The organism is Paenibacillus sp. 2TAB23, assembly GCF_052115165.1.
Lineage (GTDB): Bacteria > Bacillota > Bacilli > Paenibacillales > Paenibacillaceae > Pristimantibacillus.
Genome location: NZ_JBFRGD010000005.1, coordinates 173,014 through 288,356, shown reverse-complemented (window position 1 = coordinate 288,356; position 115,343 = coordinate 173,014). Strand labels below are relative to the sequence as shown.

The following is a 115,343-nucleotide window of genomic DNA, read 5'->3' as shown; positions in this document are numbered from 1 at the left end:
CTTCGGCGCAGCTCCTTCTGGACGCTCGCCGCGCGGACCTTTGCCGCCAGCCTCTCCTTTGCGGCCGCCTTCCGGCGCTTTCAGTTCACCGTTAACTTGCTTTGTTGCGCGCTCTACCGCTACTGCAAGCTTTGTGTCGTACTGCTCCTGCGTAATCGCCCCCGCTGCCAATTCGGCTGCAAGCTTTGTTTTCTGCTCGTTTACCTGCAGATCGATGAGCACCTGTACGTCTACGCCCTTCTCGGCGGCTATAACCGCAAGTGTCTTGCCTCCTTCAAGCTCCGTCTTCAGCACTTCCTCCGTCACCCCTAGCGCCGAGGCAACCTCACCTAGATTACGCTCGAAACCTCCGCCCTTGCCGCGCTGAGGCAACACGCCATTCACATGCTGAGTCGCCCGCTCAACCGCTTTCTCAAATCTTTCATTATACTGCTCCTGCGTAATCGTTCCCGCCGCCAGTTCGGCTGCAAGCTTCGTCTTCTTATCCTTTACTTGCAAATCAATTAACGATTGTACTTCGACGCCCTTCTCCGCCGCTAACGCAGCCAGCGTCTTGCCGCCTTCAAGCTCCGACTTAAGCACGTCCTCCGTCACCCCTAGCGCAGCCGCCAGCTCGGCCGAACTCTGAACAACGCCCTTGCCACCACTGCCATGCTTGCCAATGGCATTCCCCTTCGAATCAAGGAGCCTCTCAGCTGCGGCTGCTGCATCCAGCTTAGCTGGCTGCTTGTCTGTATCCGCTTCGGCTGCATCCTCTTGCTTAGCCGGCGCTGCTGCCGCCGCTGCCTCCAACCACTCAACAAGCTTCGTCTTCAACTCTGCCCTTGTTTTCCCTTGCGCCACAGCCACTTCTGACAAGGTTGCCGTTTCCAGCTTTGTCTGCAGCGCTGCCTCTTCGAGACCTAAGTAATCAAGCAGCTGTGTCTGTATTTGATCAAAGCCATGTCCGAATCCGCCTCGTTTACCCGCATGATCCGCTCCGGCCTTGCTGTTACCTGTCAGGGTGCTCTGCTCCAGCTGCGCGCCTGTGCTGCTTGCCGCGTTCACATATTGTTTAGCCCAGAGACTACCGCCCCCAAGCGCTAGCGTCAGCGCAATCGCGCCCGCCGTTATTGCTTTTGCCTTTGCCTTCATCATTGATTCTTCCACCTTTCACTTTCGATTAGTTCTTACAAGACTTATCATAAGCCTGCATGCTTAAAGCTCCTTTAAGCCCCGCTGAAAGTTGGCTGAATGATGACAGATCATACTATTCGTAAATGTTCGACAATTTTTTCTTTAAAAATATGCCTAGCATCTGCTTCAATATATACACGACTCAACACTTTTCTGACACTAATACCCGCATTTACCTAATAGATACCTGCTATTATAATTACAAATGCTCTATTAAGTGCTGTCAGAATTTGAATGCGCTATCCTCTTCATTTTTCGACATATATCGACGATAACATTACTTATCTTATCATTATGAGGTGTGGTCCAATGAAACGTTTGAAAGACAAAAGTTTAGTCGTTACCAGCTCCATCGTGCTTGCTCTGCTGCTCGTTCTAGTCATTGGCATTACCGAATATCTCTCTTACAGCACGCAAAAAAAATCGTACCTCGATGAAATCGAACGTATCGGTGAAACCTTAAGCTATCAAATCGAAGCCGGACATGATTTGCTTACCTTCGGCTACAATGAGATTACAGCTGGCAAGGACACCAAGAACGAAACCTTCGATCGGTTCAAACTGCAGCTCGATGTCATGATCAAAAACGATATTGTCTCCAATGCATACGTATACATGCCAGATATTATCGAACGTGATGGAAAACAATTTCTCAAAATGATGCAAAGCAACGAAGCCCTCACAGCTGATGGGCTAGGGGCCGGAGATGAGTATGAAATGACGCCTGGCTTCGCAGTCGACGTCCAGACCGCTCTGGAAAAAGGCAGTGTCGTCACAGAGCCTGTCGTAGACCAATTCGGAGAGTGGGTCTCCTATTTGGCTCAAGTGAAAGATCCGAGCGGAAAGCTCGTCGGGATCTTCGGAATCGATATCGATTACAAACAAATCAATGATGCGATGAAAGAAATGCTGTGGCAGAGCATTGGAATCGCACTGGTACTCTCTGTAATTGCCATACTCATTATCATCTATTTGATTCGCTTGGTATTGAAGCCGCTTAAACGGCTTGCCGAAGTATCTTCCATGGCTGCCAAAGGGGACTTGACCTTAGCGGTTCCCGTCAAAGGCGGGAATGAAATTGCTCAAGTATCGATCGCTTTCAATGAAATGATCGCAAGTCTTCGAGAGCTTACAAGCAACATCCGTACCACTTCGGACGAAGTGGCAGGCTCAGCTTATAACATGCAGCAAAGCGCGGAGCAAACCTCGCGCGCGACTGAAGAAGTGACGGAAGCGATCCAAGAGGTAGCCTCCGGCTCCGACACACAGCTGCAAAGCTTCCAAGAATGCCAGCGCGCCATGACCGAGATGACCATCGGCATTCAACGCATCGCGGAATCGTCCTCATCCGTATCCGAGCTTGCTGCCGATACGACCGCGCTCGCAACGGAAGGCGAGTCGGTCATCAACGAGACGCTGCAGCAAATGCAAGCCGTGGAAACCAATGTCGTCGCTACCGTGTCCACGCTGCATGAATTAAAGCAGCAAAGCGACAACATCGGCAGCATCCTCGCGTTAATCGGTGATGTTGCCAATCAAACCAACCTGCTTGCGCTTAATGCTTCCATTGAAGCTGCGCGTGCCGGCGAGCACGGAAAAGGCTTCGCGGTCGTAGCCCATGAAATTCGCAAGCTGGCTGAACGATCCAAGGAATCCTCGGAGCAGATCGGTACGATCCTGCACAGCATCGGCAGCCAAACGGCTGCTGCCGTTACATCCATGGAGCTGTCAGCGGAAGCGGCGCGTGCCGGATCACGGGTAACCAGCCATGCAGGCGAATCTTTCCGTTCGATTGTCGCATCTATTCGCGACGTATCCAGCCAGGTGCAGGAGGTTTCCGCTGCATCAGAGCAAATGTCCGCAGGCAGCGAGCAAATCGCCGCATCCCTGGATGAGCTTGAGGGCATAACGGCAAGCGCTGCAGGCAACTCACAGCGCGTTGCCGCAGCATCGGAAGAGCAGCTTGCTTCCATGCAGGAGGTTGCCAGCTCCTCTGAACAGCTTCGCAATCTGGCTCAAAGCTTGAATGAAGCCATCGGTAAATTCAAAACCTAATAAGAAGAAACGGCTGCGGCGTCCTTTCTATAGACGCCATCGTTTCGGCGAAACGTATAGAGAAAAGATGAAGAATCTCATATCCTTTCCTATACGTCAAGCGTAAACGGCTATCGCCATCCTCTAGGGCAAAAGCAGTCGTTTCGTGGAAATAGATAAGCACATTTATATGTGAAACATATTCATTCTTATATAACAAGAAGAAACGGCTTCGCCGTCCTCTGCAAGAGGAGGGTAGCCGTTTCTCGTAGACATAGAAGAATACTTATCGCGTGAAACATATAAAGTCTTCTATTTTCAAAAAGGCTAAGCGGGTTCGACTCCGCTTAGCCTTTTTATATATCTATGATTATGCTGGCAAAGCCCCGCCCAGCTGCAGCTGGTACATGGCGAAATACTTGCCGCGGTGCTCCATCAGACCATCATGATTGCCTCGTTCTACGATTACTCCGCGATCAAGCACAAGAATCTGATCGGCATTGCGTATCGTGGAGAGGCGATGCGCGATTACGAAGGTCGTGCGGCCCTTTTTGAGCACATCAAGCGCCTCTTGAATAATCGCTTCCGTCTCCGTATCGATACTCGCCGTCGCTTCATCAAGAATGAGGATCGCCGGGTCATAGGCCAGTGCTCTGGCGAATGATATGAGCTGCCGCTGTCCAGCCGACAGCGTGCTGCCCTTCTCGATCACCGGAGCATCGATACCTCCCTGCAGCTGGCTGAACATGTCGTAGGCTCCCACGTCGCGAAGCGACTGCTCGATCTTCTCTCGGCTGATAGCCGGGTTATCCAAGCTGATGTTGGAAGCAATCGTTCCCGTGAACAAGAAAGGGTCCTGAAGCACGATACCCATATGCTGCCGAAGCAGCTGCTTCGGCATATCACGGACATCCTTGCCGTCCACGATGATCTTGCCTTCGTTCGAATCGTAGAAACGGAACAGCAGATTGAGTATCGAGCTTTTCCCCGAACCGGTGTGACCTACCAGCGCAACGGTCTCACCTTGGCGCGCATGGAAGGAAATATGCTTCAGCACGTATTCATCCTGCTTATAGGCAAATGAAACATCCTCGAACTTGACGTCTCCCTTATAGCGATCCATTCTTCCTGTAGCTACATCGATTCCTTCTTCGTCCATCAGCTTAAATACCCGCTCAGCCGAGACGCGTGCCGTCTCGAGATTCGACAGCTGGTTGACGATACCGACAATTGGCGCAAACATGCGGTTCATGTAATCGACGAACGCATAAAGCACGCCCACCGATACGGCACCCCGCAGCGAATCGCCCCAGAACATCCAAATGACGATAATGAACAGAATATTGCGCACAACATTAACGAGATTATGCGATGTAATGGAATTTAAGCTGAGCAGCTTGTTCTGATACTTGTAATAATGCTCATTCATTTCCTCGAATTCCTTCGTCGTTTCCTTCTGGCGGCGGAACGCTTGGATAATGGTCATCCCCTGGATGGATTCATTGATCATCCCGTTTATCTCACTCAGCTTCGCACGAATAATTCGGTTATAGCGAGCCGCGAATTTGCGGTACACGATAATCCAAATGATAAGAATCGGTACGAGCGGCAGCGCCACAAGCGCTAAGCGAACATCGAGCAGGAACAACGCTCCGTATATAGCGGCCATATAGATAATGCCTGTAAAAAAGTTGGCCAGCACCGCGACATAAAGCTCGCGTATCGCTTCCGTATCATTTGTTACCCGGGATACGACCTGACCCGCAGACAGATTGTCATAATAATTAACCGGCAGCCGCTGCGTATGCGCGAATATATCGGTTCGCATCTTGCGTACGATGCGATTCGCTGACGTCTGAAGCATTAACCGCTGACCGTAAGTAAAAACCGCAACCAGCAGCAAAAATCCAAAATACATGACTGCAAGCTTCATTAATGAAGGAAATTCCGGCTGATAGAACGCGTACAGCTCATCCTTCGCAAGCTTCGTTATCGGATAAGAGACACGCTCAGCCGTATCCTTGCTTGTGACGGTAAGCGTGCTACCTTCAACAACCCGTTTGCCATCATCGGATGCCAGCGCGCCTTCAAGAAAGTAGAAGCTTCTTCCTACCTGCAGCACCCGAACCTCTTTGCCCTTCTGCTCGGAAGCATCAGCCGCGAAGTGGTCCTCCCGCTTATACCATTTGTCTTTATAAAGAACGGCAAAGTCTTGCTTGCCCTCGACTTCATGCCATTTCTTCTCAATGCCGAGAATGTTTTGGTCAATCATTCGCTTGGCGATAAAGGGCCCTGCCAGCTCGGCGCACACTGCGAGTATGAGCAGCAGCAGCGCAAGCATAATCGGTTTTTTATAAAGCATGGCGTATTGAAACAATCGTTTCCCTGTGTTGCCCATTGCTCTTCACGCCTCCTTATTTATTACGTTTCAATAATGGCCTCTAGCTGCTGGCGGTCGTACTGCTCCCGATACCAGCCGTCGCTCGCGAGCAGCTGCTCATGCGTGCCTTCCTGTATGATCCGTCCATCATCCAGCACGATAATCCAATCGGCATGCTGTACGGCAGATAAACGATGCGTCGTAATGAGCGTCGTCTTCCCTGCTCTTTCCGTGCGGATGCCTTCAATAATCTCGGACTCGGTCTTGCCGTCTACGGCAGACAAAGCATCGTCCATCAGCAGAATCTCAGGATCGGCGATGAGCGCACGCGCAATGCTGACACGCTGTTTCTGCCCGCCTGACAGCGCTACGCCCCGCTCGCCAACCATCGTCGCAAGCCCGTCAGGCAGGAACTTAATATCCTTCGCGAACGATGCACGCTCAAGCGCCCGCTGAAGGTCAGCCTCCGTTCCTTCCTTCAGCCCGTAGAAAATATTCTCGCGGATTGACTTCGAGAACAAGATCGGCTGCTGCGGCACATAGCCGATCCAGCCGAGCAGCTCCTCAATTTGCAAACTGCCGAGAGCTGCACCCGAAATGCTGATTTCGCCGCGGCCCAGCGGGTATTCACGAAGAAGCTGCTTAAGCAGCGTTGTCTTGCCGCTTCCCGTCCGGCCTACAATACCGAGCGTCTGACCTTGCTTTAGCGTAAAGGATACGTTCGACAAATTATCAACGGCAGAAGACGGATAACGGAAAGTGACGTCCCTGAACTGCAGGGAGGATGGACCGTCAACATGCACGGTTGCGCTGGCATCGGCAACATCCGGCTTATAACCAAGCGTTTCACTAACGCGATCGAGTGAAGCGTTGCCTCGCTGCATAATATTGATCAGCTCGCCAATAGCGAACATCGGCCAGATCAGCATGCCAAGAAAAACGTTAAAGGATACTAGCTCGCCGAGTGTAATTTCATTGTGAAAGACGAGATACCCGCCATAGCAAAGACCGATCAAATAACTCGTTCCAACGAGTATTTTCATCGTAGGCTCGAACAATGCATCAATACGGGCAACCGCAATGTTTTTATTCAGAACGTCATTCGTTTTGGCGCCAAAACGCGCCTCGCTCGCTTCCTCCTGCACAAAAGCACGGATGACGCGTACGCCTGATACCGATTCAAGCACTTGATCATTCAAGTCGCCGAAGGCATCCTGCGCATCCATGAACCGCTCGTGAATCTTTTTGCCGTAATGCTTCATCGCCAGCGCCATTAACGGCAGCGGCAGCAAGGCGGCTAACGTAAGCTTCACGCTTATTAGGCCTGCCATCACGATAAGAATGGTAATCATAAATAACGTCGAATCAATCAACGTCAGAATGCCGAAGCCCGCTGTCGTCGCCACCGCTCCCAGATCATTCGTCGAGCGCGCCATTAAATCGCCCGTCCGATTACGTTCATAGAAGGTAGGGGTCATGCGCAGGAAATGGCCCATTAATCGCGACCTGAGCAGCTTCTCCAGCACAAAAGCCCCGCCAAACAGCTTATAATGCCATATGTACGTAATGATGTAGCCCACAACCGTCAGCGCAATCCAGCCGTACAGCACACGATTGAAGTCAGCCTGACCCAGCAGATCCTGATGAATGCCGTCAATCGTATAGCCGATTAGCCAAGGAGGGATGACATCAAGAAATCCCGTTAAAATCAGGAGTGAAATGGCCACGGTATACCGCTTCCAATTCATTTTGAAAAACCAGCTTAATTTTTTGAGTACACTGAACATATTTCTCTACCACACCTTCCGCTATCCATCCAAGCTTCGTTTCCCTTCAATTGCACAAGCAGCATCCTTCAACCTACCGTCCGGCACATTCCTTGCTGTCTATTTTCTCCTAAATGGCAAGCGTAAACGGCTATCGCCATCCTCTGTGGCAAAAGCAGTCGTTTCGCGAAGATATATAAGCACATTTATATGTGAAAACATATAAATTCTTATATATCAAAAAAAGAAGCATGTCGCCGTAACGACACGCTTCTTCCTCCTTCGAGCCATGGCTGCACAGCAGTCCTGACCCGCAAGCATAGAAAAGGCGCATGATTACGATGACGTAATCATGCGCCTTTGATGGTGGGGGATTCCCTTTATCAAAGAAAAACGACGCGCGGATGGATTACGTTATTCATGTTCAAACGATGATTCATTGCAGCAGTTAAATGAATGTGAATGTTTGTATTCATGTAACGTAACCCTCCTCTCGATAAAATCTAATTGTCACTTTACCATTCGTGGAAATGGCTGTCAACCCCTTGCAACCGTATTCTTTTTTTATAATCAAGTTTGACCAAACCTATGCGGTTACGCTCTATTAACGCGTTCGCTTCGACTCGCTGCGTATGCCATCCGTCACAAATCGTTTCCGTTTGCTGTGATTTCGATCACAAGGCAGCTGCACGCGTCCAGCTATACTTAAGTTATTCCTAACGGCGAAGCGAGGTCTTGCCTATGAGCACACTCGCCGAAGCGCCAGTAGACATTGGAGGGGTTTTTAATGCTAAGCACGCATTCGATTCAAGTCATTAAATCCACGGTACCCGTACTTGAGATTCATGGCGTCACGATTACGAAACGTTTCTATGAGCTGTTGTTCTCCAACCACCCGGAGCTGCTTAACATTTTTAACCACGCTAATCAGAAGCAAGGCAAACAACAAACCGCATTGGCTAATGCCGTTTACGCAGCAGCCCTGCATATAGACAATCTAACTGCCATTATTCCGGTTGTGAAGCAAATTGGACATAAACACCGGAGCCTCGGCGTTAAGCCTGAGCACTATCCCGTTGTCGGCAAATATCTATTAATGGCCATCAAAGAGGTATTAGGAGATGCGGCTACGGAAGAAATTATGTCCGCTTGGGCTGAGGCTTACGGCATAATCGCAGATGCTTTCATCAGCATAGAGAAGGAAATGTACGAGGAGACGCGTTCACAGGCTGGAGGCTGGGATGGATTCCGAGCGTTCCGAATCGATCGCGTAGTGAAAGAAAGCGAAGTCATCTCCTCCTTTTATTTGGTTCCCGAGGACAACGGAGCCATCGCAAGCTTCCTGCCTGGACAGTATGTGAGCGTGAAAATTAAAAAGGAAGGGGCGGAATATACGCAAATTCGGCAATACAGCCTATCGGATGCTTCCGGAAAACCTTATTATCGGATTTCGGTCAAGCGTGAGGATGCCTATCAGGAACGCTCCGAGGGAGCCGTATCCACGTATTTGCATCAATGCGCGCAAGAAGGCACAACGCTCATGCTATCGGCTCCTGCGGGAGATTTCGTCTTGGATACCGCTGACGAGCGACCGGTTGTCCTTATAAGCGGCGGTGTTGGATTGACTCCTATGATAAGCATGCTAAATACGCTGACCGAGCAATTTCCTTCGCGTCAAGTGACCTTTATCCATGCTGCTCAGCATGGCGGGCTGCATGCGATGCGGGCACAGGTGAACGCGCTCGCGGAACAGCATCCGCAGCTATCCGTGCACTACTGCTATGCGCAGCCGACAGAGGAGGACCGGCAGCATCGCCATTTTCATAAGGAGGGCTATATCGATTTGGCATGGCTGCAATCCGTCATACCCGATGCCAATGCCAGCTATTATTTCTGCGGCCCTACTCCTTTTATGGCAGTGATTAACGAGTCGCTTCAGCAGTGGGGGATTCCGAAAGCGGATATCCATTTCGAGTTTTTCGGACCTGCAGCAAGCCTTCAGCCTGTCGCTTCCAGCTAATCCGCGCTGCTCACTTCATTTGGGCGCGAAGCAACCGATTTACGGTCTCGCGCCTAAGGCCGATCAGCTGTCCGATCTCATCCTGCGTCAGCACATCGGTAATCGGCGCAGAGCCAATATATAAGGCGAACCATTGCTGCAGCTTCGCCAGCTTGTCCGCGGGAGCAACCTGCGTTAACTGATCGATACGCTGCTGCATCATGCGCAGCTTGCCCTGCAGCAGCAGTGCGATTTCACGGCTCTTCTCCGGGCTTCTCTCAAGCTCGCCGTACCATTGCTGCTGTGGAACCAGGTCCACCTCGCAGGTAACCAGCGCGACTGCTGTGCCGTGATTAGGCATTGGACTGATCAATGAATGATGGGGAATGATTTCATCCGGCACGATCAGATTAACGAGAAAAGGATTGCCGTCCTCTTGGACGCGAACAATCTTGAGCATACCACTCCGAAGATGATACAGGGAGCCCGTCTCGCCTTGATGAAACAACGTTTGTCCTTTATGCAATAGCATGCCGATCCTCCTTATATCTAAGCTCAGCCGATTATCGGTTGGGCTTTTTTGGTGCGTTGCTTGCCTGTCCAATGTGGCTTAGACTCGAAAAATGACACATTTAAGCAATTGACTGTACAAGATCGGGCGGCGTAAAATATAACTTGCTGAATAAAGTTATCGGTTTATCCTACTATGAAAGAAGGCGACTCTGCAGCATGCGTATTCGTACTTATGCAATCTGCTTGTATATCATCCTCATCTACTGGATTTCTTCACATTTTCCATCTATGCATGCATTGTTTTTCCCTACGCTTGGCGCGTTCAGCTTGCTCTTCATCTCACGTCCGTTCGAGAAGGCAGAGGTTCGCAAAATCGCCTTCGGAGCAGTCGTTTCCTCCATTGTCGGATCCATCTCGGTGTACATTCATCCCGGCGTGATCTCTCTGCTGCTAACGCTGGTCATTGTCATTTCTTTTATCAACACATTCAAATGGAATGCTCCGCCCATTCTCGCGGTTTCGCTCATTCCCTTTTTTACGCAGCCGTCGCTGCTTTGGGTCATTCCGCTATCCGTCTGCGGATCTTTGCTCGGGCTATTGGTTACGTTGTCTGCCGCCGCATTCGTCGAGAAAAAGCTCGGTGCCTTATCACTCTTCCCCAAGCGTGGCGTCAAAGCAGAGTCCGACTCCGCCTTATAGAGAGCCGCGCCATTCCTCCGGCAACAGCCGCTGGTATTGCGGCTGCAAATACCGATCATCGATTAGCACCAGCGTTCCGCGATCGGTTTCGGATCGTATTAAACGTCCTCCAGCCTGCAGCACCTTATTCATTCCGGGGAACACATAGGCATAATCATAGCCGTTCTTGCCCTGCTCGTTGAAATAATCCTTCAGCATATTCCGCTCCACGCCCAACTGCGGCAAGCCGACTCCGACAACGATTACGCCTACTAAACGATCGCCAGCAAGGTCCACTCCCTCCGAGAATACCCCGCCCATCACGGCGAAGCCAATCAACGACTTTCCGCTGCCTGCTTGAAATGAACCGAGAAATTGATCCCGCTCCTCCTCCGACATATCCGGCCTTTGCAGAAGCACCTCGTCATCGGACGCCGAGCCGGCAGGCACGGACCACTCTTTCAATTCCATATAAGTCTCATAAACCGCATTCATATAAGCATAAGACGGAAAAAAAACGAAATAATTGCCCGGACGCTCAGCCATCAGCTTCACAATCAGCTTCGCGATCGGCAGCTTTGATTCATCACGGTCATGATAGCGGGTCGAGAGCGGGTTGACTACGACATCAAGCTGCTCTCTGGAGAACGGTGACGGCACAGCCAGCGTATAATCGTCCTCCCCGGCCCCCAGCATATCCATATAATACGAAACAGGGGATAGCGTTGCCGAGAAATAAATATGTGAGCGATAGCCTTTCCCCATATGCTGTAGAAGCTTGGAAGGGTCCAAGCAAAACAGCTTTAGCCGCACATCGCTTTTTGTCAGCTCCGTATATACAACATACCGCTCATCAAACAGCTTAGCTGTACGAATGAAGTTCTGTGCTGTGAAATACGTATCCAGCAGCAAGCCTCCGGCGCCAGCCCCTAACGCCAGCGCCTGCTCAGCCGCATGAACGAATGCATCCGCCAATGCGACCAGCGTCTCCGGCAGCTGACGCTCCACCACATGTGGTTCGCCGTCACTCTTTTTGCGAAGCGCGATGAAGTAATCATTAATGGCCTTCGCGGTTCGGTAGCTCTCGCTGTGCACGCTCTTCAGCTCGCGCTGCAGCGCCAGAAAAGGCGCCTTCGACAGCTCAGCCGAGAACATCTCTCGCGCGCGGTCTACCAGGTTATGCGCCTCGTCCACAAGCAGCGCCGTTCGTTTTTTCATCTCCGCGTATTGCCGCTTGAACGAAATTCGCGGATCAAATATGTAATTATAATCACAAATAACCGCGTCCGCCGCATAGGCTAGATCGAGCGAAAATTCAAACGGACACACCCGGTGCTTATGCGCATACGTTTCAATAACCGACCTCGTCATCACCGTTTCCTGCTCCAAAATATCAAGCACAGCGCCGTTTATACGATCATAATATCCGTCTGCATAGGGGCAATGCTCCTTCTCGCAGCGAACTTCCTCTTGAAAGCATACCTTATCCTTAGCCGTTATGGTCACCGCATGCAAGCGCAGCCCTTTTTCCTTCATGAATAGCAGCGCATCCTCGGCAGCAGCCCTCGTCGTCGTCCTTGCCGTCAAATAATAGAAGCGCTGCAGCATGCCTGCACCGATTGCCTTGATGGCTGGATAGGTCGTCGATATCGTCTTGCCGATGCCGGTAGGCGCCTTCGCGAACAGCCTGACCTTCTCTTCGATTGATTTGTAGACCGCGCCTGCCAGCTTCCGCTGTCCTGCCCGATACGTTTCGAACGGAAAGGCGAGGCTGCTGATGCTTTCATTTCTATTCTGTTCATGCCTGCGCCGCTGCTGCGCATAAGGGGCATACCGTGCGGCAACGTCATAGACATACTGCTCCAGCTCTTCAAAGCTGACATCCCGCGCGAAGCGGCGCTCTTCCTCCGTTTCCGTCTGCACGTAGGTTAATTGCACGCGCATCGCTTCCTGGCCATGCTCCTTCGCGTACATATAAGCGTAGAAAAGCGCCTGCGCCCAGTGCACGGAATAACCGTCATCCGCAATATGGTCAAGATCGCCGCCGGTCGACTTTATCTCATCCACGGTAAGGAGCGGCTCCGTACGGAGCAAGCCGTCACAGCGCCCATCCACAACAAATAGCAGATCATCAACGGCGATGTCCGCTTTGACGTACACTTCCTTCTCATCCTGCTCCCCGTAGGTTCGCTGGATTCTCTGATGCGCCTTGGTGCCTTCATGCATCGCATCGATCGCGTTCAGCCTGACGTCGATGCTGCCGCTCAAGAATACATACTCCACCAGATGCCTTACCGATATCGCAACCGTTCCGTTGATCAGCATAAATTTATCTCAACCGCCCCATAAAGAACATTTGTTCCTTAATTGTATCACATGCGGCGTTTCAACGTTTCAAACAACCAGACAGCAAAAAGCAGCAGCTGCAATTCCGCCTGCGACAACGGATTTGCAACTGCTGCTTGTATAGGAAGAACGTACGAGGAGAGGCTGATTGCCGCTCAATGGTTGAGCTGACTAAAGCTCCTCTGTCTCCTCCTCCGGATGGTTGCCAACGCCGTTCAACAGGTCCGTGCCATGAAACTCCTCACCGGGCGAGGCGGGATCGACGGGACTGTCCTTCGCGATGACGTCTGCATCGGGCACAGCGGCAAGCTCCTCCGAAATTTCCTCGGCCGTATCCACTTCATCATCCAGCATGACCGGAACATGCGATTCATGCAGCTCGGCATCCGCATGCGGATGCTGGCTTGATAGAAGCTCGGCGGCTGCTGGAACTGCGCCCGTGCTCGCTTCTTCCGTAAACAAGCCAAATGCCGGATCAATATCCTTTTCCGTAGCCAAGCTTCCTATATGCCTTTTATCACGCTCATTAATGTTCTCCATGCAATGACCTCCTTAGACGTTTCTAACCTATAATACCCACGAAGGTCACGATTCTAACCAAAAAGTGTAACCAAGTTTGTCGAAAAAAAAGGATGCTGCTGTAAATTCGTCGAAGCCTAAGCAGACTGCAACGTAGAACTGGAGGCGTATATGACGAGACCGCATCTTCACAGCTTGCTAATTACATTCAATTGGAACCGACTGATTCTAAATATTATGTGGGTCATATCTATTGTCATTTTTATCTCGCAATGGCTGATATATGAGGTCATCGCGCCTCAGGTTCCTTTTTTAACGCCTCAGAATTATTTCGCGCAGGATCTGCTCGTACCGGATTCTATATTTTTGATTATTATGATTGGTCTTGAGCTGTGGCATCGAGCCTATCCGCAATGGTCAGAGGTGGCCATTATTTCTGCTTCTATCGTTTTGTCGTATATTTATTTATATTTCATCCGGGATTATTTTGCGGTCGCGCCGGTCGTTCTGCTGTTTCCGTTGTTTCTTTCCATCATTTATTTTAAAAAGAGATATTTGCTCGCTTGCCTTGCCCTATGCTTTGCCGGATTGTTCGGATCCTTCTGCTTGTCGGAGCACCGAGCCACGGCGGACATGATTGATTTAATTCTGATGACCTGCATTATTCTAGTCGCCGCTTTTACCGGTCTTGCGGTCATTCGACGCGGCAGCGAGCTGGTCGAACAGCTCGATATGGTGCAGCAATCCGAGCAGGAGCTGCGAATTCAGACGATGATGATGGAGCGCATGGCCAAGATTGACCCTTTGACGGGTTTGCATAACCATAAGTCGTTTCACGAGCATATCGAAAAGCTGCTTGAAGATCAGCGACTGCACGATTTTCCGGTTCAGATCGCCATCCTTGATATCGATAATTTCAAGCAAGTGAACGATACGTTCGGTCATTGGGCTGGCGATATTGCACTTAAGCAAGCTGCCTCTTGCATAGCGGACAGCCTTTCTCACACATGCTTTGCGGCGCGCTACGGCGGGGAAGAGTTCGTTGTTTTGATGCGAGAAAAGGATATGCAGTCTGCATGGCAAATCGTTGAAAAGCTGCGAGTATCGATCGCTCGCAGACCGATTGAGGAAATGAACCGGCGGCATATAACCGTCAGCATCGGGCTGCATGCTATAGCGGCCGGCGAGACGAAGGAGTACGCTTTCCAGCAGGCGGATCAGGCGCTCTACGTCTCGAAGAGCGAGGGTAAAAACCGCACAACGATCCAGTAGCTGCCAAGCCTCCCTTGGGCTAATAGCAACGTAAGACGACAATGGTCGCGTTATCTTGGTACGGGCGGTTCTGCGCACAAACCTGTGCAATGATATACGCTGACGCTTGCGAAGGAGGCAATCGCACCGCTTCCTTCAGCAGCTCTTCCGTCAAATCTTCATTTAATCCGTCGCTGCACAAAATAACGTGATCACCCGCGATGACTCGCAGCGGCACTTCGTTCGCATCAAGCTCTGTGACAATTGGGATACCCAAATAGCTCGTCAATAAATGCCGTTCTGGATGGGTATCCGCCTCTTCTTGTGTAAGCTCGCCCGTATTAACCAGCTCCTGAAGCCGATTCCCGTAAATGTGATCCTTCGTTAATGGAATGAGGCTCCCGCTTCGGTACAGATAAATACGGCTATCGCCCGCCGATATCCAGTATAACCGCCCCTCCTGAATCACAACGGCAATCAGTGTCGTGCCTACGCTCCATTCCAGCTCATGCGCCAGCGCAAGGTCGTATACCGCTTTATTAGCCGCGTGCACGGCTTCAGCTAGCGCTCCCGGCACCCCGAATTTATCAACATGGTTTCTATATTCGTTCAGCATCGTTTGCGATGCCAGCTCCCCCGCCTCCTTGCCCATCTCATAGCCGCCCATTCCATCAGCGAGAACGGCCAGTACCCCCTGCTTTTTAATCACCGCGCTATCCTCCAGCTCCGAGTAGCAATAAGCATCCTGCTGCTCCTCCCGCTCGCCGATGTGCTGCGCAGAGCCAAGCTGAACCTGAATGCTATTGAATTTGGAGCTGTCACCTTGCTCCGCAATGCCAATCCTTGCTCGCTCCTCTGCCCTAATGGCCTGATCAGCTATATATGTAAATTCGTCCTCTTCTTCGCCGATAGACTCTACCTCCATAGAACCGTGGTTTCCTTTGTCTCCAGTATCTAAATCCATAGAAGCGTGCACTTCATCGTCTGCAGTATGTATATCCTTAAAAGCGTGTTCTCCATCGCCTCCAGTATCTATATCCGTAGAAGCGTGTACTCCATCGTCTCCAGTATCTATATCCATAGAACCGCGCTCTCCTTTGTCTACAGCATCTATATCTATAGAATCGTTCTCCCCCTCGCTTAAAGCATCCCTATCGGTAGAACCCTGTTCTCCTTCACCTCCGATATCTCTTTCCCCCGCAGGCATGTTCTCAAGCGTATCCCTTACATTCATGCTCCTCTGTCGACGGACATGCCTATGTATCGCAAGCGCCGCTGCCGCAAGCACCCCTATCCCTATCACCATGGAGCTCCACCATATCCCGCTCATTCGCATCCCCCGCCCTATCTTGAGCTTGCCCATACACAGGCTTTCCCTCATCTATATTCATATTGGGTAGAGCAAGCTTTTATGTTCGCAGACATACATAGCGAAGAGCCCCGCACATTTGACTGTACGGGGCTCTGCTTGTAATATGCTTATTTTTTCACGATATCCTGTACCGCTTTGTCGAATTTCTCAAGCAGCTGATCGCTCGTAATTTGTTTGCCGAGGTATTCCTGCATAGCCGCGCCCCACTGCTGCGTAATGCCGTCTGGGAAGCGATCCCAGTTCCAGCCTTTTACTTGCTCAGGATTAGCGTTCGCAAAGGCTGCGAAGTCTCCGCCGATTTTACCTACCGCCTCTGGATTCGGTGTAATGGAAGACAGAGCCGGAACAAATTTAAAGTCTGTGGAGATGAATTTTTTGCCTGTTTCTGATGTGACCATCCAGTTCAAGAATGCTTTCGCTTCTTCAACCTGTGCGGATTTGTTATTTACGATCCAGTTGTTCGGCACGCCTGTGAACACGTTCGGCTTGCCTTGCAGAGGCACAGCCATCATGCCGAGGTTGAGCGCCGGATCGATCTCGTCGATCATGCCTTGAATCCAGTTGCCATGCTGAATCATCGCGTATTTGCCTGCTGCGAATTCAGCGACCTGCGTGTTGTAGTCCGTTGTCAAAGCATTGTCTTGACCGTTCGCAAACATGATATCTACAAGGCGAATCCATTCTTTCATTATTGGATCGTCCTTCAGCTTCACTTTGCCTGCCTTGACGTCTTCAATGAATGCAGCCGGATCAGCTTGATTCGCGAAAGCGATATTCAGCGTATGAATACCCATCGACCACCACTCGGAAGTAAGCGCGAACGGCGTGATGCCTGCATCCTTCAGCTTTTTGGCAGCAGCCTCCAGCTCTTCAAGCGTTTGCGGAAGCTCGGTAATGCCTGCTTTTGCAAACAAATCCTTGTTATACGTGAAGCCGTAAGCTTCAAGGTTCATCGGCATGCCCAGCAGCTTGCCGTCACGCGTAATTTGCGCTTTGGACGCTTCAACCAAATCCTTCGCCCATGCTTCGCCAGACAAGTCTGTCGCACGGTCCACATAAGGATCGAAGCCTGCCCAGCCGCTGGAGTTGAAAATTTCAGGCTCCTCGCCTGCAGCCAGCTCCGCTTTCAGCAATGCGCTGTAATCCTCGCCGCCGCCGTGCGTCTCGATTTCCACCTTAATGCCCGTTTCCTTCTCATATAAGGCAGCCAGCTTTTCAAGCGCTTCTGCGATCTCGACTTTGAATTGGAACACTTTGATTTTGACATCCTTCTTCGGAGCATCCGTCGGATCCGGTTCCGCAGCCTGGTTGTTTGTTTTCGCTGGCGCATTCGTTGCTGTCTCACCGTTCGTGTTGTTGCCGCAGCCGCTTAGCAGAACGATAACCATCATAGCCGTGAGCATTAGAAAGGAAATTTTTTTCATCTTATGACCTCCCGCAATTTTTATATATACACTTTTTTGTAACGCTTACATCGTCATTATAAGTGTGCAACAAGCTAGCACAACACCGAATATATTGTACATATAGGTGTAAAATGTTGATAACTTCCATTTATTCATGCGAGCTATCATCCTTTTACAGATCCCGCAGTAATTCCTTCGATAATATGCTTCTGCAAAAACAAGAAAAATACAATAATCGGAATCGTGCTCAGCGTGAGCGCCGCCATCGCCAAGTCCCATTTGCGCAAATACTGACCGAAAAACTTTTGCACCGCAAGCGGAATCGTCGTGAGATTGTCGTTAATGACAAGCACCGGGAGCAAGTAATCGTTCCAGATCCACAGGACGTTCAGAATGATAACCGTAACGGTAATCGGCTTGAGCAGCGGGAACACGATGCGCCAGAACACGCCATACGGCGAGCAGCCATCCATGACTGCCGCTTCCTCCACTTCCAGCGGAACGGACTTGATAAAGCCGTGGTAGAGGAACATCGATAACGATATGCCAAAGCCCATATAACAAATAACGATACCATAGAGATGGCCGCGAAGCTCGAACATCGACGTAATTCGCATGAGCGGCAGCATGACCGATTGGAAGGGAATGATCATGGCTGCGATCAGCACCGTTAGCAGCAGCTTGTTGAAGGTGGTCGGCCTGCGCACCAAGCGGTAAGCCATCATGGAGCTGACTACAACGAGCAGAAGCACGCTGATCGAGGTAATTAAGAACGAATTCAGAAACACGGTCGGAAAGTCGATCGCTACCCACGCGCGCTTAAAATTGTCGAGCCCCAGCTTCTCCGGCAGGGAAGCGGCATTAAGCAAAATGTACTTCAATTCTTTGAATGAGTTGATGATGAGAAAATAAAACGGCGTCAGGAAGATAAGCGCCACGGCAACGCCGATAAGCTCAAGCAACAGGATAAGGGGCGTGTAACGCTGCCTGTTTTCCATTATGCCTCCACCTCCTTCTTTTTCGTAATCCATACCTGCGTGACCGTGATCAGCGCTACTCCGAAAAAGAAGATCATGGCTTTGGCTGTCCCTAGCCCGTATCGATTGTTCACTAGCCCCTCGCGGTATACGTTAAGCGCGATGGATTCCGTTGCATTGCCTGGCCCGCCGGCTGTCAGCGACAGGTTTAGATCGAACATTTTGAACGAATTGGAGGTCGTTAAGAACAAGCAGATCGTAATCGCCGGCATGATGAGCGGCACCGTTACGGAGCGCAGCAGCTGCCATGCGCCGGCGCCGTCGATTTTGGCGGCCTCGATCAAATCCTTCGGTACGCTGATCATCGCGGCGATATAGATAATCATCATGTAGCCGGCTGTCTGCCATACGAACACGATAACGATGCCCCAAAAGGCCGTATTGGGTGTGCCGAGCCATTGCAGATTGAAAAAGCCGATATTCGTCGCTTCGCCGATAGCCCGGAAGCCCCTCACGAATATAAAATACCAAATGTAGCCGAGAAGCAGGCCCCCGATTACGTTCGGCAGGAAAAACACCGTGCGCAAGAAATTGCGGCTCTTCAGGTTGCGCGTTAGCAGCAGCGAGAGCAGGAATGCCATAACATTCGTTACAATAACCGCAGCGAGCGTAAACTTCGTGGTGAACCAGAAGGCATTCCAGAATCGCTCATCGTCAGTAAATATTTTGGTAATATTTTTCATACCTGTCCATTTGGCATTGCCTAGATCCATCCCATTCCATTCCGTGAACGTATAGTAGAAGCCCATCACGAACGGTGCAAGCACAATCAGTATAAAGGCAATAAGCCCAGGGCCGACAAATACTGTTTGCTGGACCCACTCGGTCCACTTGATTTTTTTGGACATTTCCCTCGTCCCCCTTCTCTTTCCCTCTGACGGCAGCTGTCTGTTGATACTCACAGTATAAAACCGATTGGCGGGCTCCGAACACAGAGGATGATGATAAGGTAGGTGGACTATATTGACCATCCGCACATGGATCGGTTACTGTGTATGCATAAGCGATAGGAACAGAAAGCGAGCGATGGTGATCATGAACACGGGGAAGCCATTCAATACGATTCGAAAAAAGCTTATGCTGTTGCTGCTTGCCGCCACCATATTGCCGATTGCCACCTCCATGGTCATCTCGTACAATGCGACGACCAAATCGATAACCGAGGAAGCCATCGCCAAAAACAATCGACTGCTGTCGCTCGGCAAAACCAACATCATGAACTACATGAACAACATCAACCAAAAGTCGCTTGCCGTCTATAATGCGATGAACGTGCCACGATCGTTGTATTATATTTTGGAGCACAGCATGGAGGATGAGGTGTTTCCGAACGATATTACGGACGTAATCCGAAATCGCAATCTGCTGAAGGACCATCTCTACAACATGTATCAAAGCGTAAGCGAATTTCATAAAGTCAGGCTGTACGTCGTGAAGCAGAATGCGACATACCTGCTCTGGAACGATGATATCAAGGTCGGCCAGAACACGGGAGAAGTGCCCCTAACCTCAAAGAAAGCGTATATCGAGGCATCGCATCAAAGCCATAATTACGGGCTTGTCGATCTAAAGTCCGCTGCTTCTGAAGAAATGGTATTTACTTTGCATCGCCCTATATTCCTAGCGCCGAGCGAGGTGCTGTTGGCTGAGCTATCCATCGACGTCAGGCTGCATGTGCTCGAGGATTTGAACCGCCAGCTGTACGACAGCGGACAGGAAAGCTTCTACATCACCGATGCGAACGGCCAAATCGTCTTATCCTCGGATAAGACCGAGATTGGTACGGCTGCAAAGCAAGGCTGGCTCAGCACGGTGCTGCAATCCGGGCAGGACAGCGGCCATTTCGATTGGGAAACAGAGGCTTTCGATGGGATGGTCTTCTACGACCGGATCAAAACGCCCTATATGGACTGGTTTTTGATCAAGCAAACGCCTTACAAGCATCTTTACAGTGCCGCAGACCGTATTGCACGCATTAATACAGCAGTCGGTATCGCCTTTCTGGCTGTCGTCGTGCTCGCCACCCTATTCATTTCGATACGATTCACGAAGCCTCTCCTGCGCCTAATCGGGTACGTGAACAAAATTGAAACCGGCAATCTAAACGTGTCGATTGATATTCATAGCAATGACGAAATCGGCCTGCTCGCCAGACGTTTCCGATCCATGATGCAGACGATCAACAATCTGATTCTTACCGAATACCGGCTGGAGATCGCCAATAAGACCAATGAATTGAAAGCGCTGCAAGCGCAGGTCAACCCGCATTTCTTGTACAATGCGCTGCAGTCAATAGGCACCGTCTCGCTTCAGCACGGGGATACGAAAGCCTACTCCTTGATTACATCCCTTGGCAAAATGATGCGCTATCAGATGAATACGATGAACGCCGTCGTAGAGCTCAGCCGCGAGCTCGATTACGTGCAAGCCTATCTCGACCTGCAGAAGCAGCGGTTTGATACCGCCCTTCATATTGAGCTGAGCATCGATGAGCGGACAAGAACCATTCTGATTCCGAAAATGATTCTGCAGCCGCTGCTCGAAAACTTTTTCAAGCACGGATTTGTGCAATCGTTTGAACAACCGTCCGAGCTGACGATCACAAGCAGCCTGGATGAAGAGCGGCAATTGTTGTCCATTGAAGTTAAGGACAATGGCTGCGGGTTGTCCGAAGAGCGGCTGCAGGAAGTATTAAGCCAATTGAAACGGGTGCCGAAGGTTGGAACCGCTCGCGAAGCAATCGAAGAAGAAGGCGGCATCGGGCTGCATAATGTGCTGTCCCGGCTGCGCCTGCATTTCAACGCGACCGCCGCCATGGAGCTGCGGCATGTACAGCCGCACGGTTTTTCCGTTACGATTCATATTCCGCTGTCGAAGGAGAATGAGGCATGAAGGCATTGATTATTGACGATGAGAAGCATGTGCGGGAAGCGATTCGCATGCTCGTACCTTGGGCGCAATTCGGGATCGATACGCTGCTGGAAGCACAGGACGGCATGTCCGCTACGGAGCTGATCCGCAGCGATCGTCCCGAAATTATTTTTACCGATATGATGATGCCGAACATGGATGGCAGGGAGCTGCTGCAATGGACAGCAGAGCACGCGCCTGCCAGCAAAATCATTGTCATCAGCGGCCATGATGATTTCAGCTTCGTCCGCCATGCGGTCAAATACGGCGGAGTCGATTATATTCTCAAGCCGATTGACGCTGATCAGCTTATTGGCGCGCTTACGAAAGCCGTGGATTGCTGGACGACCGAGGAGCAGGAACGTACTCGAAAGCGTACGATGAACATCGAGCTGAACCAGCTGAAGCCGATGTATCTGGAGCAGTATTTCTCAACGATCATTAATGAGTCTGGCGCCCATCCCGGCTTTGCCGATACCATCAAGCAGGAACTCGGCATTACAAAACCGATAGCAAGAGTCCGCATTGCAGTCATCAGGCTCGATCTCATCCCTCCTGCCGTACGTGACAAATTCGCGGATAGTCTCGACCTGCTCCTATTCTCGATAACGAATATTTGCAATGAATTCTTAAAGGCACGGCAGCAGGGCTTCGCGCTTCGCCACTGGAGCCATGAGCAGGAGATTCTGCTCCTCTTTTGGGGAGAAGGCGATCAGGCTGCTGAGCTCATTCAAGGGATGAATCACGCTTTCCTTCAGACGCTTAAGACCCAGTTTCACTTCGGCTTAAGCGACGCTGTCGCCTTTCCAGCCGCCGGCGCCAGCGCCTATCAGCAAGCAAGACTTGCGCTGATGGGCCGAAATTTGCTCCTCAATGACACATATTTACATGTGTTCAGCTCAGCTTCTGGCAGCAATAAAAACACGCCGCTCCTCTTTAGCGAGCATGAAGAACGCATTCGATTTGCCGTGCTAAGCGGCAGCAAGGAGCAAATCCGCCGCGCTTTGAAGCCATGGTTTGATCTATTAGAGCAGGAACGGTTTCTTTCCTTGGAGCAGCTTGCCTTGTGGCGTCAGCAATATGAGCTTGCCAAATCGATATGGGAATCAAAGAATGAGCGCAGCAGGAACGGAAACAGCCGCGTGGCGGCTAACGGAGAACATGCGTCGCTGCCTGTTGATGCGGGAGGCTTTTTTGATTTCGAGCAATGGCAGCATGCCGTATTGGAGGAAGCCTTCGAGATTGCAGCAAGATTCGCCGAGCAGGACAAGGAACGCAGCGTCATTGAGGAAATTGCCGCCTATATTGAGCAGCATCCTCATGAGGATATTACGCTGCAGGATATTTCCGAAAAATTTTATTTGAGCCGAGAATACATTTCGCGTAAATTCAAGCAGGAAACGAATGGAAATCTGTCCGATTTCATCGCGGAGGTGCGCATTAAACGCGCGAAGGAGCTGCTTGCGAACGGTCAGCTGAAAATTTCGCAGGTCGCCGAACTTGTCGGCTTTCAGGATGAGAAATATTTCAGCCGAGTTTTTAAGAAAAGAACAAACTGCTCGCCGAATGATTACCGCAAACACCATTATGGCGGGGATGTCTGAACAGAAAAAAGCCGGGCTCTGCGCGATCGGTGTTAACCGTACGTGCAAAGCTCGGCTTCTGCCTGCTGGAGAAGAAACTACATAATTGGCGTTCCCTTTTTCAGCGTCTTCATGTCACTATTGGAGTTATTGAGCGCGGGCAGCATCTTCTCGCCGCTGACCATTGGTTCATGGCAGATCAAACAAGTAGGAACGTGATCAAACGCGAAGTTGTCGCGCATCCAACTGTTGCACCCTTCCGTCTCGCATGTCCATACCTTCGTGTTTTCTTCCGGAATCTCTTCAAGCGGTTTTTTACGATTGTACATGGTCAGCCCCCTTCGCGATAAAAAAGGAAAAACTGCCTCGAACTGATGAGTTAGGGGCAGTTATCGTTTATAAACAGCAGTGTATTGTGAATATGTGCTACAAACTTTCAAGTAATCTTATTGTACCATATTTCGTCCAATAAAGGCAAATATCTGACTATGCTTGTGCGCCTTTTTTTAAAATATAGGAAAGAATATCATTCTGCCTACTTTCTCAATATTTCTACGCGAAACGTTAGCTTATCCGCCAGAGGTCGGCTTCAGCCGTTTACGCTTGTCGGATTATTGTAATAAGCGAATAGCTGCTCCACTGGCTTGAAAAACAAATGCCCGTCCTCCCAAGGCTGGAAATGCAGGTCCATTCTCGAATCGCTCCAAGGAGTAGGCGTACCCTTCGTGCTTAGCTTCCCAGGTAAGACGGGCGCTTCTACGACTGCGGGAAACTCTTGATAACCGAACAAAAGATTCTCATGCATCGCGATGATCTCATATTTGGGTCCATGGAAAGCTTGTTCCTCCTGCAGCTGATAATGATAATAGATATAGCTCGCCGCCATCTCCGGCTTCAAATGCGCCACCCTGCCGACCCTGCGCTCAACAGTCTCCTTACGCAGCCAATGCTCCTCGCTGGCAGGCTCGTTGAAATGAAACACATCGATCATTGGAATCCACTTCCGCGTCTCAGCCTGCCCTGGCCAACTCTCTAAAAATGGCGCAACCGACGACATCAGCACAGACGGCTCGAGCTGTCGGTTCCTGCATTCGCAATACAAGAATAGGTTGCGCTCCCACCGAAAGCAGCCGACGGTCATGATCTCTCCTTGCTCCATTAGCGTCAGTACCGCTTCCTCCCGTTTCGCGGCAGCAATCGCCTGCTCTACCTTGCCTTCCTGTATATAAGCTCTTGCAATGAGTCTAATCATATGTACCTCGCTTCTCCTGTTGGGGTGGATTGCTGTAAGCACCTATAGGTGCTTACAGGCAGCAAACTCTGGTTATTTGGGTGCTGTTAGAGCATATACGTGCTTAACATGGCTCGGCAGCTATCTCATCTCCCGATTATATCTTTGTTGCCATCATAAAGGATGGCCTATCCTGCGTTCAATGGCTACCGAATAATAAATTGACGGTTATGCCTGATTTTTCAAATGTTGGTTATTCTAATGGAGGGTAGTAAATATCACAATTGCATCCGAGGAGGGAAAAGTATTGGAAAGCACCAAAAGTTTCGTCGATAAAATAAAAGCCAATCAACACAAAGCCGAGCTCAATAAGCGGCGCAGCGGCAACGGAAACCCAGCAGAAAGACTCTCCAATAAGCAGCACAGCACCAATAAATAAAAAAATACGAAAAGACCTTTTGACGGAATAACCGCCAAAAGGTCTTTTCATCCTGAATTCCCACTCCATTTAAACCGAGTATTCATGCGGGTAATACTCAATGCGAGAATCGGCGATAATCGTAAGAATGCCCTTATCCGCATCGTATTCGACCTGGCCATCCTTGATGTAATACCACGTCTTCAGCGTCGGCTGATCCTCATACTCTTGAAAAATAAACACATTCAGCTCATGTTTGTGAGCGAGCACCTCTTGGAGCATCGGACCATCCGGTACGTGAGCCGTGAATCGCCAGCCCTGCCCCTGTGCCTCCTGCGTGTAAGGTACGCCGTGCTTATTAGAATCGATAAACATCCGTCCGCCTATCGCGTGCTTCACTTGAAACGTTTGCTTCATCACGTAACACCTCCCCAAAGCTTGCGCGTGCAATCTGATCTCGAAACCTTATGGCAAATCAATCAACATGAAAAATGACGGTGAATCAGCTTGAAAAGCGAGCTCATTTAACGCAGCAGCTTGTGCCGTATCGCCTGTCTCGAGCTGCTTGTCATTTACTTGTAGTAAGCCTTCGATCACATAAATGAATTGCTTGCGTCCCGGCTCAACGGTGTAAGATAGCTGCTTTCCCTGCTCCAGCTTACTCAGATAGATCGTCATGTCTTGCCCGATCGATGCGATTTGCTCCGCTCCTTGCCCAGAGACAACAGGCAGCAGGGCATTGTGCAGCTTGTTCGGATCGAAGCTGCTCGCTTCATAAGACGGAGCAAGTCCCCGTTCCGCCGGCATAAACCAAAGCTGCAGCAGCCGCAGCTCCGTTTCCTCCGAGGCATTAAATTCCGTATGGATGACGCCAGTTCCAGCCGACATGCGCTGTACTTCGCCAAAAGAGGATACGACGGAATTGCCGAGGTTATCTTCATGCCGTATAAATCCGTCCAACACGATGGATACGATCTCCATGTCGCTATGGGGATGGGCTCCAAAACCTTTTCCCGGGGCCAAATAATCGTCATTGCACACACGCATCACGCTAAAGCCCGTTCGGTTCGGATCATTGTAACCTCCGAACGAAAAGCTAGGCTGGCTGCGCAGCCAGCCTAGGTCTGCCGAATGCCGCTCTGCAGCAGGAAATACGTCGATCATCGTCTCTCCTCCAAACCACTATTTATTTACTTACTTATTTATAGCAGTTTTCAACCTACCTAGCAACTGCTAATCCCTTACAGGATTCAACAGCGGCTCAAAACGGTCGATATGACATTCCACGATATCTCCATCACGAATAACGACAGCGCCTGGCGTCCCCGTTATAATAATATCTCCCGGGAGCAGCGTCATAACGCGCGAATGATAAGCCACGCAAAACCATGGCCGAAATTTCATGTTAAACGTCCTATTCGAATGAACTGTTTCACCGTTAAGCACCGTTTCCACTTGTATGGAAAGCGGATCTGGAAATTCATCCTTTGTCAGCAGCTCCGGCCCAAAGCTAAAGAAGGTATCAAAGCTTTTGGCCCTCGTTAAATACCTCTGATTACGGGCATGAATGTCGGATGCGGTTACGTCAATCGAGGTTGTGTAGCCGGCAATGACGTCATATACCTCTGCCTCCGTAATGTTTTTGCACGTTTTGCCGATAATGATGCCGAGTTCGGCCTCCGCCGTAATTTTACCCGCATCCGGAGGAATTCGTATGGCGTCGAGCGGACCGATCAAGGCCGTATCCGGCTTCATGAAACTGACGGGCTCCTCACTCGGATCGACAGCAGCAAGCTCCTCGGCATCCTTCACATAGTTGAGGCCAATTCCCCAGATTTTGCGCGGATAGCGATAGAGCGGGCCATACTCGGCTTCCTCGAAGGGTATCGCTTCAAGCTGCGCCAGCTTCTCTTTGCCGCCCTTGCCATACCATTCCGTGAGCAGCTCCAGCTCTCCAACCCGGATAAGCTCGAACAGCTCCGTGCTCCAATTGGCAGCCTCTGCCGCGTTAATCGTTTCAATGAGTACTAGGCCTTGCGCGCCAACGATCGCGCATAGCTCACTGCCGTTAATTTTCACCGTTGCTAATTTCATTGTACAGCCCTCCTTCTGCTAGATAGTCGGCTTCACGATTGCGTCCACGCGGTTCGCCACCCATTCCAGCAGCCTCAAGTCCTGACCACGGCCAGCAACGAAAGAAAGGCCGACCGGGCAGCCAAGCTCGCCTGTAATGGGCACCGTAATCTGAGGCAAGCCGGCTAGTCCGGCGATACAGCTCATTTCGAACGTCCGCAATCGGCGCTGCTCCACCTCAGTTCCTCCCAAATGAAGCAGCGGTGCAATGGCAGGCACCGTTGGCAGAACTAGCACCCCATCATCACCGAGCAGCTCATCCATTCGGCTTCTTGCTTCTTCCCTTAGCGTGAATGCCGCTGCATGATCTTCGAGCTTCAGGGTGCTTGCCCATGCGAATCGCTCGGCAATACCCGGACCGAATGCGGGATTCACCCGCTCAATCCATTCTCGATGCTCGTGCCATATCTCGATTCCTTGAATCGTACGGAACGCATTCATCCATTCCGGCAGCCCGCCTGGGGCAACCTTAACATGGCTCCCCTCTTCAACCAAATCGCGGAGCGCCGGAAAATACGAAGTTGCCGCTTCCAACGTATGCTGATCCGTTAACGACCATACATCATCAGCGAACAGCATGCGTCTAAATTCAGCATCCTTCTTTGCGCTACCCCCAGCTGGTTTGTCCAAAAGCACAAGACCAACCTCAAGCAGCAGCTGCGGTTCACGAGCCATCCACCCTACCGTATCGAAGCTTGGTGCAAGCGGGATCAATCCTCGCGTACGAACCGCTCCATGCGTTGGCCGAATGCCATATATTCCGCAGTACGCAGATGGGACACGAATCGAGCCGCCAGTATCTGTGCCAATTGCGAAATCGGCTAATTCAGCCGCTACCGCCGCTGCCGATCCGCTGGAAGAGCCGCCAGGGATGCGCCCCGGCGCTTTTGCGTTAATCGGTGTGCCGTAGTGGGCGTTCTCCCCGTTTATGCTGTACATAATCTCGTCCGTGATGGTCGTGCCCTCAAGACGTGCGCCGCCGCGCAGAAGCAGGTCTACTACGGCAGCGTGCTCCTTTGCAGGCTCATGCGTACGCAACCAGTCTGGATTGCCAGCGCCAGTGGTATGTCCGGCAATATCAAATACATCCTTAATCGCGAACGTTTTACCGCTTAGCGCGCCTTCAGCAATAGGCTCTACCACCGCTCGCTCATCCGCATACACATTCCAGCTTTGCATCGAATTCCTCCCCTTCTTATCGTTCACGATATGGCTACCAGCCAATGGCCGCACCGTCGCAGCGCGGATCGGAGCCGCCTTGCAGGAAGCCCTGCTCGTCGCGCCTAATGGCGTGCGCATGCCCCATTATGCCGTCGAAGTCCTTCACCTTCCGAACCGTGTGGCCCGCGTTTGCCAGCGAATCCAGTACCTGCTGCGATACCCGGCCCTCGATCTTCAGCTCCTGTGTCGGCTCTCCCCATGTGCGTCCCCATACCCATCTCGGCTCATTAATCGCCTGCTGCGGGTCCATTCCATAATCGATCATGCGAGTAATGATCGCGGTCTGCGTCTGCGGCTGTCCTTCTCCGCCTTGCGTGCCGTACAGCACTGCCGGTTTGCCGCCTAGGCAAGCCATCGCTGGCATAAGCGTATGAAAGGTCCTTTTGGCCGGCTGAAGGCTGTTCACATGATTCGGGTCGAGCGAAAAAAACGAGCCGCGGTTTTGCAGCAATATGCCCGTACTGCCAGCAACCACGCCGGACCCAAACTCAAAGTAGAGGCTTTGGATAAACGAAACGGAATTGCCTTCCTCATCGACAACGGCCGCATAAGCGGTATCGCTGCCAAGCACCTGCGACTCCTCCGTTGAAGCTCGGTTCATCTCGATTGAGGCAGCGAGCGCAGCTGCATAGTTTTTGTCCAATAGTCGCTCCAGCGGCACGTTCGAGAACGCAGGATCGGATAAATAAGCATTACGATCACGGAAGCTGAGCTTGAGCGCCTCCACGCATAGCTGGTAATAGGCATGTGAGCCGTGCTCGATCTCGCCAAGCTTGAACTTCTCCAATATATGAAGCGCCATAATTGCCGAGAAGCCTTGTGAATTAGGCGGCATTTGATGAATCGCATAACCCCGGTAGGAGCCCTCAATCGGCGTCACCCAGCTGCCTTTGTGATCCGCAAAGTCATCCGCTGCCAGCAGCCCGTCATGCTTCGCAAGAAAGTCCGTCATTTCCTTCGCTGTCTCGCCTTTATAAAATTCATCGCGTCCGAATTGGGCGAGGCGGCGCAGCGTCTCGGCGAGCGCGGGCTGCTTGAAGCGTTCGCCAATCTTTACGGCCTGGCCGCCGGGCAAATAAATATCCGCGGTTTCGAGCGTCCTTGCCAGCACAGCTTCGTTATGAACCGTGTTGTGATATTGATCCTTGGACATCGGAAAACCATTCTCGGCATAATCGATCGCAGGCGCCAGCACCTCTGCCCATGTCAATCTACCGTACTCGCTGTGAACCGCGTCCCATCCATCCACCATACCCGGCACCGTTACAATACTGCCCACGCCGCGATTCGGAATTGCCGCAAGCCCCGCAAAGGCTTCTATATTTGCTCTATAGCCAGAACGGCCGCTTGCATTATATCCTCTTACTTTGCCCTCGCTATGATGATAACCGAGCCAAAAAGAGTCTCCGCCGAGACTTGTCATATGGGGGTACACGACTGCCAGGCATGCGCTGACCGCAACAGCCGCATCGTAAGCATTGCCCCCCTGCTCCAGTATGCGTGCGCCAGCCGCTGTAGCTAAATAATGTGGGCTTACTACCATTGCTTTGGTTCCAATTACGGACTGATTCACGTCTACCACTCCTGAATATGAATTTGATTAGCATATGTCTCGCCATCTATTTTTAATGATAGATAATATAACATCATGTATAAATCTAAAATACCATCTCAGCGTTTGATAGGCAACTAAAACGTAAGCAATATTTCAAAATTATATTGATAACGAATGAATTTGTGTTTATATTTATACATATGGTAATTAGAACGTGATATTACAAGACACCTTGATATGAATAATTTTCTGAATGGAGCTGCTAAAATTGCAAACAAAGCCGTTTGAAGAGACGAGCACGATAGAAATTGATGATATCGATCGAAAAATTATAGCTGAATTGAATATCAATGGAAGAATATCTTACACAGATTTAGCCAAAGAAATCGGTTTATCCCGGGTTGCCGTTCAATCCCGCATCAATGCGCTAATGGATGGCGGCGTAATTGAACGCTTTACCGCCGTTATTAATCCTGAGCGGATAGGCATTCACGTTTCTGCATTTTTCAATGTAGAAGTAGAGCCAAAGCATTTGCACGCAGTTGCCGATCAGCTGTCTACGGAGCCGTTCGTTACGAGTCTCTACCATATGACGGGCCCAAGCAAGCTGCATATGCACGGGCTGTTTCGCAACAACCAGGAAATGGAGCATTTTCTAAAGGAAAAGCTCTATACTCTGCCGGGCATTATGAGCGTAGACTGCCAAGTTTTAATTAACCGGTATAAGAGCCGTATGGGAATGAGGCTGTAAGCATGGCTGGCAAAATGATGAACAACCGCTACATGCAGCTCTCTTGGGCCATGATGAAGACGGGGATTATCGGCTATGGCGGCGGTCCATCCGTTATTCCGCTCATTCGGTACGAGGCAGTCACCCATTATAAGTGGATCGAAGATGAGGAATTCGGCGAGATTCTTGCGCTGGCTAACGCGCTGCCTGGACCGATCGCAACCAAAATCGCCGCTTATCTCGGTTATCGTGAGAAGGGCACGCTCGGCGCCATCGTGTCCGTTCTTGCTCATATCATTCCTTCCGGCATCGCAATGATTCTGCTGCTGACGACCGTTCAGTCTCTAAGCAGCGCGGCATTTATTCAAGGCATGATCGGAGCCGTAACACCCGTTATAGCGGTTATGCTCGGGATGATGGCCTATGAATTCGGCGAGCGAGCGGTCAAAGGGCTAGGCAAATACGTGGGCTTCGGTTTTTTTGCCATAGCTTTCGCTCTTCTTCAAGGCGTTCATATCCATCCTGCTATCGTTATTCTATTATTCCTTTGCTACGGTGCATTCCACTTGCGTACGGTGGCGGCTCTGCAGCGCAGAAAACAGCAAAAGCAGCAGCGCAGCGTACAGAAGAAGGAGGGCGTAACCCGTGGAATGGATTAATTTAATAATCGGTTTCTTTATTGCCAACGTTCTCGGCTATGGCGGAGGACCTGCATCCATTCCGCTTATGTATCGGGAAATTGTGACTAACCATGCATGGACAACGCCTATGGAGTTTTCTAACATTCTCGCTTTAGGCAACGCGCTGCCTGGACCGATCGCGACCAAAATAGCCGCATTCGTCGGCTATGATGTCGGCGGCTGGCTAGGACTTATCCTTGCGTTGGCGGCAACTATCGTTCCATCGGCAGTGGCGTTGATCCTGCTGCTTAAAGTGCTCCAGAAGCATCGGCAATCTCCTATTGTCAAAGGAATGACCCTGCTTGTGCAGCCCGTAATCGCAATCATGATGCTGCTGCTGACTTGGCAAATGGCGCAAAGCTCCGTTGAATCGATCGGCATCATTCAATCGCTCATTATCGCTGCCGTCGCTTTCTGGGCCATGCAGTTCCGCAAAATCCATCCTGCCATCGTCATCGTCATTGCATTTGCGTACGGCGGGCTCGTTATTCCTCATTTAAACGTTCTGTAACTGTGATAACAAAAAAAGAACGGATATCCCACTCGGCTTGCTCGCCGGGGGAATCCGTTCTTTTTTTGTACCTCGCTGCTTGGAAAACCATTGGATATTACCCCGAATGGTTCAAAAAAAACCAGCAGCCCAAGGAGAATAACCTCGGAATGCTGGCTCAAATGCCATTACTTTGTTAGACCCGCCCGCGAATCTCATCAATAAACGCCTTCGACTGCGCCATCTGATGCTCCTTCGCTTCCTCCATAATAATATGAACATGCGGCTTATATTGATTCAGGAGCTTCATATAAAGCTCATAGTTCATCCCGCCGAACCCAGCCGTTGCAGTACCGAGCTCTCCGCTCTCCAGCATGATACGATCCTTGGCGTGAGCTGCGATAATGCGGCTGCCTAACAGCTCGAACGCTTCTTCAATAACCTGATTCTGATTGCTATAGTTAGCGGCTGTCAGCAGATTGCCGGGGTCGATCACGACTCCGATATTGGAAGAAGGAACCTCCTCCAGCATGTGTGCAAGCTCAGGCGCTGTCCCGACAAGGTGGTCGTTTGCAGCCTCAAGGCCTACAAATACGCCCCATTTCTCCGCTTCCTCCGCGAGCTCCTCCAGCGTTTCTTTCATCGTCGACCAGTCTTGATCGGTGTAATTCCCGCCTTCATTCCGTCCCGTCTCCGCAGCGACCATCGGCGCTCCAAAAAAACGAGCATAGCGCAGCAGCTCCTTGAAACGATTCACGTTCGCGCGGCGCAGCTCCTCATCGCGTTCGAATAAATGAACGTAACAGCCCAGCACCGAAATCGCAACGCCGTTCTTATCGAACTGCTCGCCGATCGCATTCGCAAGGCCCGGACTCATATTGCCGGGCTTGCTGAAATCGACATCGCTTATGGCTTTCCATAGTGCGAGCTGTACATGAGAAAAGCCGCTCGCTGCTACCTTTGGAGCTAACTCCTTGTAAGGCAGGCTTCCGAATAAATGGGCAAGAACACCGACTGACATCTGATCGACTCCTTTATATTTAGACGCTGCCTTTAAGGGCAACCTCTAGCTCCGCCTTAGGCGCGTACACTTTTTTGGCCAAATACGACTGCGCAATCATAAAGATACCGCCCGTTACCCAATACAGCGAAATCGCTGCAGGTGCCGACAGGGCGAACACGCCCATTAAGATCGGAGACAAGTAGCCCATAAATGCCAGCTGCTTCTGCTGAGCGGCATTCGCGTTCGGCTGCGTCGTCTGCGACACCTTGAACTGAACGAAGTAAACGAGTGCTGCGATAATCGGCAATACGATATCCGGCGATCCAAGCTTAAACCATAGGAAGGAATGGTCCGCCAGTTCAGGCGTCAGCTTGATGGCTGAGTAAAGTCCCATCAATATAGGCATTTGAATCAGCATAGGCAGACATCCGATGGCAAGCGGGTTAACCTGATGCTTCTGGTAAAGCTGCATCGTTTCCTGCTGCAGTTTTTGCTTGGATTCCGAATCCGATTTGTTTTTGTACTTATCCTGCAGCTGCTTCAGCTCCGGTTGAAGCACAGCCATCTTTGTTTTCATTTGGCTCTGGGCGCGATATTGGCGCATCATGAGCGGCAGCAGCACCAAGCGTATAATAAGGGTAATACCGATAATCGCAAAGCCATAGTTGCCGTGGAACATGTCAGCCAAGTATTGAAGCACCGCCGAGAGCGGATAGATCACATAGTGGTTGAACAAGCCTGGCGTGTCGCCATCGATCGTGCCGCTAGCCGTGCTGCAGCCGCTCACCAAGAGCAAGCCTGCAAGCATCATGCCGATTATAAAGAGTCGTCCATATTTTAATGAAGGGAATACATTGTTCGTTTGCATTTAAATCCTCCTCGTTTGTTTGAAAGTACGGGAACAAACGAGGACTTGCAATCTGCGATATCGTCATCAGGCGATTCCTTCCGCTTCACCTTCCTGGCTAACCAATGATGCAGCGGTACGGTGCGAATCAGCACCTGCGGCATGGAAAGATACATGATACTTATCACTTCGTCCCGCTCCCAATGCTCATGAGCATCGTTTTGCAAATGCGAAGCGTAAGCGAAAGCCAAGGAGCATAAGAGGCTGAGGGAAATAAGATAGGGCATGATGTCATGCAATTCAAACTCGAACAATGTATTCACCTCCTTTCATCATTGTTTCAAAAATAGATTTGCTGCTGTCTGGTTATTATAACAGTAATTCTCATCCGATTACGACTATCCCAAGCACAATTATGTTACAAAGCGGTGCTTCTTGGTTATTTACAAATGAATAGCATGCACCATATAATTTCTAAGTTGCCAATGTCCGCACCGCGGTGCTTCATATCACCATAGATTCCCTATCAACTTAGAAGAAAGAGGACAACATGAATCGAAAAAGATTAAAAATCATCTATTTGTCGCTTATTGCTTTCACGGTACTGCTCGTTGCGCTCAGCCAGTTATTCCCAATTGGAAAAACCGGCTCTTATTCCGTAAATGCAGAAAGTGCGGCAGCACCCGCCTTCGGGCAGAAGAAAAAGCTCATTATGGGCACATCAGCCGACTATCCGCCTTATGAAAGCGTAGATGCCAAGGGCAGCGGCCAAATCGTCGGCATGGATATCGATGTAGCCAAGTATATCACCAGCCAGCTCGGATATGAACTGGAAATCGCCAACATGGATTTCAATGGGTTAATCGCTGCGCTTCAAACCGGACGCGTCGACTTTGTCATGTCCGCCATGTCCGCTACGGACGAACGGAGACAAAGCGTTGATTTCTCTGAGATGTACTACGCCGCGCGCAATACGATTGTTTCCAAAAAATCAGCGCCGCTTGCAACCGAAGCCTCGCTCGCAGGCAAACAAGTCGGAACGCAGCTCGGTTCCACGCAGGATCTCTATGCGGCAACGATCGACGGCGCTGTATTGAAGAAGCTCAACAAAATTCCCGATCTCATACAGGAATTGAATTCCGGCCGGATCGATGCCGCTATCGTAGAGGATGCCGTCGCCGTAGAGATGACCAATTCCAATCCCGAGCTCGCCATGAATTTCCTGCCTGCCGAGTCTGCCGACAACGGGTATGCGATTGCTTTCCCGAAACAATCGCCAATTGTCGCTGAGTTTAACGGCGTACTCGCCGAGATGAAGGAGAGCGGCAAGCTAGATGACATCACAAAAACATGGTTTGCCGAGGAAGAAACAAGCTCAGGCGCATTGCTTGGCCTGAATATTGATTTCAGCATTCTCAAGGACTACATTCCTTATATTCTAAAAGGGGTTTACGTCACCCTGCTCTTCACGCTTGTGTCCGCCTTGTTCGGACTCGTATGGGGAACGATTCTGTCGCTCTTCAAAATCTCCGGCATCAAGCCGCTGGAGTGGTTCGCAACCGCCTATACGTCCGTATTCCGCGGCACGCCGCTGCTTGTCCAGCTTACGATTATTTATTATGCGACTCCGCAGCTGTTCAACTACGACATTCCTGCATTAATGGCAGCCGGGCTTGCTTTCGGACTTAACTCTGCTGCTTATTTGTCAGAAACAATCAGGGGCGGCATTATGGCTGTCGATAAGGGCCAGCGTGAAGCCGCCATTGCGCTTGGCATTCCTTATCGGAAAATGATGATCCGCATTATTTTCCCGCAGGCTCTTCGTACGATTCTTCCCGCTCTCGTAAACGAATGCGTTGCGCTGCTAAAAGAATCGTCACTCGTCTCGGTCATCGGAGTATCCGATTTAATGCGCCGCGCAGACGTGGTTCGCTCTGACACCTTCCGCTCCATCGAAGTGCTGCTGTTTGTCGCTGCCATTTATTATGTTCTCGTCCTAATCCTAACCTCGTTTGCCCGTAAGCTCGAAAGGAGGCTGCGCCGCAGTGATTAACATAACCGATTTAACGAAAGCCTTCGGCAAGAACCAAGTACTGAAAGGCATTACAACAACGGTAGAAAAAGGGGAGGTCGTGGCGCTGATCGGTCCGTCCGGATCGGGCAAATCGACGTTTCTGCGCTGTATCAACATGCTGGAAACACCAACCTCCGGCCAAATAGATATTGAGGGTACGGCGATTACCGATCCCAAAACCGACATCGCTCGCGTTCGCCAGCGCATCGGCATGGTCTTTCAGCATTTCCATCTGTTCCCGCATATGACTGTCATCGATAATATTACGTTCGCTCCTATGGAAGTGAAAGGGCTGACCGCCAAAGAAGCGCGCAGCAAAGCGATGGAGCTGCTTGCCCGCGTAGGTCTCTCGGACAAAGCAGACAGCTATCCTTCCCGCTTATCCGGCGGGCAAAAGCAGCGCGTCGCTATCGCAAGGAGCCTCGCGATGGAGCCCGACATTATGCTTTTTGATGAGCCAACCTCAGCGCTAGATCCCGAGATGGTGAAGGAAGTTCTTACGGTAATCCGCAGCCTTGCCGACAGCGGCATGACGATGCTGATTGTCACACATGAGATGAAATTCGCCAGGGAAGCTGCGGATACGATCTATTTCCTCGATGACGGCAAGCTTGTTGAGCGCACCAAGCCTGAGCAGTTTTTCACGAAGCCGCAAAGTGAGCGAGCTGCGAGGTTCCTGGAGCAGGTGCTTTAACCGTAGATCCTGCTTCGTCTTGAAGCGGATGTTCGAGGACAGCACTATGACGCATCCGTTCCTTCCTCATCCGTCTTATTATGCTTGATTCAATCCCCACGCCGCTGCAAGGCTGCGTATCGTAAAGAGCTCTGCGGATATTCATGCCGCAGAGCTCTCTTTATTGGCCTCTTACTCCCGCTACCCAACCAGCGTCTCCATCTCAACGCATGCCATAACGAACGCACCTACGCCATGCAGATCATTCTCGCAGGTTGGCCGCGTCACGTAACTCTCGTAATCTCCTGCCGAGGTGCCGATACAAATATCGGGCAGAACAAAACCTTCCTGATTATTGCTCTGTACGACACGCACAAGTCCCTCATATCCTCGCCTAGCCGCAGCAAGGACAGTATCATCCGCTAAGCCGAGCTTATATGCTTTGGCTAGCGTATAGACAAACAAGCACGTACAGGAGGTTTCCAGCCAATTATCCGGCATATGCCCCTTGTCCACGATCTGATACCACAAGCCGGACTCCGTATCTTGATAACGCACGAGCGCGGCTGCAAATTCGGACAGCATGGCTTCAAGTTCAGCTCGGCCCGCTTCCCCGTCTTGCAGCTCATCCAGAAATTGAGCAAGCGCCAGTCCGTACCAGCCAAGCGACCTTCCCCAAAACTCCGGCGAGCAGCCCGTCTCCGGATCGGCCCAAGGCATCTGCCTGCTTTCATCCCATGCATGGTATAGCAATCCCGTTTTCTCATCGCGCATATGAAGCCGCATCAACCGCTCTTGCTGCAGCGCCAATGCGCGCAGCGACTCATCACCGTAAGCATTCGCATATTTCAGCGCGAATACGCCTCCCATGTATAAGCCATCCAGCCACATGTTATAAGCGTACTTATCCTTATGCCAGAAGCCTCCCTCCGAAGTTCGGTGGAGCGTACCGAACAAACTGCGGAGCTTATCTGCCGCTATTCGATATTTGCGTACCTCCGAGCGTTCATCTAGACGGAACAGCAATAGTCCGGCTTGGATCGCATCCAGCTCATCCCGCGCGAATTCGAAATTGCCGCAGTCGTCTACCAGCTGATCGACATACCTTTTGATATACGCAGCATACCGATCGTCCCGCTCCTCCTGCCACAGCAGCTCCATTCCGCATAGGAACACGCCTTGATGATAGTGCCAGCGTCCCGCTGGCGGCAGCTCCTCCGGCGAATAGCTGCTCATTAATTGATCGCAGGCTGCCCTTGCCCAAGCGATCGGCGTCCGCGCTTCATGATTCGGCATTTCCAAAACTCCCCTCAGCTGTTTCTATGCTATTTTCTTTATCGCTCTCTCCATCAGACTAGCCTTTAATCGATCCCAGCATCGCGCCTTTGGCGAAATGCTTTTGCAAGAATGGATAGACCAGCAGAATGGGCAGCGTCGCTACAACGATGACGGCCATCTTCACCGTCTGGTCAGGCGGCGGTACGGCCGCATCCAGGTCAGAGCTGTAATCGAGACCGCTCGCAAGCACGACGATTTGACGCAGCAGCACTTGTATCGGCCATTTGGCGCTGTCGTCCAAATAGAGAATGGCGCTCAAATAAGTGTTCCAATACGTCACCGCATAGAATAAGGATATGGTCGCAATCGCCGGCATCGACAATGGCAGAACGATTCGGAATAGAATGCCGAAGTCGTTGCAGCCGTCTATTTTGGCCGATTCCTCAAGCCCCTCCGGAATGTTCTGAAAAAAGTTCTTTAGAATAATTAAATTGAACGCGCTGATTGCGGAAGGAATGATGAGAGCGGCATACGTATCAATCAGCCCCATCTCCCGCACAACAAGAAACGTTGGGATCAGACCGCCGCTGAAGAGCATCGTAAACACGACCAGAAACATGATCGCCTTGCGCCCGTCAAGATCCCTTCGCGATAATCCGTAAGCCATCAGTGCGGTTGTAAGCATGCTGAACAAGGTACCGAACAACGTAATGCCCGTAGACACCGCCATCGCTCTGAAGATCGTATCGGTCGAGAAAATAAATGTATAGGCATCAAAGCTCCATATGGTCGGAACGAGAATGAATTTCTTCATCGCCATTTCGGCGCTCGTTGTGAATGATCCTGCTACAACATGCAGGAACGGCAGCACGGTAACGAGCGCGATGACAGCGAGCAGCGTGAAATTCACGATCGAAAATAACCGCCCGCCAAACGTCTTATCCTCTACCATGCGAAAGTCCCCTCCCTCGATCACCATAACGGGTAAGCTGAGTTATCCTCACTTAATAAACGCCCTCCTCGCCCATCTTCTTCGCCAGCCTGTTCGCTGCCATGACTAATACGAGCCCGATAAAGGATTTGAAGAAGCCAATTGCGGTACTGTAGCTGAACTGTCCCTGCCTTAAGCCGGCCGTATACACGTAGGTATCAATAATTTCGGCTACATCTCGATTCATCGAGTTCAGCAGCAGGTATACATGCTCGAATCCAAGCTCCAGCACATCTCCGATTTTCAATATGAGCAAAATAATAATAACGCTTCTGATCGCGGGCAGCGTAATATGCCACACCTGCCGTACCCGCCCGGCGCCGTCCATTCTCGCGGCTTCATATAAGCCGGGATCGACAGAGGCAATAGCCGCCAAATATATGATCGTTCCCCAACCCGCTTCCCGCCAGATCACCTGGATGATATAGGTCGGCCTGAACCACTCGGGGCTGAGCAGGAAATTGAATTTTTCGAATCCAAAATACGCAAGCAGCTCATTGACGATGCCGCCGTCCGATGTCAGCATGACGAAGCTGATCGACACAATGATGACCCAAGACATAAAGTGGGGCAAATAGACGAGCGTCTGGAACGTTCTTTTGAAAAAAGAGGATCGAACCTCGTTCAGCATAAGCGCAAGCAGAATCGGCACAGGGAAATAGAACAGCAGGTTCATTCCGAACAGCAGCAGCGTATTGGTCAGAATATTTAGGAAATCCGGCTCCGTAAAGAGCCTTTCAAAATGCTTAAAGCCCACCCATTCACTTCCGCCGATGCCCTTGAACGGCTTATAGTCCTGAAAAGCGATCGAAAGACCGGCCATCGGGATATACTTGAATACGATAAAAAAGAATACGCCCGGCAGCAGCATGACATAGAGATATTTATTTTTCCAAAGCCGCTTTTTGAGCTCGCTCGTTCTAGGCTGCGGTACTCTTGCCTGCCGAATAACCGATTCTTGCATATGGCTTCTTCCTTTCTGCGGGAGGTTTGGAGGCTGCGAATGATTTACGCAGCCTCCAAGTCATCACGATTGCACGATTTGTACGATTTATACGATTTGTACGATTTGTGAGATTTCACGACTCTGTACGATTTGTACGATTTGCGCGATTTGCGCGATTTGCGCGATTTTCTCGATCGACGCTTCTACTTCTTGTATGCTGCGTTGTATTCCTCGATTATTTGGGAACCGCCGCGCTTCTTCCAGTCTTCTACCGCCTTATCGAAGCCTGCTTTATCAATGGTGCCGTAAATATATTTGTACGTGGCGTCCTTAATGATTTCTTGCAGCTCCGTGCCTTTCTCTGTATAAGCAGCCGAATCAAGCGGCGCCGTTGGATCGGCGATGGCGATCTTCTCGTTCTCCACAATCAACTGCTCGGCATGGATCCGTGCCTCCAGCTCATGCAAGCCCTCGTACATGCCGTTCGTTTCCGGCTCGCCGATAACGCTGTCCTTGAAGCCTTTCACTTCCCGCTCGGTCAGCTCTTTGTCCGCGGATGCTTTGGCTTTGCCGTCCACGACCGTGTAATGCGTGCCTTCAATGCCCCAATACATCATATTCGCCACTTCCGGCGTCATCAGCTTGTCGAAGAAGGCCAATATTTGCTTGAGCTCCGCTTCGTCTTTGATCGCCGATTTAGGAAACAATGCGACGTTATTGTAGCCAGGGATCGACCATGAAGCCATTTTCCCATCAGGGCCCGCTACCATGCTGTGCGTATCGACAACGGCCGTTGGCACGTTTTTGACCAAATCCTTCACGAGCGAATCCACGTCCTGCATCGAGCCGATGTAGACGCCCGCTTTGCCGCTTGTAAACATATTCACTTGATCGGTCTTGCTTGTCGCTGCAAAATCCACGTTCATCGCTTTGGCATCACGGATCTTTTTGATAAAATCCATCGTTGCCGCATATTCCGGCGTCGTAAAGTCAGGCACAAGCTGGCCGTCCCGCTCACCCCAGTTATTCGGAGCCCCAAACCAAGCGGCAACCGTTTTGAATGCGCCATAAATGAGATCATTGCGATCGGCTAAGCCGATCGTATCCGGCTTGCCGTTTCCGTCCGGGTCGCCGTTCGTGAATTTGTCCATCATGGCATACAGCTCATCTACATTAGCCGGGGCTGACAGGCCAAGCTTATCCGCCCAATCCTTGCGGTAAATCATGCCTTGGCGTGCAAGCGGCCTTCCGATATAAACCGAATACAGCTTTCCGTCTACCTTCGTATTATTTAAAATTTCTTCCTTCAGCTTGCTTAGGTTCGGGAACTCGGCGAGGTAAGTACCAATCTCCCAGAACTGCCCTTCACGGATCGCTTCCTTCATCTGCACGAAGGTCGCTTGGTTTTTCAAATACGTCACCTGCGGCAGCGATCCCGTAGCAAAGGAAGCATTCAGCTTCTCCTCGTACGTATCCGCCGGGAAGAATTGATAGGTCAGCTTGGTGTTCGTCAGCTTCTCAAGCTCGTTCTTGATCGTATCCGGCGGCGTCTCTGCTGTGTTAAGAGGAAGCATGATCGTAATTTCGGTTGGCTTTGCCGGTTCTTCCGGTTTGGCTGTTTCTTCTGTCTTAGCTCCGGTGTCATTGCTCGGTGAAGGCGATGTATTATTGTTGCCTCCGTTGCTGCCGCCCGAGCATGCTGCAAGCAGCAGGCTAAACGTCAAAACCATGCCCATCAGAATCGAATACGATTTTTTCTTCATACCGCGTTGACCTCCATATATCGTTTTGATTGTTTCCCATTCAAGCTACCATGTCTATTCAGAGTGCCGAAATAATCATTTGAACCGATGCGCGCCCTCATAGGCTCCAACTGAGCTAATGATTATCTCCCTCTTCAATGACACTTCCTAAGCCCAAGCCCGGAACCGCGCCAATATGGCTATCTCAAAATCATTTCAAGACGCTTCAGCTTCCGTATACCTTCATATAGAGCCAGCTCCCATATACCTTCATAGAGTAAAAAAAGGAACCTACAACCCCGCTTTATAGCGGGATTGTAGGTTCCTTTCGGACTTTTATGTTGTTTGTGGCGCTTGGTTTTAATCTGGGCCAATCCCATCTACTTATTGAAATAAGCTGCCGTATACTCACTCATAATTTGGCTTCCGCCGCTGCGCTTCCAACGCTCAACCTCCTGATAGAAGCCCTCTGCGCTGATTTGTCCGAGCATATACTTATACGTCGCGTCGGAGATGATTTTATATAGCTCCATGCTTTTTTCGTCATTGGTTTTGGATTCCAGACCGATGGTCGGATCTTTGACGATAAACTTGTCATTGTCTGCGCTAAGCCGCTCTGCAAGCTCCCACATCGACTCCTTCTCCGCTACCTTCAGCACATTCGGGTTGCTTAGATCCGCAATCATAAGCGAATAGAGAGCGTTCACCTCGCTAACGCGCAGCTGAGAGGTTGCTTCCGGCAGCGCCACCTGCCCGCCTTCCATTTGATAATGCTTGCCCTCAATACCGTAACGCATCAGGTTCGCAGCATCCTTTTCCATCGTACGATCGAAGAAGCCAAGCATGGCTAGCAGCTCCTTCTCCTCACGAATGGCTTTTTTGGAAAACAAATAAAGGCCGTTATAGTTCGGTATCGACCATATCCGGTATCCCTCTGGTCCGAGTATCCGGTTCACGAGCGTGAATCGGGCTTCAGGATTAATCTGCATCGCCTCGTCGGATAGTCGTTGAATATCCGTCATGCTGCCAATATACACGCCAGCGCTGCCGCGAATGATTTGATCGCGCTGCATATCCTTGCTTGTCACCGCAAAGTCAGCATTCAGCAGCTTTTCTTCATAAAGCCGTTTCATGAAATCCATCGTATCCATATAAGCATCCGTCTCGAATTCCGGTACGATCCCCTTCTCCGCCACTCCCCAATTATTCGGTGTTCCGAAATAAGAGCTCAGCGTCTTGAACGCCCCGAATATCAAATCATTGCGATCAGCTAAACCAACCGTATCCGGTCGGCCATTGCCGTCTGGATCATTTTTCGTAAATTGCTTCATGACCTCATAGAGCTCATCAATCGTTCCCGGCTCGCTGAGCTTCAGGCGGTCCAGCCAATCCTGCCTAATAATAATTCCCTGACGGGAAGAGGGCCGCTCCGTATACAGGCCATAGATTTTGCCGTCAATCGCAGCTTGGCCCAGAATATCGGCATCCAAATGCTTTAGGTTCGGGAACCGCTCCAAGTACGGTCCAATCTCCCAGAATGAGCCGGAACGAATCGCGTTTTTCACAAAAATATAATCCGTATGCTTCACGAAGGTCGCCTTCTTGAGCGAATTGGTGGAAAGCGCCGTGTTCATTTTATCGGTATAAATGCCATCCGGTACCCAGTTGATATCGAGCTTCACATCGGTAAGACCTTCGATTCTCTCCAACATCTCCGCGCTCGGCGGATGGGGGAAATGCAGCGGCGCCATAATGGAAATGGTCGGTATCGAAGGATCATTGTCCGGATCATTCAAGGCGGTTGACGACGTGCATGCTGCGCATAAAAGAAGAATGAGCAGCGCTGCGGCAGATCGCAGGCTAGCAGACAGCTTTGTTTTTCGTATACGAATGCTCATGGCGGCCCCCTTGTGTAATCGCCTTTATATCCCCATAATCTAAGGAAATGATTATCGGAGAGGCAGATGATTATTGCTCAAAATGTATGCGTTTACTAAAATATAGCTAATGCTCTTCCAATCTTAGACGAGGTGTTGGTGGCTGTGCGATCCTTATCCTTCTTAAGCAAAATGACGATCTTCGGTTTCCTGCTCAGCACGCTTCCCGTCATATTCATTGGCGCCTTCTCTTATATGACCTCATCGAATGAAATACAGAAAAATGTAAATGCAGGAAAAATGCAGCTTATTATGCAAATTAAATCAAATGTAGAGCAGAAATTGATGACTGTCAACCATACGCTCAATCAAGTTATCAACTCCACGGTACTCAAAAAAGCGATGAACCAGCCGCTGACCGCCAATGATTTTGTCATGTACGATGATTTGCGGAGCGAGATTCGGCATATGCAATCCTTCGATACGAAGCTCGAGGACGTGCTGCTCATCAACGACCGTCATAACTGGATGATTAAGAACTCAGGGTTGTACGCCTTCGGGCAGTACGCTTATTATGAGCAGCTATCCGGCTTGCTGCAAGTGCCTGAGGGCACCTCATGGATGCTCAATCCATCCAGCTGGTTCTACAGCGAGGAATCGGCAGAAAGCGCTGCTTGCAGCTACAGTATCAGCCTCGTGAAGAAGCTGCCGACGAATGGACTTGAGAAATACGGACTGGCGCTCGCCAATATCCCCGCATGCAGTCTGCAAGAGTTGCTTGAGAGCGACGACGAGCAATTATCGTCCATCATGATTTTGGATGAGCACTATCGTATTCTGTTCCATCATGACCAGACGTTGATCGGCAAGCCCGTTACCGAAAGCGGATTGCAATCCGGCCTGCTTGACGACGGACCTAGCGGCCAATTCAAGGAAACCATCAATCATAAGGATTATTCCGTTGCCTACTACCGCTCCGAGCTTAACGGCTGGATTTATTTGTCTACCGCATCCATTGCCAGCATGACGAAGGAATCTACGAAAATCGGCACCTATACGCTTTACGTATGCTTGTTAATGCTTACTTTGTCTATGCTGCTTGCTTGGCTTGGATCAAGGCGCATGTACTCGCCGATCCAGCTTCTGCTTAACCAAATTGGAGCGCGTCTGACCGATATTCAACAGCGCAAAACCAATGAGTTTCAGGTTATTGGGGAGCGCGTGGCGCATCTGTTTGAATCCAAGACCGAGCTGGAGAAGGAAGTACGGCAGCATATGCACCAGGTGCGCACCTTTTTTTTCATGAAGGCCTTTCAAGGTCAAATCAAGCCAGGAGATATTAGCGGCAAGCTTGAGCAATTCGGCTATGGCAAGCAGTTGGCCGAATGGAAAACCATGGCCGCCGTTACGCTTCAAATCGACTTCCTTGAGAATAGCCGGTATGCCAAATCCGACTTGGAGCTGCTCCTTTTCGCCGTTCACAATATGATTGAAGAGCTTGTTCCGTACGAGCAACGCCTTGCGCCAGTCATAATGGATCAAACCATTGTCATGATTGTCGGCAGTACGGAGCATGACATCAAAGCTTTCCACACGAGCAATTATGCGCTAACCGAGCATCTGCAGCAGGAAATCGCCAGCTGTCTAAACATACAGGTCAGCATAGGCATCAGCCTGCCACTCAGCAATTTCTCCGCACTGGCAATTGCATACCGCGAGGGGCTGGAAGCGCTGAAGCATCGCATTAAGCTGGGCGAAGGCATCATCATCCCATACGAGAACGTGAACGCAGGCAAGCATTATTTGAATCTCAACTATCCCGTACACATAGAAAACGAGCTTTTGGATGCGATTAAGCTCGCCGATAAGGAACGGTCAAAGGAGCTGCTGCGTTCTTTCTTCCAAGCCGTGTTCGCCGTGGAGATGTCCCCTCAGGAATATCAGATTCCGCTTGCAAGGCTGCTCAACCAGCTATTGATTGTGATGCAGGAGTCGGGCGTGAATTTGAACCAGCTCCATCCTATGAAGAGCTCTCTGCTTGAGGAGCTTCTAAAGCTGCATACGGCAGCGGAAATAGATGATTGGTTCTGGACGATGGTCGCCTACCCCATGGTCAGGATCTTTAAGGATCGGCAGGAAGCGCAGTATCATAATATTTCCGAAAAGATCATCGACCTTGTCCAGCATCAATATGATACAGACCTTACGCTGGAGGAGTGCGCCTCGCGCCTGCATTACAACGCCAATTATTTGAGCAGCGTATTTCGCAAAGAAACCGGTTATTCGTTCAGCGAGTATTTGTCGACGTATCGGTTCAAAATGGCAAAAAAATGGCTTGCGGACAGCGAGACGCCTATCAAAGATATTGCGGCCAAGCTGCGCTACAACAACTCACAAAACTTTATTCGGTCTTTCCGCAAGCTAGAGGGAATGACGCCTGGGCAATACCGGGATAAGCGCCGAGAAGCGGAGCGATAAACCTGCTAGATTCATTTGGAAGATACTATGTTATACTCTTGAAAATAAGAAGGAGGCTTGCATGATGTCATCACGACCGTCAACCGGGGAATATATCCCCTATTATGAGCAGTATATCGGACTTGTAGGCGAAGGCGCCGTTACCGAATTGCTCGCAAGCCAGCTGGCAAGCACGACCGAGCTTCTGTCTGATATTCCCGAGACCCAGGCCGATTACCGTTACGCGGAAGGCAAATGGACGCTGAAGGAAGTGATCGGCCATATCTCGGATACGGAACGCGTCATGTCCTATCGGCTGCTGCGTGCTGCACGCGGCGATAAAACCCCTCTAGCTGGCTTCGATCAGGATGAGTTTATGAGTGCCGCTTCTTTCCAGGATTGGAGCTTGTCGCAAATTATCGAAGACTACATAGCCGTTCGCAAGTCTACTCTCTCCTTACTGAGAGGCTTGTCGGTGGAAGCTTGGCTCCGCCTAGGAATAGCTAACGGCGGCGATGTATCCGCAAGGGCACTTGCTTATATCATTGCCGGACATGAGCTGCATCATCTGAAAATCGTGCACGAGAAATACCTTGCTTGATAAGGATTAACCCTAACAAACTCCTATATGTAAACCTTTTATTATGATAAAATGGTTAACATATAGGAGTTTTTGTTGTAAGGAGCGATGAAGGAATGACGATTAGATTGCGCGGACATCATCTGCTTTGCCTGCTCGGCTACCGCGGCATGGGCTATTCCGATGATTTCTGCACMAACATGACCGCTATTTATGAAAGGCTGCGCACGCAGCCTCACACCCTCGTTGAATTAATAACGGGACCAGATGACGTCTGTCAAGCTTACCCGTCAGACAAAGACAATCATTGCGAGGGAACCGTATACGGCTTGGACGAAGCGGTGCTGTCCAAGCTTGGTCTTGCAGCAGGCATGCAGGAAAGCTGGCACGCCTTGTGCAGCCGCGTGGCGGGTTCGATAGTGCCTGAGGATATTAGCCGTCTATGCACCACCTGCCCATGGGAAAAGTATGGCGTATGCGCTGAAGGTGTAGGTCTGCTAGCAAGCGGACAGCCATTGCCCAAGGTAGGGGCTTGACGCTTAGGCAGACTCGACAATGTAATCCATTCAACTTTCCTCTATCCATCTCCCTTCTGGGAAGGGAAAAGTCAACTCATGTCGAATGATACCGTATGCGAATAATGAAAACCACACTAGCCTTTAAACGTTTCTCCGTCATGTTGCTGTTCTTATGCATTCTACTTAGCCTGCGGTGGGCTTGGGCAACCGTTTTCCCAACAGCCGACGCTCCAAGTCCTGACAATGGCGTGCTTGATTTACGAGGATGGGATTTGCAGCATTCAGCGCCCATGAGATTGGACGGTGAGTGGGCGTTTTTCCCTAACCAGCTAATCGATAATCATGATTTATCTACAACAAATGATCGTTCGTCTACCTATATACAAGTTCCGGGCGATTGGGAAAATTCTTTTCCTGCTAGAGTTGAAGATTCTTTTGGTTACGGCACCTACCGGCTTCGCATATTAATTGATCCATTGAAGGAGCCCGCTGCACTTTGGTTAAAAAAAATCCAATCATCGGCTCAAGTGGAAATTAACGGACACAGCGATCCTGGTATTGGCATGCCTGCCACAAATCAGGACGATTATATACCCAATAGAGTTTCCTTTACGAGCACTTACGCGGAGCTTGGCGTACAGGAGCTTGACGTGTACATTCGAGTGGCCAACTATGAAGACCCCTATAATGGAGGAATCCTGCATTCTATCCGTTTTGGATCCCAGGCGGCTATTGATTTCGAAAGATGGTATTCGATCGGCTTTCAGCTTGTTACTTTTATCGTTTTGCTGCTGCACAGCTTGTATGCCTTTATTTTGTTTTTTCTGAACCGCAGCGAAAGAGCGCCGCTCCTATTCGGCATGATTTCGGTAGCGGCGTCCCTAGCCATTGTCTCGGACAATGATAACCTGCTAATGTTATGGCTGCCCTTCAATTACGCGTGGTCTTTCAAAATCAGGCTGCTTTCTTACATGTGGCTCGCCTATTTGATTGTCTTCTTTTTTAGGAAGTTCACTTCGATATCGCAAGGCCGTAAAGGTTTTTTCGTGTATACGGCCGCACTTATTATCTATTCTATATTTATGTGTGTGGCGCCGACCGCACTCGTTCATGCTACCTATCATTTTAGGATTTTTAGCGCTCTGTATCTTTTTCCTTTTGCATGGCTTATTTACTTGATCATCAGACTCTTTTTTGTAAAAACAACCGACGATGATGCCGTGTTTCTGCAGCTCTCCGGTGCAGCCGTACTGTCCAGCGCGATATGGGGCGCCGTGAACAATGGCATTACCAAAACGGATCTTTATTACCCGGTTGACATGATTGCCGCGATTATTGGATTCTCTGCGTATTCGATTAAAAAGTATTTTCGAAAAACGCAAGAAATTATACAGCTAAACCGTCAACTACGTGAAGCGGATTTGCTAAAAGACCAATTTCTGACCCATACGTCGCATGAGCTTAGAACGCCTTTGCACGGCATTATGAATATTGCGGAAACGGTACTTCTGCATGAGAAGGACAGACTCCACTGGAAAAGCATGAGGGATATGGATTTGCTCGTTAAAATAAGCAAGCGTATGTCTCATTTGCTCGCCGATCTTCTCGACATCACAAGGCTGCGGGAACATCGAATCGTGCTGCAAAAGGAGCCTTTACACGTGCAGGCGCTGCTTCCTGGCGTAGCAAGCATGCTACGTTTCATGTACGAAAACAAGCCAATCGATCTAAAGCTGCATGTAGATCAGAGTTTTCCCGCCGTATTGGCCGATGAGAAAAGATTAGTTCAGGTGCTCTACAACTTAATGCATAATGCGATCAAATTCACAGAAAGAGGAACCATATCCATTACGGCGGAAACCCATGATGGAAATGCGATTATCCGCTTCTCCGATACTGGCGTCGGTATGGACGAAGAGACGGCGGCCCGAGCTTTCCAGCCATACGAGCAGGGAACGCACGGCATTAACGAAGGAAGTGGAATCGGACTCGGATTAAGCATCTGCAAGCAATTGATAGAGCTTCATAACGGTTCGTTCACGGTTCAATCGGAGCCAGGCAAAGGAACGGTGTTTAGCTTTAGCCTGCCCTTGGCCAATTCCTCTTTCTCTACTTCGTTACAGCAGTCCCTTACTGAGGATGGAGCAGCAATCGAGCTTGCAGCGGCCTCGTTGGTCAATAACGAAGATCCGAGCGTGTGGGCAGAGACCCATGCAGCATCACCCCCACAATCATCAAATGACAACAGAATTCATATTCTTGCCGTTGATGACGATGCCGTTAATTTGAAGGTGCTTGTGTCCATTCTTTCGACTGAATCCTATGCGATTACCACGGTGAGCTCTGGCGAAGAAGCGTTGAGGATGCTAGATATTCGACAATGGGATGTATTGATGATTGACGTCATGATGCCGCATATGTCCGGCTATGAGCTGACACGGAAAATAAGGGAGCGCTTTTCCTTGTCAGATCTCCCCATTTTATTATTGACTGCTCGAACTCAGTCCGAGGATATCTATACCGGGCTGTTAGCCGGTGCCAATGACTACGTAACGAAACCTGTCGATGCATTGGAATTGAAATACCGCATGAGGACGCTAACGAACCTCAAACAATCGATACATGAGAGCATGCGTATGGAAGCCGCTTATTTGCAGGCGCAGATCCAGCCTCATTTTTTGTTTAACACTTTAAATTCCATATCGGCCTTAAGCGCTATCGACACCGATAAAATGCAAGAGCTTGTCGAGGCCTTTGCGGACTATCTCCGCATCAGCTTCAGTTTTTTGAATACGCAGCCTGTTATCGATTTATCTCACGAAATCGATTTGGTCAAAGCCTATCTCTTTATTGAAAAGTCACGTTTCGAACAACGATTGACAGTGGACTGGGATATTGATGCCGATTGTCAGCTCAGCCTTCCACCGCTTACGATTCAGCCGCTTGTGGAGAACGCGGTCAAACATGGCCTTACCCGTATTCAGGGCGTTAAGGTAACCATACGCGTGACTCGCCAAGGCGATTATGCCTACATTGAGGTGAAGGACGATGGGATCGGAATGGACGAAGAAACGGTCGCTAGACTGCTTAACCAGCCTAGCGCAGCCAAGAGCGGAATCGGCCTGTACAATACGAATCGGAGATTAATAAAGAAATATGGCCAAGGCTTGATCATCCACAGCAAACCCGAAGAAGGTACTAGCGTGTCCTTTCCTATTCCCTTGTACGCCAGTGATTCTTCAAAAATATGAAATTCATAACGAACGGCAATGCCGCTTGATCCGAGCATGATATCCTACACTCGTTAATTCATGATCTTAGATCGCAGTGATGTCACTGTAAAAAGAAAGCGGCAAGGCTGGGCACTATGCCAGCCTTGCCGCTTTCGCGTATGAGCTCCTAATTTACACTTAGCTGCTCTAGCCCGTTCATATACGGCCGGAGAGCCTCCGGTATCCGAATTGCCCCGTCCTCACACTGATGATTCTCAAGCAGCGGAATTAAAATACGCGGACTTGCAACAGCCGTGTTATTTAACGTATGGCAGAACCTCAGCGTTCCTTCCTCTGTCCGGTAACGGATATTCGAGCGGCGTGCCTGGAAGTCATGGAGGTTCGACGACGAGTGCGTCTCCCCATAGCTCGCTCGGCTAGGCATCCACGTCTCGATATCGTATTGCTTATACGTTTTTTGCGACATATCTCCGGTACAGACTGCCATGACTCGATATGGCAGCTCAAGGAGTCGCAGCAGCTCCTCGGCATTCGCTGTTATTTCCTGAAGGATCGCCTCCGACAGCGCCGGATCCGCCTGGCAGAGTACAACCTGCTCTACCTTGGCGAATTGATGTACACGGTATAAACCATGCACGTCTCTGCCCGCCGAGCCAACCTCGCTGCGGAAACACGTCGATGCCGCTGCCAGCTTAATGGGAGCCTCGACATCCACGATTTCATTCGCGTAATACATAACCATCGGCACCTCCGAGGTGCCTACCAGCCATTTGTCATCATCCGATATCCGATAGGTCTGATCTTCCCCAAGCGGGAAAAAGCCCGTGTTGCTCATTGCCTCAGTGCGAACCATCAATGGCACCTCCAGCGACGTAAATCCCTTGCCCACCAGCATATCGAGCGCAAGCTGCTGGACCGCACGATGCAGCATGACCCCTGCTCCCTTGAGGTAATAATTACGGCTGCCCGCCGCCTTGACTCCCCGCTTGACGTCAATGAGATCATGCAGCTCACCGAGCGCCATATGGTCCTTTGCCTCAAATCCGAAGCTCCGAGGCAAGCCAACCTTCCTTACCTCAACATTGTCAGCGTCCGACCTGCCAACAGGCGTATCCGGCGATACGATGTTAGGAACGAGCAAGAGCAGCTCTGCTAATTGATGGTCAACGATCGCAAGCTCTGCTTCCGCCGCTCCCAGCTTCTCATTCGTCTCCGTTACTTGCAGCTTCGCCTGTGCCGCTGCTCCTTCAGCCCCTTGCTTGATTAGTCTGCCAATCTGAAGCGAGAGCTTATTCCGAGCTTCCCGAAGCATCTCAGTCTCCTGAAGCAGCGTACGCTTTTTCTCATCCCGCAGCAGCAGCTCTTCAAGCGACAGCCTAATTCCCTTCTGATCTGCCGCCATCTGTACTTGCTCCGCATTCTGCCTGATCCATTTCAAATCCAACATGCTACCGCGCTCCTTTTGATTAGAAATACAAAAAACGCCCTCATCCCTATGGGACGAGGAGCGCTTTGTACTCGCGGTGCCACCCAAATTGACCAAACAGACGAGCTGTTCAATCCTCTTTGATCCGCTGTAACGGGCGGTCCCGGTAAACTTAGGGGGAGGCTTCTGCCTCTCCTTGACGAGAACGCCTCCGAGTTGGAATCTCTTCACTGGCGTGATCCGATTATTAATTTCTAGTACTATAGCATAGGAATCGCAAGAAAAACAAGTGCATCTTCCTAAAAAATGTTCCTTCTAACGATTTTAATAAACATGCTTTTGAGAAGCAAACTTACGCTATAGGGTTGAAAATATAAAGATAGGCTTACAATAGGTGAGAATAGACCTTTGCTGGCTGAACTTAAGCCGCCAACATTAAGGAGACTGTCATGTATAATAAGTTAACGAAGTTCATGAATAGAATAAGCATAAGCTTAAAAATAAGCCTTATTGCGTTTGTCATCATTGGCATTGCTCTAACGATCTACGGTAGCTCCGGGCAATCCATTGCGAGAGCTATGGCAAACCAATCAATCACCCTTGAGGATAATCCCTTCGCGCCTGCCGGAATCAACGATCCAGCAGCTTTTATTAAGCTGTTTAAGGCTACCCAAGCAGCCGTTGCCGCAGATGACAAAGCGGCTGTCGCGGCATTCATCCTGCTGCCTCTGCACGTAAACGGACCAACACCGTTTGCGATTCGCTCCAAGGAAGCGTTCATCGCGCAGTACGATAACATTATGACCAAGCCTATCAAGGACGCGCTTGCCGCACAAAAGGTCGAAGAGCTGTTCGTTCGAGACCAAGGCGTCATGGTCGGAAACGGCGAGCTCTGGTTCGGGGTAATCGATGGACAGCCTCAAAGGTACGGCTTAATTGCCGTTAATCCTGTACAGAGAAATAGCGAGCGATAAAAAACCAAATGCCGCGCTTCTCCCATCACGAGTCAATCTGTACGTAAACGACACTACGAGCTGGCGAGCGCATTGCGAAAGGCCAAAATATATTTCGCTTGGTCGAGCGGGTTGACGCCTCGGCGAACCCGCTCCGCCTTCACATCCGGCGGACACTCTCTGTAGCCAGCAAAAAAGGTCGATAAGGCACCTCTTCCTTTCGTAAGCGAACCGAACCTTGCAGGGAACTCCAGTGAGGTAGCTACCGGCATTGTGCCTTCGAGCTCCATTCGCTCCTGCCTCATAACAGGTGTGCCGAATTCTCCCCGCATTTGAATCAATTCGTTCATCAGCTTGCCTCCCGTCTCCTCCGGCACCGAGATTCGGAATGAAAGCATGGGTTCCAGCAATTTCACCCCAGTGCGGGCTAATCCATCCATAACGCCCATAGGCGTCGCGAGTGCAAAATCAAGCGGATGCGTATGCCAGACATGATGCTCGCCTTCTATTAGCGTCACTTTCACGTCCGTCACTTCCCACCCAAAGAGACCTTGCTGCAGCGCTTCAGGCACGCTCCGCGCCACCTCGTTCTGATACCGCTCCAGCAGCCGTTCCGGCCGCACGACCGAGCTATAGACAAGCCCGCTGCCGCGCTCGCCCGGTTCAATCCGGAACCGCATAATCGCCCAGCACGGCTTTGGCATCGTATAGGCTATGAAGCCCTCGCCCGCCTCCACCGGCGTCTCTTTGTAGATAACGGAAGGCTGGCTGAATTCGACCTTTAAGCCGTATCTATCTTGAAGCACATGCGTCAGCACTTCGATCTGAATCGGCCCCATCACCTTGAGGTGCAGCTCCCGCTGCTCCTGAAGCCACTGCAGATCGAGCAATGGATCCTCGTCGGCAAGCTCCTGCAGGGCGGCAACGACTGACGGGTATTCGGCCTCGCTGCCCCAGCGCACCTGAACGGTGAGCAGCGGCACTGCAAGCCGCGTCTCACCGGGAACATAGTCCGCGCAGCCGACAATATCGCCGATCCGCGCCTGGTTCCATCCGCAGACGGCAGCGATATCGCCTGCGGCCAGCAGACCGACATCCTCTGCCTTCTGGCCATCGATCTTGCGGATTTGAGTAATCTTCTCCTCTATCTGCTGTGTTACATTTCTCACCGAATCACGATTGCGAATGATACCGCTATATAAGCGTACGTAGGCAATCCTTCCCATCGCTTGGTCACGCTCAATCCGGAATACCACGCCGGATACCGGGCCATCCTGTACAGCTAACGGCCCTGGCAGCAGCGCTGCCATCGCCTGCAGCAACGGCTCGATGCCAATGCCTTTATTCGATGCGCCGAATAAAACGGGAAATAGCTCACCGCTGTGTGTAAGCTCTGGCAGCCTTCGCACCAGCTCCTCTCGCGGCAGATTTCCATGATCCAAATAGTGAAGCAGCAGCGCTTCCTCGCTTTCGGCCACCGTTTCCTCGAGCAGCTGCAAATAGCCCTGTACCTCATCCGTAACTTCACCTGCTATATCCAGCACGCTCATTGAGCCATTAAAGCTGTCCTCCGTGCCGAGCGGAGCTTGAATAGGCGCCGCCTGAGTCGATAGCAGCCTTCTCACTTGCTTCAGTGTTCTCTCGGCATCCGCACCGATCCTGTCCATTTTGTTCACGTAGATGAGCGTTGGAATATTGCGTTCCCTTAGCGCATGCCAAATAACCTCCGTTTGCGCCTGCACGCCCTCTACTGCTGAAAGAATAAGAACCGCTCCGTCCATTACTCGCAAAGACCGTTCAACCTCAGACAGGAAATCGACATGCCCTGGCGTGTCCACCAGGTTCACGGTCATCCCTTCCCAGCTAAAGCGCGTCGCCGCAGCGCGTACCGATATGCCTCTCGTGCGCTCCACCTCAAGAAAATCGGTTTGCGCCGTGCCTGCATCCACGCTGCCAAGCGACCGAATACGCCCGCTGCGGAATAATATTTGCTCCGTCGTTGTCGTTTTCCCCGCGTCAACATGAGCGAAGATTCCAATATTTCTTATATATTGTTGTGCAATAGGCTCCATCTCGCATATCTCCCTCGAACGCTCATTCTTTCCTTATCGTAACGTTGAAAGCGCATTACAGCAAGCATCTGCTGTCGTTATATGATGTGCCTAATAGAAAAGGGATGCCCGAAAGGCTTCATAGCCTCCTGAGCATCCCTTGCTGGTAAGGTCTATCCGTGCATAACTGGCGCTATGTCCTTCTGCTCGCGCTTGACCAGCGCGTGCTTCTCCCACGCCCTGCTGCGCCAGCGGAAAAACATAATGAACGCACGCAGCCACTCATCTGCAGCAATAGCCAGCCAAATGCCAGCCAAGCCCAAATCAAGCTGGAAAATAAAGAAATACCCGAGCGGCAAGCTCATGGCGACCATCGAGAACATGCCTACCCATAGCGGGTATTTCGCATCTCCCGCCGCGCGCAGCGAATTGACAAGCACGATGTTGATCGTACGTCCCGTCTCAAGCACGATGCTCAGAAGCAGAACGTTTACGCCAAGCCGGATAATCTCCTCATCGTCCGTAAACATTCGCATGAGCGGCTCGCGGAACGCGATTACGAGCAGCACCGCGAATAAGGTAACGCCGCTTGCCCAGCGCACGCTTTTCCACACGCGGTGATATGCGGTCGACGGCTCGCCCGCACCGACCAGCCTGCCGACAATAATAGAGGTCCCCATGCCAATCGCGAATGCGAACAAATACGTAAACATCGAGATGTTATTCGCATAGTTTTTGGCTGCCAAGGAGGCTGCTCCAAGGTAGGTTGCGTAGAACAAAAACACGATTTGGCACGTTTGGTACATCACCTGCTCCAGCGCAGACGGTATGCCGATTTTTAATATTTTCGAAATATATTCCTTGGACATGTTGAAATAGTAACGCAGCTCCACCCGGACCGACATAATCCGATACAGCATCCAGAAAAATACCGCAAGCGCCAAACCGCGACTGATGACCGACGATAACGCCGCGCCTTGCACTCCCATTTCTGGGAAGCCGAAGTTCCCGAATATGAGCAAATAGTTGCCGATAATGTGGATGATATTCATACCCAGCGATACGTACATCGCTTCCTTCGTAAAGCCGTGAACACGTATAATGGCCGCAACCGAGTTGATAATCGCCTGCAGGAAAATCATACCGCCAACAATGGATAGGTAACTCTTCGCATGAACGAGAATTTCACCTTGCAAATTCAACGTTTGAAGCAAATGTCCGCCAAACAGCACGAAGGTTAAGCTGATCAGCAGCCCGACCGCTAAATTAAGCGTGACGGCAAGCGCTGATATTTTGGCCGCTTCAATAAACTTGCGTGAACCGATATATTGCGCAACTACGATGGAGGCCCCGTTGCCGATGACTTCCAGAAGTAGGATAGCGATATGCAAATATTGATTGGCCGCTCCCACACCGGATACCGCATTATCCGAGATCGCGCTCAGCATAAGCGTATCCGCGATACCCATGAGCATAAATAAAAAGATTTCTAAAAATATGGGCCATGTCAGAAAAAATAAATTAATATTTTTCGGATCCTGCTGCCCTTGTTCGTTACCGGCTTCTGCCGCTGCCATGATGTCACCTTCTTCTAATAGGAAAAGTAAAGCACAGGTATCGTAGCATATCAGCAGGGCTATTGCACGCAAGAATTGCGATTTTACGCGAATAAAATGTTGGTAGTTTTAATGTAAACGCATACGTGAATTTTTCGCCAAATTCTATCAAGCGTAAACGGCTATCGTCGTCCTTTGGCGGCGTAAGCTATCGTTTCGCGGATGAAATATAGGCATAGGAATAAGAGTGAAACTTACACTTTCCTATATCTTAAAAAAAGACTGCCCCAAAGCCGCCTAAGCAGCCTCGAAACAGTCTTCCTCTTTATAATATAAAATGATAGATATCATTATTGCTCTTCAGACTCTTCTTCGGCTGCTTCTTCCTCAGCCGACTCTTCCTCTTCTTCCTCTGCAGCATCTTCCTCTACCGCAGCGGCAGCTTCTTCCGCTTCCTCTTCTTCCAATTCAGCTTCAACAGCTTCTACTGCCTCTTCCGCTGGAGCCTCTTCTGAAATCAGTTCTGCGGTTTCTTCCACGCCTTCTTGAACTACTTCTTCCTCTTGGCTCATGTTATCACCTCCTGCCTCTTAATACCTTAATAATAGCGCTTTCATAGAACTAAACAAGAGGTGTAAAATGTCGTTTCATAAGAAGTATTTCCGCTTTTTGTAACGTTCGATTTCTTTCGCGAATTTACGACGATTCTCCCCCCGCCACAGGTCTAGGACCGCGTTCGGACCTGCGGCGGTTTTTCATTGCTTCCGTACTAGATAAGATAAATGACGACTAGTAAACGCGTCTTCGAGACGCATGAAACCGCATTCCAACTTATTCTTCAGGAGGCTACACCGATGTACTCATTGCTCATTAATTTAGAGCTCGGCGCTTTAATGCTATTCGTTGTTTTTTCACTCATTACGGCGGGGAAAGCAGCCAAGATCATTTACGGCAAAACAGAAAAGCAGCTTAACATACAGACTCGCAAGCTCGTGTTCTGGTCCGTGTGCCTAACCTTGCTTGCTTCCATAATCGCTGGTGCGGATACCGTGCTTGCGGCTACGGCACACCCGCTGTTTTGGCTGGATCGGCTGTTCGTACGAACGCCGCTTGCCGTCTTGCCGGTTCTCCTGATCTGGTTCTACTCTATCCCCAGGCTTCGCAAGCTGTTGCATCGAACGAACGGACGGACAGCGCTTGCGCCAGACGTCGCACGCAGGCGGCAAGCTTCCGATCCTGCTTTCATCGTCCCGTTTCAGCTTTCGGCCTTATGCTCTGCCGCATTGTTTTATTTCGCATTCGTACCGCCTATTCCGTTCCAATGGACGGCCATAACGATTCCAATCACCTCGCTCCTCTTTTTTGCCTGCTTGCTGTGGATGCTGCAAACCCGGCGTAATCAACTGGCCGCAGAAGCACCGCTCATCTATCGCCCGTGGAGGCGCAGACTGACGCATAGCGGCGTGCTGTTAGCCCTATTGGCTGTAGGCAGCATTCCATTCCTAACCGCATTGGAGAGCAGCAAGCTGCCCGATAGACTCAGTATGATGGCTGGCAAAGCCGATTACGGCATCGCTAATGCTCCTTCGAACGGCAAAGCAATGGCCGGGCATCAGCACGCAGCTGCCAGCAGCCAACCAAGCACGGAAACAGCGCCCGTCTCGGTAAAGGAGTTGACCGGACCGCTTTCAGGAAACCCGGACAGGCGTTTCACGCTTACAGCGGAGCGCAAGAGCGTTACGCTTGGTTCTGGCGAGCAAGTTAAAGCATGGACCTATAACGGCCAAGTGCCCGGCCCCGAGCTTCGGATGAGGAAAGGCGAGCTCGTCGAGGTTATCCTTCACAACAAAGACATTGAGGCTGGCGTTACCCTGCACTGGCACGGCCTCGACGTGCCGAACGCGGAAGACGGGGTTGCCGGCGCAACGCAGGATGCCGTCATGCCCGGCGAAACTTATACTTACCGTTTCATAGCTGAGCAGGCAGGCACCTTTTGGTATCATTCACATCAAAACTCCAAAACCGCTGTTCAAAAAGGCTTATTCGGCGCACTCATCGTAGAGCCCTCCGATGCTGCCGCCGATCATTTCGAGGACATCACCGTGATCACACACATATGGGAAGGTGCTGGCATGTCCATTGGAGGCAAACGGGGCATCCAGCGAAAAAAGATTGCACCAGGCACAACCGTTAAGCTTCGGCTTATCCATACCGATGACTGGGTTCGCCAATCCTATGCTTTGACAGGCGCTTCCTTTAAGGTTACCGCCATTGATGGAACCGACCTGACCGGACCAAGCGAGCTCCATGACCAGAGCCTTGAGCTCCTTACCGGCGGCAGGTACGATATCACCTTTATCATGCCGGACTCTCCTGTATTTCTGCGGGTTGGAAACGGCGATTCCTTGGGCATACTGATGAGTAAAGATGGCCACGGAGAAGCACCGATTCGCCGCAAGACTACAACCTTTGATCCGACGCACTACGGAACTGCGGCAACAACGGCCCCCTTTGATCTCAACAGCAAATTTGATCGCGAGTTTATGATGGTGCTGGATAACCGGTTTGCCTTCTTCAACGGCGGATTCGCCGCTTACGATACGATCAATGGTGCTGTCTTCCCGAATACGCCGATGTTCATCGTCAAGGAAGGCGATCTCGTCAAAACAACCATCGTAAATCGCAGCTCCGTCGAGCATCCCATGCATCTGCATGGTCATCATATGCTCGTGCTGTCGCGCAACAACGAGCCTGTTACGGGCAGCCTTTGGTGGTCCGATACGCTGGATGTCGCACCTGGAGACTCCTATGAGGTCGCGTTCCGCGCAGACAATCCCGGCATCTGGATGGACCATTGCCATAACCTGGTGCACGCCGCTGCCGGCATGACAATGCATCTCATGTACGAAGGTGTTGTTTCACCCTATGAGGTGGGAACGGCGACGCCTAACCACCCTGAGTAATCGATACTGGACTTTAGTCTAGTTCGTAATTTTACCTTCAGCAGGAGGACAGCCGTTTTTGTTCTATGCTATGCTGAGAACAGCTAATAAAACGTGGATTGGGGTGCTATTGAACAATGAATGTTAATGTAAGAACCATTAGCGGGTTTGTCCTGCTTCTGCTCGGCGCTTGCCTGTTTCTCAACCAAGGCGAAACCTTCGGACCTGGCAAAATATTTGCCTATTTCTGGCCATCGCTATTCGTTATCCCGCTCGGTCTCTTCTTTCACTGGATGTACTTTTCCATGGTTGGAAGAAAAGGCGTCGGCCTTCTGATCCCCGGCGGCATTCTGTTTGTCGCAGGCGTTATTTGCCAAATTGCAATGTTATTCAATAACTGGGTTTACATGTGGCCGGGCTTTATCCTCGCCGTTGCAGTCGGCCTATTCGAATTTTACTGGTTCGGCAACCGCAACAAATGGCTGCTCATTCCAATCAACATTCTGAGCGTGCTGTCACTTCTCTTCTTCGCGGTATTCTCGATTGGCTCCTTCTATAATAAGTTTGTACTCAGCCAGCCGATTATCGCCATCGTATTTATCCTTGCCGGTGCCATGATCCTACTAATGAAGCGGAAAGACGCTTAACCACTTCCTCCGGCTATGTGGTATAATCACAAGCATCGCAACAGCTGCTTCGCAAACCTAAGCCCATGCTTACGAAGTGGTTTGCTTCGCAAACCTTTAGGAGGAATTAGATGCTTTCTTTTGAACAAAAGCTTGCTATTATTGAGGCATTTCCCGAATTGGAACGGAAGGACGTCTCTCTCGGACGAACCAACTTCCATTACGAGGAGAGCGCCCATGAGAAAAAATCGGTCGTGCACCATCTGCATCCGAACGGAAACGGCTATGTCTTCGCCGGACTAGTGCCTGGTGTAGCGACGGATGACAAGGGACTTGTCAATATTCGCGACTTTACGGAGGAGCAGCTTCGCGCGATTATCGAGAAATCGATTAGCTCGCTTGCTATTGCACCCCCGGAGAAGCCGGAATCCAAAAAGAAGAAAAAGAAAAAGCCGCCGCTGGAACAGAAATGGATTGGCCCGGACGACGCGGTACTCACTTTGCTTTTTGAAGAAGACCTGTGGTATTTGTATGCGGATCTCAATCTGGAATCAGCCTTTGAAACCTATGAGGAAGCTGAGCAATACTTGGAAGAAGAGCAGTTCACTCGCGCTTAGCTTCTATACGTTTGATATTGAACGGAGAAACAGAACCCTGTTTCTCCGTTTTTTTATGAGGTACATTCCTTATTCCAACAAATATTTTAAGAATTGCCCTAAGAAACGACAGGAATTATGTAGACCCGTGTCTAATTGTAGTAAGTGCACCTTAGACTTTGGGGGGATATCCTGTTGTCCATTAAAGCCAAGCTATCATTATCGATTTCTATCATTGTTGCAGTCATTTTGGCACTGAGCTTATCCATCTATTACTTCTCTTCCAAGGCTGAGGTACAATCAAGTCTCGAACAGCAAGTAAACAATATCGCAAAGCAAATCAGTCTCACGATTACGGCATCGGAGAGCGCAAAGCAGTCCATGGAGGATGCAATCGGCGAGAAGCTGAGACTAGCTGCCATTGCGGCAAAAGCACAGCTCGATCCCGATATCGCCAACGTGAAAAACGAGCAACTCGTAGAGCTTAGCCGCAAAATTGGCGTCGACCACATTACACTTTGGAAGCGTTTCGGCAATGATGTGATCGCTTTGAAATCATCCGACCCCAATGAAATCAACATGAGCTCCAAAACATGGGATTACTGGCATATCGCGTTTCTTCAGCTTTTTAAAAACCATAATGTTACGATTCCACAGGGGCAAAAGCTCGAAAACTATTGGTCAGGTCCATTTAACTTCTCCACCTCGGACCCTAAGAAGATTAGAAAATGGGGAGACTATTACGACGGAACGACCAATTATATGATCAATCCCTACGTTAATGCGCAGGTGCTGCTAGATTTCGATTATTCGATTGGCACGAACTCCATTGTGAATAAGATTATAGCTAATCAGCAGGATATTCTTGAAATAACCGGATTTGATCCGCAGTTTTTCGGCAAAAGGCCGATTATCAAAATGAAAAAGGGCATTCCCGTATACAATTTGGACGTACGCGATATCCCGTTTGGCCAATATACCTATAAAGATCAAGAAAACGACTCCATACATATCCAGAATGCCTTGGAGACCAGGCAAGCGGTCACTGCTAAGAGCAACATCATGGGCAAGCAGGTCATGAAAACGTTTATTCCAATCACAATCGATAAAACCTATGTCATCTGTATCAGCTTTGACCAACAGGCCATTCTAAAGCCGCTTAATAAACAGCTTATCATGCAATCGATCATTTCATTATGCCTTGTTCTCTTGTCTATGCTTGCCAGCTATTTCATTGCCGGCTTCATGCTTCGTGGCTTGAATCAAATTCTAAGCAAAGTAAATGCGATTGCATCAGGCGATTTCGGCCAGCTCATTACGATTCGCAGCAATGACGAGCTGGGCTTGCTTGCTTCAAGAATTGACACGATGGGCAGCAACTTGCACAGCTACACCACGCAGCTTCAGGATACGGCCGAGGAGCTCCGTAGTACAAAGCAGTATTTGGAGTCCTTCGTTAACCATACCTCTGATGCCATTCACGTATCGGATTTGTCCGGCAGCGTCATTCAGGTAAATAAGGCGTTCGAAAAAATGTATGGCTGGTGCGAGGAAGAGGCTCTTGGCAAGCCGCTGGAAAATGTGCCGCCTGACTATCTAAGCTCACATCAAGAGCTTGAATCTACCGTGCTGCGCGGCGGCTCCGTCACCGATTTTGAAACGGTGCGTTATAGCAAATCCGGCGAGCTTATCGATTTAAGCCTAACGATTTCGCCCATTCGCGATGAGCTTGAAGCGATCATTGCGATAGCGACTATTTCTCGCAATATCACCTCGCGCAAGCAGTCGGAGGAAATCATCAGACGTTCCGAGAAGCTTTCGGTTGTCGGCCAAATCGCGGCAGGCGTGGCGCACGAGGTACGCAACCCGCTGACGACGCTTAGAGGCTTCGTGCAGCTGCAGCAGAAGACAGGCAGCCTATCGCAAGCTAACCTGGAGGTTATGCTAGGAGAGCTCGATCAGATCAACATGATCGTAAGCGAATTTCTCGTATTCGCTAAACCACAGGCGACTCATTATCAGGCGGTTAACATTCTTCATCTCGTGAGCGATATTATGATGCTGCTTGATTCAGAAGCCAAAATGAGCAATGTTCAGCTTGACCTGCTTGCTGATCCCATGCTACCTGAAGTCATTGGCGAGGCTAACCAGCTGAAGCAGGTATTCGTAAATATAATGAAGAATGGCATTGAATCCATGCCTAAAGGCGGCATGCTGTCCATTAAGCTTGAATGCTGTCGACAAGAATCGATTATTATACAATTTATTGATCAAGGCTGCGGCATCAAAGAAGAGGATCTTATACGCTTAGGCGAGCCCTTCTTCACGAAGAAAGTAAGCGGCAATGGACTAGGCTTAATGGTGAGCCAGCAGATTATTGCTGCGCACAAAGGCTCCATCGTCTTCCGAAGCGACTATGGCAAAGGAACCTGCGTAGAGATTACGCTGCCTATGCGTACTTAGAAGACCTAAGCATGCTGCCAGAACGACATCAAACGAGCGGTTTTGCTTTTTGATTTTCTATATGCGCAGTCAAAGCAGGCCAAGAACCCATTATAGAGTTCTAGGCCTGCTTTGTTGTTTATGCTTCTATGTCATTTAGGAAACATAGAACCTAATAGAAGACTGGAATTTCAAAAAAAGCCTAGTATCAAATTTTCCGCTATAAAGTTCTGTTCCATTCGGAATTCGTCGTATAACCACGAAATTTATATTTTTTTGAAGTAAAGCGAGCTCATATGGTAAAATGTGTCCGAAGCCTTTTTGCATGTGATGGGAAGACTTAGATTATAACGTACGATCATTCCGCGATATTGGAGCCGCTTATGTTGATGACTATGGATACCCCTATTTCTCAGTATATAATTTTTGTCGTTATTTCCGGTGTTCTTAGCGTGCTGCTTGCCATATATGCATACAACAACAAGAAAAAGTTCACAGGCATGAAAGTATTTATGTGGTCGACCATTCTATCCGCCGTATACACCTTTGCATTTGCCTTTGAGCTCGCCAGTGATTCGCTTAGCGAGATTCGTTTCTGGCTGAATATCGAATATCTCGGCATGCCATTCATCTCCCCCTTAAGCTTGCTGCTGATTATGATTTATGTCGGTATCGAGAAGTTCAATACGTTTAAGAAATCTTGGTTCTTTTTTATTATTCCTTTCATCTCGCTATTAATGGTAACAACTAATGAATATCACCATTTATTTTATAAAGATCTATTTCTGAACCCTAATATCGAAAAGCCTATGGTTGATGTCATACCCGGCCTATGGTATTACGTCCACGGAAGCTACACTTCCGGCTCTATGTTTGCCAGCTTATTCCTATTGTACCGATATTGGCGGAAGACCAAATCCATCTACCGCAAGCAAATGATAACGCTAGCTATCGGCATTATGCTCCCTATGTTGGGAGCGCTCGCTTACGTGCTCGGCATTACGCCTCTTGGTATGGATCCTGTGCCCATATTAATGTGCATTACATCAACCTTATATGTGACTTCGATCTTTTCGACCTCGCTTCTCACCGTTGCGCCGATTGCGCGTGAGCACATATTCGAGAGCATGCGCGATGGCGTGCTTGTCCTTAACTTGGAAAATCAAATCATGGATTTCAACGGAGCCGCTGCCAAAATCATACCCGCCCTGACTCCCGAAACAATCGGCCAAAAGCTGGATCATGTCTGGAAGCGCGGAGCGGAGACTGGTGCCTTCTCCATAGGCTCGGACGACACCCTCGACCATGAGGAGGAGCTCAAATGGGTACGCGGCGGAGAAACCTTCTATTATCGGATAAGGTCCTCCAAGCTTCTTAAGTCCAATGGCCAACTCGCTGGCAGAACCATCGTCATGATCGACGTTACCGAGCATACGTTGCTTCAGCATAAGCTTCGCTATCTCGCGGAGATCGATGGCCTTACTTCTATATATAACCGTACCTTTTTCATGGAAAAAAGCAGAGAACTGCTGGCATCTGCTCACCAAAGCCAAGCCCCGCTCTGCTTTATTTTGTTTGATATTGACCACTTCAAGCAGATTAATGACCGTTATGGACATAGCGTAGGCGATTTCGCTCTAAAGCATATCGTCATGATTTGTCAGCAATTTCTGCCCGACCACGCCTTGCTTGGCCGGTACGGCGGCGAGGAATTCGCTGTCAGCCTGCCGAATACAACGCTTGCGCAAGCCGGACAAACAGCAGAATTGCTGCGTGCAGAGATTGCCGCCAACCCGCTTTATAGTTCGGCTAAAGCGATTACGATTACCGCAAGCTTCGGCGTTACACAGGCTCGAACCGCGGATATACCGCTTGAAATGCTGCTGAGTGAAGCAGACATCGCCTTATACCGGTCAAAACATACAGGAAGAAATGCTGTGCATCTGTCCAATAACGGCAGCATACATGCTTTTCAAGAAAAATAACGATACTAGCAGGAAAGAGATAGGTGGGAATGACTTATGCTTAAAGCAGCTAACCTGCGCGACAAATTGCGTTTTCGTCCTAGCCCTCCGCAGGTTATGACCTTTGGCTTTATCTTGCTTATATTGGTTGGAGCGCAGCTCCTGTCTCGGCCTATCTCCTACACGAACGATACTTCTATCTCCTACTTAGACGCTTTGTTCATGTCGGCAAGCGCAACGTGCGTGACTGGCCTTACCGTACTGAATACAGGAACTCATTTCTCCACTTTCGGACAGGTTGTCATTATCCTATTAGCCCAGATCGGCGGTCTAGGCTTTATGACAATGGCAACCTTATTTGCTCTGCTATTCCGCAAACGGATTTCGTTCCGAGAACGGCTAGTGCTGCAGGAATCGATGAATTACGGATCAACGGAGGGCATCGTGCGCATGATTCGTAAAGTTTTGCTATATGCTTTAGTAATCGAGCTGTCCGGCGCTATTTTGCTGAGCGGCTATTTCATGCTGGAGATGCCGGTAGGCCAATCCATTTATTTTGGCATATTCCACAGTATCTCGTTTTTCAACAATGCAGGCTTTGATTTATTCTCACAGTTTCCAGAGCGCGCCAGCAGCCTTATTCATTATGTAGAGGATCCGTTCGTCAACATCGTATCCATGCTGCTTATTTTTTTCGGAGGAATTGGCTTCATTGTTATTTCAGAGCTGGTGACTTATCCCAAAAACAGAAAGTTCAGCTTGCACAGCAAGGTGGTTTTATCGGTCACCGGCGTACTTACCGCATTCGGTGCCATTGTCATTTTCGCGCTCGAGTTATCCAATCCGCATACGCTGCAGCCATTGTCGGCAATCGGCAAATTTCTCGGTGCTTTGTTCCAGTCCGTCACCGCGCGTTCAGCAGGTCTGAGTACGATTGACCCCTCTATGCTTAGGGAAGTGACACAATTTTTCCTTATACTGCTTATGTTCATCGGCGCAGGTCCAGGTTCAACGGGAGGCGGTATCCGTGTGACGACCTTCGCTATACTCATAGGCGCGATTATTGCAATGATGCGCGGCAAGGATGACGTCGTACTGTTCCGTTATCGCATTGCCAAGCAGCAAATCCATCAAGCAATTATGTTCACAATGATCGCCTTCTCCATCATTTGCGGAGCGACGATGCTGTTGTCCATAACGGAAACCGGTTCGTTTCTAGCCATCTTGTTCGAAGCTACTTCCGCGTATTGTACGGTCGGCATGTCAGCAGGGTTAACCAGTCACCTCAGCGAAATCGGCAAGGTTATCATCATTTTGCTCATGTTCGTCGGCCGTTTAGGTCCTGTTACGCTCGCTTTCGCGCTCAATACGCGCTCGAAGAAGGAGCTGTACCGCTTTCCCGAAGGGAAAATCACAATCGGCTAAGCTGCGGTTTGCATCTGTAATCCGACCAATGATACGATAAATGAGGACAAGTCATTTGCATTATTAAAGGAGCTTTCGTTCTTATGTCATTACATTCACATACCCACTTGGGCAATTCCGCTGATGATGCGGCATTAGACAGCATGGGGCGCGTACTGATCGTGACCGCCGTTGAAGCTGAGCGGGAAGCGGTCCTTCGCGGATTAGCTGGCTTGCCGGGCATCGATGTCATCGCAGCAGGGGTAGGCTCTGCCGCAGCCGCAGCCGGAACAGCGGCTGCTCTCGCCTCGTCGGAAGCTGTCTATCGCTTAGTGATTAGCGCAGGCATTGGCGGCGGCTTCATAGGCCAGGCGGCAGTTGCCTCTCTTGTTGTTGCCGATCTTATCGTTGCTGCCGATTTGGGCGCGGAATCGCCGGATGGCTTCCTTAGCCTAGATGAGCTCGGTTTCGGCTCAGCACGCGTTACTGCAAGCACCGCTTGGAACAGCCGGCTGCTTGCAGCCATTCAGGGCAGTGGCTTATCCGTATGCAGCGCACCTATTCTTACCGTCACGACAACTACCGGCACCGCTAAGACCGCAAGCCTGCTCGCAGAGCGGATTAAAGGCGCCGCTGCTGAAGCAATGGAGGGGCATGGCGTAGCAGTAGCGGCTGAGCGTCTCGGCATTCCTGTCACGGAAATTCGCGCCATCTCCAATGCAGTCGGACCACGGGACCGCTCTGCATGGCGAATTGGCGACGCACTCGCTGCACTAGAAGCAGCAACCAAAGCGATACGGGAGGTACTATCATGAATATTGCATTTTCACCCTGCCCGAACGATACATTCGTATTCCACGCTTGGGCACATCAACTCATTCCAGGCGCGCCAGAGCTGGATGTCACCTACGCAGATATTGACATTACAAACAACTGGGCAGCCAAGTCCAAAGGACCAGAGGTTATGAAAATCTCCTATGCAGCTTTGCCTTGGGTCCTTTCGGAATACAAGCTTCTTCCCTGCGGCGGCGCGCTTGGGAGAGGCTGCGGCCCTCTTGTCTTAACCAACGAAGACAATGCTGCTCCCGCTTCTTTGGCTGGCAAACGCGTTGCGGTACCGAGCGAGCGCTCCACAGCCTATCTTCTATTCCGTCTGTGGGCTGCCAAACATGTACCAGGCGGCGTGGGAGAGATTGTGGTCATGCCGTTTCATGAAATCATGCCAGCCGTTCGCGACGGCCGCATCGATGCAGGCTTAGTCATTCATGAAGCCCGCTTCACCTACCCTACCTATGGACTCCAGATGCTGATCGATCTCGGCAGCTGGTGGGAATCTGACACCGGTCTGCCTATCCCGCTCGGTGCCATTATTGCTAAGCGTACGCTTGATACCGAAGCGATAACGGGGTGGATCCGTTCATCCGTCCAATATGCCTGGGCTCATCCCAATGAGTCTAGCCGTTATGTTATGATGCATGCGCAGGAGCTTTCCCCGGAAGTTGCTCAAGCGCATATTGATTTGTATGTCAATGAGTTTACAGCCGATTTAGGCGAGGATGGCTATGCTGCCATTACAGCTCTGCTCGGAAGGGCTGCCGAAGAAGGGCTTGTGCCGAGCTTTGATTTGTCGCTGCTGAGATCATAATGAGTGTCAAAAGCGACAACTGACGTTTATCTCGTTAATTGATTTCGTTCCAATAACAAAGGGCTAAACAGGATTAAAGCCTGTTCAGCCCTTTATTTGCGATCTGTCCGCTCCATAAAACACAGCTTGAATACGAGAAGCAATATCCTCTGACAACTAACAGCCGCTGGCCATAAAGACAGTCTCGCTTGATGTCTCCTTTATTCCTTATCCATAAGCTTAAGCGATGCAAAGTGATCGCTACCCTCGCTATTGTTATTATCCGATTCAACAAACCGCTTAAGAGCAGACAGCTTATTGTCCCAATAACGCTCATAATAAGCGAGCCACCGCTTCAGCTCCAGAAGCGGCTCAGGGTCTAAGCGATAGCGCGTTTCTCTTCCTACCTTCCTATCCTTTACCAGGCCCGCATCCGCCAGCACCCGCAAATGCTTCGACACAGCCGTACGGCTCATCGTGAAATGGCCGCTGATTACGGTAACAGGAAGCTCATCATCGCCAAGCAAATGCAGCAGCCTGCGCCGAGTCGGGTCGGCGATTGCTTGGAAAACGTCATGCTTTGGCGCCGGCTCCGCCATTCTAGACTCCAACGTATTGACTTAGTTTCTTTACAATTCCAACCCAACCGCCCGACATTCTTTCGCGGACTTCCTCGTGCGATTGACCGAACTCCGTCACTTTATTCACATCCCAGCCGGCATGAATAAGAGTAAATTCTGTTTTTTCGGCCTGCTCGACTAGTTCGAACGTCAAAGACCAGTCCCTTCCCCATTCGAAGGTTAGCCGGTTTGGGGGATCAAGCACAGTCACCTTGCAAGGAGAATTGCCAAATGGGCCTGCCTCTAGGTGGAATTCGTAACCCAGTTCCGCCACGAAATTGTTCGGCATAAACCATGCCGCGATGCCTTCGGATGTAGCTACAGCGTTCCATACCTTATGAATCGGCGCATCGAGGACCAGCGTTTGCCTAATGTCAGGCAGCGTATTTTGCGTTTGTTTATTTTCCATTTGATAGCCTCCATGATTGGTTGTGAGTGAATATTTTGGTTGTAAGTAAATATTATTGTCAATACGAAACCATACGGTTTCGCATTTTGATTATATGACACCCTAAGGTTTCCTGTCAAATGAACAGCCTTCTAGCGCTAGCTTCCCCATTTCTATGCTCCATTGTAGAAACAAAAGAGATTATAGATTAACGTTGCGTCAACCACTGACAGGCAAGTTCCAATCAATCGCGTCTTGCTCACTGTCCCATTTTGATCCTTAACTTCAATAGGAATAAAAACTTTTCCCATTAAATACATTAAAGGGAACGATAAACATTTGGAGGTAGATTATGGATAAAAAACTGCTGATTGTTATTAATGAGACCAATCAAAATTTTAAATTCGTAAACAAGGAATGTGATAACGACGAAAGGCAGATCCAACCTTACGCATCCAGCTCTTTAGCTAGCATCAACCTAACACCGGGGCAATACGGGGCAGGATGCGACATACCTGATTGTAGTGCTAGTAAATATTTCGATGCTCACCATATGGCATTGATTAATCCGAATAATAATCCTGATGAAACACCTGCATTTTGCTTTTGGTATGACGATGATCAGAATCAATATTATTATACAATAACAGGTGTATATAATACGGACCCTAAAGAAGGGGATACTAATAAAGTAATACCTGGTAATGTTTCTAGCTCTGAAACTCGAAAAGCAATCTACATAAAGAATGACGGCACTCTTTTAATCACTGATATCTACAATAAACAAAAATAATGGGCTAATAATATTCTTATCGGGTGACGTTCGTACAAAAAACAGCGGCAGTCATGGATTTTTCTGACATGCTCCCCATACGGTAGACAGGTGAATTAAACCTGATACTGTGAGGGAAGCAGATCATTTCTCATCCATGCTGCCGCTGTTTTTATAATCATAGTTTAGCTGCTGCTTACTTACGAAAAGTGTAACCATATGGATATCGAATACCTTCATATTCCATATGAATCATTGAATGCTGACCGCAGCTTCATACATGCTCGCTCCTATATGGATATGAGCGAATATTACTCCGACCATTTACCGCCAGAGAATACAGCTTCATACTTGCTCGCTCCTATATGGATATGAGCGAGTATTGCTCCGACCATTTGCCGCCAACCAGCTTGCCGCCTGAGAATGCAGCTTCACGAATTGGCGCAGATGCAATCGCATGTTTCGCATTCGCTGCAGCGACAAGAATAAAGCTAGCTGCATCGCCCTCTTTCGGTGTTAGCGGGTTCTCCGAAATAAGCGGATACGTTTGCAGCAGCGCATCATCCAGAATCCATCCGAACTTCTCAGCCAGCTTCGCGCCTCTCGCCAGCAAATCACCGTTTCCAAATGGACTCCACGCATCTAAAATATTGTCCGAGCCTACGTGAACCATGACGCCTTCAGCAATCAGCTGGTCTACGCGCGGCATTGCCCTATCAAGCGGAACGCTTGTAATAATCGCGACATCATTTGCTTTCAGCAGTTGGGCAAGGTCTCTCGATTCCTGCTCAGCTACTTGACCGAGGCAATACGCATGGCTAACCGCTGTTCTTCCGCCCTTGCCCGCTTGCGCAGTCAGATCGGCGAACCGGCCAATCGTGTATAAACCCAAATGTCCCGGGTCGTGCAAGTGAAGATCCACGCCTGCATTAAATTCAGCGCTCAGCTCAAACGTCGCTTCAAGACTTCGGTCAACCTGCCGATCAAGCCCTGCCGGATCGACGCCGCCTACGTATTCGGCTCCCGCGCGGAGAGCATCCTTCATCACCTTAATCGAATCAGAACGGAGTAGACCTTGCTGCGGGAATGCCACGATTTCGATTTCCATAACGCCGCGATATTCCTCACGCACCTGAAGAACATGCTCCAGATGTGAAATTCCGATTTGCGGATCCACGTCGACATGGGTTCTGATTTTGGTCGTACCGTGGCTAAGCAGTAGATTAATAAGCCTGCGTGCACGTTCCGCCACCGTCGTCGAAAGCGCGGCGAGCATCTTTTTTTCGAACGATAATTGCCCGGGCAATGTGATGAACGGCTGCAGCGGTTTCCATGGCTCGCCAAGGAAATGCTTATCGAGGTGGATGTGCATATCGGTCGTAGACGGCAAATAGTGCAAGCCCTCCGCATCCCGAATATTGCTCGTATTTACACCTGCGGAAGCATTCGTGCTTGGCGCTATTCGCGAGATCAAGCCTTTTTCCAAATCCAATGTCAGATCAAACAAGCCTTCGTTTATGCGTACGCGATTTATTTGTGTTATGGACATGTTCGTCACCCTCAATTTCGTCATTTAGTTAATGCGCGCCTAGATAGGCTTTGATCATGCGGTCGTCATTCAACAGTGCGGAGGACGAGCCGTGCAGCGCGATGCTACCATTATCCACGACATACCCTCGCTTCGCAATCGACAGTGCCTTGTGAGCCATTTGCTCAACGAGCAGTATGGCCGTACCGTCCTTCGCCAGCTCGCCAATCGTAGCAAATATTTCGTTTACAATAATCGGAGCAAGACCGAGTGATGGCTCATCTAGCAGTAGCAGCTTCGGCTTGCTGATCATCGCCCGGGAAAGCACGAGCATCTGCTGCTCGCCTCCGCTAAGCGTGAACGCAAGCTGGTGGCGACGTTCATGCAGCCTTGGAAACCGCTCAAATACAAGCTCCAGCTCCTTTTCGAATTGCTGCTTCGAATAGGAACCTATTTTTCGTTTGAGACCCATCCGCAAATTCTCGACAACCGACAGCGTGCCAAATACCTCTCGCCCTTCCGGGACAAGCGACACGCCGAGATTTGAGGTTTTGTTCGCGGATAGCTGGGTAATCGGCTTGCCGTCCAGCTCGATGACGCCTGCATTCGGACGTACGAGGCCGAGTACCGATTGGAGCAACGTCGTTTTGCCAGCCCCATTCGAACCGATTACCGCTACGATCTCGCCCTTGCCAAGCTCCACGTCGACTCCATTCAAAGCCTGAATGGCGCCATAGCGCACTTCTAGTCCCTTAATGCTCAGCACCAGCAGCAACCTCCTCTCCGCCTAGGTAAGCCTGAATGACACGCGGGTCGCTTAGCATCTGCTCTGGACTTCCCGTACCAATAACCCTGCCGAAATCGAGTACCGTTACCGTATCGGAAACCCGTTGCACGAAATCCATATGGTGCTCAATTAATATGACCGTCACGCCATGCGAAACAAGCTTCCGCAGGAGATCCTCCAACTGCTCGATCTCGGTCGCCGTCATGCCCGCCGCAGGCTCATCGAGCAGCAACAGGCTTGGCGCAGTTGCCAAAGCACGTGCAATCTCGACCATGCGCTGATGACCGTAGGGCAGCTGGCTTGCAGGCATATGCCGGTCTCCCTCGTAGCCGATAAGATCCAGCAGCGCATGGGAACGCGCCTCCATTTGCCGTTCAGCGCGAAGCTGCTTAGGCGTACGAACCAGAGAGGCCCCGAGGCCGCTGCGCTCCCGCTTCGTCATGCCGGTCATGACATTCTCAAGCACTGACAGCTCTTTAAATAACCGCGAATGCTGAAACGTCCTTGCGATGCCCAGCTGAGCCACTGCCGACAACGAGCGCGGCACAAGCTTCTCCCCATGCAGCTTGAATGACCCTTGCTCCGAGCTGTACAAGCCGGATATGACATTAAGCAGCGTCGTTTTGCCCGCTCCGTTTGGTCCGACCAATGAATGAATGGTACCGGCGGCAACCGAGAAGCTGACATCCTTCAAGGCGTGCAAGCCGCCAAAATATTTATTGACGCCCTCAAGCTTGAGAAGCTCCTTATCCTTTGCTTGCGTCGGGGCGCTGAACAAAACCTCTTCACTGCTTGCCGTGCTGAGAGAGACTTTCTGGCTTTTAGGAGCAAATCGGCTCAACTGCGGAACAAGCCAGCCTGCCACTGTACCAGCAATGCCCTTCGGCAGGAAAAACAGCACCGCGAACATAATGCCGCCGTATAGAGCCATCCGAAGCTTTTCCATGTCGAGCACTTCAGGCAGGAACACGATAATGGCCGCTCCGATAACCGGACCCAGCACCCTCCCCGACCCGCCTAGAATAACGATTAACACTAGCTGGACGGAGGTTTGGAAGTTGTACGTGTCCGGACTGATGAAGCTGTTCGTATGTGCGTAGATCGCACCGGACAAGCCTGCCAGCACCGAGCTGATCGCAAACCCGGCATACTGCACCGTAAACTTGCGAATGCCGAGGGACGCCGCCGCGATTTCATTCTCCTTTGTCGCAATCATGGCTCTGCCCCAAGACGAGCGGCGCAGATTGCGGGCGATCAGCAGCGCAATTACTGCAATTGCCAGCACGAATATATACATACTCTTTRGATCGAATGTATAACCGGCAGCCTGCGGCTTCGCAATGCCGGAAATGCCAAGTGGTCCGCCTGAGAAGCCGTCCCAACGGATCAGCACCTCATGGATAACGACGCCGAAGGCAATGGTAATCATAGATAAGTAGACGCCACCCGCCCGAATGGTTGGTATGGCAATCAAGCTTCCGATAATTAAGGATACCACCATGCCGATTAGCGCTACCGTCCAGAACGATAACCCGTATGTGGTGCTGAGAAAGGATGACATATAAGCGCCAATTGCCATTAGCCCGGCATGGCCGATAGAAACAATGCCGCAGTAGCCGATTAAGATATTCATGCCTGTGCATGTAATGACGAAGATTCCGATCATGAACAATAGATTCAGATAATACGTGTCGACCATCCATGGCCCAGCAGCAAGCAGTCCCACGGCTGCGAGACCTGCAATCCAGCCGGCGGCCGTGCGGTAGCCGAAGCTTTTTTCGATAAGCTGATTCATCTGTGCACCCCCTGACGTTGCGAACTTACACTTTTACAATCGTTTTTCGTGCGTTGAACAAGCCCATCGGTTTCCAGTACAGCACGAGAATGACTAAACCGTAAACAAACATCTCTCTGAATGCGGTCGAAATGTACTGCCCGATGAACGCCTCCGAAATGCCGAGAATGAGACCCGCTGCAACGATTCCTTTTGGATTGTTGACGCCTGCGAGAATAGCAACCGATATCGCCTTAAGCCCGAGAGGCAGGCCGATATCGACGGATACGGCATAGTTGGTAGACATCAATGCGCCGCCGATGCCGGCGAGCAGACCGCTCAGCACGTAAGCGACTGCAACAATCTTATTGCTGCTGACACCCATGATCTCTACGGCCGTCCGATTGTCGGCGGTCGCCCGAAGCCATAATCCCCAATGCGATTTTTTGTAAAATAAAATGAGCAGCACCAGCAAAACACCGACGACCGGAAGAAAAATAAATTCCTTCCAGTAGATGCCTGCGCCAAAAATACGAAGCATTTCATCGCCGACCGGTGAAGGCGTTACCCCTTCATCCGGACCGTTAACGTACAGCGCGACGTCTTGAATAATAATGCCTACCGCTATCGTGCTGAGCACCCACTCGATCGAATTCGCGCCTTTGTCGAACTTGCGGATGGCAAGTCTCTCTATGCCTAGATTGAGGAGCCCTACGATTAACGCCGCAAGCGCGAACGAGACGAGAAAGGGCAGGTGCCCGAGCTCGGATAATCCGAACATGAGCACCCCGCCAAGCATGACGAGCTGTCCTTGCGACATATTCAGCGTTCCGTTCACGACGAACGTCAAGCTGTAACCAAGCGCAATCAAGGCATATAGACATCCGACTGAGAGCCCGCTAATGACGAGCTGAAGTATAAGCGACATGTCCATCCCTCTTTCTTTATGAAGTAACTTATTGCTTGTCGGAAATAACCAGCTTGCCGTCCTTCCATACGCACATCAGGTACGAGTTCACATCGACCGCATCGTGATTGTCAGGCGTGAAGGCTTGGTCCCAATCCTTGATTACGCCGCTATAAGAGCCGAGACCCGTTTCAAGCGTATTTTTGATCGCCTCGCGGTCCTTTGCCAAATCGCCGGTCAAACCTGCTTTCTCAATCGCTTGAAAAATCATCATCGCGCCGTCATAGCCTTGTGCCGCGGAAGCAAACGTCGTCGGAATATGTCCGAATTTCGCCGTGAAGTCTGCCAAGAACACCTTTGCCGTCTCACGCGTTTGATCTACGTTAAAGTTAGCGGTTTGAATCGCATACGTGCCTTCCGCAAGCTCCTTGCCTACCTCTTGCGCGCCTTTGTTCGCCATCCCGTTCTCCCCTACGATTGGCACCTTCCAGCCGAGCTTATCCATTGCCTGCAGCACATAGCCGTTAGCTGCGCCTTGACCGAATAAATAAATGACTTCGGCTCCTGCCTCTTTCGCTCGGTTGACCTGCGCCGTCATGTCTTTGTCCTTCGCGTTGTCGAAGGATTCCACGGCTAGCGGCTTCAAGCCCTCTGCCTCCAGTACCTTCGTCATAGCTGCTGCGGCGCCTTTGCCGTAACCGCCATTTTCGTGCAGCACCGCAATATTGGTCGTATTGAAATGCTCCTTGATGAACTTGAGCGCGTATTGCGCCGTAATATTCGCATTCATCCGAACGCCGAACGTCCATGGCATACCGGATTCTACCGATGCTGGCACGTTAGAGGTAGCGACCATGAACGGGAATTTTTCCTCCATGATGATGGGCGACTGCGCCAGCATGACCGTACTATGGAACCCTCCAATTGCCGCCAGTACCTTTTCCTTCTGGCTGAAATCGCGGATAATGCTTATACCGCGCGTCGGGTTCTGCTCCGTATCACGTACGACCAGCTCCACCAAGCGACCATCAATACCGCCTTTTGCGTTTATTTGATCCACAGCCACCTGAACGCCTTGATACAGGTTAACGGAGTTCATTGCATTATCGCCGGTTGCTTCCGTGGACATGCCGATCAGAATCGGCTCTTTGCTTGCAGCTTCCCCGCCTGATTCCGCTGCGTTAGCCGGCTCGGCTTCCTTCACGTTGCCGTTCCCTCCGCCGCATGCCGTCAGCACCCACGCCATGACAACTACCAATAAACCTAGCGTCCATTTCTTGCTCGATCCCTTTTTCATCCCAAACCCACTCCTCTATATGTTTTTTTATAAAAACTCAACTAATCTGCTATCAACCAGCGTATCCGCCGTCTTAACGCCACGCTTCCACACCGTACGCCGTTCCGGCTTATCGAGCACAATATCGCGCTCGGTCATGGCAGAGAAAAGCACCATATCCGCCTCTGCCCCGATGCGGATGCCGTAGTCCTTCAAACCAAGCGCCTTTGCCGCACCCTCAGTCAACATGTGAATCAGCCTGCATGCATCAGCCTCACCGCCCATGTAGGCAGTTACTGCCAGCAGCCATGCCGTTTCGAGCGGATCTGCCTTGCCGAACGGGGTAAACGGATTGCGCACATTGTTGACCCCGATGACCACGTTGACGTTCTTCTCTAGCAGAAGCCCGACTGGCGTCAGCCCGCGCCGCGGCTTCTCACGGTCACCTCTCCCGTTAATAAATAAATCTGTCGCCGGGAGCGTCATGATATGAAGCTCAGCTTGCTTAATCAGCTCTGCCATAGATAATGCTCGTTCTTGCGGAAGCGAGCCAAGCGTTGTGACATGGCCAGCTGATACCATACCTTGCATGCCAGCATCAATCGTCATCCCCGCAATTTCGGCAATGGCAAGCTGCTCGGGGTTATCCGAGAAATCGGCGTGAAAGTCGATTGGCTTCCCGTATTTCTCGGCCATATCGAATACGAACCGCAGATGCTCTTGCAAATCGGCGTCTTGGTAAGTAATACCTCCGACCACATCACCTCCAAGCCGCATTGCCTCATCCATTAGCTCTGAGGTACCTGGGCTTTTCGAAATTCCCTCCTGCGGGAACACGACGATCTGCAAATCCAGTGCCGCCTTCACCCGCTCCTTCAGCTCAAGCGCCGCCTCGAAAGCAGATAGGCCCAGAATCGGATCAACCTCCGCATGACAGCGCATATGGGTAACGCCGCTGCGGACAGCTTCACGAATGACCGCGAGCGATCTCGCCTGCATGTCATCCTTCGTAAACCCATGCTTCATATCCGCAGTTATTTGAATCGCAGCCTGTAAGGAATTTGCTTCTTCTTCCATTCGGTTGAGCAGATAGGCTTTCTCGAGATGGATATGCGGTTCAACGAACCCTGGCAGAAGCATTCCTCCGGCACCCTGTTCCGTTTGCAGCGCCGCCGGTTTCTCCTCAGCTCCGCTTGAGGCTAAGTACACGATCTTCCCCTCACGCACCCCAATGTCCATTAGGAACGCTGTATTCTGCAGCCGCACATCTGTAATAAGCAAATCAAGCAACAGCTTCACCTCTGTTCCTATATTTCGAAGCGTGCATAAAGTCGGAGCCCGCTAAATGGCGCTCTCCTTTTTTATGTCATGTTATCTAACATCTATTCCCTTGAAAAAAGCATACCCTCTTACACTCCCGCTGTCATTGTTCGATAAGTCCAAAGGTAACCATGACGTTTGGATCATTCGTCTAGCGTACTATTTACAAAGCATTTGTTTGATGTTAGTTTTTATATCATATATTCAAACGAGGAGATGGACGAGAATGCTGCTCGAGCAATTGATTTCCAACGCCATGTTTTCCAAGTCACGCATCATTGCAGGGCGAAGCGGACTTACGCGTGCCGTTCATACCGTGAATATCATGGATGCCCCAGACATCATTCATTTCTTAAGGCCCGGCGAGCTGCTGCTTACCAATGGCTACTTCATGAAAGAAAAACCCGAGCTGCTGCTCGAGCTTATGGCCAAGATGAATCAACTGAAATGCTCAGGGCTTGCGGTCAAAACCAAACGCTTTGCGCTCGAAATTCCGCAGGCGGTCATTGATGAAGCCAACCGAATTGACTTCCCGATTATTGAGATATCTGCAGTGGAGCATTCGCTTGGAGAAATTTTGCAGCGCTCAACCAGCGTTATTTTGGATAATAAAAATGATGAACTACAATATTCGCTCACGATTCACAAACAGTTTTCGACCATGATTATGAAGGGTGACGGCATTCCCGAAATTATAAATGCGCTAACGCAGCTGCTTGACTCGCCTATCCTGCTGCTAAGCAGCAAACTGCAGATTACCGCACAATCGAGGCATTTCAAGCAGCCCAGACTGCAGCCGCTAATTGCCGCTGCCGAAGCTATGCTGTGCGGATTGCCGAATCTGCAAGCCTCAGCGCAGCTCTGTCTGATCGATCCAGCGCTTAATGAATACCGTTATGTGGAGCTGTATCCGATTTTCACCTACCGGCACGAGGGCTACCTCATAGCATTCCAGCCTAAACAGGCTGCCTCCAACCAATATGGCTTGACGCTGGAGCAGGCTTCTAATGTCATCGGCATGGAAATTACGAAGCGGCAAGCGGTAAAAGAGCGCTCGCGCCGCTATAAAAACGAGTTTTTCTCCGATTTGATCGACGGATTCATCAGCTCCGAGCAGGAAGCCCTGCATCGCGGCAAAAAATACGGACTGAAGCCGCAGGGAGCATGGCTGCTGCTCGCCGCACGCAAGGACGAATCGACCACTCTGCCATCAGACATGCCAAAAAACACAGCGTCCTCCTCCGACGAGCGTCTAATTTCCGAGCGGGATTTGCAATATGAGCTAATCAAGCGCCATTTCGCCACATTAGGCGAAGTATTTGTTATGTTTACAAAAAACGACCTATTCGGCATGCTTGTTTTTATCCACAATAAAGAATGGGAAGAGGGGGTGTTCCTGAGGCAGCTCACTCTCATGACCGCTCAGCTGTACGAGCAAACCGGACTTAGCATCTCGCTCGGCATTGGCAAGCCGGTTACGAATGTGCTCGATATCGGACTCTCCTATAACGAAGCGGTTAAAGCGCTGCAGATCGGCTATCAGATGAAAAAAACGAGGTTTATCCAGTCGTACCAATCCAAGGATATCAGTTATTTATTCAGAATGATCCCCTACGATGAGCTGAAGCAATTCCACGAGGAAACCTTTCACTGCTTCTCTGGCACCGAGGAGAGCGAGCAGAAAGAGCTGATGCGCACGTTGAATGTGTTCTATGATACACAATGCCAGCTCGTCGAGACGTCCAAGCAGCTTTTCGTGCACCGCAACACGGTCATCTATCGGCTGGATAAATGCGAGAAGCTGATGGGCATTAAGCTCAAAGACCCGGTCGAAAGCCTCCGGTTTCGCATCGCCTTCGCCATCGAGCCTCTTCTGAGGGCAGGAAAGGGTGAATCCGCTCACCGCTAGTGAAGCTCGAAGCCGATAAGATAATGCCGCATAAGGGAGCATGAGGAGATAGTTCGGGAGGAGGCTGCTGTGGAACTTTGCAATAATTAACAGCCACTTGGACTTTCGCTTTAACGCGCGCCTCCTCTGACTCGCATTAATGAGCAGCTATTCTGGCCTTTGCGCTAATATGCGCCTCCTAGAAGCCAAACGCTATGGCTACTGTGTACTTTCTGCAATAGAAACCCGCATTTCTCGCCTGCTCGCCAGCTACGCTGCTGCTTTTTGTTAAGGTGTGTCTTCTAGAAGCCGAAACGCTAAGTCTACAGTGTACTTTCTGCAACAGAAACCCGCATTTCCCGCATGCTCGCCAGCTAAGCTGCTGCTGTTCGTTAAGGCGTGTCTTCTAGAAGCCGAAACGCTATGGCTACAGTGTACTTTCTGCAACAGAAACCCGCATTTCTCGCCTGCTCGCCAGCTAAGCTGCTGCTGTTCGTTAAGGCGTGTCTTCTAGAAGCCGAAACGCTATGGCTACAGTGTACTTTCTGCAACAGAAACCCGCATTTCTCGCCTGCTCGCCAGCTACGCTGCTGCTTTTCGTTAAGGCGTGTCTTCTAGAAGCCGAAACGCTATGGCTACAGTGTACTTTCTGCAACAGAAACGCGCATTTCTCGCCTGCTCGCCAGCTACGCTGCATAAAGTGCAACAGAATTAGCCCCTTGCTCTCTCTTCACCTCGTATCTGGTTCATTCTGCTGCACAAACTACAACGTACGCTCAAAACTAACCGAATTTTGTCTGTTCCATTGCACAAACTGCAACGTAAACCAAGAACATACAATTCCAGCAAACCTAGCTTAACAAACTACCACCTAAAGTAGTGCTGAATGATCTATAGTAGCTATACAAGCAGCCAGCTACTTCCCATCCTCCACATTCACTAAATCCCCTTTAACAAACTTCGAGTCACACCGATCTGCCTAACGGCAACGGTTAGATAATAGCACTTGCATAGAACAAAAATCTTCTGTATCGTATCTTCATTCGCATGCTTGCTACTGCACCTCCGCACACAAAAAAGAGGCATTCTCAAGGTATTTATTACCTGCCGAGATTGCCTCTTTTCGATTATAATTCAGCTCTTACTCCTATGATTCGCTATTACACCTAGAATCAGCTCTACCTAGATACACCTCTTACTGCTAGTTAAAACTCTTCCCCCAATGTCTCAGCTCTTACTCCAAGTTCGCATGATTGCCGTACATCGCCTTGCCGCTCAGCTCCTGCTTTTCCATCAGGCTTAATATAACCGCATCGCCTACGATCAGCAGTATCTGCTCGAACAAGGAGCCCATAGGCTGCACTGTCGAAGCTTCATGCTCCGACTGATCCTTCGGCGCACCGGGCAGCTTGACTACAAAGTCAGCAATTCCGCCAATGGTCGACTCTGGAGCAAGCGTCAATGCGCCTACAACCGCTCCAAGCGCTTGTGCCTTCTCCGCCATCGGCACAAGCGATTTGGTCTCGCCCGAGCCGCTGCCGATAAGCAATAGGTCGCCTTTGCCCAAGCTGCGCGTGACCGTCTCGCCGACGACATACACATCATGTCCCATATGCATCAATCGCATCGCGAACGCCCGCATCATCAAGCCTGAGCGTCCGGCTCCGGCAACAAACACGCGGCCAGCAGAGCTGACTGCCTCAGCCAAATACGCCAGCTGTCCCTGATCAAGCTGAGCTGCAGCTTGCTGCAGCTCCTTCAGTATAACCGCATAACCAGCATCGCTTGTTTTCATAGCGGTTACCCCTGCTTGATCAATTGCTGCATCTCGGATGCAACGGCACTCATGTCTTCTTGTCCAGTGATGCCGCCGCCAACGATTACAAGATCAGGACCAGCCGCGATAACTTCAGGCAGCGTACCCAGCTTGATTCCACCGGCAACGGCTATTTTCGCATTTTTGACTACGGACTTCAGCGTGAGTAGATCCTCAAAGGAATTTTGTCCGACAGCTTGAAGATCATAGCCGGTGTGCACGCAAATATAATCAACGCCAAGCGCATCTACCTGCGCGGCACGCTCTGCCAGGTTTTTCACCGCAATCATATCGACTAGAATTTGCTTTCCTTGCTTTTTGGCCTCTTCCACAGCGCCTGTGATGCTAGCATCCTCGGCTACGCCAAGAATGGTCACGATATCCGCGCCAGCTTCCGAGGCTTTCATCACTTCATAGCCGCCTGCATCCATAATTTTCAGATCGGCAAGCACGGTCATATTCGGAAATGCATTCTTTAATGCTTTTACTGCGTGCAGCCCTTCGTTAATGACAATCGGCGTGCCGATTTCCACGATATCCACGTAAGACTCCACTTGCTTAACGACCTCGATTGCTCCCTCTATGTTAACCAAATCCAGCGCTAGTTGTAATTTCATTTTTTATCGCTCCTCATTCATTTTTTCTTTCCGACAGCCCTTATTCTAGACCCTCTCAGTCAGAAAAAACAGTACGCACTTTTATGGAACGTAGTACCCATTTGGGTACTATGAGGAACCTCAATTGCCTCACACGCGCTGCTCGGAGAGCCTTTCCTGATGCTGCTCTCCCCACTGAGACATGACGTTTAGCAGTGCTTTTACAGACAAGCCATACTCGGTTAGCGAGTACTCTACCTTAGGAGGCACTTGTACATATACTTTGCGGTCGATGATCGCGTCCTCTTCGAGCTCGCGCAGCTGCTGCGTAAGCATCTTTTGGGTGATGGCCGGCATCTCCCGCTTCAGCTCGCCGAACCGGTGCGTGCCTTCCGTCAGATGGCACAGAATGACCGGCTTCCATTTACCGCCGATGACCTTAAGAGTTAACTCTACCGTCTCTTTAAAATGCTGATCTCCCAACGTAAACGACTCCTTTTCAATATAAAAATGATACCTGCTTACTATAAAGTTGCTACTTGCTTTACGTATGATGTAGCATAATAATTAAACCTAGCGCATGTGATGCCTTCTTAAAAGGATATCATATCGTTGTCGCTATGTACGAATCACCCCTATTAACCATTGAAGAGGAGAGATACTCATGGGATTAAAAAATAGATCCGCTATTATTACCGGCGCGGGAAAAGGCATCGGCAAAGCCATCGCAACCGCACTGGCGGCAGAGGGCGTTAACTTGGGGCTAGTTGCCCGCACCAGCTCCGATCTGGAATCGCTGCAAGCCTCGCTTGCAAATACTTACGGCGTGAAGGTTCACATTGCTTCCGCAGATATTGCGGTCAAATCTGAAGTTGACCAGGCTGTTTCCACACTTAAAGAGAGCCTAGGCTCAATCGATATTCTGATCAATAACGCGGGAATCGGAACGTTTGGCACGCTACTGGATATGGATCACGAGCAGTGGGAGCGTATTATCCAAACCAACGTTCTAGGCACCTATTATGTCACGCGTGCCGCGCTGCCAACGATGCTGGAGCAAAGCAGTGGCAGCATCATTAACATCGCATCCTCAGCAGGCGAGCGCGGGTTTGCGACAGGCTCAGCCTACTGCGCATCCAAGTTCGCGGTAATCGGCATGACAGAGGCGCTTATGCAGGAGGTGCGCAAGTCGAACATCCGTGTAACCGCCCTTACGCCAAGCACCGTCAATACGGAGCTTGCTTCGAATGCCGGACTCAAAATCGGCGATGAGGATCGTATGATGCAGGCCGAGGATTTGGCCGAGCTTGTTCTTGCAGCTTTGAAGCTGCCAGACCGCGTATTTATCAAGTCAGCAGGCATCTGGACCACGAACCCGCAATAATCAAAAAGCCGAGCAACCCCCGCAGCCGTTCACGGCGGCGGGGGTTGCAATCGAGACGCGCGCAAGTCAATTACGATATCGAGGATTTCCATCGAGGCGAGCACAAGTCAATTACGGTATCGAGGGTTTCCATCGAGACGGAGACAAGCACAAGTCAATTACGATATCGAGGGTTTCCATCGAGACCGAGACTCGCACAAGTCAATTACGGTATCGAGGATTTCCATCGGGATGAGCACAAGTCAATTACGGTATCGAGGGTTTCCATCGAGACCGAGACTCGCACAAGTCAATTACGGTATCGAGGATTTCCATTGAGGCGAGCACAAGTCATTCAGGGCGAGGCACATTGCTGCCTTCGCTATAACGAGGAGGCATACGTACCAATGACTATTTCGAACATTCCTTTATCCATACTGGATTTGGCACCAATCGTGACCGGCGGCTCGCCCGCGCAGTCCTTCCGCAACACGCTGGATTTGGCACAGCACGCCGAGAAATGGGGCTATCACCGCTACTGGGTGGCCGAGCATCATAATATGCCCGGCATCGCAAGCTCCGCGACCTCCGTCGTTATCGGGTACATTGCAGCCGGCACGGAAAAGATCCGCGTAGGCTCAGGCGGAATCATGCTGCCGAACCATGCACCGCTCGTCATCGCCGAGCAATTCGGCACGCTTGAATCAATGTATCCCGGCAGGATCGACCTCGGGCTTGGACGAGCTCCGGGATCCGACCAGGTGGCTGCTCGTGCGCTGCGGCGCGGCCTCGGCTCGAACGGCGAGGATTTCCCTGAGCAGCTGAATGAGCTGCGTCATTATTTCAACCCAACCGAGGAAGGCCGAGGTATTATGCCGCGAGCCGTACCGGGCGAAGGGCTCGATGTGCCAATCTGGCTGCTAGGCTCCAGCGGCTTCAGCGCCCAGCTTGCCGGGCATCACGGCCTTCCGTTTGCATTCGCGAGCCACTTTGCGCCAGATTTCCTAGTTCCGGCCTTAAAGCTGTACCGCGACAGCTTCCGCCCTTCAAGCGTGCTCGATAAGCCTTATGCCATGGCCGGCATCAACGTCATCGCTGCAGATACGGATGAGGCTGCCGCTTACCTTGCAACCTCGCAGGAGCAAGCTTTCTTGAACCTGATCCGCGGGCGCATGGGGCAGCTCAATCCTCCCGTCGACACCATGGATGGACTTTGGACCGAGCAGGAGAAGATGATGGTGCGCAAGCAGCTCAGCTTCACCATCTCCGGCACCAAAGCAACCGTCAAAGAGAAGCTGAACGCGATTATCGAGGAGACAAGCGTGGACGAGTTGATCGTTGTCAGCCAGATCTACGACCATACTGCGCGCCTCCGCTCCTTCGAGCTGCTCGCAGAGCTTATGAACGAAGGCCAGGTTTAGTACAAAGGGATGGGAAACACAATTTCGAAGGAGCTGTCTCAAAAGTCACTTTTGAAAATAGAAGTTTCCCCTGATTTACGTTGATTAGAATTAGAAAGGAACCTTCAGCTCCGCTTTAAGTGGTGTTGATGGTTCTTTTTTGCTTATTAGGGGATTGTCCGATTTGGGGTTGTCCTTATGGACAGCCCCTTATTGATTCATGCGCCCTCTAAATCATTTTATTCCTTGGGTAGATCTCGGGCTATTCAGCAATACTAAGATCAGCCATTATTAGGAGTGGATACATATGAAGCAAATTTTCGCCATCTATACCAAGGATCTTAGCGGCATTGCCCGCAACAGCGCAGCTGCCATCATCATAGTCGGCCTCGCATTTCTGCCATCCCTTTATGCATGGTTCAATATTAAAGCGTCGTGGGATCCTTACGGCCAAACCAGTTCGCTTGCCATCGCCGTCGTTAACAACGACGAAGGCGCCGAGCTGCGCGGCACGCCGATCCAAGCCGGAGATGAAATCATTGCTTCCCTGAAGGAAAATAAAAAGATCGGCTGGGTATTTGTCGAGGAAAAACAAGCGATGGATGGCGTTAAGCATGGCGATTATTATGCCAGCATTACGATTCCAGCGGACTTCTCCGCGAAGATGGCCACCGTGCTGACCGACAATCTGCAGCAAGCGGAGCTCGATTATGCGGTCAACGAAAAGATTAACGCAGTCGCGCCCAAAATTGCCCAAAAAGGAGCAAGCGGCATTATTGAGGAGGTTCGCGCCAGCTTCGTAAAAACCGCAAATGAGACGATATTCCGCATCTTTAATCAAATAGGCGTGGAGCTTGAGGAAAACCAGCCTGCTATCGAGCAGGTCCGCCGAACCGTATTCAAGCTGGAATCGCTAATCCCGCAAATCAATGACGCGGTAGCGCTAGCCGCAACCGATATCGAGAAATCGAAAAAAATAGTCGGCACGGTGCAAGCAGAGCTCCCGAAGGCTGCGCAGCTTGCCAAAGATGGCGAAGCATTCACGAAGCAGCTTGGCCTTTTCTTCGAGCAAAGCACACTGGCGCTCGACAGCGCTGGCCCGCTCATTAAACAGGATTTGCAGCTGCTGCTCGAAACGGCGGAGAGCATCGGGCAGCTCACCGCCATTTTGCAGGACACAACCATTGATCCCGCCGTCGTCCAAACGACGCTCGCGCTCGCAGAAAAGCGGCTATCCAGCGCGGTTGCCGTAACAGACGGGATGGTCAAGCTGCTGGAGCGCTTGAATGCGCTAACCGATGGCAAGCAGCTAACCTCCATAATTGGCCGGCTGCAGCAGGCTAACAGCCGGATTCAGCAGCAGCTTGGGCTTGTCCTACAAATCCGCTCTGCCATTCAGAAGGGTGAGCAGCCTGCACAGACTTTAATCGATCGTCTAAACTCGCTATCGAAGGAAGCTACCGCGATTCTAACGGATGTGCTTGGCCGCTATGACAGCGAGATCCTGCCGCGCGTCAAACAAGCCGCGGACAAAGCGAAGCAGGCAGCCGCGAACGCGCAATCGGTGCTTACGGAAGCAGGAAAAGCCATTCCGAATGCCATCAGCATCGCAAATGATGCCGCTAAGGGGCTGGAGGTAGGAGGTCGCGAGCTAGCTAAGCTTCAAGCCCGTTTACCTGAAGCGGAGCAGCGGATCAAGGATTTTGCCGAGCGCATCAGCGAGCTGGAGAAGGAAGGAAATCTGAATGAGCTTGTTGATCTGCTCAAAAATGACGCGGAGCGCGAGGGAGCTTTTTTCGCTGAGCCTGTCATTTTGAAGGAGAACCGCTTGTTCCCGATTCCGAATTACGGGTCCGCGATGTCGCCGTTTTTCACCACGCTGTCGCTTTGGGTCGGCGCCCTGCTGCTCGTGTCACTGTTGACGGTTGACGTTCACCAAACAGAGACCGCATATCGGAGCTACCAGATTTATCTGGGCCGCTATCTCACTTTTCTGACTATCGCGCTTGTACAATCGCTGCTTGTGACGCTTGGGGACATGTGGCTGCTGAATGCTTACGTCGCTGATCCGTTATGGTTCGTGTTGTTCGGGCTGCTGCTGAGTGCCGTATTTATGCTTATTGTCTACACGCTCGTATCCATATTCGGCAACGTAGGCAAAGCGATGGCTATCGTGCTGCTCGTGCTCCAGCTTGCGGGCTCCGGCGGCACGTTTCCCATTCAGGTTACCCCTCCTTTCTTCCAAGCCATCCATCCCTTCCTGCCCTTTACGTATGCGATTAGCATGATGCGCGAGGCGGTCGGCGGCATTCTTTGGGATATCGTGGCTCGGGACCTGCTTGCACTGGCCGTTTTTGCCGGAGCTGCCCTGCTCCTCGGTCTCGCTTTGAAGAAGTGGATCAATCGCTATACGGTCAAAATGCTGGAAAAAGCGAAGCAAAGTGGGATCATTCATTAGATCTACATTTGACTCTCTCCAAATTTCCGTGAATAATAATATGAAAGAGATAGCAAGTATGCTGGCTAGGAGGAAATAATATGTCCATTGTTCCGCGCATTATGGAGTTTAACAAACAGTTTGTTGAAGAGAAACAGTACGAGGCTTATCTGACTGACAAATTTCCGGACAAGAAGGTTGCTGTTCTAACTTGTATGGATACGCGGCTTGTCGAGCTGCTGCCCAAAGCATTGAATATTAAAAACGGTGATGCCAAATTTATCAAAAACGCTGGCGCCATTCTGACACAGCCCTTCGGCAGTGCCATGCGCAGCATTCTCGTCGCTGTCTACGAGCTTGGCGCTCGCGAGGTGCTTGTCATCGGACATCACGGCTGCGGCATGACCAACTTGGATACGGAGGGCTTGGTCAGCAAATTCATTAAACACGGCATTGATCCGCTTGCCATAGAAACATTAGAAAACTCAGGAATCCAGATGGAGAAGTTTTTGCGGGGCTTCGCAAGCGCCGAGGAAGGCGTGATGCACAGCGTTGAGCTTATTCGCAAGCATCCGCTATTCCCGAAGGACATTCCTGTTCACGGTTTTATCATGCATCCCGAGACAGGTGCTCTTGAGCTGCTCGTTGAAGATTATCGCGACGAGAAGTAACTGCATTTATAAACTTAATAAGAAGAAACGACTGACAGCGTCCTTTTAAAAGACGCCATCGTTTCGGCGAAACGTATAGAGAAAGGATGAGCAGCCCCATATCCTTTCCTATACGTCAATCGTAATCGGCTGAAGCCGTCCTCTGGCGGCTAAGCTAAAGTTTCGCGCAGAAATATAGAGAAAGTTGGCAGAATGACATCCTTTCCTATATATCGAAAAAACGTACAAGCCTCGTCTAGGACGACTGCTTGTACGTTTTTTTAGTTTCTTCTACTTGATCGCAATATAGATCTCGATCTCCGCATTCTCCGGATCGAATGTTCGGCCGTCATAGAGCTCGAAATCACCGGTGTAGGCACGCTCAAGGGAAGCCTGCTCGAAATAACTCCAAATCTCGCCCCATGCCTGTGCCACAACCTCGTATACAGGCCCTTTTTTCGTCCTGAACACCTTATATTTCGCTTCAGGAACCTCCGCTAGCTCTAGGCCGCCATCGGTGTCGGCTTGTCCAGCTGCGCGCTCGTGTCCAATAAGAGTCGTGTACGCACCGCTTGCATCACTCTCGTAATCCGTATATAGCGCATAGATCATATGTCCGTTGCTTACCCGCTCACTCTGCGCGATGCCGCTTGCGAAATAATCTTGCCAGAGTTTGGCTAACTGGCCTTCCGGACCTGCCTCGGCCGCATTGGTCGTGCGGGCAGCTACCCCAATAAGCGATATCGCTGGCTTTGCTACAAGCTGTTCATTCATCTGTTGTTCCCCATTTCGTTATTTCTTTCACTAGTATAGTCGGGGAAACTGGACAGCTGTCTGTCTTAGTTCTCGTAGCCTGCAACAATTTGGCGAGCCCGGTGAACGACCTCCTCCGCGACATGGGAAGGATGCTCAACTTTGACCTGGTTGCCATAGCTGAGCACCATGCCGTAGAACCACTCGTCTATCGTCATCTCTCCCTCGACTCGCAGAGAGCCATCTTCAAGTATGGTTATCATATCCGGGTGGAAAGAGTCTCCCACGCGGTAACGGACCTGCGGTTGAAAAAGCAGTGTTACCCGGGCAAGCAAACGGCCCATCCATTCCGAATCCCATGTGTAGCTCTCCATTGCGGGTACAGCACGCCGCTCGAACCGTTCCTCAAGCCTAACAAGCTGCTGCACGCGGGAGAGCCGAAACACGCGGAATTGCTCGCGCAGCTTACAATAGGCCTGCAGGTACCACACGTTCCCTTTCAAGATCAACGCGTATGGCTCAACTGTGCGCTCCGATTCCGAGCTATTGGCATTCATATAGCTGAACCGCGCCATTCTCGTATCTTCTATCGCCCGTCTAAGCGTGTTTACTTTATCCCGCGCTGCCTGTCCCAGTCCCCAGGGATTAAGATCAAAGACTAAGCTTTCTGGCCTTTGGCCCTCCTGATACTTGTCCGATTGATGGAGAAGTGTTGTGACCTTTTCCTGTAAGCTGGCATAGGTGGCATCATCCAGGGCCGTTCCTATGCCCTTGACCGCTGCGATAATCGATGAAATTTCTCCCAGTGAGAGATACTGGCGCGATATGGTGTACTGTTCCATAATCTCGAAGCCGCCTGTCGTGCCTTGATGAGCGAACACGGGTATTCCCGCTTGGCTCAACGTATCCATATCACGGTAAATCGTCTTCGTAGACACCTCAAAGCGGTCCGCCAGCTCCTTGGCGCTAATACGGCGGCGGTTTAGCAGCAGTACGGTCATAGCTAACAAACGATCGATCTTCAGACAGCTTCCTTCTTTCTGCTGCTACTTTTCTACATGAATCTAATCTCGGCGATAGGGCCGCTCTCTATAAAGCCTATATTCTTGTATACCTTATTGGCGTTCGGATTTCTAATATCCGCGTAAAGCATCGGCTCGCGATCCTCTTCCTCCAGTACCTTGCAAAGCCCCGCTACAACTGCGCTTGCATACCCGTTCTTACGCAATACCGGCGGCGTGTACACCGTATTGATCCGGCCGTGCCGAGGAGAACGATGAGCGATATTGGCCATCGATACCGGAAGCTCGTCAACCGTCCAGAAATATAAATTGCCTCTCATAACCATACCCTCAGCCGCCGGGAGCTGGCTCGCAGGGATTACGGATGCTCCATACGCATCCTCCGAGAAGCCTGCCATAAATTCAGCGACGAGCTCCACATGCTGCCTTGTTGCCTGAACCAGCTTTCCTTTTACCTTAACGGGTTTAATCACCTTTGGGCAAGAATAAGTTTGCATCTTCATATAGGAATGGTATTTCAACGAGTTCATTTCGGAGTATAGCTTAGCGAAGAGCTCTGCCGTAGGCGGGGCACCGCATATGCCAGGCAGATCCGTCCCTTGATAATAGCCGACAAGCTCCTTCATGAGCATAATCTTATGTTCATCCGTAACATCCTCCGATAACCAAAGCCATGCATTATGGCCTGGCGACCCTGCGAACAGCATTCGTCCGTCAGGTGTTTTGAGCGCGGTCGCCCCCTCGATTGCCGTAATCAAATGAATCAAATTGTATTGCAGCTCATCTCGCATAAACGGAAATTGGTTTAATACGCAATCATCGGCTTGCAACTTTTCCAGCATAAGTTCCCTCCCTCTACCCACGGTTAGCACACACTATAGTAAACATGGAGCAGTTGATTTCGATTGGTCCACATCCAATACCCATAAAGCGGCCGGGTGTAACAAATACACGACATATTCTCATCTTTATCCCATCGGTTCAAACGACCCAGGTGGGCATATGCTTGCTCACCTCCCATTGAATCCCGAATCAGCCGAATAAACTTCATATCCGCCGAAGTCGGCATTTGTCAGATCGGTGTTCGCCCCAATCGCTGCCTTGCTGCCCTCTCCTGCCGCCACAATCAGCTGCGCAGGCACGATAATAGAGGTATCGCCCGCAGCATACACGCCTCTGACGTTCGTTCGGCCATAGTCGTCCGTCACGAAGCCGCCGGACGGCGTCATCGCGCATCCGAGCTCTTCCCCGAATGCGGCAGCTTGGTCCCAAGAAGGCGTAATAAAACCGCCCGTACGCTTCACCTCTATATCATTCTCAAATAGGATTCGCTCCAGCTTCCCGTTCTCACCTAGAAGCGCTTTGATTTTGAAAGGAGCCACCTGAATGCCCCTCTGCCCAAGCATGGCGATCTGCTGCGTATTCAATGTATGAGCTCCATTCGTGCACACGAGCACGTCCTTGCTCCAGTTATACACGATTTTGGCCAAGTGGAAGAGATTGGAGCCTTCAGATAGAACCATCAGCGGCTGGTCTCGAAGCTCCCAGCCATCGCAGTACGGACAGCTAAACACGCTTTTTCCATAAAATTGCGGCAAGCCTGCTATATCGGGCAACGACTCCTTCAGCCCCGCGGCCAGAATAACCGTACGGGCTTGATACTTAACCCCGTTGCTCGTCGTCACCTCAAAAATGCCAGCCTTCGGTTTAATTTCGGTAACCTTATCCGGTTTGATTGTGACGGAAGGATAGTTTGCGATATCCTGATGCGCGAGCCTGCGCAGCTCCCTCGGCTCAATGCCGTCCCGCGTAATAAACCCATGGGACTCGCGGGCTACAGCGTTTCTCGGCTTGTTCGTGTCAAATACGATTACCATTCTCCGCGATCTGCCAAGCACAAGCGCGGCGTTCAAGCCTGCCGGCCCGCCGCCGATAATGGCACAATCCAGCTTCATGTCCTCGTCCCCTCCCTTCTTAACTTCGTGCGTTCTGTCTATTAAAGGATCGCTTATCCTTATTCACACAGAAGGAGTAGAATACCTATGCGTGACTGTTTTTTTGAAATTCGATAAAAACATTGTCGAAAATAAGGTAATTCGTACCAATTTAATAGTACAATTTGGCAAGTCATGCTAAGATAAAAGAACTACATCATAAGCTCGGATTACGCATGGTTATACCATTTCATTCAGGCAGGCTTTCCACTTTAGGAGGGGTAATACTTGGCTAACAGTCCATTACAGAAGAAGCCGACTTCTTCCCGCGAATCTATTAAATCGACGCCAGGCCAGCCCTCCGTTACTTCGGACCGGGCGCCAAGCGCCGCAGCCCCTTCCAATGTCCTGCAATTGCAGCGCACGGCAGGCAATCGCGCTGCACAAGCAAACGTCAAGCAGCTCCAGGGTGACGGAGCCGCCGCTGCTGGAGGCTCGCAGGCGATCGCCAGCTGGCTGAAAGCAGAAGCTGCCAAAGATAAGAAATCGGATTTATTCGCATTCTTTGAAGCATTAAGCACCACCGAGCAGAAGATCGTCACGCATCTGTGCTCAGGAGGGACCGGCTCATCCTCGCTGAGCAAGGCAAAGAAGCATATTACAGGCTTTACCGGGCGCAGCGTCGACTGGGATAAATTCTCTACGATCGTGCGAACCGTGAAAGGCCAGAATACGAAAAACTACAACGATGACACCGATCGCGATTATGTAACGTACGCAACGACGGCGGCAGCAGCCTCGGTCGGTGCCGCAAGCGCAACCGCGACCAGCGTGAGCACGACTCAGGGTCTTGTTACAGGCGCAGCGCACGAAGGCGCTCTCGGAGCCGTTACCGATATCGGTCCTGCAGCCGCTATGCTCAGCGGGGTTACTTCAGGCATGCAGATCTACAATGCAACGCAGAATCATGACGAAGCTCTGAGCACGCATGATAAAGCGCAAAATATCGGAGGAGAAGGCTTTGCTGGTGTTGCCGACCTTACTCGCTTCGGGGCACAAAGCGTGGTCAACACACAGACATATATGGGTGCTGCCGTCAGCACCGCGGCTACGGCAGCAGCCGGAGCGGCTGGCGTAGTTGGCGGAGCAGCCTACCTGGCAAGCGGGGCAGCCGGCGTGTATACGCATGGCAAACGCAAAAAAAACCTCGAAAAGCTGGAGAAAGAAACGGCCGGCAAGGATGCCAACCTGAATCTGGCTGCAAATATTGGAGCCAGCACGCAGGAGATTAATCGCAAAAAAAGCGGTGCTACGGCGTTAAAAGGCGCGGCAATGATTGTCGGGGGCGGCCTGTTGCTTGCGAGCGCGGCAACCCCTGTCGGATGGCTGCTGCTCGGCGTTGCGGGAGCCATTGGCGGTATTGCGGCTATCTATAAATTTTATAAGAAACGTACGCGCAAAGAAGAAATCGTGGACCGCTTCCTTGGCGTGGATAAGAAAGTGGCGGAGCTTCAGGCTGCTGATCCAAAAGCCAAGCCGGACAAATCGGTTCTTCGCAACGGGCTGCTCCAGCAGAACGGATTCAATTCCGTTGCGCAGTGCTACGCCCAGATTATTACCGATCTTGCTCACACGATATACAAAAAAGGCGTGCTAGAATCCGATCCGCAATATGTAACCTTGATTACCAATATCGGTCTCAAGCCAGACCCTAAGAAGAAGACGCCAAAAGCGGATCTTATCGCGAAGAAACTCCATACTTAGTAAATGCAGGAGGTGTGTATGACCATGGATACAACAGGACCAAACCGACTGCTTCACCTGCTGGAGGCCGATTACCGCTCGGAAGGGTTCCAGATCGGCTGGGCAGAGCCTACGCCAGAAGATCCTTTCCGCTCGCTTATCGTTTTATTTGACGACATTGGCGACGAAGCGCGGGAGATTCAGCTGGAGCTTTGTTTCCTTCCTAATATGGAAGACGCTGAGGCAGCAGGTATCTGCATTCTGCAAGCCTTCGTTACAATAGCTGAGGGAGTGTCCTCTGACTATTATGAGCAGCTGCTGCTGCTCGCGGCCAAGCTGAATACCGTATTGCCTTTGGGTGCATTCGGATTATTCGCCGACACAGGCGTCGTTTACTTCAAGCATAATTCACTCCTCCTGCTTGGCAACGAGGACGTATCCAACGTCAAAGCGATTGATACGCAGAACGGCCTCATTCTTCATCTCCACCAGCTGTACATGGAAGCATTGCTTCGCGTATCAGCCGGGGACGAAACCGCTGAGCAAGCACTGGAGAATCTCCTGCTATAGCTTGCAACAGAAGGAGATCCTACAGCTTATAGTCTACAAGAAATGTCTGGCCCCAGCGCACCGTGCTGGGGCCAGACATATATTAATATCTTCTCACATACGTCGCCGCCAATCGACAATCTTCTGCTCGAATTGTATAATTCTGTTGTTCCTTCAATAATTAACGGTGGTGACCAACATTCTATACGTAATCTCTCTCGTCGTTTCCTTCGCGATCGTTTATTTCTTAATACCGCCGTTTGGCAGAATGGCTTTCCGCTTTGATTTCGTGGACAAGCCCCGCAAGGACGTGGAGCGGAAGCTTCATCGTGAACCGATTCCTCTAACGGCAAGCTATGTCATATTTATCGGATTTTTCGTTACTTATCTATTGGTTACTAGAGACTTTTCGCTCCAGACAGGCGCTATATTTGCCGGTGGCGTGCTGCTCCTGGTTATTGGCACCGTGGATGATTGGTATAAAACGAAAGGGAAAGACTTTCCTTCCCTGCCTAAATTCATCGTGCAAATATCAGCGGCCGTGCTCGTGTACGCATCCGGCATATCCTTTACCGGTTTTTATAACCCGCTCTCAGGCGATTACGTCATGCTTCCGGTGATTTTACAATTCTTGCTTACGATATTGTGGATATTCGGCGTTACGACCGTCATTAATTTCTCAGATGGCATGGACGGACTGGCAGGCGGACTATCCGCAATCTCAGCCGTGACCCTATTCGTAGTGGCGCTCGCAAAGGGTCAATCCAACTCTGCCATTATGGCTATCATTTTGGTCGGCGTAACGATTGCTTACTTAAAGTATAACAAGCCGCCAGCCAAAATCTTCATGGGTGATGCCGGTGCGACCTTTCTGGGATTCATCCTAGCCGTTATCGCGCTCGACGGCGCATTCAAGCAAGCTACAGTCCTATCGCTATTCATCCCGATCCTTGCGCTGGGCGTACCGATATTCGACAATTTATTCGTCGTCGTGAAACGAATGATGCAAGGAAAAGCGATCTATCAAGCAGATGCCAGCCAAGCCCATTACCGGCTGCTTCGCGCAGGCTTGAACCACAAGCAGGTGGTGATGTTCCTATGTTTAATCAGCACTTGCCTGTGCTTGTCATCCATCATTCTGCTGCTCGTACAAATCTAAAGCAAGAACCGAGACGCGGCGTCTCGGTTCTTTTTTGTTCGCGTTACAGCTGCGTTCTTACTAACGATACGTTCATGGATGGTCATAATAGGCCACTACCTCAGGCCAGCTCCACTGTCCATAATAAGAAGAAGCGATGTCTATTTGTTTAATCCATACCACGGCACGGCGGCCGCGGGCATCTGCCAGCATGACGTTCGCCTTCGTCTGATCGGCGTTCACCCATGCAAGAGTGTCTTTCAGACGTGCAGGATCGTATTGTCCTTGTTTTTTCGACGGTCTCGTCAGCTGCTTTTGCTTGCCGTTTGCAAGCTCTATGCTGACTAAATGCGGGTAGACGGGACTTGCGGGCTCCATAGCGCCTGCCTTCTTCTCCTTAGCTCTTGATACGACGATATGAGCTGGGTCCTGCCATGTGAAATCCCCATCTACAAATCCTTTAGGCGTGTAGGCAGCGCTTCTCTCGGATGAAACGGCAATGACCTTCAGCTGCTTGTTGCTGGTCGCCTCGCGTCCGATTCCCGCAATGTAAGCAAGCTGATCACCAACAGGCGACCATTCGAACCATTCCTCATGACGGACCATTTCATCCAGCGTTCGAAATACGACACCGTCCGCCGATACGGCGCAAAGCGTGTTGCTGTCAGCTGATAGCGAAGCGGTCGGCGTCGCTAGGAACGCAATCCATCTTCCGTCGGCCGACCACTTGAAGGCACTTGTCCCAACGGCAAAAAAATCATCCGAAGGTTTCGGCAACACATGCACGATTACATATTCAGCTGGCCGCCCTAATGCCTTAAGCGGAATTTCGTAAAGAGTAATCGGCGTCCACCCATCCGGCAGCAGCTCCGAGCGGGAGGAGGCAAAAAAGCCCTTTCCGCTTGGCAGCCAAGAAAAATTGCCGATACCATCTGCCTTCCCAAGCAAGATGCCTRGCTGCTTGGCATCGACATATTGCAGTTGCCCGTTGATGAGAAATGCCAGCTTCTCGTCATAAGGCGACCACTGGAAACGAGCGCCACCCTCCGCATGCACCAGAGCTGCTCTAGCGGTACGAAGCTCCAGCACCCATAATTCCTTTTCGTCTGCTCCTTTTGTATAGGCGAGCCACTTCCCATCGAACGACCAGCTCGGATTCCGAATGGCCGGTCCTTTATCCAGCAGCTTCTCTTCCTCGCCTGCTTTCAGCCATAATCCGCCTTCCCTGACGAAAGCAGCCGTCGGATGACCTATCCCTCGGGCTGCCTCACTATAGTCAGCTTCCCCTGCGATCAAAGTAAAGGCCATCAACACGGCAATTCCCACTCTCAAAAAACGCATTCGTTGCATTCCTCCTCATGTTCGTCACGTTATGGTTACCGTTCCCTGCACCAGAAGAAACATACTACGTTTCCATGCCTAATTTTAAAGGCTGCTATATCGATTTTGATTCAGATTTGATTCAGGTTTGATACAGGTTTGATTCAGGCTTGATTCAGGTTGATACCGGTTTGATTCAGGTTTGATACCGGTCTGATACCGATTTGTAACTGTTCTGTTACGAATTTTCCGTGCTTACCTTTTATAATTGCTTATACAACGATTTAACTTCCAGAGGGGCTGAACATCATTTTTACCGTCCGCAATTCCTTCCTATCGCATCTGTCTCGCACGCTTCGCCAATTTCGCTCTGCTGCAAGTCTCCCCATCCTGATTTGTGAAGGAGGCATTCGCCATGCCTAAGCCCATTGGCAGCAGCAGCCGGTATATGCCTGGACTTGATGGCCTGCGCGCTGTCGCCGTTCTAGCTGTTATTGCTTATCATTTAAATCTAAAGGCTGTGCCTGGCGGCCTGCTTGGCGTGAGCATGTTTTTTGTCCTCTCTGGCTACCTGATTACGGATATTTTGCTTAAACAGCTTGGTCAAAATAAAGCCATCGATCTCAAAACCTTTTTTATTCGCCGAGCAAGAAGGCTTCTTCCCGCGATGTTTCTCATGATCGCGCTCGTTTCCTTATGGCTGTTCGTCAGCGATTCCGGTAGACTCTTTGCATTAAGAGGAGATATCGGCTCCGCTTTGCTCTATATAAGCAATTGGTGGCTCATTTTTCACGAGGTCTCTTATTTCGAAAGCTTTGGTCCCGCCTCGCCTTTCGGACATTTATGGTCGCTTGCGGTCGAGGAGCAATTTTATCTCATCTGGCCGATTTTACTAATCGCAGCCATCCGCTTCGTTCCCAAACGCGGTCAGTTCGCATTATGGACACTAGCCGCAGCCGCATTATCTGCCGGCGCTATGGCATTGCTTTATCAGCCCGGCATTGACCCAAGCCGAGTATATTACGGTACGGATACAAGAGCTTTCGCTCTCCTTATCGGGGCTGCATTAGCTGTCGTTTGGCCGAGCTGGAAGCTATCCACGGCAATATCGCAGCGCAGCCGCATGGTGCTCGACAGCGTGGGAACGGTCGGCATGATCGTAATCGCGGTTATGATCGCTACAACCGGCGAATACGATGCTTTCCTCTATCGCGGCGGCATGGTGCTGCTTGCCCTTGCCACAGCTGCAGTCGTTGCCGCGATGGCGCATCCGGCGAGCAAACTAGCCGGCGCCATCGGCAGCAAGGTGCTGGCATGGATTGGCGTTCGCTCCTACGGCATATACTTGTATCATTATCCGATCATCGTGCTAACTACGCCGACTGCCGAGGCAGGAGAGCTTCATCTAGCAAGAGCATTCATGCAGGTCGTACTCACCTTTGTTCTTGCAGAGCTGTCCTGGCGCTTTGTAGAGGAGCCGATCCGACATGGCGCAATCGAGAAGCTGGCTCGTTCGCTTAAAGAGTTTTTCCAGATCCCTCATCTGCGGAAATCAACAACCTACTTTGTCGGCATCATCTTGATCGTATCCTGCGTATCCTGCGCAAGCAATTTCGATCTCCAATCGGCAGCCGTCCAAGCGGATAGCGGATCAGCAACAAACCACCCAGCCGTAACCATTGAAACAACGCTGACTTCTCATAAGCCTGCTGTACCTGACGCAGCAAGCAAGCCAGATAAAATCGATGACACTCTGCAAACGAAGCCTGATCCGACGGACGGAAAGCCTGATACCGTTGTTGCCAAACCAACGAATCCTACCACTACGACAACACCTGCACCTGCAGTAAAACCGGATGCTTCCCATCCGGCAGATGAAATTACGGCAATCGGAGACTCCGTACTGCTCGATGCCGGTCCTTATTTAGAGAAGCTGCTGCCCGGCATCGCCATAGACGGCAAAATAGGCAGGCAGTTCTCACAGGCTGTTACGATTCTAGAGAAGCTGAAACGCAGCGACGAACTCGCGGACACGGTCATCATTGAGCTGGGTACGAACGGCTCCTTCACGACAAAGCAAATGGTTGCATTGCTGGAGACGATTGGACCGAAGCGAAAGATCTTCATGATCAACACGCGCGTACCGCGCAAATGGCAGGACACCGTAAATAAAATGCTCGAGGAAACCGCTAAAGCAAACGAAAATGTGACGATCGTAGATTGGTATTCAGCAAGCAAGGGGAAAAAGGATTTCTTCTCCACAGACGGTGTCCACCTGAAGAAGCACGGTGCTTCTTTCTATGCGGATATGGTAGCAAAAGCAATCAAACGTTAGGAGATACGGAAAGATACTAAAAATAGCGTGCAGCGGGAGAAACAGCTTCTCCCGCTGCACGCTATTCTAGTTCAAGGACTGTACATTTTCTGTTACTTCGTCTTCGTCTTCGGCTTCGGCTGAAGCAGCAATAGCTACATGACACGCAGCTCGAACAGCCTTGCTGTTCTCTCTTCCTGAAGACTGACTTCCAGCACACCCTCCGCTTCATGCCAAGCCCAATCTGAACCGTGAGACTGAGCAGGATACGCGCATCTCGCTTGAAGCTGCTGCCCCTTCCATCTCGGAAGCGGAAGCTTCACAGTGCCTGTGCTTCCTTTGATTCGCCACACGGCCAAGTATATGCGGTCCTCATGACGCAGCCCATAGCACACCCAATCATCCTGCTGCGTCGGCAGGCCAAGCGGCCAGAATGGCCGTGCGGCCGGAATGTCGCTGCGGATGGCTTTGTAATAATCGAGTGCTTCCTTGACCAGCTCTCTGCGACGGGGACTAAGCTCCGCCAGATGGCCGCTCTGATGAACCCGCAGCAGCAGCGCGTTGACCATGTTGAAGATAACTTCTTCGTCATCGCCCTCTCTCAGCGGATAGGACCAAATAGCCGATTGCTCCGGTGTGAGCACCGCAGGCGAGCTTGCAGCGATTGCCGCATACTTTACATAATCCTCTTGGTCGCTCGTCGATTGAATGCTGTGACGGCTGAGCATCGCATAATCCATCCGCATGCCTCCGCTCGAACAGTTCTCGATGACTAGGCTCGGATACTTTGCAAACGTCTTATCCAGCCAGGCCAGATAAGCTCGGTTGTGCTGGAGAAGCCCGTCTCCATAGCTATCAGCATCGGTTTCCGTTCCAATCCCTGCGTTAATATTGTAATCCATCTTAATATAGCCAACGCCATAATCCTCGACCAAACGGCGAATCACCTCATCCGCATGGGCGATAACCTTAGGATTGCGGTAATCGAGCTGATAGCGGCTGCGGTCCTTGACGCGTTTGCCGTGCCGCATGAAAAACCAGCTGTCGTCGGTTTCCGCAAGCTTCGGACTATTGATGCCCATAACCTCAAGCTCCAGCCAAAGCCCAGGGATCAGACCTTTTTCCCGGATATAGTCGAGCACATACTTTATCCCTTGAGGGAATCGTTCTTCCGACGGAAGCCACTCTCCTACGCCGTCCCACCATTCGCCTGGCGCATACCAGCCCGCATCGATACAGAAGTATTCACAGCCTACCTCCGCAGCGGCGTCAATTAGCGGCAGCAGCTTAGCAGTCGTAGGATCTCCCCATAAGCAATTCATATAATCGTTAAAGATAACGCGAAGCAGCTTATTATCCTCATTAGGCCTCCGAATAAGGCGGCGATAAGCCGTCAGCTGATCAATCGACTCTTCAAATCCGCCAACAACCGACCCGATCGCCAGAGGGACAGACACGAACTCCGCGCCTGGCGCAAGCTTAAGCCACCAATGGTTGTCATGCTCTGTCGGACCGCTAATGAGTACGGTCAGCAAATCGGACTGTTCAATGATTTCCCAATGCCACGAGCCGTTATGCTCAATCTGCCAGAACAAGCTTGTTCCTGCTTCTTCATTCTGCAGCACGGCCATCGGGATATGCTCAGCAGCTGACCATGATCCGGTATTGCTGCAGGAAACACGCTTCGAACCGCGGTCCTTCATATGGGACATTCCAAGCTCAGGCAGCTTGTACGAGCGCCATTGCAGCTCGCTTTGCCAGCCATTATGGGCTACGTGCAGCCTCATTTTATCATCCCGGTCGACCTTCCCTTCTTTGTCCAAGCCCGTCAACGCGAAGGACGACACATATTCCACTTCAGCATCGGCCGTACCTTCATTCTTAAGCACAGTCCAGCAGCGAACGGTCTGTACGCCATCGTAGAATTGAAAGTGCTGAACGGCCTTAAGACCCGTCACTTCATCCCGCAAGCCAAGCTCCAGCTTGCGCCCCGCTTCGTTGCGCGTATCCTTATGCGCATCATATACCATCCGGAGGCCTGGATAAGAGGCGCGATGCGTGCGTCCGTGATACTCGTCACGGTCCTCCCCTGTCAGCTGCAGCTCCATCAAGCGGAATCCCTGTTTTTGATTCGTTTGAATCGTCTCGTTACCCAGCGGTCTAGGACCGAAATGAAGGAACAGCACATCCCCGCTGTCGGTGATTTCAAACTGTAGGTATAATCCATTTTCCATGATTTCAATTTGCTTGCCCATCCTATGTTCACGTCCCTAGCTATTTGATTTTGTCCCCATAAAACAACTTAACCCAGCACTGTAAAAGTGCTGAGTTAAAGTCATGCTTATTCGCGAGACTTATTCTGCGGAGCCGAATTGTACCCAAGCCTTTTGAATTTCGTCAATGGCTTGTTCTTTCGTTTTGCTGCCGCCGATGTAGCCTTGCATCAACTCACCAAACTTTTGGTGGAACGTATCTAGAGAGTAGTTAACCGACAAGTCGCCGGATTTTTCCGTTTTTAGAATCTCTTCCATTTGCTTCGGCATATCCAGTTCAGGAAGCGGAGCGTCCTTGATTGGAGGAATAACCTTCGCTACAGTGGAGAACCAGCTCTTGCCGTAGTCGGAAGTGTACAGCCAGTTGAAGAAAGCGATCGTTTCATTAACCACTTTGGAGTCTTTGTTGATGCGAAGCGCTTGGTCAGCGCCTGTCACAAGCAAGTTTTGCTCTGCTTTTTCGCTTACTGGATAGCCTACGATACCAAGCTCAAAGTCTGGCGTAATTTTTTTGATCGCTTCTTCGTCCCAAGCGCCTTTACCCGTCATGAATGCTGCTTTGCCGGAAGCAAAGTCGCTCACTTCTGCGTTGCTGTCACGCTCAAGCGGCTTGCTCGTACCATGCTCAACCGTTGTGTCGATGAAGCCGAAGAAATTGTCTTTCAGTACGGGGTAGTCGTTGAATGTCGTTTCGCCTGCGATGAATTTGCCTACCAATTCCTTCGGTGTAATGCCTGCATCCTCAGCAGCCGCATTCACGAAGTTTTGGAAGATATGCTTCCATACCCACCACTCTTTATAAGCGTTGGCGAAGGGAGTAATGCCTTTTGCTTCAAGCTTTGCGATTGCGTCTTCCATTTGGGAAGTTGTTTTCGGCACTTCTGTGATGCCTGCATCAGCTAGCAGCTTTTTGTTGTAAACCATGTTCATCAAGTTTCCTTTGACAGGGAAGCCAAGCACTTTCCCGTCTTTGGAGCTCATGTTGATCTTAACGGAATCTGTCATTGCAGCCGCAAGCGGCTCATTTGTAAGGTCTGCGCTATATTCAGCGAAGGTATCGATATCGCCGCCCGCCGTCGTTTGGAACACGTCCGGTGTGCTTCCTGCAGCAATTTTCGATTTCAATACAGTGTTATAGTCGGCTTGCATAATTTCAAGATTAATCGTAACGTTCGGTTTTACTTTTTTGTATTCTGCGATGTATGCGTTAAATGCGTCCGTGTATTCGGGAGAGGCCGTAAACATATTGATGGTCACCGGCTTATCCGAGGCTTCCGTATTCCCTCCGGTATTCGCGCCCTCGTTGTTGCCTGCCGTGTTGTTCTTGTCGCTGCCGCAAGCAGCCAGTATTCCGATAATCAGCACGAGGCTGACGGATAGTGCCAGAAATCTTTTAAACATTGAAATGCCCCCATTTCCTTCGTTGGTTGTGGTCTACGATGCCTATTCTAAAGAAAAAGAAATCGGATAAGAATGCACATAAGTGAATAGTTAAGGGTAAAAAAGTGTCATGCTGTTTGCTGTTCACTTTTTAACTACTCCCGCTTGATGCCCGATATTCACTTGGCGATAGTGAGTAGTAGTTGCGGAACGCCTTGCTGAAATAGTTTTTATCCTTATACCCCAGCATCTCGGAAATATCTTGAATTTTCAAATTCGGGTCATCGAGCAGCTCCTTCGCCTTGTCCATTCGCACCTTCTGCACATACTCGTGAATACCGAAGCCGAACTGCTGCTTAAACAGCTTCATCAAGTATTCTCTGCTCAGAAAATATTTGTCCGCAAACATCGAAATTTTGATTTCTTCAAAGTAATGGTTGTCGATATATGTTTTAATATCCCCTACTTCGAAGGGCTGATTCGTCAAGAGTGATTTCCTAATTTGTCCGCTGAAAAAATCCAGAATATCGACCAGCAGCTGCTCGAATTGCTCCAAATTCTCAAAATCACTGTTAATGCCGACATCCCGCAACGCGTGATCGCCGCTAAGCGGCAGCTCGGCTTGCGGTGCGCCTAGTTCAATCGCCATATCATTCAGCAAAATAACGAACTCATGCAGCGCACGATCCGCTTCCCCGATGTTGAACCAATCCGACGCACGCCATTTCTTCATGTAATCATTCAGAATGGATTTGGCGTTATGTATGTTGCCGCTTTCCAACGCGCCGCGAATCACCAATATCCGGCTTGTCAACGACTGCGTTTCCTTAGTGGCCGATGCTTTATCCGAGGCTGCGATGACGGTTGCCCCATTGAGCCTAAGCAGATCAATGCCGTTAATTGCAGCTTTGGCCGCTTCGTAAGAAGACGCCAGCTGGAGAGCATCGGGCGTGGAATGCCCAATCCCAACGGCAACAACGATGCCGAACAGCTCCTTCAGTGTAGAGACGACTTTATTTAATTGATGAACCGATCGATAGGCGATGTCCTCCGGATAACCGCCTTTCATTGTCAGGATCGCGATAAGCTCGCGCTCCTGCTTTGGGCTTGCGAAGCTAAAGGCTCCGAAATGATCGCCTGCTATTTCGTTTATGACATTTGCTACCGCGAAGTGCAGCAGGTCGGTATCGTGATGGAATCGTTTTTTGCGAATCTGCTCCAGATTGAGCACGCGCACAACGACCGCCGTGAAGCGGTTGCCGGGATCATCCGCACCGATCAGCGGCAGGAAAGCTTCGTTCGTTTGGCTTTTGAAGCTGCGCTCGATGATTGATAGATAGACTCTTTCCTTGAGCCTCGGCAGAGACATATTCAGCGTAATATTGCGATTAATGAAGTCGCTGTCCTTCTTGCGCTTCGCGTCCAGCACGTCGATCGCCTTGCGCAGCGACGCATTGAGATCCTGCCGGTTGACGGGCTTCAGCAAATAATCAACAACCTTGGAGCGGATAGCCTGGCGCGTATATTCGAAATCATTATATCCGCTTATTACGATTGTCAGCAGATCAGGAAAGTCCCGTTCAATGATTTGCAGCAGCTCCATCCCGTTCATCTCCGGCATCTTCATGTCGACCATAGCGAGATCGACCTTATGCTCTGCCAGCATGGCAAGCCCAACCTTCCCGTCGGTTGCTTCCAGCACCTCCGCAACGCCTAAGCCCTTCCAATCGCCCAGTATGCGAATCGCTTCGCGAAGCGGCTCTTCATCATCAATAATCAACACTCTATACATGGCTCACGCCTCCCCGCGGTAATAACATTGCCAGCTCCGTGCTAGATTTATCCGTATGGATAATCAGCTCTGCCCCGTCTCCATAAAGCAGCTTCAGCCTTGTATTCAAATTCACGAGCCCAATGCTCTCGTTCTCATCCTCGCGATCCTCCCATGCCTGCAGGAAGGATTGCCGAACCTGCTCGAGCCGCTCCGGTGTGAAGCCAGGCCCATTGTCCCTTACGGAAATGACGGCATGCGTTTCCGTAACCGCAGCGCGGATTTCAATCGTAATCATACTCGATACTTTCTCCAGCGCATGCTTGATAGCATTCTCGACAAGCGTCTGGATCGAGAGCTTAGGCAGCTCCAGCTCCAGCAGCGCTTCCTGCCACTCATACGCCACCTGGAGCCTGCTGCCGAACCTTGCTTTCTGCAGGGAAAGGTAGTTCTCGATATGCTTCAGCTCGTCCCGCGCCTGCACGATATCTTTCCCGCTGATGCAATAGCGCAGCGTAAGCGCCAATGCATCCACCATATCAGCAATATCATAACGCTCATTCTTTAACGCTTTCGTGGAGATGGCCTGCAGCGCGTTATAGAGGAAATGAGGATTTATTTCTGCCTCCAGCGCTTTCAATATGGCGTTTTTCTCTACGAGCTTCATTTTGTAGCGCTCATTAATCAGATCGTTCGTCCGCCGCACCATGAGATTGAAATGACGGGACAAATACGCAATCTCATCCCTCCCCTTCACCTCTGCCTCTGCGTCGAAATCGCCTGTACTGAATCGGCTCATATGATAGGAGAGCTTCTGCAGCGGCCGCGTAATGGCATTGGAGAAATATATGACGATGATGATGGACAGAAACAGGAAAAGTAATCCGATAATAAAGCCTAAATTACGCGTCGTGCGGGCAGCCTCATAAATCTGCGAGTACGGAATCGGCTTAACGAGCCTCCAGCCCTCCTGCTCTCCTATGTCATAGACAACCAAATACTTCTGGCTTCCCTCCGACCAGGTCAACTGTCCTTTGGCTCCTTCTGTCAGCTTTTCCGTAAGGAAGGCTTCCTTCGCCCTCTTGTAAAACGCTTCATCATCCGTATAAAACGGCTCATTGTCCGGACTCAGAAACAGCAAATGCTGTCCCTCGTCAAACGGAATGTCCTTCAAAATCTGTTCGCTAACCGAATTGTCGAAATAGAACGATAAGACTGCCTGCGGCTGTCTCGATACAATTGAACGAAGCACCCTATGATAGGCCATGAAGGTATTGTCGAATTGAACCGGGTAGCCTACTGCTTTGCTCTCTAATTGAACAAATGGCTGATATGAGCGGTTGAAAGGACTTGTCATGGCTTTTTCATACCAAGGCATCTCCGTAATCATCGGATCGTTTCCCGTGCGGACCGCGATATTATTATTTTCCTTCGTTATGGAGTAATATTTTTTTTCGTTCACGACATAAAGGTAGATCGCCTGAAGATCGTTTCTCGAATAATACAGCTGGCGCAAATAGTTCTCCAAATACATTTTCGAAGCATACTCCTCCGATTCATGCATGATCGCATACGTAATTTCATCGAACCGGATTTGCGGCAGCGAGAGCTGCTCCATCCCATTCAAATAATCCTCCATATTCTGATTAACGAGCAGCAGGTTGTTGGAGGTGCTGGCAATGCTGTTCGTGACCGACTCCTTCTGGAACATCTGATATGAAATAAAAGTCAATGACGACACTACGAGTATAATAATGGTCGTGAAAAGCAAAATAAGCTTGTTCACCAGCCTTCTGGTCACCTGTTCGGCAGTTTCCCTTATTGCTCGCAACGCTCTGTTCATCATGATAATCCACCACCTTTTAACACAGCATGAAGTTCACCTTTTTACCCCTAACTGATTTCTTAAATCCATTTTTGCAGGGCGGATGGCTGTTTTATAATACACAATATAGCTAATCCCGAATTTTTGAAATATAAATTTAGATGAACCATAAAGAGATGAGGTATGGCGATGTTCAAATCATTAGGTAGAAAATGGAGCGAGAAGCTCGAATTCGGCATCTTCACCTTGCCTGTATTAATTTGTATCGCGGTCGCTTTTTACATTCCGTTCGCGATGACCATTCGTTATTCCATGACCAAGTGGAACGGGATCTCCAAGCATCCGAAATTCGTTGGGCTCGATAACTTCAAGCAAATTTTCATGGGTGACACGAACTTTGCGAACTCCGCATGGTTTACGATTAAATATGCAGTGTTATATATCGTTATCGTGAACATACTGGCCATACTTCTGGCAGTTGTTCTGGATATGAAGCTTAAGACGACCTCTTGGCTGCGGGCTGCTTTCTTTATCCCGTATATTCTAAGCCTTGTGATCGTCGGTTTTATCTGGAAATTCATTTTCATGCAAGGCTTCGAGTCGCTGGGGCAAAGCACAGGCTGGGGCATCTTCGATCTCAGCTGGCTTGGCGAGCCTAAGCTAGCCTTCGTCTCCATACTGCTCGTCTCCATCTGGCAGTCAATCGGCTTCTATCTTGTCATTTACATCGCAGGCCTGCAGTCGGTGCCTGACGATTTGAAGGAAGCTGCAACCGTTGACGGAGCTGGACCGGTCAGACGCTTCTTCAGTATTACGCTGCCGCTGCTTGCGCCTTCTATCACGATTTCCGTCTTTATGGCGCTGACGAATTCCATTAAAGTATTCGATGTCATCCTCTCGCTCACGGGCGGCGGGCCTGGCGGTACGACTTACAGCATCGCCTATGATATCTACCGCGATACGTTCCAGAACAATCTTTACGGCTACGGTACGGCAAAAGCACTCATTTTGTTCGTCGCTGTTCTATTCGTAACAATCATTCAATTGACGCTCTTCAAACGCAGGGAGGTTGAAGCCTGATGAAAACGCAAAGTAAAGGCCGAGCAGGCCGCATTGTCCTTGAGATCATCATGGTGCTTCTCTCGCTCGTATTTCTATACCCGTTGTTCTTAGCCATTAACAACTCATTCAAAAGCTTCGGCGAGGTCATGACCGATGTTGTCGCCCTTCCGAAGCAGCTCGTATTCGAGAACTATTCGTATGTATGGTCGTTCATCAATTATCCGAAGCTCTTTCTGAACAACTTTGTCATTACGACTGTCGGTCTTGCGGGGATTATTCTCGTTTCTTCTATCGCAGCCTACAAGCTGGCCAGAACGAAGACACGCTGGAGCGGACTGCTCTACATCGTGTGCATCATGCCGATGCTGATACCGTTCCAATCCATCATGCTTACTGTGCTTCAGCTCGCCAAAGACCTTCATTTGTCCGAAAGCACTTGGGGACTCGGCATTCTTTATTGGGGCTTTGGCGCACCGCTTGCCGTCTTTATTTACCACGGCTTCGTGAAAGGCATTCCGAAGGAGATTGACGAGAGTGCGACTATAGACGGCGCATCCGGCTTTAAGCTGTTCTTTCTTGTCATCTTCCCGCTGCTGAAGTCCGTTACGACAACTATCGTCATCATCGACGTCATGTGGATTTGGAATGACTTTCTGCTGCCGCTGCTTATGGTTAACGGCTCGCCTGACACCAAAACATTGACGCTAGCCGCTTACACCTTCGTCGGCCAATATACTTCTGATTGGCAATATGCGATGACAGCCATGGTAATGGCCGTGCTCCCATCGATTATCGTATTTATCTTCTTGCAGAAATACATCGTCAAAGGCGTTGTTGCCGGAGCGGTGAAAGGTTAACTGAAAGCCTGCGCAGAGTTGGGTTTTCTAATGCACTTAGAAACTTTACTTCACTTGCCAATGGGCACCGAAAAAGGAGCTAGCGCATTCAAGCCGCTTAGCTCCTTTTTCGTACGCCTTTTCACTTTTTCAAAGGAGCTAAGGATTGCCTAAATGCTCCCGTGGAATCTCTTGCTATTAAGCAGGATCAAACTTCATCGTTGCGTCACGCTGGGGGAACAAGATCAGGAAGGCATAATGTCCCCTGCTCGATATGGAACGGCCTCAGCACAGCCTCTTCAAGCGCAGGGCATCGCTCGCCTTGGGAACAGCCTTCTCGTACTATTCTGTTTTAAACTTTGCGGAAGCAACCGCCAAATCCTGCGTCAGCTTGTCAATCGTCGTAACCATTGCCGCAAGCTGCTGCACCATAGCCGCCTGCTCCTGCACGGTTGCCGTTACCTCCTCGACAGAAGCGGACACTTCCTCACCCGAGGCCGACAAGCTTTGAGCAGCATCGAGCACATCGTTTTTCGCAATCTCGACCTCATACAGCTCTTCAGCCATCGCCCGTACTTGTTCAATAATATCTTTTACATGCCCGGATACGAGCTCGAATGATTGTTTCGTCTGGCCAACGCTATCATTATGCTGCTCCGTAATGCCCTCAATGACGTGAACGCTTTGGTTGTTCTGCTCTACATGGTTGATCGTCAGTCCTACGATGGCATTGATGTCCTGCGATTGAATAGAAGTCTGCTCCGCAAGCTTCCTAATCTCACTCGCCACGACGGCGAAGCCTCTGCCATGCTCTCCCGCCCGAGCCGCTTCAATCGAAGCATTCAAGGCAAGCAGCTTCGTTTGATTCGCAATCTCGGCAATCGCATCGGTCATTCGGCCGATGCCGGATGAGCTCTCCGCCAGCTGGCGCGTAATGTCCGAAATTTTGCGAACCTCATCCTCGTTGCGTACATTGATTGCCACCAAAGATTCAATGACCTCGTGGTTTGCCTCGAAAATCTCGGTTATCGCGTCGGCCTTTTCTTTGATCGTATGCGATTTGGCTGTCGCGCTGGCGATTTTGTCGCCTACGTCCATAAACTTATTGACGATGGACTCCGTATCATTCGCCTGCGTTTCCATCGCTTTCGCAATCTCGGACGTCGTCGTCGATGTTTCCATAATGGAAGTGGATGTCCGGGCGGAGGTTTGGTCGAGCTCTCTTGTGCTGCCATGAAGCACGGTGATCGAGCCGTTCATGCTCGTAATCAATTCTCGGTTGCGCTCCGCCATCGTGTTGAAGCTGTTCGCCAGCTCCTTGAACTCGCCATTGTATTTGCCAGTCGCCGAAGTGGTGAGATCACCTGAGGACAGCTTTTTAAAGAGTCCAGTCAGCTGAACGATCGGCTTCGTCACGAGCCGGGATATAAGCATGCCAACCGCTATGGATAATACGAGAGCAATCAACATCACGGTCATCATCTGCCTCATCATCGCTTGCAGAGGCTTATTCACATCTGAATAGGGATCCTCGACAATGACGGTCCAGTCTGATAGCGGTATTTTGGAATAGTAGGCCGCCTTATCCTTCAGCTCTACTTCGCCTTGGGCTAGCTTGCCAGAGGCGTTTGGCTTCGTAATTTCCGCATATTCTGCAGTTTCCATCGGCTTTCCTATTAACGCCTCGTCTCCCGAGTGGTACACGATGGTTCCTAATCTGTCCAGAATAATGACTTTTCCTTCGGTGTTAATTTGAATATTTGCCAGCTTGTCTACGAAAAAGGAGGTAACGGCCGTTGCGATAAACACGCCTTGCACCTTGCCGCTGGAATCAAGTACTGGCAATGAGAATACGTTTACCTGATTGCCGCTTGTTTTGGATACCAACGCTTCGCTGACTACCGTTTTTCCTTGCAGGCTGTCTTGGAAGTACTGCCGATCCGATCTCGTTTTCGTTATAATTTCAGGATTGTTGGATGCGATGATTACCCCGGCCTTATCAATCAGCATAAGCGATTCGATACCGGGCATGCCCTTGATGCTGGCTGTAAGCGTCTGGTTCGCCTTCACATGGAGCCCATTCGAAGCTGAGAAGAAGGCTTCGTCCGCCAGCTTGCCCGTATTCCGCAGATTCACTAAGTCGGTCAGCGCAGAGTTGATGGATATTAAAAAAACCGACTGCTGCTCGAGCTGTACGGAAGAAAACAATCCTTCCCCGATTCTGTCGGAAATTGCTTTGATCTCATCCTTGCTCTTGTCTAACGTAATGCTCGAAGCAATCTTGTACGAAATCATGCTGGTAGCCGACAATACGACACACACCAGTAGACATATCATGGCAGGAAGCTTAAAGCGGAAAGACAGGTTTGATATCGAGTCCATTTTCTTAGCGGCGGGCATTTAATATTCTCCTTTTTGACAGCTGAAGTGTGAAATGGCATTCATGCTGCATAATACCTCAATCCTATCAAAATATTATTAGAGAAATGAGAGGAATGCTTTAGGTTATTGTTAGCTTTCCGTGATGACCCGCCAATTGTGGTCGCATGTCGCATCCACGATGCCTTAATTAAAATAGACAGCATGCTGCCGCCTTTGCCCTATCCATAGGAGAGGGGCTTCCATGTACGATATGCATCACAATATAATACTTAGTAATACTTTTATTTTATATGCGCGAAAGTATAGATTTACACAGTACGCAAACAGCCCGTACCGGTGATCATCACCAAGGTACGGGCTGTTTGCATTTGAGCCTTTTATGAAGCAAGAATGACGAATAGGAGAGCGATAAGCGCAGGCAAGCCTTGTACGACGAGAATAGACTTCTTCGCCGTCAAGCCGCCGTATACGGCAGCGACGAGCACGCAGATCAAGAAAAAAAGCTGGATTTGCTGACCGAATTCATCATTCGGATGGAACAATCCCCATGCCAATCCCGCTGCCAGAAAGCCGTTATACAATCCCTGGTTGGCAGCTAGCGACTTCGTGCTCTCCGCGAACTCTTTCGTCGTTCCAAAGGATTTGCGCGCGCGCGGCGTATTCCACAAAAACATCTCTAGCAATAGAATATAAATATGCTCTACTGCCACAATGGCGACTAATATCATGCTTAAGATAACCATGATGTTCTCCTCTCGCTTTCCTTAACTAGGTCGCTCAATCATAAACTGTTCGCCAAGCTTTGCATAGTCGCTCCCGGCAAGGCGGCTTACCGGCTTCAAAGCCTTGGCATCAATGCGGCCTTTCTCGTACAAGGATTCGTCGATATGGAATCGAACGACTCTGCCGATCAATAGGTCGCAGGCAGGCGATTGCCCGTCTCCGCCAAGCGGGAGTGCCTGCTCCAGCACGCATTCCATCCGTATGCCAGCCTCAGCAACGCCGGGCACGGCGATGCACTCGCTTGCTACCGTAGTTAACCCCGCAAGCGCTACCTCGCTTTCATCCGGCGGAACATTCGCCGCAGTCACATTTATTGCTTCAATGTAGCTTTCCTGCGCAATGTGCACGACGAACTCGCCGGCATGAACGGCATTGCGGGCGGTGTCCTTCTGGACACCGCCCGGTTTGCGTTGTACGGATACCGCTACCATTGGCGGATTTGCCGTAACGATATTAAAAAAGCTGAAGGGCGCCGCATTCAGCACGCCCTCGCTTGATAACGTCGTAACGAAAGCAATCGGCCGCGGTATGATGCTGCCGATGAGCAGCTTGTAATTATCCTGAACGCTTTGACTTGTTGGATCAATCGATTTCACGGACAACCCTCCTATTCTAGCATTTCAATTCTGTCTACTCGCTTTTGAATGTACTTGTATACCAAGCCGCAGCTGCTGCGACCTCTGAGCTAGTCAACTGATGCCCGAACTGCTCCCAGTGGAGCGTAACGGAAGCGCCTGCTCCTTGCAGCATTTGATTCAGCTCCTCGGTTTCCTGAGGTGTGCATAGCGGATCATTCGAGCCTGCCCCGATAAAACAAGGGACACCTTTCAGATCCGGCAGCGCTACATCACGAATCGGTACCATCGGATGATGCAGAATCGCTCCGCGCAGCGCTCCCTGGTAGTGGAACAAGAGGCTGCCTGCAATGTTAGCGCCGTTGGAATAACCGATTGCCACTAGGTTGCTGCGGTCAAACCCGTATTGCTCCGCGGCACTGTCTAGGAAATCATTCAGCTCTTTGGTCCGGAACACGAGGTCCTCAAGATCAAAGACGCCTTCTGCCAGTCTGCGGAAATAACGCGGCATGCCGTTCTCCAGTACGTTCCCCCTTACGCTGAGCACCGATGAGGCTGGAGATAACCGGTCAGCGAGCGGGAGTAGATCCCGCTCCGTTCCCCCTGTACCGTGCAGCAGCAGAAGCACTGGTGCCGCCGGATCCGTTCCTTGCTTGAATATATGCTTCATCATTTGTCCTCCTCCAATACCCTGATGTCAAATGGCGTTAACAATTGCTCGATATCTTTGCGGCGACCCTCGTACCATTCAGGAAGCATCAGTTTCTCGCCAAGGTGCTCCGCATCCTCGTCACGGGCAAAACCCGGAGGATCTGTCGCAATCTCAAACAATATGCCGCCGGTTTCCCGGAAGTAGATGGCGTTGAAGTACTGCCGGTCAACAATCGGAGTAGGAAGGAAACCGCTGCCTTCCACTTGGCTTCTCCAAAACGCATGCTCCGTGTCGTCTTTTGCCCGCCAAGCAATATGGTGGACGGTTCCTGCCCCGCCATGGCCAAGCTCCATGCTTTCCACATTAACGTCGATCACGTTGCCGAGATCACCTGACGATTGAAAGCGCGCATATCCGCCTTCTTCGCCAATTTTCACAAGACCCATTACGTTAACAAGCGTTTCGGCCGTTGCTGCAGGCGCCGCACTGTACAGAATCGCTCCGCCAAAACCTTTAATCGCTTTCTCAGCCGGTACTCCGCCGAATGTCCATTTGCTTGGCGCTCCCGATTCACGGGCCACAATCTCAAGCTTCAAACCGTCCGGATCCTCAAGCTGCAGATACTGCTCGCCGAATCTCGATGTTTCAGCGAAATCTACACTCAGCTTCGTGAAGCGCTCTTTCCAGAATTGGAACGCATCAGCCGGCACCACATACGTCGTGTACCCCACCTGTCCAGCACCGACTTTTCCTTTGCGTGAATTCTCCCAAGGGAAGAACGTAATGATCGTGCCCGGGCTTCCCGCTTCATTGCCGAAGTACAGATGGTAGACCTCGGGCGCATCAAAGTTAATCGTTTTTTTAATTAAACGCAGACCCAGCACCCCTGCGTAAAAGTCAGCCGTTACCTGCGGATTTCTTACAAAAGCGGTTACGTGATGAATACCTGCTGTTTTGTTTGTCATTTTAAACACTCTCCTTATTTTATATGAATTTCAAAAGTATTGTAACTAACAAAATCTCAAATTAACGAATGAGTGCATCGATTGAATATTCACCCGCTCCAGTTAATGCAACACCTATAGCAATGGCTAAAAGTACAAGATTATATTCATAGCCGTTAGCAGTAGCCCACAGACCGTTCTGTCCATGCACCTTCACGATTGCAACCAGCATCGTCATAACAATCAATACTGCGGCAAGTGGTGTAAGAAGCCCTGCTGCGAACAGCAGCCCTCCGACAAGCTCCATGAGGCCCGCAACCACTGCCATCGCTACACCCGGTTTAACGCCAATCGACTCCAACCATCCGCCAGTTCCTTTCGGGCCGTAGCCTCCGAACCATCCAAACAGCTTCTGCGCACCATGACCTATGAACAACAACCCGACAACCAGACGAACGATCAACAATCCCAATGCAATACTCATTTTAATTCCTCCATTTTTTGTTTTTTGTTACTAATTAAAGAATCTTTAATTTAAGATATTTGGCAAGCATAAACGGTTACCAGCAGCTTCCCGCCACAAGAGCCCGTTTGGCTTCTAATAAGAAAGACGTTGTTATGCTGCTCGCTAACTTCGCTACTTGTAATGCTCCTGCGCAAATTTCCCCAGCTTCTTAAGCAGCTTGCTTGCAAGCTGTTTCTCTTCCGATGACAATCCATCTACTGCCTGTTCGATAACCGCTTGGTGTCCGGGAAATACATGCTCTACAAATTGCTTGCCCTGATCCGTTAAATCCGCGTAAATGAGACGCCGATCCTCGGTTGATGCTCTGCGGCGAACCAAGTCCTTCTTCTCCAGCTTATCGACAACGTAAGTAATGTTGCCGCTGCTCATCAATACCTTCTCACCGATTTGCTGCAAGGGCTGAGGCCCTCTATGGTATAACAGCTCCAGCACGCCGAATTCCGTTCGATTCAAGCCATTGCTTCGTATGTCTCGATCCGCATGTGCGTTGACCCATTGGGTCGCTCTCGACAATGCAATGAAAAGCTCCAATGATACATTCGGTTTCGGATTGTCGTTTGCCATGATGCTCACTCCCTTCCGCGTTTCGCATGTCTTTAAGTTAAATATCTTGAATTAAAGATAATATATTTTCAGGACGTTGTCAACACCTTATTTAAAATGATTTATTTTGCCGGTTGCCAAACCATTCCGGATCGGCGAATATCAACGTATAAGGAGGCGGTTCGATGATTCACATTGTTAACGGAGATTCGGTTGGCAGCAAGCTCCATGAGGCTGGCGTGCAGGGAGAGGTACTTGTATGGAGGGAAATGTACACTTTCGGTCCCGTTTTTCTGCAACCCGGACTGGCTGAGAACCGGCTGCGCAGAGCTGCCTATATGGAACAAGCCTTTGGCATACCGCAGCTTGAGTGGATATCGTCTGCCGAGACACAGGAACGCCGGCTCGCAGCTTTTCGCGAGCATCGCGAGATTGTGCTCTGGTTCGAGCATGATCTGTATGACCAGACGATGCTGAGCTGCTTGCTCCATTGGTTCGCACAGCAGGATTTGGGCAGCACCAAGCTGTATTTGCTAAGCATCGATCAGTTCCCAGGCATCGCTTTATTTCACGGCTTAGGCCAATTAACGCCGGCTGAGCTCTCCACGCTCAACCACACTTGGAGCGAGATCGGCGATAAACAGCTGGCATTAGGCAAAAAAGCATGGGATGCTTACGTCGCAGATCATCCGATGGCCATCGTGGAGCTGCTGAAGGAGGATACGTCGGCGCTGCCATTCCTGCATGACGCGTTCCAGCTGCATCTAGCTCGTTATCCGTCTGTGCGGAATGGTCTTGGCCTTGTTGAGCAAACGACACTGGAGCTGCTCGCGGAAAAATGGCATACTTCCCAGCAGCTCTTTCAACATATAAATACTAAACATCATCGGCTCGGGCTAGGCGACCTTCAGTATTGGTTCATACTTAAGCAGTTGTCAGAAGGTCATGATCCCTTAATATGCATAGAAAACGATGTGCCTATTCCCGGACTGCATGATTCACCAGTCCAATTCCTACAAGCCCATATCAATCTTACCGAACGAGGAGTAGAAGTGTTGGGCTGCAAAAGCGACTGGGCAAGGCCAAGCGGCTGCGGCCGCTGGCTTGGCGGGTTCTTTCTAGGGGATGAAAAAACAAACTGGCGCTGGGATGATAAAAGTTCCGTCATCCTGCGGCAATAATTGAAAGAGCCCTCCCGGCATGGGAACTGACCCCTGTCTCAATAACAGGGGTCAGTTCCCAGTTCCATGATGCCTGGAAGGGCTCTTTCTCTTACTAATTCCACCAAACCGAGGAGGGATATGCTGCGCCGTGTATCAAGACCGTCTCGCCTATACGCGGAGTCGCGATCCTTGCGCTGTGCGCCTTCGCCGCCTTCACCGCTCGTTCAATAGGGTCCGACCAGCTGTGAAGCGCAAGAGTGAACGCACCCCAGTGAATGGGGATCAGCACCTCTCCACGCACATCCAGATGGGCCTGTACCGTTTCCTCGGGCATCATATGTATGTCTGCCCATCGTACATCATATTGTCCACATTCCATTAATGTAAGATCAAACGGTCCATACTTTTCACCAATTTGCTTGAAATGCGGACCATAACCGCTGTCTCCGCTAAAAAAGATTTTGGCCGCTTCGCCATGAATGACCCATGAGCACCACAAGGTCGCGTCCCGATCCGAGAGACTTCTCCCGGAGAAATGCCGTGCCGGTGTGCAGGCCAGCCGCAGCCCTTCATACTGAAACTCGTCCCACCAATCGTGCTCTTCGATAATAGACGGACTCACGCCCCATTTAATAAGATGCTGCGCTACGCCAAGCGGAACGATGAACCGCTCCACCTTATCCTTTAGCTTGACGATTGAACCATAGTCCAAATGATCGTAGTGATCATGGGAAATGATAACCGCATCGATAGTCGGAAGCTGCTCAATCTCGAACGGCAGCCTGCTGCTGAATCTTTTTGATCCAATGAACGGAAATGGGGAAGGCGCTTTACCGAACATCGGGTCGAGCAGCAGATTTTTACCATCAAGCTGCAGCATCGCGGCCGAATGCCCGAACCAAGTAAGCTTGGGCTGCGAGTCAGCCTCAGCCGAATGAACATTTTCCATCTGCAGGATAGCGATCGGCTTGTCAGGCCTTGCCTGCGGGTTACCCTTTACTAAGGCGACAAGCATCTCCAGCTTCTCGCTTGTCGAGGTCTTCATTGATGTCGGAATGGCATTAATGAACCTTTTGCTGGCATACTGCTCCGACCTGCTGAG

94 protein-coding genes and 1 pseudogene (2 of these 95 only partly in view) are annotated in these 115,343 nt (G+C 50.5%); 37 read left to right on the top strand and 58 right to left on the bottom strand.

Translation table 11 applies throughout. The features are described 5' to 3' along the window. On the bottom strand, positions 1-1,137 hold the 5' portion of the coding sequence (locus tag AB4Z29_RS10750) for a hypothetical protein (RefSeq protein WP_441943050.1). It extends 39 nt beyond the left edge of the window; the window shows 1,137 of its 1,176 coding nt (coding positions 1-1,137); its start codon is at positions 1,135-1,137; its stop codon lies beyond the left edge, outside the window. A gap of 348 nt (positions 1,138-1,485) precedes the next feature. Between AB4Z29_RS10750 and AB4Z29_RS10745 the strand changes: the two genes are divergently transcribed. Then, on the top strand, positions 1,486-3,231 hold the full coding sequence (locus AB4Z29_RS10745; RefSeq protein ID WP_441943049.1) for a methyl-accepting chemotaxis protein: 1,746 nt from the start codon (positions 1,486-1,488) through the stop codon (positions 3,229-3,231). Between the two features lie 349 nt (positions 3,232-3,580). On the opposite strand, the gene AB4Z29_RS10740 is transcribed toward AB4Z29_RS10745, so the two are convergent. Next, a complete protein-coding gene (locus AB4Z29_RS10740; RefSeq protein ID WP_441943048.1) occupies positions 3,581-5,608 on the bottom strand; it encodes an ABC transporter ATP-binding protein in 2,028 nt (675 codons plus the stop codon). A gap of 23 nt (positions 5,609-5,631) precedes the next feature. Continuing rightward, positions 5,632-7,377 (bottom strand): ABC transporter ATP-binding protein, encoded by a 1,746-nt coding sequence (locus AB4Z29_RS10735; protein WP_441943047.1) that lies wholly within the window; start codon positions 7,375-7,377, stop codon positions 5,632-5,634. A 766-nt stretch (positions 7,378-8,143) separates the two neighbouring features. On the opposite strand from AB4Z29_RS10735, the gene hmpA reads away from it, so the two are divergent. After that, positions 8,144-9,376 carry an NO-inducible flavohemoprotein gene (hmpA, locus tag AB4Z29_RS10730; RefSeq protein ID WP_441943046.1) on the top strand — a complete coding sequence of 411 codons (1,233 nt, stop codon included), beginning with the start codon at positions 8,144-8,146 and terminating at the stop codon, positions 9,374-9,376. Between the two features lie 10 nt (positions 9,377-9,386). Here the strand turns inward: hmpA and AB4Z29_RS10725 are convergent, their stop codons facing one another. Next, entirely contained in the window at positions 9,387-9,887 is a 501-nt protein-coding gene (locus tag AB4Z29_RS10725) for a Crp/Fnr family transcriptional regulator (protein WP_441943045.1), read from the bottom strand. Positions 9,888-10,084: 197 nt separating this feature from the next. Between AB4Z29_RS10725 and AB4Z29_RS10720 the strand changes: the two genes are divergently transcribed. Then, positions 10,085-10,567: a hypothetical protein gene (locus AB4Z29_RS10720; protein WP_441943044.1), complete on the top strand. Its 483-nt coding sequence runs from the start codon at positions 10,085-10,087 to the stop codon at positions 10,565-10,567. Here the strand turns inward: AB4Z29_RS10720 and AB4Z29_RS10715 are convergent. Both AB4Z29_RS10715 and AB4Z29_RS10710 read right to left on the bottom strand, forming a co-directional pair. Beyond that, positions 10,562-12,871 (bottom strand): helicase C-terminal domain-containing protein, encoded by a 2,310-nt coding sequence (locus AB4Z29_RS10715; protein ID WP_441943043.1) that lies wholly within the window; start codon positions 12,869-12,871, stop codon positions 10,562-10,564. The two genes, AB4Z29_RS10720 and AB4Z29_RS10715, sit on opposite strands and share 6 nt — an antisense overlap. A 192-nt stretch (positions 12,872-13,063) precedes the next feature. After that, on the bottom strand, positions 13,064-13,432 hold the full coding sequence (locus AB4Z29_RS10710; protein WP_441943042.1) for a hypothetical protein: 369 nt from the start codon (positions 13,430-13,432) through the stop codon (positions 13,064-13,066). 150 nt (positions 13,433-13,582) lie between these two features. Here AB4Z29_RS10710 and AB4Z29_RS10705 point away from each other — a divergent pair, with 150 nt between their 5' ends. After that, entirely contained in the window at positions 13,583-14,683 is a 1,101-nt protein-coding gene (locus AB4Z29_RS10705) for a GGDEF domain-containing protein (RefSeq protein WP_441943041.1), read from the top strand. A gap of 19 nt (positions 14,684-14,702) precedes the next feature. Here the strand turns inward: AB4Z29_RS10705 and AB4Z29_RS10700 are convergent, their stop codons facing one another. The 4 genes from AB4Z29_RS10700 to AB4Z29_RS10685 all read right to left on the bottom strand — a co-directional run bounded on the left by AB4Z29_RS10700 (position 14,703) and on the right by AB4Z29_RS10685 (position 19,325). Continuing rightward, a complete protein-coding gene (locus AB4Z29_RS10700; RefSeq protein WP_441943040.1) occupies positions 14,703-15,992 on the bottom strand; it encodes a PP2C family protein-serine/threonine phosphatase in 1,290 nt (429 codons plus the stop codon). Positions 15,993-16,141: 149 nt separating this feature from the next. Further along, positions 16,142-17,458 (bottom strand): ABC transporter substrate-binding protein, encoded by a 1,317-nt coding sequence (locus tag AB4Z29_RS10695; RefSeq protein WP_441943039.1) that lies wholly within the window; start codon positions 17,456-17,458, stop codon positions 16,142-16,144. A 146-nt stretch (positions 17,459-17,604) separates the two neighbouring features. Further along, complete coding sequence (locus AB4Z29_RS10690) at positions 17,605-18,438, bottom strand: carbohydrate ABC transporter permease (protein WP_441943038.1); 834 nt, start codon at positions 18,436-18,438, stop codon at positions 17,605-17,607. Continuing rightward, entirely contained in the window at positions 18,438-19,325 is an 888-nt protein-coding gene (locus AB4Z29_RS10685; protein WP_441943037.1) for a carbohydrate ABC transporter permease, read from the bottom strand. Before AB4Z29_RS10685 ends, AB4Z29_RS10690 begins: the two co-directional genes overlap by 1 nt. Before the next feature lie 178 nt (positions 19,326-19,503). On the opposite strand from AB4Z29_RS10685, the gene AB4Z29_RS10680 reads away from it, so the two are divergent. Beyond that, entirely contained in the window at positions 19,504-21,369 is a 1,866-nt protein-coding gene (locus AB4Z29_RS10680) for a sensor histidine kinase (RefSeq protein WP_441943036.1), read from the top strand. Beyond that, a complete protein-coding gene (locus AB4Z29_RS10675) occupies positions 21,366-22,991 on the top strand; it encodes a response regulator transcription factor (protein ID WP_441943035.1) in 1,626 nt (541 codons plus the stop codon). The genes AB4Z29_RS10680 and AB4Z29_RS10675 overlap by 4 nt, the downstream gene beginning before the upstream one ends. A gap of 77 nt (positions 22,992-23,068) precedes the next feature. Here the strand turns inward: AB4Z29_RS10675 and AB4Z29_RS10670 are convergent, their stop codons facing one another. The 8 genes from AB4Z29_RS10670 to ggt all read right to left on the bottom strand — a co-directional run bounded on the left by AB4Z29_RS10670 (position 23,069) and on the right by ggt (position 29,516). After that, entirely contained in the window at positions 23,069-23,299 is a 231-nt protein-coding gene (locus AB4Z29_RS10670) for a cold-shock protein (protein ID WP_053373644.1), read from the bottom strand. Between the two features lie 260 nt (positions 23,300-23,559). Continuing rightward, the gene (locus AB4Z29_RS10665) at positions 23,560-24,222 is read right to left on the bottom strand and encodes a hypothetical protein (protein WP_441943034.1); all 663 of its coding nucleotides are present in this window, start codon (positions 24,220-24,222) and stop codon (positions 23,560-23,562) included. A gap of 232 nt (positions 24,223-24,454) precedes the next feature. Then, positions 24,455-24,691, bottom strand: a complete 237-nt coding sequence (locus tag AB4Z29_RS10660; RefSeq protein WP_441943033.1) for a hypothetical protein — start codon at positions 24,689-24,691, stop codon at positions 24,455-24,457. An 18-nt stretch (positions 24,692-24,709) separates the two neighbouring features. Then, complete coding sequence (locus AB4Z29_RS10655; protein ID WP_441943032.1) at positions 24,710-25,039, bottom strand: hypothetical protein; 330 nt, start codon at positions 25,037-25,039, stop codon at positions 24,710-24,712. Positions 25,040-25,084: 45 nt separating this feature from the next. Then, complete coding sequence (locus tag AB4Z29_RS10650; RefSeq protein WP_441943031.1) at positions 25,085-25,783, bottom strand: pirin family protein; 699 nt, start codon at positions 25,781-25,783, stop codon at positions 25,085-25,087. Between the two features lie 69 nt (positions 25,784-25,852). Then, complete coding sequence (locus AB4Z29_RS10645; protein ID WP_441943030.1) at positions 25,853-26,713, bottom strand: fumarylacetoacetate hydrolase family protein; 861 nt, start codon at positions 26,711-26,713, stop codon at positions 25,853-25,855. An 18-nt stretch (positions 26,714-26,731) separates the two neighbouring features. Continuing rightward, positions 26,732-27,931 carry an amidase gene (locus tag AB4Z29_RS10640; RefSeq protein WP_441943029.1) on the bottom strand — a complete coding sequence of 400 codons (1,200 nt, stop codon included), beginning with the start codon at positions 27,929-27,931 and terminating at the stop codon, positions 26,732-26,734. A gap of 34 nt (positions 27,932-27,965) precedes the next feature. Continuing rightward, complete coding sequence (gene ggt / locus AB4Z29_RS10635) at positions 27,966-29,516, bottom strand: gamma-glutamyltransferase (protein ID WP_441943083.1); 1,551 nt, start codon at positions 29,514-29,516, stop codon at positions 27,966-27,968. Positions 29,517-29,796: 280 nt separating this feature from the next. Between ggt and AB4Z29_RS10630 the strand changes: the two genes are divergently transcribed. Genes AB4Z29_RS10630 through AB4Z29_RS10620 form a run of 3 tightly spaced genes read left to right on the top strand, consistent with a single transcriptional unit; the run spans position 29,797 to position 31,449 of the window. After that, positions 29,797-30,279, top strand: a complete 483-nt coding sequence (locus AB4Z29_RS10630; RefSeq protein WP_441943028.1) for an Lrp/AsnC family transcriptional regulator — start codon at positions 29,797-29,799, stop codon at positions 30,277-30,279. Between the two features lie 2 nt (positions 30,280-30,281). Then, positions 30,282-30,917, top strand: a complete 636-nt coding sequence (locus tag AB4Z29_RS10625; protein WP_441943027.1) for a chromate transporter — start codon at positions 30,282-30,284, stop codon at positions 30,915-30,917. Next, on the top strand, positions 30,904-31,449 hold the full coding sequence (locus AB4Z29_RS10620; protein ID WP_441943026.1) for a chromate transporter: 546 nt from the start codon (positions 30,904-30,906) through the stop codon (positions 31,447-31,449). The genes AB4Z29_RS10625 and AB4Z29_RS10620 overlap by 14 nt, the downstream gene beginning before the upstream one ends. A gap of 175 nt (positions 31,450-31,624) precedes the next feature. Here AB4Z29_RS10620 and AB4Z29_RS10615 read toward each other — a convergent pair whose 3' ends face one another. The 3 genes from AB4Z29_RS10615 to AB4Z29_RS10605 are packed head-to-tail and all read right to left on the bottom strand — an operon-like array spanning position 31,625 to position 33,592. After that, positions 31,625-32,449 carry a sugar phosphate isomerase/epimerase family protein gene (locus AB4Z29_RS10615; protein WP_441943025.1) on the bottom strand — a complete coding sequence of 275 codons (825 nt, stop codon included), beginning with the start codon at positions 32,447-32,449 and terminating at the stop codon, positions 31,625-31,627. 19 nt (positions 32,450-32,468) lie between these two features. After that, the gene (gene yidC / locus AB4Z29_RS10610; protein WP_441943024.1) at positions 32,469-33,299 is read right to left on the bottom strand and encodes a membrane protein insertase YidC; all 831 of its coding nucleotides are present in this window, start codon (positions 33,297-33,299) and stop codon (positions 32,469-32,471) included. Next, entirely contained in the window at positions 33,269-33,592 is a 324-nt protein-coding gene (locus AB4Z29_RS10605) for a hypothetical protein (RefSeq protein ID WP_441943023.1), read from the bottom strand. Before AB4Z29_RS10605 ends, yidC begins: the two co-directional genes overlap by 31 nt. Before the next feature lie 236 nt (positions 33,593-33,828). Between AB4Z29_RS10605 and AB4Z29_RS10600 the strand changes: the two genes are divergently transcribed. Both AB4Z29_RS10600 and AB4Z29_RS10595 read left to right on the top strand, forming a co-directional pair. After that, positions 33,829-35,331, top strand: coding sequence for an ABC transporter substrate-binding protein/permease (locus AB4Z29_RS10600; RefSeq protein ID WP_441943022.1), 1,503 nt, complete (start codon positions 33,829-33,831; stop codon positions 35,329-35,331). After that, complete coding sequence (locus tag AB4Z29_RS10595) at positions 35,324-36,046, top strand: amino acid ABC transporter ATP-binding protein (RefSeq protein ID WP_441943021.1); 723 nt, start codon at positions 35,324-35,326, stop codon at positions 36,044-36,046. Before AB4Z29_RS10600 ends, AB4Z29_RS10595 begins: the two co-directional genes overlap by 8 nt. A gap of 180 nt (positions 36,047-36,226) precedes the next feature. Here AB4Z29_RS10595 and AB4Z29_RS10590 read toward each other — a convergent pair whose 3' ends face one another. The 5 genes from AB4Z29_RS10590 to AB4Z29_RS10570 form a co-directional block, all read right to left on the bottom strand. Beyond that, positions 36,227-37,321, bottom strand: a complete 1,095-nt coding sequence (locus AB4Z29_RS10590; RefSeq protein WP_441943020.1) for a glycoside hydrolase family 88/105 protein — start codon at positions 37,319-37,321, stop codon at positions 36,227-36,229. Positions 37,322-37,379: 58 nt separating this feature from the next. Then, positions 37,380-38,255 (bottom strand): carbohydrate ABC transporter permease, encoded by an 876-nt coding sequence (locus AB4Z29_RS10585; protein WP_441943019.1) that lies wholly within the window; start codon positions 38,253-38,255, stop codon positions 37,380-37,382. A 52-nt stretch (positions 38,256-38,307) separates the two neighbouring features. Then, positions 38,308-39,258, bottom strand: coding sequence for an ABC transporter permease (locus AB4Z29_RS10580; RefSeq protein WP_441943018.1), 951 nt, complete (start codon positions 39,256-39,258; stop codon positions 38,308-38,310). A 185-nt stretch (positions 39,259-39,443) separates the two neighbouring features. Continuing rightward, the gene (locus AB4Z29_RS10575; protein ID WP_441943017.1) at positions 39,444-41,003 is read right to left on the bottom strand and encodes an extracellular solute-binding protein; all 1,560 of its coding nucleotides are present in this window, start codon (positions 41,001-41,003) and stop codon (positions 39,444-39,446) included. Positions 41,004-41,362: 359 nt separating this feature from the next. Beyond that, positions 41,363-42,880: an extracellular solute-binding protein gene (locus tag AB4Z29_RS10570; protein ID WP_441943016.1), complete on the bottom strand. Its 1,518-nt coding sequence runs from the start codon at positions 42,878-42,880 to the stop codon at positions 41,363-41,365. A gap of 138 nt (positions 42,881-43,018) precedes the next feature. Here AB4Z29_RS10570 and AB4Z29_RS10565 point away from each other — a divergent pair, with 138 nt between their 5' ends. The 4 genes from AB4Z29_RS10565 (at position 43,019) to AB4Z29_RS10550 (ending at position 49,665) form a co-directional block, all read left to right on the top strand. Further along, positions 43,019-45,337: a helix-turn-helix domain-containing protein gene (locus tag AB4Z29_RS10565; protein WP_441943015.1), complete on the top strand. Its 2,319-nt coding sequence runs from the start codon at positions 43,019-43,021 to the stop codon at positions 45,335-45,337. Positions 45,338-45,401: 64 nt separating this feature from the next. Beyond that, positions 45,402-45,917 (top strand): DinB family protein, encoded by a 516-nt coding sequence (locus AB4Z29_RS10560; RefSeq protein ID WP_441943082.1) that lies wholly within the window; start codon positions 45,402-45,404, stop codon positions 45,915-45,917. 95 nt (positions 45,918-46,012) lie between these two features. After that, positions 46,013-46,432 carry a DUF1284 domain-containing protein gene (locus tag AB4Z29_RS10555; RefSeq protein WP_441943014.1) on the top strand — a complete coding sequence of 140 codons (420 nt, stop codon included), beginning with the start codon at positions 46,013-46,015 and terminating at the stop codon, positions 46,430-46,432. 95 nt (positions 46,433-46,527) lie between these two features. Next, positions 46,528-49,665 carry an ATP-binding protein gene (locus tag AB4Z29_RS10550; RefSeq protein WP_441943013.1) on the top strand — a complete coding sequence of 1,046 codons (3,138 nt, stop codon included), beginning with the start codon at positions 46,528-46,530 and terminating at the stop codon, positions 49,663-49,665. A gap of 148 nt (positions 49,666-49,813) precedes the next feature. Here AB4Z29_RS10550 and serS read toward each other — a convergent pair whose 3' ends face one another. Then, positions 49,814-51,094: a serine--tRNA ligase gene (gene serS / locus AB4Z29_RS10545; RefSeq protein ID WP_441943012.1), complete on the bottom strand. Its 1,281-nt coding sequence runs from the start codon at positions 51,092-51,094 to the stop codon at positions 49,814-49,816. 428 nt (positions 51,095-51,522) lie between these two features. Here serS and AB4Z29_RS10540 point away from each other — a divergent pair, with 428 nt between their 5' ends. Beyond that, a complete protein-coding gene (locus AB4Z29_RS10540; RefSeq protein ID WP_441943011.1) occupies positions 51,523-52,047 on the top strand; it encodes a hypothetical protein in 525 nt (174 codons plus the stop codon). A gap of 53 nt (positions 52,048-52,100) precedes the next feature. Here AB4Z29_RS10540 and AB4Z29_RS10535 read toward each other — a convergent pair whose 3' ends face one another. The 3 genes and pseudogenes from AB4Z29_RS10535 to AB4Z29_RS10525 all read right to left on the bottom strand — a co-directional run bounded on the left by AB4Z29_RS10535 (position 52,101) and on the right by AB4Z29_RS10525 (position 56,205). Then, positions 52,101-54,098 carry a GTP-binding protein gene (locus AB4Z29_RS10535; RefSeq protein WP_441943010.1) on the bottom strand — a complete coding sequence of 666 codons (1,998 nt, stop codon included), beginning with the start codon at positions 54,096-54,098 and terminating at the stop codon, positions 52,101-52,103. A 152-nt stretch (positions 54,099-54,250) separates the two neighbouring features. Then, positions 54,251-55,703, bottom strand: a pseudogene (locus AB4Z29_RS10530) (MATE family efflux transporter). Positions 55,704-55,983: 280 nt separating this feature from the next. After that, complete coding sequence (locus AB4Z29_RS10525) at positions 55,984-56,205, bottom strand: hypothetical protein (RefSeq protein WP_441943009.1); 222 nt, start codon at positions 56,203-56,205, stop codon at positions 55,984-55,986. A 282-nt stretch (positions 56,206-56,487) separates the two neighbouring features. On the opposite strand from AB4Z29_RS10525, the gene AB4Z29_RS10520 reads away from it, so the two are divergent. The 8 genes from AB4Z29_RS10520 to AB4Z29_RS10485 all read left to right on the top strand — a co-directional run bounded on the left by AB4Z29_RS10520 (position 56,488) and on the right by AB4Z29_RS10485 (position 67,252). Further along, entirely contained in the window at positions 56,488-58,596 is a 2,109-nt protein-coding gene (locus AB4Z29_RS10520) for a multicopper oxidase family protein (protein ID WP_441943008.1), read from the top strand. A gap of 116 nt (positions 58,597-58,712) precedes the next feature. Then, complete coding sequence (locus tag AB4Z29_RS10515; RefSeq protein WP_183562938.1) at positions 58,713-59,222, top strand: hypothetical protein; 510 nt, start codon at positions 58,713-58,715, stop codon at positions 59,220-59,222. A 110-nt stretch (positions 59,223-59,332) separates the two neighbouring features. Continuing rightward, positions 59,333-59,818 (top strand): hypothetical protein, encoded by a 486-nt coding sequence (locus AB4Z29_RS10510; RefSeq protein WP_441943007.1) that lies wholly within the window; start codon positions 59,333-59,335, stop codon positions 59,816-59,818. A gap of 174 nt (positions 59,819-59,992) precedes the next feature. Beyond that, positions 59,993-62,260: an ATP-binding protein gene (locus AB4Z29_RS10505; protein WP_441943006.1), complete on the top strand. Its 2,268-nt coding sequence runs from the start codon at positions 59,993-59,995 to the stop codon at positions 62,258-62,260. 362 nt (positions 62,261-62,622) lie between these two features. Beyond that, on the top strand, positions 62,623-64,224 hold the full coding sequence (locus tag AB4Z29_RS10500; RefSeq protein ID WP_441943005.1) for a histidine kinase N-terminal 7TM domain-containing protein: 1,602 nt from the start codon (positions 62,623-62,625) through the stop codon (positions 64,222-64,224). Between the two features lie 36 nt (positions 64,225-64,260). Continuing rightward, positions 64,261-65,628: a TrkH family potassium uptake protein gene (locus AB4Z29_RS10495; RefSeq protein WP_441943004.1), complete on the top strand. Its 1,368-nt coding sequence runs from the start codon at positions 64,261-64,263 to the stop codon at positions 65,626-65,628. A gap of 83 nt (positions 65,629-65,711) precedes the next feature. Then, positions 65,712-66,422: a futalosine hydrolase gene (locus AB4Z29_RS10490; RefSeq protein WP_441943003.1), complete on the top strand. Its 711-nt coding sequence runs from the start codon at positions 65,712-65,714 to the stop codon at positions 66,420-66,422. After that, positions 66,419-67,252, top strand: coding sequence for a 1,4-dihydroxy-6-naphthoate synthase (locus tag AB4Z29_RS10485; protein ID WP_441943002.1), 834 nt, complete (start codon positions 66,419-66,421; stop codon positions 67,250-67,252). Before AB4Z29_RS10490 ends, AB4Z29_RS10485 begins: the two co-directional genes overlap by 4 nt. A 200-nt stretch (positions 67,253-67,452) precedes the next feature. On the opposite strand, the gene AB4Z29_RS10480 is transcribed toward AB4Z29_RS10485, so the two are convergent. Beyond that, positions 67,453-67,830 (bottom strand): ArsR/SmtB family transcription factor, encoded by a 378-nt coding sequence (locus AB4Z29_RS10480; RefSeq protein ID WP_441943001.1) that lies wholly within the window; start codon positions 67,828-67,830, stop codon positions 67,453-67,455. Between the two features lies 1 nt (position 67,831). Further along, positions 67,832-68,260, bottom strand: a complete 429-nt coding sequence (locus AB4Z29_RS10475) for an SRPBCC family protein (RefSeq protein WP_441943000.1) — start codon at positions 68,258-68,260, stop codon at positions 67,832-67,834. A gap of 331 nt (positions 68,261-68,591) precedes the next feature. On the opposite strand from AB4Z29_RS10475, the gene AB4Z29_RS10470 reads away from it, so the two are divergent. Continuing rightward, complete coding sequence (locus tag AB4Z29_RS10470) at positions 68,592-69,032, top strand: hypothetical protein (RefSeq protein WP_441942999.1); 441 nt, start codon at positions 68,592-68,594, stop codon at positions 69,030-69,032. Between the two features lie 340 nt (positions 69,033-69,372). Here AB4Z29_RS10470 and AB4Z29_RS10465 read toward each other — a convergent pair whose 3' ends face one another. Genes AB4Z29_RS10465 through AB4Z29_RS10440 form a run of 6 tightly spaced genes read right to left on the bottom strand, consistent with a single transcriptional unit; the run spans position 69,373 to position 76,582 of the window. Next, positions 69,373-70,560, bottom strand: a complete 1,188-nt coding sequence (locus AB4Z29_RS10465; RefSeq protein WP_441942998.1) for an amidohydrolase family protein — start codon at positions 70,558-70,560, stop codon at positions 69,373-69,375. A 28-nt stretch (positions 70,561-70,588) separates the two neighbouring features. Further along, a complete protein-coding gene (locus AB4Z29_RS10460) occupies positions 70,589-71,305 on the bottom strand; it encodes an ABC transporter ATP-binding protein (RefSeq protein WP_441942997.1) in 717 nt (238 codons plus the stop codon). Then, on the bottom strand, positions 71,292-73,121 hold the full coding sequence (locus AB4Z29_RS10455) for a branched-chain amino acid ABC transporter ATP-binding protein/permease (protein WP_441942996.1): 1,830 nt from the start codon (positions 73,119-73,121) through the stop codon (positions 71,292-71,294). Before AB4Z29_RS10455 ends, AB4Z29_RS10460 begins: the two co-directional genes overlap by 14 nt. Positions 73,122-73,146: 25 nt before the next feature. Continuing rightward, entirely contained in the window at positions 73,147-74,028 is an 882-nt protein-coding gene (locus AB4Z29_RS10450; RefSeq protein WP_441942995.1) for a branched-chain amino acid ABC transporter permease, read from the bottom strand. 28 nt (positions 74,029-74,056) lie between these two features. After that, on the bottom strand, positions 74,057-75,304 hold the full coding sequence (locus AB4Z29_RS10445; protein ID WP_441942994.1) for an ABC transporter substrate-binding protein: 1,248 nt from the start codon (positions 75,302-75,304) through the stop codon (positions 74,057-74,059). Between the two features lie 27 nt (positions 75,305-75,331). Next, positions 75,332-76,582 carry an amidohydrolase family protein gene (locus AB4Z29_RS10440; protein WP_441942993.1) on the bottom strand — a complete coding sequence of 417 codons (1,251 nt, stop codon included), beginning with the start codon at positions 76,580-76,582 and terminating at the stop codon, positions 75,332-75,334. A gap of 247 nt (positions 76,583-76,829) precedes the next feature. Here AB4Z29_RS10440 and AB4Z29_RS10435 point away from each other — a divergent pair, with 247 nt between their 5' ends. Further along, entirely contained in the window at positions 76,830-78,512 is a 1,683-nt protein-coding gene (locus AB4Z29_RS10435) for a PucR family transcriptional regulator (protein ID WP_441942992.1), read from the top strand. 1,213 nt (positions 78,513-79,725) lie between these two features. On the opposite strand, the gene hxlB is transcribed toward AB4Z29_RS10435, so the two are convergent. From hxlB to AB4Z29_RS10420, 3 genes are all read right to left on the bottom strand, one after another. After that, the gene (hxlB, locus tag AB4Z29_RS10430) at positions 79,726-80,286 is read right to left on the bottom strand and encodes a 6-phospho-3-hexuloisomerase (protein ID WP_441942991.1); all 561 of its coding nucleotides are present in this window, start codon (positions 80,284-80,286) and stop codon (positions 79,726-79,728) included. Positions 80,287-80,291: 5 nt separating this feature from the next. Further along, positions 80,292-80,924 carry a 3-hexulose-6-phosphate synthase gene (gene hxlA / locus AB4Z29_RS10425; RefSeq protein WP_441942990.1) on the bottom strand — a complete coding sequence of 211 codons (633 nt, stop codon included), beginning with the start codon at positions 80,922-80,924 and terminating at the stop codon, positions 80,292-80,294. A 129-nt stretch (positions 80,925-81,053) separates the two neighbouring features. Beyond that, positions 81,054-81,386 carry a winged helix-turn-helix transcriptional regulator gene (locus tag AB4Z29_RS10420; RefSeq protein WP_441942989.1) on the bottom strand — a complete coding sequence of 111 codons (333 nt, stop codon included), beginning with the start codon at positions 81,384-81,386 and terminating at the stop codon, positions 81,054-81,056. Between the two features lie 181 nt (positions 81,387-81,567). Here AB4Z29_RS10420 and AB4Z29_RS10415 point away from each other — a divergent pair, with 181 nt between their 5' ends. The 4 genes from AB4Z29_RS10415 (at position 81,568) to AB4Z29_RS10400 (ending at position 86,774) form a co-directional block, all read left to right on the top strand. Continuing rightward, positions 81,568-82,287, top strand: a complete 720-nt coding sequence (locus AB4Z29_RS10415) for a 3-ketoacyl-ACP reductase (RefSeq protein ID WP_441942988.1) — start codon at positions 81,568-81,570, stop codon at positions 82,285-82,287. Positions 82,288-82,673: 386 nt separating this feature from the next. After that, entirely contained in the window at positions 82,674-83,687 is a 1,014-nt protein-coding gene (locus tag AB4Z29_RS10410; protein WP_441942987.1) for an LLM class flavin-dependent oxidoreductase, read from the top strand. A 286-nt stretch (positions 83,688-83,973) separates the two neighbouring features. After that, a complete protein-coding gene (locus tag AB4Z29_RS10405) occupies positions 83,974-86,124 on the top strand; it encodes a YhgE/Pip family protein (RefSeq protein ID WP_441942986.1) in 2,151 nt (716 codons plus the stop codon). An 80-nt stretch (positions 86,125-86,204) separates the two neighbouring features. Further along, positions 86,205-86,774 (top strand): beta-class carbonic anhydrase, encoded by a 570-nt coding sequence (locus AB4Z29_RS10400; RefSeq protein WP_441942985.1) that lies wholly within the window; start codon positions 86,205-86,207, stop codon positions 86,772-86,774. A 270-nt stretch (positions 86,775-87,044) separates the two neighbouring features. Here AB4Z29_RS10400 and AB4Z29_RS10395 read toward each other — a convergent pair whose 3' ends face one another. The 4 genes from AB4Z29_RS10395 to AB4Z29_RS10380 all read right to left on the bottom strand — a co-directional run bounded on the left by AB4Z29_RS10395 (position 87,045) and on the right by AB4Z29_RS10380 (position 90,483). Continuing rightward, positions 87,045-87,527, bottom strand: a complete 483-nt coding sequence (locus AB4Z29_RS10395) for a GyrI-like domain-containing protein (protein WP_441942984.1) — start codon at positions 87,525-87,527, stop codon at positions 87,045-87,047. A gap of 65 nt (positions 87,528-87,592) precedes the next feature. Further along, a complete protein-coding gene (locus tag AB4Z29_RS10390; protein ID WP_441943081.1) occupies positions 87,593-88,507 on the bottom strand; it encodes a helix-turn-helix transcriptional regulator in 915 nt (304 codons plus the stop codon). A gap of 53 nt (positions 88,508-88,560) precedes the next feature. After that, the gene (locus AB4Z29_RS10385) at positions 88,561-89,370 is read right to left on the bottom strand and encodes a GNAT family N-acetyltransferase (RefSeq protein WP_441942983.1); all 810 of its coding nucleotides are present in this window, start codon (positions 89,368-89,370) and stop codon (positions 88,561-88,563) included. Positions 89,371-89,538: 168 nt separating this feature from the next. Further along, complete coding sequence (locus tag AB4Z29_RS10380) at positions 89,539-90,483, bottom strand: NAD(P)/FAD-dependent oxidoreductase (protein WP_441942982.1); 945 nt, start codon at positions 90,481-90,483, stop codon at positions 89,539-89,541. A gap of 267 nt (positions 90,484-90,750) precedes the next feature. On the opposite strand from AB4Z29_RS10380, the gene AB4Z29_RS10375 reads away from it, so the two are divergent. From AB4Z29_RS10375 to AB4Z29_RS10365, 3 genes are all read left to right on the top strand, one after another. Further along, positions 90,751-92,226: a hypothetical protein gene (locus AB4Z29_RS10375; protein ID WP_441942981.1), complete on the top strand. Its 1,476-nt coding sequence runs from the start codon at positions 90,751-90,753 to the stop codon at positions 92,224-92,226. A 24-nt stretch (positions 92,227-92,250) separates the two neighbouring features. Next, complete coding sequence (locus AB4Z29_RS10370) at positions 92,251-92,775, top strand: hypothetical protein (RefSeq protein ID WP_441942980.1); 525 nt, start codon at positions 92,251-92,253, stop codon at positions 92,773-92,775. A 169-nt stretch (positions 92,776-92,944) separates the two neighbouring features. Further along, positions 92,945-93,913: an MraY family glycosyltransferase gene (locus AB4Z29_RS10365; RefSeq protein ID WP_441942979.1), complete on the top strand. Its 969-nt coding sequence runs from the start codon at positions 92,945-92,947 to the stop codon at positions 93,911-93,913. Between the two features lie 72 nt (positions 93,914-93,985). Here AB4Z29_RS10365 and AB4Z29_RS10360 read toward each other — a convergent pair whose 3' ends face one another. After that, on the bottom strand, positions 93,986-95,233 hold the full coding sequence (locus AB4Z29_RS10360; RefSeq protein ID WP_441942978.1) for a hypothetical protein: 1,248 nt from the start codon (positions 95,231-95,233) through the stop codon (positions 93,986-93,988). Positions 95,234-95,627: 394 nt separating this feature from the next. On the opposite strand from AB4Z29_RS10360, the gene AB4Z29_RS10355 reads away from it, so the two are divergent. After that, complete coding sequence (locus AB4Z29_RS10355; protein ID WP_441942977.1) at positions 95,628-97,547, top strand: acyltransferase family protein; 1,920 nt, start codon at positions 95,628-95,630, stop codon at positions 97,545-97,547. A 134-nt stretch (positions 97,548-97,681) separates the two neighbouring features. Here the strand turns inward: AB4Z29_RS10355 and AB4Z29_RS10350 are convergent, their stop codons facing one another. From AB4Z29_RS10350 to AB4Z29_RS10335, 4 genes are all read right to left on the bottom strand, one after another. Further along, entirely contained in the window at positions 97,682-99,781 is a 2,100-nt protein-coding gene (locus tag AB4Z29_RS10350) for a glycoside hydrolase family 36 protein (RefSeq protein WP_441942976.1), read from the bottom strand. Between the two features lie 99 nt (positions 99,782-99,880). Continuing rightward, positions 99,881-101,200, bottom strand: a complete 1,320-nt coding sequence (locus tag AB4Z29_RS10345; protein ID WP_441942975.1) for an ABC transporter substrate-binding protein — start codon at positions 101,198-101,200, stop codon at positions 99,881-99,883. Between the two features lie 130 nt (positions 101,201-101,330). Continuing rightward, positions 101,331-102,971: a response regulator transcription factor gene (locus tag AB4Z29_RS10340; protein WP_441942974.1), complete on the bottom strand. Its 1,641-nt coding sequence runs from the start codon at positions 102,969-102,971 to the stop codon at positions 101,331-101,333. Further along, positions 102,964-104,796 carry a sensor histidine kinase gene (locus tag AB4Z29_RS10335; protein WP_441942973.1) on the bottom strand — a complete coding sequence of 611 codons (1,833 nt, stop codon included), beginning with the start codon at positions 104,794-104,796 and terminating at the stop codon, positions 102,964-102,966. The genes AB4Z29_RS10340 and AB4Z29_RS10335 overlap by 8 nt, the downstream gene beginning before the upstream one ends. A 168-nt stretch (positions 104,797-104,964) precedes the next feature. On the opposite strand from AB4Z29_RS10335, the gene AB4Z29_RS10330 reads away from it, so the two are divergent. After that, positions 104,965-105,855 (top strand): carbohydrate ABC transporter permease, encoded by an 891-nt coding sequence (locus AB4Z29_RS10330; RefSeq protein ID WP_441942972.1) that lies wholly within the window; start codon positions 104,965-104,967, stop codon positions 105,853-105,855. Then, positions 105,855-106,694 carry a carbohydrate ABC transporter permease gene (locus AB4Z29_RS10325; RefSeq protein WP_441942971.1) on the top strand — a complete coding sequence of 280 codons (840 nt, stop codon included), beginning with the start codon at positions 105,855-105,857 and terminating at the stop codon, positions 106,692-106,694. The genes AB4Z29_RS10330 and AB4Z29_RS10325 overlap by 1 nt, the downstream gene beginning before the upstream one ends. Before the next feature lie 321 nt (positions 106,695-107,015). On the opposite strand, the gene AB4Z29_RS10320 is transcribed toward AB4Z29_RS10325, so the two are convergent. The 7 genes from AB4Z29_RS10320 to AB4Z29_RS10290 form a co-directional block, all read right to left on the bottom strand. Then, positions 107,016-109,073, bottom strand: a complete 2,058-nt coding sequence (locus AB4Z29_RS10320) for a methyl-accepting chemotaxis protein (protein ID WP_441942970.1) — start codon at positions 109,071-109,073, stop codon at positions 107,016-107,018. 359 nt (positions 109,074-109,432) lie between these two features. Continuing rightward, positions 109,433-109,798 carry a DUF1304 domain-containing protein gene (locus tag AB4Z29_RS10315; protein WP_441942969.1) on the bottom strand — a complete coding sequence of 122 codons (366 nt, stop codon included), beginning with the start codon at positions 109,796-109,798 and terminating at the stop codon, positions 109,433-109,435. Between the two features lie 21 nt (positions 109,799-109,819). Further along, a complete protein-coding gene (locus AB4Z29_RS10310) occupies positions 109,820-110,434 on the bottom strand; it encodes a flavin reductase family protein (protein WP_441942968.1) in 615 nt (204 codons plus the stop codon). 34 nt (positions 110,435-110,468) lie between these two features. Further along, positions 110,469-111,083: an alpha/beta hydrolase gene (locus AB4Z29_RS10305; protein ID WP_441943080.1), complete on the bottom strand. Its 615-nt coding sequence runs from the start codon at positions 111,081-111,083 to the stop codon at positions 110,469-110,471. Then, complete coding sequence (locus AB4Z29_RS10300; RefSeq protein ID WP_441942967.1) at positions 111,083-112,030, bottom strand: ring-cleaving dioxygenase; 948 nt, start codon at positions 112,028-112,030, stop codon at positions 111,083-111,085. Before AB4Z29_RS10300 ends, AB4Z29_RS10305 begins: the two co-directional genes overlap by 1 nt. A 61-nt stretch (positions 112,031-112,091) precedes the next feature. Beyond that, complete coding sequence (locus AB4Z29_RS10295; protein ID WP_441942966.1) at positions 112,092-112,493, bottom strand: DoxX family protein; 402 nt, start codon at positions 112,491-112,493, stop codon at positions 112,092-112,094. Positions 112,494-112,646: 153 nt separating this feature from the next. Continuing rightward, positions 112,647-113,099, bottom strand: coding sequence for a MarR family winged helix-turn-helix transcriptional regulator (locus AB4Z29_RS10290; RefSeq protein ID WP_441942965.1), 453 nt, complete (start codon positions 113,097-113,099; stop codon positions 112,647-112,649). Positions 113,100-113,263: 164 nt separating this feature from the next. Between AB4Z29_RS10290 and AB4Z29_RS10285 the strand changes: the two genes are divergently transcribed. Further along, positions 113,264-114,259, top strand: a complete 996-nt coding sequence (locus tag AB4Z29_RS10285; RefSeq protein ID WP_441942964.1) for a DUF1835 domain-containing protein — start codon at positions 113,264-113,266, stop codon at positions 114,257-114,259. Between the two features lie 94 nt (positions 114,260-114,353). Here AB4Z29_RS10285 and AB4Z29_RS10280 read toward each other — a convergent pair whose 3' ends face one another. Further along, positions 114,354-115,343, bottom strand: partial view of an MBL fold metallo-hydrolase gene (locus tag AB4Z29_RS10280; RefSeq protein ID WP_441942963.1) — the 3' portion only. Its footprint extends 105 nt past the window's final position; only the last 990 of its 1,095 coding nucleotides appear in the window; the start codon falls outside the window, past its right edge; its stop codon occupies positions 114,354-114,356.

Bases quoted from the DNA above. Each gene is read 5' to 3' on its own strand.
- AB4Z29_RS10675 (WP_441943035.1), top strand. From the start codon at position 21,366: ATGAAGGCATTGATTATTGACGATGAGAAGCATGTGCGGGAAGCGATT.
- hmpA (WP_441943046.1), top strand. From the start codon at position 8,144: ATGCTAAGCACGCATTCGATTCAAGTCATTAAATCCACGGTACCCGTA.
- AB4Z29_RS10480 (WP_441943001.1), bottom strand. From the start codon at position 67,830: ATGGCGGAGCCGGCGCCAAAGCATGACGTTTTCCAAGCAATCGCCGAC.
- AB4Z29_RS10330 (WP_441942972.1), top strand. From the start codon at position 104,965: ATGTTCAAATCATTAGGTAGAAAATGGAGCGAGAAGCTCGAATTCGGC.
- AB4Z29_RS10320 (WP_441942970.1), bottom strand. From the start codon at position 109,073: ATGCCCGCCGCTAAGAAAATGGACTCGATATCAAACCTGTCTTTCCGC.
- AB4Z29_RS10525 (WP_441943009.1), bottom strand. From the start codon at position 56,205: ATGAGCCAAGAGGAAGAAGTAGTTCAAGAAGGCGTGGAAGAAACCGCA.
- AB4Z29_RS10740 (WP_441943048.1), bottom strand. From the start codon at position 5,608: ATGGGCAACACAGGGAAACGATTGTTTCAATACGCCATGCTTTATAAA.
- AB4Z29_RS10500 (WP_441943005.1), top strand. From the start codon at position 62,623: ATGTTGATGACTATGGATACCCCTATTTCTCAGTATATAATTTTTGTC.
- AB4Z29_RS10680 (WP_441943036.1), top strand. From the start codon at position 19,504: ATGGTGATCATGAACACGGGGAAGCCATTCAATACGATTCGAAAAAAG.
- AB4Z29_RS10290 (WP_441942965.1), bottom strand. From the start codon at position 113,099: ATGGCAAACGACAATCCGAAACCGAATGTATCATTGGAGCTTTTCATT.
- AB4Z29_RS10660 (WP_441943033.1), bottom strand. From the start codon at position 24,691: ATGAAAAGACCTTTTGGCGGTTATTCCGTCAAAAGGTCTTTTCGTATT.
- AB4Z29_RS10325 (WP_441942971.1), top strand. From the start codon at position 105,855: ATGAAAACGCAAAGTAAAGGCCGAGCAGGCCGCATTGTCCTTGAGATC.
- AB4Z29_RS10705 (WP_441943041.1), top strand. From the start codon at position 13,583: ATGACGAGACCGCATCTTCACAGCTTGCTAATTACATTCAATTGGAAC.
- AB4Z29_RS10370 (WP_441942980.1), top strand. From the start codon at position 92,251: ATGGATACAACAGGACCAAACCGACTGCTTCACCTGCTGGAGGCCGAT.
- AB4Z29_RS10715 (WP_441943043.1), bottom strand. From the start codon at position 12,871: ATGCTGATCAACGGAACGGTTGCGATATCGGTAAGGCATCTGGTGGAG.
- AB4Z29_RS10735 (WP_441943047.1), bottom strand. From the start codon at position 7,377: ATGTTCAGTGTACTCAAAAAATTAAGCTGGTTTTTCAAAATGAATTGG.
- AB4Z29_RS10665 (WP_441943034.1), bottom strand. From the start codon at position 24,222: ATGATTAGACTCATTGCAAGAGCTTATATACAGGAAGGCAAGGTAGAG.
- AB4Z29_RS10615 (WP_441943025.1), bottom strand. From the start codon at position 32,449: ATGTCAGTCGGTGTTCTTGCCCATTTATTCGGAAGCCTGCCTTACAAG.
- AB4Z29_RS10485 (WP_441943002.1), top strand. From the start codon at position 66,419: ATGAATATTGCATTTTCACCCTGCCCGAACGATACATTCGTATTCCAC.
- AB4Z29_RS10695 (WP_441943039.1), bottom strand. From the start codon at position 17,458: ATGAAAAAAATTTCCTTTCTAATGCTCACGGCTATGATGGTTATCGTT.
- AB4Z29_RS10515 (WP_183562938.1), top strand. From the start codon at position 58,713: ATGAATGTTAATGTAAGAACCATTAGCGGGTTTGTCCTGCTTCTGCTC.
- AB4Z29_RS10640 (WP_441943029.1), bottom strand. From the start codon at position 27,931: ATGCAAAGCTGGAATGTGTATGCGGATGAGCGAGCGGTGGTAGAGCCT.
- AB4Z29_RS10570 (WP_441943016.1), bottom strand. From the start codon at position 42,880: ATGAGCATTCGTATACGAAAAACAAAGCTGTCTGCTAGCCTGCGATCT.
- AB4Z29_RS10445 (WP_441942994.1), bottom strand. From the start codon at position 75,304: ATGAAAAAGGGATCGAGCAAGAAATGGACGCTAGGTTTATTGGTAGTT.
- AB4Z29_RS10670 (WP_053373644.1), bottom strand. From the start codon at position 23,299: ATGTACAATCGTAAAAAACCGCTTGAAGAGATTCCGGAAGAAAACACG.
- AB4Z29_RS10575 (WP_441943017.1), bottom strand. From the start codon at position 41,003: ATGAAGAAAAAATCGTATTCGATTCTGATGGGCATGGTTTTGACGTTT.
- AB4Z29_RS10405 (WP_441942986.1), top strand. From the start codon at position 83,974: ATGAAGCAAATTTTCGCCATCTATACCAAGGATCTTAGCGGCATTGCC.
- AB4Z29_RS10435 (WP_441942992.1), top strand. From the start codon at position 76,830: ATGCTGCTCGAGCAATTGATTTCCAACGCCATGTTTTCCAAGTCACGC.
- AB4Z29_RS10340 (WP_441942974.1), bottom strand. From the start codon at position 102,971: ATGTATAGAGTGTTGATTATTGATGATGAAGAGCCGCTTCGCGAAGCG.
- AB4Z29_RS10345 (WP_441942975.1), bottom strand. From the start codon at position 101,200: ATGTTTAAAAGATTTCTGGCACTATCCGTCAGCCTCGTGCTGATTATC.
- AB4Z29_RS10490 (WP_441943003.1), top strand. From the start codon at position 65,712: ATGTCATTACATTCACATACCCACTTGGGCAATTCCGCTGATGATGCG.
- AB4Z29_RS10745 (WP_441943049.1), top strand. From the start codon at position 1,486: ATGAAACGTTTGAAAGACAAAAGTTTAGTCGTTACCAGCTCCATCGTG.
- AB4Z29_RS10295 (WP_441942966.1), bottom strand. From the start codon at position 112,493: ATGAGTATTGCATTGGGATTGTTGATCGTTCGTCTGGTTGTCGGGTTG.
- AB4Z29_RS10625 (WP_441943027.1), top strand. From the start codon at position 30,282: ATGGCTGGCAAAATGATGAACAACCGCTACATGCAGCTCTCTTGGGCC.
- AB4Z29_RS10450 (WP_441942995.1), bottom strand. From the start codon at position 74,028: ATGTCGCTTATACTTCAGCTCGTCATTAGCGGGCTCTCAGTCGGATGT.
- AB4Z29_RS10495 (WP_441943004.1), top strand. From the start codon at position 64,261: ATGCTTAAAGCAGCTAACCTGCGCGACAAATTGCGTTTTCGTCCTAGC.
- AB4Z29_RS10385 (WP_441942983.1), bottom strand. From the start codon at position 89,370: ATGCTGGAAAAGTTGCAAGCCGATGATTGCGTATTAAACCAATTTCCG.
- AB4Z29_RS10410 (WP_441942987.1), top strand. From the start codon at position 82,674: ATGACTATTTCGAACATTCCTTTATCCATACTGGATTTGGCACCAATC.
- AB4Z29_RS10465 (WP_441942998.1), bottom strand. From the start codon at position 70,560: ATGTCCATAACACAAATAAATCGCGTACGCATAAACGAAGGCTTGTTT.
- AB4Z29_RS10650 (WP_441943031.1), bottom strand. From the start codon at position 25,783: ATGATCGACGTATTTCCTGCTGCAGAGCGGCATTCGGCAGACCTAGGC.
- AB4Z29_RS10395 (WP_441942984.1), bottom strand. From the start codon at position 87,527: ATGAATGAACAGCTTGTAGCAAAGCCAGCGATATCGCTTATTGGGGTA.
- AB4Z29_RS10600 (WP_441943022.1), top strand. From the start codon at position 33,829: ATGAATCGAAAAAGATTAAAAATCATCTATTTGTCGCTTATTGCTTTC.
- AB4Z29_RS10645 (WP_441943030.1), bottom strand. From the start codon at position 26,713: ATGAAATTAGCAACGGTGAAAATTAACGGCAGTGAGCTATGCGCGATC.
- AB4Z29_RS10535 (WP_441943010.1), bottom strand. From the start codon at position 54,098: ATGGAGCCTATTGCACAACAATATATAAGAAATATTGGAATCTTCGCT.
- AB4Z29_RS10315 (WP_441942969.1), bottom strand. From the start codon at position 109,798: ATGGTTATCTTAAGCATGATATTAGTCGCCATTGTGGCAGTAGAGCAT.
- hxlA (WP_441942990.1), bottom strand. From the start codon at position 80,924: ATGAAATTACAACTAGCGCTGGATTTGGTTAACATAGAGGGAGCAATC.
- AB4Z29_RS10380 (WP_441942982.1), bottom strand. From the start codon at position 90,483: ATGAAGCTGGATTGTGCCATTATCGGCGGCGGGCCGGCAGGCTTGAAC.
- AB4Z29_RS10400 (WP_441942985.1), top strand. From the start codon at position 86,205: ATGTCCATTGTTCCGCGCATTATGGAGTTTAACAAACAGTTTGTTGAA.
- AB4Z29_RS10415 (WP_441942988.1), top strand. From the start codon at position 81,568: ATGGGATTAAAAAATAGATCCGCTATTATTACCGGCGCGGGAAAAGGC.
- AB4Z29_RS10560 (WP_441943082.1), top strand. From the start codon at position 45,402: ATGTCATCACGACCGTCAACCGGGGAATATATCCCCTATTATGAGCAG.
- AB4Z29_RS10300 (WP_441942967.1), bottom strand. From the start codon at position 112,030: ATGACAAACAAAACAGCAGGTATTCATCACGTAACCGCTTTTGTAAGA.
- AB4Z29_RS10550 (WP_441943013.1), top strand. From the start codon at position 46,528: ATGCGAATAATGAAAACCACACTAGCCTTTAAACGTTTCTCCGTCATG.
- AB4Z29_RS10590 (WP_441943020.1), bottom strand. From the start codon at position 37,321: ATGCCGAATCATGAAGCGCGGACGCCGATCGCTTGGGCAAGGGCAGCC.
- AB4Z29_RS10520 (WP_441943008.1), top strand. From the start codon at position 56,488: ATGTACTCATTGCTCATTAATTTAGAGCTCGGCGCTTTAATGCTATTC.
- AB4Z29_RS10470 (WP_441942999.1), top strand. From the start codon at position 68,592: ATGGATAAAAAACTGCTGATTGTTATTAATGAGACCAATCAAAATTTT.
- AB4Z29_RS10475 (WP_441943000.1), bottom strand. From the start codon at position 68,260: ATGGAAAATAAACAAACGCAAAATACGCTGCCTGACATTAGGCAAACG.
- hxlB (WP_441942991.1), bottom strand. From the start codon at position 80,286: ATGAAAACAAGCGATGCTGGTTATGCGGTTATACTGAAGGAGCTGCAG.
- AB4Z29_RS10305 (WP_441943080.1), bottom strand. From the start codon at position 111,083: ATGAAGCATATATTCAAGCAAGGAACGGATCCGGCGGCACCAGTGCTT.
- serS (WP_441943012.1), bottom strand. From the start codon at position 51,094: ATGTTGGATTTGAAATGGATCAGGCAGAATGCGGAGCAAGTACAGATG.
- AB4Z29_RS10585 (WP_441943019.1), bottom strand. From the start codon at position 38,255: ATGGTAGAGGATAAGACGTTTGGCGGGCGGTTATTTTCGATCGTGAAT.
- AB4Z29_RS10690 (WP_441943038.1), bottom strand. From the start codon at position 18,438: ATGGAAAACAGGCAGCGTTACACGCCCCTTATCCTGTTGCTTGAGCTT.
- AB4Z29_RS10390 (WP_441943081.1), bottom strand. From the start codon at position 88,507: ATGACCGTACTGCTGCTAAACCGCCGCCGTATTAGCGCCAAGGAGCTG.
- AB4Z29_RS10335 (WP_441942973.1), bottom strand. From the start codon at position 104,796: ATGATGAACAGAGCGTTGCGAGCAATAAGGGAAACTGCCGAACAGGTG.
- AB4Z29_RS10350 (WP_441942976.1), bottom strand. From the start codon at position 99,781: ATGGGCAAGCAAATTGAAATCATGGAAAATGGATTATACCTACAGTTT.
- AB4Z29_RS10580 (WP_441943018.1), bottom strand. From the start codon at position 39,258: ATGCAAGAATCGGTTATTCGGCAGGCAAGAGTACCGCAGCCTAGAACG.
- AB4Z29_RS10720 (WP_441943044.1), top strand. From the start codon at position 10,085: ATGCGTATTCGTACTTATGCAATCTGCTTGTATATCATCCTCATCTAC.
- AB4Z29_RS10710 (WP_441943042.1), bottom strand. From the start codon at position 13,432: ATGGAGAACATTAATGAGCGTGATAAAAGGCATATAGGAAGCTTGGCT.
- AB4Z29_RS10285 (WP_441942964.1), top strand. From the start codon at position 113,264: ATGATTCACATTGTTAACGGAGATTCGGTTGGCAGCAAGCTCCATGAG.
- AB4Z29_RS10355 (WP_441942977.1), top strand. From the start codon at position 95,628: ATGCCTAAGCCCATTGGCAGCAGCAGCCGGTATATGCCTGGACTTGAT.
- AB4Z29_RS10540 (WP_441943011.1), top strand. From the start codon at position 51,523: ATGTATAATAAGTTAACGAAGTTCATGAATAGAATAAGCATAAGCTTA.
- AB4Z29_RS10725 (WP_441943045.1), bottom strand. From the start codon at position 9,887: ATGCTATTGCATAAAGGACAAACGTTGTTTCATCAAGGCGAGACGGGC.
- AB4Z29_RS10510 (WP_441943007.1), top strand. From the start codon at position 59,333: ATGCTTTCTTTTGAACAAAAGCTTGCTATTATTGAGGCATTTCCCGAA.
- ggt (WP_441943083.1), bottom strand. From the start codon at position 29,516: ATGGTAGTAAGCCCACATTATTTAGCTACAGCGGCTGGCGCACGCATA.
- AB4Z29_RS10700 (WP_441943040.1), bottom strand. From the start codon at position 15,992: ATGAGCGGGATATGGTGGAGCTCCATGGTGATAGGGATAGGGGTGCTT.
- yidC (WP_441943024.1), bottom strand. From the start codon at position 33,299: ATGCAAACGAACAATGTATTCCCTTCATTAAAATATGGACGACTCTTT.
- AB4Z29_RS10685 (WP_441943037.1), bottom strand. From the start codon at position 19,325: ATGTCCAAAAAAATCAAGTGGACCGAGTGGGTCCAGCAAACAGTATTT.